This window comes from Xenorhabdus sp. SGI 60 (genome assembly GCF_056632175.1).
In genome coordinates, this window is the sequence record NZ_CP196860.1 from 519,045 (window position 1) to 634,387 (window position 115,343).

A 115,343-nucleotide genomic window follows, 5' to 3' on the forward strand; every position below is an offset into this window, starting at 1 on the left:
GTGACTGCAAAGGATAATCCTGCCGGTCCGGCACCAATAACCGCAATGGTTTTGGGGGCGATGACAGGCGCGGCAATAAATTCGGTTTCATGGCAGGCGCGTGGATTGACCAGACAAGACGTCAGCTTGCCGACAAAAACTCTGTCCAGACAGGCTTGGTTGCAGCCTATGCAGGTATTGATTTCATCAGCACGCTCCTGTTCGGTTTTCAATACAAACTCGGCATCAGCGAGAAACGGGCGTGCCATAGAAACCATATCGGCGCAGCCTTCACTGAGAACTTGTTCGGCAACCTGGGGGTTGTTGATGCGGTTGGTTGTAATCAAAGGGATGCTGACTTTTCCCATCAATTTTTGCGTAACCCAGCTAAATCCGGCTCTGGGCACCATCGTTGCAATCGTTGGGATATTGGTTTCATGCCAGCCGATGCCGGTATTGATAATGGATGCCCCTGCTTTTTCAATCTCCCGTGCCAGTTGTTCGATCTCTTGCCAATTGGAGCCATCTTCCACTAAATCCAGCATAGAAAGGCGGTAGATGATGATAAAATGCTCCCCCGTGATAGCGCGGACCGCTTTGACAATTTCTAGCGCAAAGCGTATGCGGTTTTCGAAAGTTCCACCCCATTTATCCTGTCGATGATTGGTGCGTGTGACCAGAAACTGATTGATGAGATAACCTTCTGAACCCATGATTTCCACGCCATCATAGCCGGCTTGTTGTGACAGTTGGGCGCAGCGGGCAAAATCCTTGATTGTCTGCCGGATGTCATCCTCAGACATTTCTCTCGGCATAAAGGGGTTAATCGGCGCTTGAATGGCTGAAGGCGCAACGGAATTTTTCTGATAGCTGTAGCGTCCGGCATGCAGGATTTGTAAAGCAATCTTTCCCCCAGCCTGATGTACCGCCTCTGTAATAAGCTTGTGGTGGGGCAGGTGAGCTTCACTATTCAGGACGCTTGCGCCTGCCGCAACAACGCCCTGCGGGTTTGGTGCGATACCGCCGGTCACAATCAGTGCGACGCCTCCCGCTGCCCGTTCTGCATAAAATTGGGCCAAACGTTGGACACCGTCGGGATGTTCTTCAAGCCCTGTGTGCATTGAACCCATCAATACACGGTTTTTTAGTGTGGTAAAGCCCAAATCCAGCGGTGCAAGCAGGTGAGGGTAATTGCTCATTGCATTCTCCATCAAATATTTGGTAGCTCAATAAATATTATTGTTTTCCGTATGAAGCTAAAACAGCTAAGTGGTCGGATGAGATGATGATTAAATTTAGACAGTTCCGGCATTATTGGAACTACTTTGTTAATTGATTGTGACAAATATCATGAAATAGAGCTTCAATCGTTCCTTAATGAAAATCTATTGAGGCGAGAAATTTCTCTTATTTATGGTTGTCGCATGTTTTTAACTGTGCATACTGTGAATATATTCTTACGGAATGATGAATAATTAAGCCTTGGTGGAAAATAAGTGTGATAGAAATAAGTGTGGGGGAAGTAACTATGGGAAAAATAACAGATTGGGTTACGTTAACCGGAAAAAGTGTGACTTTAATGCCTTTGTCACATGATAGACATCATGAATTTGTTCGTGCTATTGAGGATGGGCAGTTACATAAGCTGTGGTATGCCAGTGTGCCTGAGCCTGTCAATGTCCAGGTGGAAATTGAACGTCGTTTAACCCTGCATGCCAAGGGCAATATGTTGCCTTTTGCTGTCATCAATAATGCAATGGGGATGGCAGTTGGTATGACAACTTATATGAATATTGATGCGAATATTCCCAGATTGGAAATTGGCTCTACATGGTATGCGCATTCTGTCCAACGCACTGTGATTAATACGGAAGCAAAATTTTTATTGTTACAGTATGCATTTGAGGAACTGGAATGTGTCGCGGTGGAACTTCGTACCCATTTTTTAAATCACCAAAGCCGCAAGGCGATAGAAAGATTGGGGGCAAAGCTGGATGGTATTTTACGCCATCACATGCGGGCCAAAGAGGGTTCGATAAGGGATACTTGTGTTTATAGCATTCTGTTCAATGAATGGCCCGCCATTAAAACGCATCTTACATGGTTAATGACGAAGCCTCGTTGAGTGCCTAATTGGTATTTCTTTCTGACAGGAAGTCAGGCGGCTTTCAGGGATGCCTTGATATCGTTTTCCAGATCATCCAGTAATTGATAACGACGGCGATATTCGGCGCGTTTTTTACTGGGGATTTCATCCAAAGATTTTCTTTCTATGCATGATGGTAAATGGAAATCGTTATTTTCATTTCTGACGCCATTTAGCGATTCCCAGAAAGAATTGTAATCGGCCACCATCTTATTTTTCTTTTTATGCCAATAACGGATGCTACGGTAGATATGAGTCTCGTTACTGGCTGCCAGGATTTGTTCACAATTCATATGATCGGCAAAACGACAAATAGCCTCAATTAACAGGCGCTTGGGGAATAACCCATAACATTCTTTAGTTGCATGGCGGATAATCTCCAGAGAATTATCCCCTTTAGTTGGCCCTTGTAGTGCGCCAATAAATAGTGTCTGTTTGCCATCAATCGTTAATAAAGTGAAAGCACACTTGGCCAGAATGACATTCTCCGCAGTAGTAATATAGAGAGAGAGTTCACCTTCTTTATTCAGGTTGTCCAGTGCGTCAATATATATTAGAAATGTTTCATTTTTACCTTGAATAGTGGCTAACAGGTAAGCATGAATATCAAAAATTCTATTAATAACGGTTGGCTCTAATTGTTTGAATAATAATTGATAATGCTCATTCAGAGCACCAACAATCTGTTTGCGCTTAAAATTAATGCTTAAGTATGGACGATGTAATTTGCAAGGCAAACTGGGTTGTTTTTTCAAAATATCCAGATAATGAGGCGTTTTGGTGATACCATTCAACAGTTTTAATGTTGAAATGGGGGTCAGAAGGCTACGTAGTGCAAATTTAGTACGGGTAGCGGAAGAATACCAGAGTTCCCCTGGGATAATACGTTTTCCGACAAGAGCAGCAAATAGCTTCATTCCTGAAGACGTAGGTTGTTGTAAATAACTCATTAACTCAAACTCAACAAAAGTAAAAAATATTTATACCCACTAGATTTCAAGTTGCAACACAGTGGCAAAAGGGTAAATCCTCAAGAGCAGAGCGAACTCTGTGTTTATAACTATTTATAACTACGTGGCTAAGGGATGTGGACGTAGCCGGCAAAGCTGTAACTTGAAAGGTGATGGGAATAGAGAGATTTCATTATATCATTGATTTATCAAATTCTACTCATATGTTTACAAAACAGGCCCTTACTTTAAATTTATTTATTATAGTAAAGGATATTATTCTATTATCATTTTTAAAAAAATAATACCTATTTTTATTTAACAAATTATTCATTAAATGATATTTATATTATTTATGTGTTATTCATTTTTAACATTCTGACGTTTTTAAGCCAGTTTCATGTGTAATAGAGGAAATGGATTCCCTTGACCATCAAGCTCTGAACGAGAAAATACCTGAAATCCCATATGTTGGTAGAAGCCGACACCGTGTGTATTTTGTTCGTTTACATCCAACTCATTGATCTGTAATTTTTTAATAGCAAATTGCAGTAACGTCTTACCAATCCCTGTTCTCCGTGCTTGTGGCGCAATAAACAACATTTCTACTCGATGTTGATCGGTACTAATAAATCCTACGATATTATCTTGTTCATCTACCGCTTTATAAACAGTGAGATTGGGCAAATAATCGTTAAGGATCTGTGGGCGTAAAACTTCAATCATTGACTTAGGCAAAAAATCATGAGTAGCAAGTACAGAGGCTTCCCAAATCTGAATCAATACTGAAAAATCAGCTTTGCGGGCTTGCTGTATTTGCATTTTATACCCCTAACTTTTTCTGTTGTTTGTGGTTTTAGTCTGAATGTTTTTTAGGCTATCCTAGCTTGCCAGTACACGGTCTTTGCGGTACAAACTCGCCAGCAGCATATAAATCGCGGTAGCCAATAACACGATGAAAAAGAAACTCATCAGCCCATGGTGCTGAACCTTAAAGTCGTGCTGTAGCATAAAATGCCCCGCTGCCAGTGGCCCAACGGCGGAACCAATACTGTAACTTAACAACATGACCTGGCTTGCCACTATAATATAGGACGCATCCAGCTTATCACAGGCAAGAGTGATCGCAATGGGGTACAGCGCAAAAGACGACATTCCCAACAAAGCCAATGACACTATCATGACGATGTAATGTTCAAAGAGATAGATCATTCCTACGGCAAAGACTCCCAATAATGAAACCATTGCCAATAGAAAAGTTTTGCTCATGATGACAGATAGCTTGCTGATAATCGGCTGTATGACCATTCCACCCAGAATAATGGCTGCCATCAATACACCAACTTGCTCGGCACTGAAATGACTTTGACTGAGTGATAAGGGCATCAAACCATAGATAGTGCCCATCACAATACCTGATGTCATGCAGCCAACGATCGCTGGTTTACTGAATTCAGTCATTTTTCTTAGCGACATACTTTGGTGGTGGAGCGCAGGAGGCTGCCCATGACGCACGAATAATGGGGGCAAAATCGCGACAAACAGCAGGGCTGAAATCAATAAAAAGGGGATATCCCCTGGGTACCAATCTGCCCAATCAATAATTGGCCTAACGTTGTCCCGCCGTAAAGGGAAGTCATATAAAAGCTCAGGCGTCTGGCGCGTTCTTTGGCGTTTTCGCCGATCAACAGCCAAGATTCGACCACGACAAAGACACCGGCTACGGCAACTCCGGCAATACACCGTACAAATAACCAAATTTCTTTATTTGGAAAAAAAGGCAATGTAATGACAGTCGCTGACAAAAGCAACAAAAAGATAATAAATGAAAGACGGTGACCTATTCTGGCGATAACAGGCTCAATCATCATTGAACCGATTAATAAACCGACATAATAAGCACTAGCTAACCAACTCGCATAAACCGTATCAATGCTGAAACTTGCCATCGACAGAGGAATTAAGCTCATTAGGTAACCAGAAGCAATGGCAAAAACAGTCAATCCGGCGATAGGTACAAATGCACTGTCATTCTTGCGCAGCAGTTTCACTACTGTCGTCTCCACATAAAAAATCAGCCAGAAATGCGCTGCTTCTCATCAGGTTTTTGCCGAATGGCGGTCACGATATAGGCCAAGGACTGGAATATATCTTGATGATTTAAGCAGTAGGTAAGTCACCCAATAACCTTGAGTGGTGCGGACTATAGACCTTTCTCACAAAGAGATACAACGAGAAAAACTGATACTTATGAATGAAAAGATTTATGGAGAAAATGGTTATGGAAATTCGATGGTAAAATACGCAAGAAGCCAAAATCATCAAAATAAAAATCTCTTTAAAATAAGTAACATGTGAGTATTAAAAATTATTTCCCCTAAATGTGGAGATAAAGCTGTTATTAGCAAAAACAATCGTAAGTACTATAAACTTGCTGATTTTATTGAGATTCTGTTGGATATAAAAATATTTCATCCACTTGCGATTAATGTTTTTGAAGTAGGTTTATTTCACTAAATTAATTTCTTGTTGAAAATATCCAGTTCTGTACTATACTTTTATTATGGAGAAAATATAAATATATTTTTCCTTGAAGGATATTGAGCCTCTATGGGATTGTTGTTTTCTAAAATAAGTCTTAGGCAAAAACAGATTAATAAATCATTCTAATTTTTTAATAAACTGTTATCTTGGAGGGCTATAAAATTTCGTAATGAAAAGAAAGAACAATATTTGTTGCTATATTAAAACTGACTTAATTACTATTCTATTTGACATATAATCAGAAAATAATTTTAAGTTTTCAATTAAACTTTCTCGATTTATAAACCCGGGGGATATTATGAACAAATCAGAATCTTCTTTGTTTGTTGAAAAGGGATTGAAAATTATCGATCTTTGAGTCTTTGTCTGAAGACACAGCAGATATGTTAAAGAGCCAAATGGCAGGTGATTCGATCAGAAAGCCATCGGAACTTAAGACGCATATATATAAGGCTACTTTGTACTTAACTGGTTACTCTGTTTATTATGCATTTACCCTGGAAGTTGATGGGGCGAAAACTTTTCACGGACATGCGGGAGGATTAGGATTTCCAGGAAAAAGCGAATTTTCCGGTGAGTTTTTTTTCGATGTGGATGATATTAATATAATTTATCAGCAAGCAAGAGGCTTTGCCGCACTTATATCACCTGTAACTATTGCCATCGGTTTTTTAAATTCATCTTTAGATAAACTGGCACAGTTTAATGGCACTGGATTAGGAACAATATCTGCCACAATCACAGGTGGTGGTTATTGGGAATAATATACAGGATTTTAAGTGATAATTCTTTATGTTAAATATAAAAAAGGCTTCATTTGTGAATTGATGATTGTTGCCAAAACATAAATCAAAACCACGTCGTAATGAAGCCTATCTTCCTGTCTCGGCCTATTTAAGGCCTCAATAGCGCGATATTTTCTGCCGCGTTTTCTCGGTAAATCTGATAATCATCATTAATTCCAACGACGGATCACAATTGAGGTATTGATTCCACCAAAGGCAAAGTTATTGCTTTGGATAAACTCGGTTTGGATTTTACGCGGTTGATGCATAATGTAATCCAACTCACCACAGGCGGGATCAATCTCATTGAGATTGATTGTTGGGCAAACCAGCCTTCGTTCATCATTTCCAGGCTTAACCATGCTTCAAGGGCACCACAAGCCCCTAACGTATGACCGAAATAACTTTTCAGTGAAGAAATAGGTGTTTGATTGCCAAAAATATGGGTAGTCGCTTGGCTCTCTGCCACATCTCCCCGATCGGTTGCAGTACCATGGGCGCTGATGTAACCGATATCGGCTGGCTGTAATCCCGCTGATTTCAGTGCCATTTCAATGCATATCTGCATGGTTTCGGATTTTGGTTGGGTGATATGAGAAGCATCACAGTTAGTAGCAAATCCGATGATTTCACCGTAAATCTTGGCACCACGTGCTTTGGCGTGCTCCAAGTCTTCAAGGATCAATGTGCCTGCACCTTCACCAATCACCAGTCCATCACGATTAATATCAAAGGGAGAAGGTGTGGTTTTCGGTGCTTCATTTTTCTGGCTGGTGGCGAACAGCGTATCAAATACTGCCGCTTCGGATGGACACAACTCTTCTGCTCCACCTGCGACCATCACGGTTTGATAGCCGTGGCGGATAGCTTCCCACGCGTACCCAATCGCCTGACTGCCAGATGTACAGGCACTTGAGGTTGGGATCACTCTGCCACGTAAGCCAAAGAACAAACCCGTGTTGACGGCTGTCGTATGAGGCATCATTTGCACATAGGTTGTACCTGTGATGTTATTGGTATGCTTTTCAGTCAGCATGGTGGCAAATTCGCTAACGGGTTTGGTACTGCCCGTAGAAGAACCATAGGCAATACCTGTTTCTCCGTGAGTCAGTATTGGATCATTGAGTAAACCTGCCCTCTCTAAAGCCAGTTCTGTGGCGCGCGTTGACATCAGGGAAACACGCCCCATAGAACGAATGCGTTTGCGGGTATAATGTTCGGGTAAAATAAAATCCGTAACCGGCGCCCCAAGATGGGTATTAAGCCCATCATATTCTGCCCACGCTGGCATCTGTTGAACGGCATTAATGCCCGCTTTCAATTCCGCGGAAACAGATTGCCAATTGTGCCCCAATGCGGTAATACCGCCCATTCCCGTAATCACTACCCTGCGGGGCTGGAATATAGCATTGTGGTTCATAGCATCCCTCCGTTGATTGAGATGACTTGACGGGTTACATATCCCGCAATATCAGACATCAAGTAGCTAGCAAGACCAGCCACTTCTTCCACTTGTCCCATGCGTTTCATTGGGATCATATTCATCGCTTCTTTCAAAGCCATTTCTTCCATTTGAATCATGTCTGTCCCAATCAGGCCAGGTGCAATACAGTTCACGGTGATTTTTCTTTTCGCCAATTCGATTGCTAGCGCTTTTGTTGCTCCGATAATCCCGGCTTTAGCTGCGCTGTAATTGACTTGTCCGCGGTTGCCCATCAAACCAGACACCGACGATAAGGTGATGATACGTCCTCCTTGCCGTAAACCGATCATCGGCATGACGCAAGGATGGATAACATTGTAAAAGCCATCTAAATTGGTATGAATAACACTATCCCAGTCATTGCCTTCCAGTGTTGGGAAAGCGCCATCTTTGGCGATCCCTGCATTGCAGATGATGCCATAGTAAGCGCCGTGAGTTTCGATGTCCTTTTCCAGCTTTTCACGGCAGGTCATTCGATCCGAAACATTAAAAGAAAGAATACGGCCACTGCCTCCGTTTGCCTGAATGTGTTCCAGTGTCTCTTCCGCACCTTTAGCATCGCGGTGATAATGTACGATGACAGTAAAACCATCTGCCGCCAGTCGGCAGGCAATTGACCTACCTATCCCTTTGCTGGCACCGGTCACTAAAACTGAACGCATTATGCTACTCCATCCTGTTTATTGATTAGTTGTATGAGTTCTGTTTTGTTAGGTTGATAGGTGTTCAGGCGGCCTGTCACCAGTACGGTGCCATTGCAACTGATTTCACCTTCAAAACTGCCAATTTTTTCATCTTGCAGTAATAAATTCATTTGAATATCCAAAACACTGTTTGGTGTGAAAGCGGGTACTTGGCACCGTACTGCACGTCCGCCCAGTAACATGCCCAGGGCGGAATCTTCCTCTTTTCTTTCCTTGCGATGCCAGCCAGACCAGACCCCGATGGTTTGGGCCATGATTTCAATGGCAAACCAACCCGGCAGGTGGCCTTCTTCATTGAGGAAAGGGGATAAAACACCATCTTGGCTGACTGTGACCTGACAATGGACATAGTTGCTGGATACGTTGAGTACTTTTTCCAGTAACACCATGGGGGATTCATGTGGGAGATAACGATCTACTGGTAAATAATCAGGCATTATGCCACTCCCAAAATCAGGCTGGTATTGTTGCCACCAAAGGCAAAAGAATTTGACATGACAATCGGTTTTTTCAGTGGTTGTGATTGGGTTAGCAAACCACAGGCAGGCAGAGAGGTATCTATGCTTGAGCGTGAAAAATCCTGTGCAGGCAGTGGTAAGTGACGTGTTAGCAGTAACCAGCAAAGACCCGCTTCACAGGCACCTGCGGCGCCAAGAGTATGACCGGTTAAATACTTGGTGGAGCTGCATGGCGTGTTTTCACCAAAAATCTGATTGATGGCAATCGACTCCATCTGATCATTCAATTTTGTGCCTGTTCCGTGCAGGTTAATGTAACCGACTTCGGCTGGAGAGAGTCCGGCATTTCTCAGTGCCATATTGATAGCTTCAATGGCACCTTTCCCTTCAGGATGAGGGGCTGACATATGCCATGCATCACTTGATTCTCCTACGCCGAGTAAGGCTATCGGTTGGGGTTCTCGCGTTAGCAGCAGCAATGCAGAGGCCTCTCCAATAGTAATGCCCCGGCGATCCTCACAAAAGGGGGTACACAAGGTGGGAGAAATGGATTCCAGGCTATTGAAGCCATTGATTGGCATACGGCTCAATGTGTCTGCACCACCAACAATAGCGACATCTGCCAGCCCCATTTCAATCAGGCGTTGACCGCTGATAATCGCTCGTGAACTGGATGAACAGGCTGTGGAGAGGGTAAATGCAGGCCCATCAATGTTCAGGTAGCTGGCAAGAAAGCGGGAAGGATCGCCCAATTCTTGTTGGTAATAATGGTAATGTTCATTGGATTGCTGATGCATTGTGCGACTGACATGCTGATCACCTTCGTCGAGGCCGGATGTGCTGGTTCCCATAATGACAGCGACGCGTTCCCGACCATAGTGAGCGATGGCTTCGTCCACTTGTGGTTTTATTTGCATCAAGGCAGCCAGTAACAAGCGATTATTGCGGCTGTTGTGCCGAAACAGGCTGTCAGGAATGACGGGTAATTCAGCGTCAACACCGCCCAGGCAACAGGTTTTATCGGGTTGTAACCAGCCTGAACGCTCATACATACCCGGCGCTTGATTGAGCACGAGATTCTGTGCAATCTCATCCACATTATTGCCTAATGCATTGAGCATACCCACGGCAGAAATATAAATCATGTCTTACTCTTCTAAATGCTGAATGGCGATGTCATAACCGAAAACGAATTGCTGGACGCGAAATGGGCGTCGTTTGCCATTTTGGGTATCATAATGAATTTCTGTGATTAATTTTTCTTTTTTGTCATAGAGTTGGCGGAGATTATCGCTCTCTTTGAGTCTCCAACCATCAGGCAATCGATTTTGCCAAGCGGAAGCTGACCAGTAACTGAGCATAATATCGGCCAAGACTTGGTTGGCAGGGGGAAGTTCCGGCAAGACAATAGATTGTTCGGTATGAACACCATTTTTGTCGTAATCTAATTTGAATAACCGGATACCTAACGAAGACAGCCCTGCCAGTGACAGGTGTTGCTTATCAGCATTAAGCAGCACAATCAATGATTGTTGTTTGCCTTTTACGGTAGCTGTTAACAATTGCTGTTCATTAATAGCAGGCGTGATGGTTGGCTCCGGCAATAAAACACGGACACCTGGTTTCAGCCATGCACTGGGGGGGCCGTTTTGTGGTGCGTTCGTACAAGCTGCCAACAGGCAGGTCAAAGACAGGATGAGTAACCGTGTCATGATTGCTTTTCCCTTTTTTGGTGTTTCGCTATTGCCAGTGGTGATAGCAGGAAAGCCGTAAAGATCCCACTGCATAACACGATGCCAAAACTACTGATTGCCTGGGTGCTGCTGAACATCAACATGCCCAGTGTGAGCAATGAAGTACACATTGCTACGCTGATCGCTAATAGAGAGGTTAGCGGAGTACCACGAGGATTGCTGAAAAACAGGGTGTAGTTGATGCCAATACCCAGCACCAGAACCAGAGCTAATATTGAAAACAAGTTAAGGCTATGACCACTAAAACCGAGAACCGCCAGCCCACAGCCGAGGGACAGTAGTGATGGTAATATGCTGATGACGCCACGACGCAGGCCAAGCCGTACTATGTAACTGGTAGCGATCAGGATGACTGAACCTGCTAATAACCAGCCAAGTATGGTTCGATAGAATTGAAACATCTCATCGAAAGCCAGCTTGCGATCAACCCAACTGATCCCTTCCTGTTGTTCTGCCAATTGACGCATCAAAACACTGTTTTTAACGCCATTGACCGGGAGCAGAACGCCGCTGTGGCCATTTGGCAGGGTTATCCACATCAATCTCCAACCTTCACTAACTGTACTGTTAAGCCAGTCATTCGGCGTCACCGTCATAGCGTGAGTATCTGGTTGTTTCACTGTTAATCCTGCTTCTGTCAACCGAGCTACGATATTGGGTGTAGCCGCCTTGATCAGCGCAAGATCTTTGTGTTGTTGAGCAAGAGAGGAGAGAGGAAACCGTTGGTATTGGCTGATATTACCTTGCTGTTTTTCTGTATCCAATTTGGGGATAAAGGATTCCAGTCGTTGCAATGTTTGCTCTGCGTTATTGCCATAAATAACGAACCACTTCTGATCACTGCGCTGTCCGGTTAACGCGGAAATGTGTTTTTCTTGTTGATGGATGTCTTGTGGTAGCGCCTGTAATTGGGCAATGTCATCATTGATCTGCAAACGGGAAATTCCCAGTACTGCAAAAATCGCCAACATTATGGGTAATCCCATATAAAACAGCCGATTGCGTCTCCATAACGCCAGCCAGAGCATTAACATGATCATGGCCGGAATGGGGCGCACGGGCAGGTTTTTAGCAAGTCGGGGATACCAACAAATGACGGTTAAACAGGAAGCGGTTAACCCCGCAGCAGCAAACACCGCCAATTGGCGTAGGCCGGGAAAAGGTGCAAACATCATGATTAGATAGGCAATGACAGTGGTTGCCAATGTCATTAATAAGGCAGGCAAGACTTTCCGCATACTTTGCCATGACGTAATTTCCTGACCATGTACCATGCATTCTGTTAGATAGTAAATAGCGTAGTCAGCGGAAATGCCGATAATACTGATGCTCATCACCAACGTCATGAAATGCAGTTCGCCAAAGATCCCTAACGTCACGACAGTGCCTGCCAAAGCACCGATACTGATGGAGAGAGTGCACAGCAAGAAAGGTTTCAGGGAGCGAAAAACAATGTAGATGAGTAGCAATACACCGAGCACTGTGGCGCTGCCCAATGTTGAAATATCATGTTTTGCTTGTTGGATAGCGTAATCGCTGTAAAACAGGGTACCCCGTGAAATCACTTTAGCATCAGGAAATTGAGTTTCCAGTGACTGCTGTAACTGACTCAACTCAGTGACAGCATGATGGCTTTGCTGCATATCAAAGGAAGCGTTTTTTAGCTCTCCATGAAGTAAGTACCAGCTTCTTCCCGAATTATCTTTGGCAACTAACCAGCCACTTTGAAGCCGTAATTGACTGGATGTCTGCTGGAGTGCTAGTTGTGAGCCTCTGACCAGCATGAAGGGATCATTATTGAGTTCTTTTCCACTGACACCAGAAAAGGCGGAATAAATCTGAGATAAGATCCAGTTTGCTTGCTGATTACCATCATTTTTCAGTCTGTCACGGGTAGCAGGATCGAGCATTGCATTACGGTGTTCATAGTAAAAACGTCCCCATGCTTGTTGTTGTTCTGCTGTCATTGGCCCTTTGACATTGGTCAGAAACGGCGTTTTTTGCAAATGTTCCAGCCAGTATTGTGCAGGGGCAATATCCTCGTTTTTTCCCGGACTGACCATCCACACCAATTGGCGATCAAGACGTTGCATGAACTCTTCTTGCAAGGCGGGAGGTATGTTTCCCGCACTTTGGGCCGGCAATAATGCCAATACGCTGGTGGACAGGCGAGATTGAGGTAACAAGACGGCCAGCAATATCAGCAGGATAGTGCATGTTAACAACCAGAGTAGTGCCAGCCGACGCGGCTCAGAATTTGAAGTGTTGCTTTTCTTCATGACTCAGCGTCTCTGGTGTTAATTGGTGTTGGGTAAAAGAGAGTTCTGTGCGATCTCCCTGGCGATCAGTCAGTAAAATAGCATCAAGGTGAGTTTGACCGTTTAGCGTAATCGCCGTGAAAAGTTTATCCAAAGGAGATGTTTTGGGTGTCAGTACCAAGCGCCATTTTTCCTGCCCAAGGTCGTTGAATTCGATTTTGAAATTTTCTTCCAGCACAGCCCGATCGGCCTGAAACAGCGCTCGCATCAGATGGTTGAACTGAAACAGTTGTGGATTAGAATCCGCGGTGACCACTTGGGGAGTTTGCCCTGGCATGGCTTGTACCATATGGTTGTCATCCAGTAACAGTGTCAGTGGAAACGGTTTTTGCTGATGCCACCATAGCCCTTTATGTTGTGAAACCAGCATTTGACCGCTGGAAGACAGGGGTTGAGACATACCTTGAATTTGCCGCACTTGTGTGAAGTGCGCTCGCACAATGGGTTGGTGGGCAAACCGCTGTTGTAATTCCTCAAGGGTGATGGCATATGCCATATTATTGATTGTCATGAAGCTTGCTGTCAGGAACAACAATATCCAGCGCCATTTTTTCACGGCTTGACCCCCATACGTTCGAATAGAATATCTGGGCTGATAAAGCCCATTTCCTGTGTTTCTTTAGAAACGGCAACCTGAATGGTGTAGCCTACAGTTGTTTTTTCGCCGCTTGCTGCATCAAAAACTTGATAAGCAATTTTCAGGCGGTTTTCAAATTCTTCGATGGCAGCTCTGATGCGTATTTTTTGTTCAAAGAGTACGGGGGCGCGATACTTGATTTTGGCGTCAACGACAGGCCAAATGTAGCCGGATTCACGCATTTCTCGATAACCATAATTGAGTTGATTCATCAGGGCTTCACGGGCAATTTCAAAATAGCGAAAGTAATTTCCATGCCAAACAACGCCCATGGGATCAGCATCATGAAATGGCACTGTTAATTCAACCTCGGCAGTAAAACGAGGATCAGTCAGCATTTTTTATTCCTTATTGGTTCGGGCAGACGGCAATTGCCAAAAATCGAAAAAATTAAACCAATCTAGCGGGGATTGCAGGGCATAATGTTCCAGTCGGGAAGCGTAGAGATCCACAGCTTGCTGCAAAGCTTGTTCTCTCTGTTTACGTGGCAATTCAAGGGGATTGGCAAAATGCTCACAATAAATTTTGAATTGGTTATTTTGCCGAAGAGCGAACATCAGCAGCACAGGGCAGTGCAACACGGAAGCGAGGACAAATGGCCCTTGCGGAAAGGGGGCAGAATAGCCAAGGAATTGACTCCATACGATGCGTTGAGTGTTGCCTCTGGAAGGATTAACGGCAATCCGATCACCGACAATGGCTACCCATTCGCCAGCGTCAATTTTTTCTTTCAGCATGATAGCGGTATCAGCCCCTACATCCGTGACTGGCAATAAATTGATCCCCGCTTGAGGTGAAATTTCTTCAATGATCTGTTTGAAACGTTGAGCATGTTCAGTGAAAACCAGTGCATTGATAGTCTGTTTACCCGCTTGTTGTGCCAGTGCCCGGCAGACTTCAATATCTCCCAAATGCGAAACCAACAACAATTTCCCGCCTGAATTGTCATCCAAAAATGTTTGTTCTGCGCCCTCCGCAAATTCAATATCTTTTCCCCATTTCAAGTCACCACGCCAGCTGGCGATTTTATCCAGCATGGCCTGGCCAAAACGCAGGTAATGGCGGTAACTATTAAGGCCTTGTGGAGTAGCGATACCTCTGTGTTGCAAGGTTTGTTTCAGTCTCTCAAGATATTGGCTGGATGCCTGGCGTTGTAGACCGCCAGTTAGCCAGAAATAACCAACAACAGGATAAAGCAACCATTCAAAAGGCTTGCGTCCAAACCATCGGTAAACCGCTAGCATGAACTTCATGCCAAGCAGCCCCTTACGCTCTTGAATATCTGACCAATGGTAGCGCTTACGCCATAAATGGTAGCGCTTACGCCATAATAGTGAAGGAATGCGTGGTAACATGCTGAAAAACAGGCGGGTATGCATCCATGAGATGCTAAGGTTATCCTTCAACGCATCAAAATGGGATAGGCCATTTTCAGGATAAGTGACTTTTGTTGGCACAAATTTACTTTCTGTTCCCTGCCAATAAAGCCGCACCATGATTTCGATATCAAAATCCATGCGATAACCGACATCTTTGTCAGCCAACAGTTGTAGCGTAGGTGCCAGTGGATAGACACGAAAGCCACACATACTGTCTTTAATAGACAAAGAAAGGGTTTCCACCCAAACCCAGACATGGGTGATATAGCGTCCATAAAGGCGGGATTTGGGTACGGAAGCATCATATTGCGGGCTACCGGAAATCAAGTGATCGGGATACTGACGTGCCTTTGCCAAAAACAGGGGAATATCTTCCAGGCAATGTTGACCATCGGCATCAACTTGTAAAACATGGCTGTACCCTGAATCCGCTGCTGCCCGCATTCCTGCCATGACTGCACCACCTTTGCCCTGATTATGTTCAAGGCGGATAAGTGTTACATCAGGAACGGTTTGTGCTAAATCTTCGAGGCGATGTTGAGTCTCAACTTCACTGCCATCATCCACGATAAAACAGTGGAGATGATAAGGGGATAACCTTTCCAATACCGCAGGCATGGTCGCGCCGTGATTATAACAAGGAATAACCACACAAGGCGTAATTGTATTTACGCTCAACGACATAGCTTTATTTTTCCTTGGCTTGCTGTTTGGCCTTCGTTTCCATTCTGGGTTTCTAAGTCATAATGGAAGGCCAGCAAGTGTTTTTTTTCATCCCATTTGATGTTCAATAGCAGTTTGTTGCCTGGTTGCAAAGGACGCTGGAATTTCACCATTTCAATCGAAGAAAAAGACCAGCCTGGTGTCAGCAGGGGTTGGGCATAATGCATGACCCAATCGATTTGCGCCACGCCCGGCAGAAGTGGCTGAATGGGAAAATGTCCTCGGAACCAATCCAAATTGGGATCTAAATACAGTTGTACAATGACCTCATTGGGGGCAGGTTGCTCGCGATGAATTTCAATGGGTTTCATTAAATAGTTCCTGTAATGCAGGCCATGAACGCTTGCTTTGGGCATTTAAGGGAATGGCTTCAACGACTCGCCAATAACGTGGCAATGCGACAGACTCCAGCCAAGGTTTTAACTGATGACGCCAATCTTGTGACAGTTCGTGAATTCCTTGCTGTTGATAACGTTTGCCAGTTTCGTGATCTAACACGACTACCGCACCAATGCTATTGCGTTTACCTCGATTAATCGGCAATACCGCCGCGTCAGCGATCCCTGAAATTTCACACAGACGGCGTTCGATTTCTGACAGGGAAATGCGTTTTTCTTCAATTTTCACCAGCCGATCTCGGCGCCCTAATAGAGCAAAATTACCCTGGCTATCGAAGGCAAACTGATCATCCAGAATCAGACCAAAAGGCTCAGGAAGAAGAGGAGAATAGACACGCACATTCTTTTCTTCATCTTCCTGGAATGACACTTCTTCAAATGTGGTCCAGACTGCATTGTCCGTTTTACGGTTTCGCCAGGCCATTATGCCTGTTTCGGTACATCCATAAATTTCATTAGGAGGCGTGTTGAACCACTGCATTGCTTTTTCCGCATCGGCAAAATGCAAAAGCCCACCCGCAGAAACGACAAACGTGCAATCAGGACCGGGGAGTTTGTCATCAAGCCGTTGTAGGAAGGCTGGACTACTGATCAGTGCACAGCGTGGGCTATTGGTAAGCTGCTCAGGAAATTCTACTATCTTGCGATCAAATGTTAAGCCCAGTGACATGGGTAGCCAGATGCGGAATGTTAAACCATATAAATGCTGATGGCTGACCGAAGCTCTGACAATGCAGGATTGTAGCTTGTCTCCCCACAGAGAAGCCAGCCATTGGGATTCAAGATCCATGACGGCAATAGGCTTGATCACTTGTTGAGGAATGCCTGTCGAACCAGAAGTGAACATCACCAAAGAGGCATCTGGTGAGATGGCTGGTAATGTGATGTTAGGTAAAGTTTTTTCTGTCGTATCCATTTCTGGATTAGACGATGTAATCTGCCAGCAAGGACAAGATAAGCTCAGAGGTAAATCCGTCAATACACCATCAAAAAGAGGTTGCTGCTCCTGTAATTGGGCTTCGCGACAATGACCCGGAATGACAGGAATTTTGCCGGCATGAAGTGTTGCCAGCAAGGCGACACAGAAGTCATAGCTATCTTCAAAACACAAAGCCCAGCGGGAAGCTGCGCGTTTTGGCTCTGTTATGTGCAGGTTTTTCAGGCGTAAATATAATGCGGTGACATCCTGCCGAAGTTTCTTCAGGCTGGCAGGGTGATTGCCCCAACTGACCAGCCGCTGGAGACCATTATCCTCTGATAGCCATTGGGATAGAGGTTGTGCTTTCATCATTTTTTTACCCGTTGGCGTACCAGCCATTCAATGGAAATGAGTAATCCAATTAATAAATAGCTCACCATTCCGTTCCATAATGTCCACAGGGTCATATTGTTATACAGGCAAGTTCCGAGTGACACTGTGCCATTGAATATAAAGAACAAGCACCAGATGTAAGTGACCTTGCGTGTATAGATAATACCCTTTGGGGGTAAATTAGGTTCTTTGATCCGGGCTATCCTTTCAATGATAGGAGGCCCGTAACGTAATGAGCTGCTAAACAGAATCAGTAGAACAGCATTAACAACCACGGGGTAGTACATAAGAAGTTGGTGGTTGCGCAGAAACAGGCTGGCTAAACCCAGGGTTATCCCTGCTATGGATAATACCCAACTGGTTTTCTGCTGACTGTAGGCCTGATGTTTGTTCGACAGTAATCGCAAAATAAAAAATAGAATAATAACAATCAACATGGCATGAAATTGTCCGTAGTTAACCATCGCCCAGACTAAAAAAGGCCAGGCGATTAACATTACGGTATTGGCAATACGGAGCAATAACATCAATGAACTACCCACATGTTTGTCGTTTTTTTCTACTTTTCTGAGGGTTTATTGCTGATTATTGTTCTTGCAACAATTGTTCCACAGCATCCACGACATCCTGCACGGTGCGAACAGACTTGAATGCTTCAGGTTTGATTTTTCGCCCAGTTTTCTTTTGCAAATGTACAACCATATCAACGGCATCAATGCTATCTAACTCCAGATCTTCATAGAGCCGTGATTCAGGCGTAATGTCTTCGGGAGATAGCTCAAACAATTGAACCAGTAGCTGGGAGACTTCCTGAAAAATCGCTTGTTTTTCCATGGTGACACCTGTTCTTATGCTTGTTGTGACTGGATGTAAGACGCCAGCGAGGCGACAGAAGTGAAGTGTTGGCGCATCTCTTCACTTTCAGAAGATAATACGATGCCATAACGATTTTTTACTGCCAGTCCCAGTTCCAAAGCATCGATAGAGTCTAAACCTAAACCGTCGCCAAACAGGGCGGCATCGGTTTCAATATCCGCAGGTGTAATATCTTCCAGATTCAGGACGTCTATAATTAATTGTTTTATTTCAATATGTAACTCTTGCATCATCGTATCCGACATCTATTAATTTGATGGTGTTAGTAATTGAGTAAGTTGACGATTAAGTTGGCGGGCAGCGATGGCATGCCCGTTTTCTGTATCAACCGCGAAATTTTCATTGGTGAGTTGTTCACCAATCGTGATCGTATAAATGGGTTTTTTCGGAGGGATTTGATACCACTTGCTTTTTTTGTCCAGCATTCTTTGGCTGCAAGTGATATGTATGATCCGTAAATCACATTCACATCGCACAGCGATATTTGCAGCCCCACGTTGCAGTGACATTGACTGACCCGGTGTCGTGCGGGTTCCTTCTGGGAAGATCAAGATATTGTGACCAGAAGATAGTCGCTCGCGACAGACAGGAAGCAAAGTTTCTGCATCACTGTTTACCGGGTAACGTGCAGAACGAATTACGCCACTGATAAAAGGATTGCGCAGTAATGCAGATTTTACGATGCAATCTATATCTGATAGTGCCGATGCCAAAATAACGTAATCCAGCAAAGTAGGGTGATTAGCAACAATCAAACAGCCTTTATCCGCACGGATTTTATCCAACCCATTGAAATGATAATCCAGTACCCCTAATTTTTTGGTCAAAAAAAGAAACAGACGAAAACTCAATGAAATGCTGTAGCGTGCAAGATGGCAGCGTTTATCTTCATTGCGTTGGAAAACCAACAACAAATTAAACCAAATAAGAGAGAGGAGTAACCCACCTAGGCCAAATAGGGTAAAACACAACCCGGTCATGAGCAGACGCCAGAGCCAGTTAGTGCGTTCAATGATATTGATTGAAATCCTTTTCATCATCCTATCGGCTCCAACTCCACTGGCAATAATCTCCTGAAACAATGAAATTCTGTTCGCCTCGTAACCAGTTACGAAGAAACTGGAGGCTTTGAGGAAGACTCGGTTCTGTTTCCACTGAAAATTGCTTTGTACAATGCAAGCCAGTACCTTGCTCCAGGAGCAGAGCTACCGCAAAGGGATAGGTTGGGGTCTTGGCATCGATGACATTGTGATAAAAGCAGGGGATCTCTCCCTCAAAATCGACAAGCAGAACTTTACGATGACCCGCATGAAGCAGTGTTAACGCTTCAAATAGTCCTTGCTGGAAACTGTCAATACCTGCCGAAACGGAAGAGGAAACCAGAGGCATCTTAGCGACAATAGTTAAATTACCGACAGAGGAGTTATGAACTGACATGGTAAAATTGGTTGGCGAAACATTCTCTTTGTGCGCCAGATTCTGCAATATCTGGTAATTACGTTCCAACTCGCCATGACGGCTGGTATAGACAATGGCATCGACTTGATTGCGACGTAGGATGCTCAAGCCACAATCCACAGCAAGGCGACTGCCGGAGCTTAAGCGGCGAGCTGTCATCATCGGTAATTGGGTGCATTTCTCTACTGACCGTGATTGATCAATAGTGACTGGTAATGTTGCAGACCATTTCTTCCACTCATCAATATGAGAAAGTCCAGGAGCGATGGCTTGCCAGTCTGTAATATCCAATGTCAATTTCATGAAATACCATCTGTTACTGTTTTTTGCAGATCAGTAATGTGTGGCCCAAACCTAACTGATCTATTTGGTTTTCTATAACCAATCCAGCCTTATTGAGGAATTGGGTAAAATCATTAATGCTGTAAAAACGACTATTACCATTTGCCATACAAGTAAAATAGAGCGAGGTAGCATTAAGACTATAAGCTGCTGCTTCAAAAGGCTGGCAGTCCCAAAACAGCTCCATGATACAAATTCGAGCATCAGGTTTCATCGCTGCGGAGATTTTGCGTAAAATGCCTATAATTTGTGTTTCGGAAAAACAATCAAGGAAGGGGTTCATCCACCAAAGGGGGGGTCTGTGGGTAAATTGTTATCCGATAACATGTCAACAGGATGGCCGAAAATACGATCAGCCATTCCCTGGCTGCGTATATTTTCTTCAGCCAATTTTATTTGCTGGGGTAAATCCAGAATAGTGACACAGACTTTACTGTCATATTGACAACAGCGCAATGCCCATTTTCCTGTATTGCCACCAACATCATAAATCACTTTAGGATCCATGGAGAAAACTGTTTTCAATGCTGCATTAAAGGCGGAATCAGAATAAAAATGGTCAAATGAAAACCAACTTGTTTTCGCAGGTTCGGGTAGTTGGCTTAGGGCAGGGTAAATAGTTGACCATTCACCGAACACTTTTAATCCAGCAGGCTTATTTTAATTTTCACATATATCCAGATATCCAATAGGTCTATAGCCAGAACACAAAAAAGCCTATCTCATCAGGATGCTTTCATTGATTGGGATAGGCTCTAAAGTAAGTGTTTATTTATTAGTCAGCAGGGATAAATTTAACTGAATGTCTCTATCTAGGTTATTGACCCAACGGTTATAGTTGCGGTGAATTTTTCCGTCACCCTCTCTTAGTTTATGGCTCTTGACATAATTGATAGAGTAGTTTTTGGCGGTATAGTTGATGCGTATTTGCACGTCATGCTTACGATTTTTCAGTAAGCCATTAATAACCCCAGGAGAGACTTCAGTCATTATCCACTTGCGGTTCTTACCTGCTTCCAATATTGCTTTTTTTACGGAAGGTAGGGAATTTTGTGTCACGATGGTGGTTTGGGGAGTTAATATCGGTACGTTACGAGCACAGCCTGCAAGAGAGACAATGCAAGCCAGACTGATTAATAGCTTATATGAAGTTTTCATTATTTTTCTCATGGTAAATAAGACAATATAGATTGTGAAATAGTTACGTTGCGCAGAATAGTTTAAATAAATTCCAACAATACTGCTACATCTATCACTTCATTATAGATTTTATTGAGAGTGTTGCTGAGTGATAAAAAGGTTAATAATAATAACTATGGTTATTTATGAAATTAATATTTCAATATGAGTATTGATGTTTTTTGCCATAAATAATCAATGAAACAAATTTATTCATATCATGAAAGAAAATATGTACTCAATAAATTTCAAGTGGCAGTGCCAGATTAATGCCGCTTACCCCAATTATCGGCAAGGATACACTTTGGCGTGGTATAAGGATCTCGGACGCTTCAAAAGCCTGCTAATGTTATTAACATAACAATGAGGTGTAATGATGAAATTGAAACCCACCAAACGCCACTATTCCGCTGAATTTAAGCTGGAAGCGGTTCAACAGGTTGTTCTCCATCAGCAGCGGCTTTGCAAGGTCAACTTGACCAATGAAAACATGGCCATCACGTAGTTGCCCAATGGGAAGTCTGCGGATAAAACCCCCGCCCAGCGTCAGATTGACGCCGCTTACCCGGAATTTCTTGACCACTACAAACAATTTCAGTGATAGAATTAAGGCCATCGGGTTAACCGCCCGGTAGCCTTTAACATTTAGAGGTGAGCAATTTCTTTACTATCTGGAATGAATGAAGAAGATAAAAGAAGAATTCTTTTTCAATTATCAGAACAGGAAAGATTAAAATAGCTACGAGGAATATATGACAATTATTTTTTGTAATACTGGTTGGATGGAACATTATGACGGAATTGATGGCGATTTTCTTCGAGATGGTGGCTCTTATAATGAAGAGAACACAGGCCTTGAGGTCTGTAATTTCACTAATGTGAATGGTTATGTCTATGGATATGTTCAATCACCTGGTAAAATTAATATAGAGAGGCTAGGGGCTGGTAAATTTGATAACAAAATTGATAATATCACAGTTGTTTGGCTCGCTCGCCATGAACGTGGCGGAACGGTTGTTGTTGGTTGGTATAAAAATGCGACTGTATATCGTGAACCACAGAAATTAGACACACCCTCTGAAAAGCAGAAAAGAAACGATATAAATATATATCGTATAAAGGCATTATGGGATGATGCCTTTTTATTACCTGTTGAAAAACGCACTCTACTAATACCTAGAAAAGTAGAAGGAGGAATTGGACAAAGCCTTATTTGGTATGCAGATAAGCCTGAGAGTAAAGAGCATGTTAAAAAAGTTCACGATTTAATTGATGGTCGTGGAACAAATAATAATATTCCAAATATTGATCTGGATTATTTTGGAGTTGAAGGTAATCCACGTTTGCGATTGCATATTATGAGAGAAAGAAACTCCGGCCTTGTTAATAAAAAGAAAGAAAGCGTTTTAGATGAAAAAGGAACTCTAAAATGTGAAGTATGCAATTTTGATTTTCTTGAGTTTTATGGTGATGTTGGTAAAGGTTTTTGTGAAGTTCACCATTTAAACCCATTGCATAAAAGTGATGGTGAAACTAGAACTGAATTATCTGATTTAGCGATAGTTTGTTCTAACTGTCATAGAATGATACATAGAAAAGATCCCATGATTTCAATTAAAGATTTATCCAAAATAATTAACCAAAAAAGATAAATTTTGTATAATTATTACTCTGTGTTTTGATTAGGTAAATGTTAATCAGATTGTTTTAGCTTACATTTACCTATTTTTAGATTAGTAGCAATCAATATACGAGATCGTGAGGATTCCTGTATAAGGTTTTATACAAAATGGGTTATTATTTTTAATAATTAGTTATAAGTAATCTATCACTACTAATAATCAATAATACATAGTGATAAAAATGAAAACACATCCTACCTCAGCTATTTTAGATAAATTTACCAAATAAGCTTTCAAAATAGTAGATCACTTGAAGGGAACTCAGTCCAATTTTTGCGATCTGATTAATCGCCAAATCAAAAAAATCCCAAAATGGACTGAGTGATGCGAATCATAGCACCAATCAGGGCGGGATTCCACTTTGCACTTAATTTAACCAAAGATAAGCTGACTGCGGAATTCCCCTGACCATGTTGCCATTCGGCGCTTAGCTTTTTGACTGTCCTTAATACTGGTATCTTGTTTAATCACATTTAACGCAATTCGGTTAAAAAGCGCCATCTGTGCCGCACCATCGGGATCTTTAAGTGAGATAGCATCTTCCCGGAACGTGACATCCAAAACCCAATGTAGCTCATTTTCCACCGACCAATGTCTTCTGATGGCTCTGGCCGCAGTTTCTGCATCCAGTGGCAACGAACTCACGTACCAGCGAGAATCGCGGTGGCAAGATTTGCCTTTGACTGTTCGTTCGCTCACAACTTCAATCACACTCTTTATTGACGGCCATTGTTGCTGAAGGGGTTCCGGTAATGTCGCGCTGAGCTGCATCACATGGCGCAGTTCTTCCCGGCCATGGCCCCGACTTTTTTCGGTAAATTCAGCCAGTTCATCCTTCTCGTAATTCGAAGAAAAATGAGATTTAACAAATTCATAGAGATTTTTTTGATTGCTTTTCAGACCGACAATAAAATCACCGCTGCGTTGGGTGATTAATGCAAGTGTTTCTTTTTGGCAATGCAGGGCATCCATCGTAATGATAGCGCCATCAAGCGCCAATAATTCAATCAGTTCTCGGGCAACAGGGCCTTCTTTTCCCTTGCTTTCCGCCGCCCGATGATACAGCGCAACACCCGATTCGATATCGTACGCACTCACGATATGTAACGCTTCAAACAGCGTGCCTTTGCAGGTTCCCCGCATCGTTTTTCCATCAATGGCAATAACACTTTTTCCGGCATTAACCCGGCGTTGGTTAATCCAGCTATAAAAGGCTTCGACGAGCACATCTTGATCTATCAGCTTGATAATATTCGCAATACAATGACGGCGAGGAATACCATGGGTAAAATGCGTGTATTTTCTCAGCCATTCGATTTGTAACTCACCAAATTCCTGAATGGCTTTCCAGCCCGACGCACCGCACAATACAGCAGAAAAAGCTAAAAAAATCACCTCGATAAGTTCATGTTTTTTATTAATGTCAGAGCGGTGGTCATCTATCTTGCTGATAAAATTAAAAATACTCATTATTGGGATCGTGATTATTTAGAATGGCAAGATCTTAACGTGTTAATGAGAAAAGTACCTAAAAAAATTAGGGACTGACTTTTATTTAATCTAAATAACCCTATGGAAATTGTGAGATCTAGCCCTGTCGCACCAATACCCCGAAATGAACGACGTCAGATGAAAAAATTTATTCATAAAACCCGGGATAAAGATTATGCCCGCCGACTCATGGCACTCTTGATGTTACATGAAGGTCAGACCGTTTCTCACATTGCCAGAACCCTTCATTGTTCACGTTCTTCCGTCCATCGTTGGATAAATTGGCTAACGTTATATGGGCTGGAAGGATTAAAAAGCTTACCGAGAGGAAGGCCTGCTCGATGGAATTTAGCCTCGATTTTTAGCTTGTTGTCGTTCTTATTATCACACTCCCCGCAGGATTTTGACTGTTTGCGTTCACGCTGGAGTATTGAACTTATCACTCAGATAATCAATGAATTATTAGGGTTATCACTGTCGAAAAGCACGCTTTATCGTGACTTTTGTCAGGTGGGTATTGTCTGGCGAAGAGCGGCACCTACCATCAAAAAGCCTGATCCGGAGTATGACGAAAAAATGGCAAAAATCACCGAAGCCTTAGCCAACGCATCAGAGCAACATCTTGTTTTTTATGAAGACGAAGTCGATATCGATCTGAATCCTAAAATCGGGGCAGACTGGTGTCTAAAAGGACAACAAAAACGCGTGATGACGCCGGGGAAAAACCAAAAGCACTACCTTGCAGGCTGCCTTGATGCCCGAACAGGTCAAGTGACCTATGTCGGTGGTATAAAGAAAAACGCTGATTTATTTATCAACATGTTAGAGAAAATTAATCGTCAGTATCGTCAAGCCAAAAGTATCACGTTGATTTTGGATAATTATGGTATTCACAAAAGCCATAAAGTCAGGGAATGGCTAAAACAAAATCCTCAATTTAACCTGTTATTTTTACCGGTTTATTCACCATGGCTAAATAAGATTGAACGCCTGTGGCAATCCTTGCATGAAACCGTCACCCGAAATCATTGCTGTCAGTATATGTGGCAACTCTTAGCGTGCGTTGAAGAATTTATGATTGCATTTTCATTAGGGCAACAACCGGGAATGAAAAAATAAGTGTATCGTTATTATGAAAGCTTATTTATACAAATGCCGTGAAACATGAAATTAATAAAAAGGTTAGTGGAAATAAATTATCAATTTACCTCTAATAATAGAAAGGTTAATTAATGAGATAAATGAAGGTAATCCTAAAGCTATATCTTAATTTTAATGTGAAATTTAAACTTAGTATTATCGAAATAAAATTTTGCATATATGATGTCTATTAATTTTGTTATCGAGAGTATTTGTTAATACAAGAAAAAACATGCACTCATGCTGAATGGTTAATTTGTGCTATGTTTACATTTTGTTTATTTACCCTGAAATAAAAGAATGTAATATTTATTGCTAATAAGGATCTTCTATACAAAAGTTCAAAACTGTAGAGTACTGCTGAATTAGCATATTAAGTGCAATCGGCGGGATATTAAAAGGAGAGTGAGTCAACGAGAGCGTAAAAAAGTGTGGGGCATGGATTTGGTGAGAGATGAATAAAATAGTTTAATAACTCAGTTTACGGGGAATTGTGGCGATTGGGTGGTTCTCACTGCTATCTGATATAGCATACTTAATTGCTTAATTTATAGTGGCTTAATAAAGTGCCCCACAGATTTTTACGCTCTCTCCGGCTTACAACCCCAACCTACTTTTCCTCTCGCGATTTCTCCATTAATGCGACAGAACCAGCAATTCTCAATGAAAAAATTTCTTTTTCTTTACATGGCATTACGAGTAAAGAATAAAAAAGTTTTCGCGCTATTTGATACCGTTTTAGATAGAGAAAAATGATGTTTTTATTTTAATTTTATATCGTTATAAATTTCAGTTTACGTCTGTTCATTAATAATTGCTGCGACAAAACCTTTTTTATTGCATTTGATTTTTTTTGTTGATAAGTTTTTTGCAATTGGTTAATAAAATGTAAAATATCATTTTTCGGGGTCAAGTTAATGGATAGTAAAAAGGGACTCGTAGTCGTTGTTGGTTCGTCGGGTGATATTGCAAGATCAGTCATAAAAGTTCTTAAAGATAATAATTACATGGTTAAAGCAATGACAAGGACGCCGAGTGAGGATGAGATTCATATAGATGTTACGTCTGATGAGAGTGTCAAGCGGGCCTTTGAGAGTGTATTCAGTTTACATGAAAGGATATATTCCGTTCTCTATTTTCCTGCCATAACTAAAGACAAACTCATTCATAATCAAGGAATTGATGACTGGCAGTCAGTTATAGACGTCAATCTTCTTGGTGCGGTCAGAGTGGTCAAAAATGTATTGCCGCATTTTATAAAAAATAGGGAAGGTATTTTCCAGTTTTTGTCCTCCACTGCGGCTGTCAGAGGCGCAACAGGCGCTGCTGCGTATTCATGCTCTAAAGCTGCGCTCAATATGCTTGCCAAAAATATTGCGAATGATTATGGACGTTTTAATGTACGGGCTTATACGGTTATGCCAGGTTATATCGATGGTGGAATGTTGAAAAATCTGCCGCAGGATAAGCGTGAGGCGGTTAGAAAGAATATTGCATTGCAACGTATGGCGAATGTACAGGAGATAGCTAATTTCTGTGTGGGATTGCTCGCCATTTCTGATTATTTGACGGGTACAACACTCACTCTAGATGGAGGTATGTAATGGAAGTCACTTCGCATGCAACGGATAAATTTGTTGATGCTGCTCGCAATATTAAATCTTTTACCCAGCTTCCTGAATGGATTTATAACCAAAGGATCAGTGCCAGACCCGATCCATCCTCATTACCGTGGTTAAACGATTTATTGAAAGTGAGGATGAAGTCACTCAGTCATATTGATAATCCGATGTATCTCGCGCTACTTGAGAACAAGCTCAGTGCAGAACAGCTCGATCATTTCATGTGTGAGTATTACTGGGGTTCAGGCTATGGTTTCCAGCGTCTCGTTTTGCCTGAGGTTCAGAATAAGAATGGCAATGCAGTATGGAAAGATTATATCAAGGGCATCATTCTTGAGGAAAATACTCCGGAGCCGCATCACGGACTTTTTCGCAATTACATGTTGAAACTTGGCATTGATGCAGGCCAGGGAAAAGCGGCTATTCCTGCTGCGGCGAACGAATTTAATTCCAATATGCTGGCCGGCTATAAAGCCTCTCTTGGCTACGCGATGGGTTATGCGTTGGGGATTGAAACGGAGGCGGACTTCCAGATTTCTTTATTGTATCTGGCATGTCTGAACCGCGATCCTACTGAAACGCTGCATGATCCTTACTTTGATATTCATATGGCTGAGGATGGTGAAGAAGCTCATGCACGCTTCACCTGTGAATGTATTGAAAAAATGCTTGAGGCGGGAGAGATAACTCGTAATGAGATCGAAGAGGGGTTCATACAGGCCATCGTTGATACCCGGGACTATATGCGAACCATTCACGCTAGTCTGCCATGTGCCAGTGACGATCATCGAGATGAGGAAGAGGACAACATGAAAGAAAAAATTTACGCAATTATTGCCACTGTTGCTGAAACCAGTCCCGACAAAGTGCATGGGACTCAGGAACTGAATGCCGACCTGGGTATTGATTCGCTCAAGCTTATTGATCTGGTTTTAGGTGTAGAAAGCGAATTCAGCATTACGTTATCCGAAGATGCTCTTGCTTCAATCACTACTGTCGACGAGCTTGAGGGGCATATTGAGTCTTTGCTTGCAGAACCTCAGCAGTCCTGAATGGTCAGGAAATAAAATATGTTGCGATTCAATATTGCTAAAACGTCGTTGTATCCGTCTGGTGGCGATGAGACCCATACATTTACTCTGCCTGTAGATTTGGCTGAGTTTGCGGGTACTGCTGGTGATCGTTTTCGGGATGATTTTAGCCGGATATGCAGTTATCTGGCAGGAAAAAACATTACACCTCAACCTGATAATGATGACGCAGCCGTATTAGTAGGGACCGAATATGGAAACCTGGCATCTATGTTACGTTTTCAGTTGCAATGCAAAGAGGATGTCAGGAAGGCGTCAGCTCAGCAATTTCCTCATGCTACAACGAGCTCTGCATCAACGTTTGTCAATATCGATCGCGGTATTACCGGGGGGAACTGTACGCTGAATGCGGGAGCAGAAACGATGGTCGTGATGATGTTAAAAGCGCTGACTTTCATCAACACTGACTTTGGGCGTACAGCGCATGTATTTTTGGGAGATATCTACGAGCCTGCAGGGAAGGGAGATGTTGCTCTCCGGCATCCAGGGCATAAGCCCCTTGATTCAGCAGTGGCTTATGCCGGTTTAGTTAAGGGGGCGGATTTCAGCGCTGAATTTCATTTTTATCAGCCAGATGAAACCTTTTCTTATCCGGATAATGAACCTGTATTTGTTTATACCCGTACACGTCAGAGGGGGGCGGTGTTGTCAGAGGGAGCGATGCCTAATGTTCACACCAACACTTCATATAACGCTGCATTTCAGTTTGCACGTTTTCTTGAGGCCCTGACTCTTAACCCTCCCGTTGCACATCTGATATGTATTCAGGATGAGCATGCAGCGCACCTAACCGTCAGGTCTGGCGAAGGGCAGGGATAAGATGGCGAGCTCCATAAATGCAAAGCATTCGGTATTTAAAGCGCATTTTCCAGGGGATCCTGTTGTTCCTGGATTTATGCCGCTTTCTGGTTATCTGGCAAATTTTCCTGCAGGGAATGCTAACCACCTCAGTATTGATTCGCTGATATTTCGCAAGATGATTAAGCCCGATGTGGATTTTATTTTTGAGCGCAATCATTCGGGAAATATCCTTTGCTGTAACAGTGAGAACCTTTTTTTCTCGTTTCGGCTTACCGTTTCGAAAGCAGAACTCGCGGGTCACACAGAGGCCTTTGTTGCAAAAGGGGCAGAACATTCTGTGATACCTCTCAGGCATCCGGATTACTGGTTTCTCCCGGAAAAAATACAAACAGACTCTTCATTTACGTGCGCAAGCTGTGTGATTGACACGAAATTAGCAATCGAGCGATCGCCCTGGATTGAAACCTGTGCTGGCGGGGTATTTTTACTTCTTGTTGAGGCTTTGGGGAATCTTGCTCTCGTAGTGAATGCTTCTGAGTTGGAGAGGTCTGTTGCAGCTGAGTCTCGTTTTGTATTTGTTCGATTTAGCAAAATTCGGGTCAGTACTTCACTTATGTCTGAATTGGATAAATTCATGCTTAGTACACGGGTTACACGCAAAGGAAACCTTCTCACATGGGAAGGAAATGTAATTAACGGTGACGGTACCTTATTACTCGATATTCAGGGTGCTGTGTCGATGAAAACGCATTCGTTGCAGGGGAATGTCCATGCATAAAGTGTACGTGACGGGACTTGGCGCACTGACACCCTTTGGTGAAGGCGTCGAGGTGTTATGGGAAGCGCTGAAGGAAAAGAGAGAATGCTTTACACCGCAGCCTTCTTTCTATCCCACGATGAAAGGACAGTTCCTTGCAGGCAGGATCCCAGCAGAACTAAAGCTCTCGCTACGGTCACGATTTGGTGATTTACCAGATTCGTCACTCTATGCGCTGACTGCTGTGGAGGAAGCTATCACACATGCAGGACTTAGTAAAGGTCATGAACTTTTTCGGCACGCAGCTGTATTTGCCGGAAACAATGAAGCACAGGCAGACATTCTTGATGAGTCTGTTGAAGGGGATGATTCGCGATGGCGTCGTTACGGTTATAGCGGATATAACGTCGCAACAGACATTCGCCAGTTTATTCGTCTATCAGGTCCGGCGATGGTTGTTCACAACACCTGTGCGTCTGCGAATGTCGCATTAGAAACTGCGTTAGATGCGATGCGTACCGGCGTAATCACTACTGCCATCGTTGGCGCAGCTGATGCTTTTTCACTTAAGGTCTGGTCAGGTTTTTACATGTTAAACGCACTGGGTGTGGAGCGTTGCAGACCGTTTTCTTCAAAGCGCCGATTTATCACTATCTCTGAGGGGGCTGCATTTCTGATCCTTCAGCGTGAGGATACGCTTTTACCCGGCCAGAAGCCTTTGGCTGAGCTGGTCGCAGTTGCAAGTAATAATGACGCCCGACATCCGACGAATCCTGACAGAGCGCGCGTTCAGAATTGCCATGAAAAGGTGCTCAAATCTGCGGGACTTCACGCAGAAGATGTGGACGTCATTTATGCACATGGTACAGGTACGAAAGCTAATGATGCCGTTGAGGCAGGAATTTTTTCTGACGTTTATCCCCATGCGCGTATAACTGCCATCAAAGGTACTACCGGGCACATGATGGCAACAGCGGGTGCGACGGGAGCGGTAGCAAGCTGTCTGACTCTTGTAAAGCAGCAAGTTCCGCCTACGAATACCACTGATACAGAATTTGATTTTAACCTCATCACTGACGGTCCTGATAATTCAAGGCCTGTCAGGATTGTTCAAAACAATGCGTTTGGTTTTGGCGGAAATAATGCCATCTCACTTTTCCGGTTGCCCTGAATTGGCACTGACAGACAAGGATAAACAAATGATCGTATTAGGAATTAGTGGCTTGCCAGATGCCCAGAAATGGCTGAAAGAGCATTATGCGAATATTGAGCCCCTTGATGCGAGAATTTGTCAGGGGCTGGACAGTGCTGCCTGTATTATTGTTGACGGTGAGATTATTGCTGCTGCCAGTGAAGAACGATTCAACGGTGTTAAGGGAACGGGAGAGTTTCCTCGTCAGGCAATTGACTATTGTCTTCGTGCGGCAGGAATAGCAGAGGATGAGGTTGATATTATTGCCCACGGTTTTAATTATGATGCCTGCCGGCGGTTTTTTGTTTCAGGGGCTGATAAAGCGAAATTTGATGCTATATACAGCTCTGAGACAGTAATCAGGCATTTTGAGCAAGCGGGGTGGTCGAACGTAAGGGTGCGTTTTCGCGCGACAGATCATCACTACACCCATGCTGTTTCTGCTTTTTTACCATCGGGTTTTGATAGTGCATTATGCATTGTGGCTGATGGTATGGGGGAAACGGAATCTGTCAGTATTTTCAGCTGCCGAAACGGCGAATTTGAACGTCTTGGCACGCAGCCGATTTCTTCCTCACCCGGGATTGCGTACTCCGTTTGTACCCGCTTTCTGGGATTTATGTTCAACAGTGACGAATACAAAGTCATGGGTCTGGCGGCCTACGGGGACAGCCAGAAATACTCTCCATTTTTCGATGATTTCCTGCGCTTCGATGATGAAACAGGTCAGATCCTTGTTTGCTGGCCTCAGGGGGCACTGAACTCTGCTGAAGAGGGATATCCCGGCGCGCTGTCGTGGATCCAGTCATCTACACGTCTGGCGTCGCGTCACGCTGCTGAAGAGGTCACTCAGGATCATGCCGATTTTGCTGCCGCACTGCAAAAGCGTTTTAGTGAAATGTTATGCAATCTGGCACGCTGGTGGCTTCGTCGAAGCGGGCATTCCCGATTATGTCTGGCAGGCGGGGTCTTCCTGAATTGCCGCGCAAACCAACTGATAGCCAGTCTTGAGGAGGTTGAGGATATCTTTATTCAGCCTGCATCCGGTGACGACGGTAGCGCATTAGGCGCAGCCCTTGCTCATGCGCACTCATACCAGACCAAAGCCTCTTTCTTTTCTCCATATCTTGGACCTGAATATACGGATCAGGAGATACAGGCACTCATTGCTGAGCCGCAGTATAAACAACTCAGTTTCACCACTCTGGGATATACCGAGGAATACTTTGCTTCGGCGGCACAGGCTATCAGGGATGATCTCATCATTGCATGGTTCAGTGGGCGTATGGAGTTTGGTCCGCGTGCGCTGGGGAATAGGTCAATTCTAGCGTTGCCTTCAGGAAAGGAAATAAAAGAACGCATTAACAGGACGGTGAAGTTTCGTGAGGGTTTTAGGCCGTTTGCTCCCGCTATTACAGATGAATGCCTAGACACTATTTTTGAGGTCAAACACAAGAATCCTTATCGCTACATGCTGAGTACGGCTACGGTAAAGGCATCGATGGCAAATGTTGTCAGTGGCGTACGACATGCTGACGGAACGGCGCGAACCCAGCTTGTCACTGAGCAATTTAATCCCGTTTTTTACCGTTTACTAAAGTCCGTTAAGCATTCAACGGGTCATGGCTGTGTGGTAAACACGTCATTCAATGTGAAAGGGCAGCCACTTATTATGGATCCGCGAACAGCACTGGATACCTTTATGAATACTTCTCTTGACCGTCTTTATTTACAGGGGGTCATTGTATGCAAACGTTGAAAGAAATCATTACTGAAATACTGGTTGAGATGGCAAATAAAAAAGAGGGCGATGTGGTGATTTCGGTACCGGATATTCTGCATGACTCCTTAAGCTACATGCGTTTCATTGTTACGCTCGAAGAGCATTTAGGGGTTTTTCTTGACGATCTGGATGCGACATTACTGCATGTGGATTCCGTGGATGTTCTCACGGACAGAATACGCGGAATTATTCCGGCACCATTGGAGTCAGATCATGATTAACGAACTGACTGAACGTGGTTTTCTGACCGTTAATGCCTCTAAGGGCAAGATTATTGGTTATCGGTTTCATGGGGAGCTGTACAAGGCTTACCTAGTGCTTGACAGCCTGCTTGTTAAGCTGGCTGAACAGGAAGGACACTTTGCGCCGCACAGTTGTAATACGCTGCTTCCGGCAGAGGTTCTTGAAAAAATCGGGTTCTTTAATAAATTGCCTGCGAATCCTCTCTTTGCGCTGCCACATATTTTGCCTGATGACCAAAGTGTCAAACTCGTGCTAAGCCCGTCTACATGCTATCACACTTTTGCGGCTCTGGAAAACAAAACGCTAAACGGGGATTTGGTGTTTTATACGGCTAAAGGTGAATGCCATCGATATGAGCCTGAACAGGACGCACCGGGTCGTCTGGTTAATTTTACCATGCGGGAATTTATTCTTCTTGGTACGCCGGATGCGGTTATGCAGTCCTGTGACAGGATTTTTGAACGTGTTTTGTCTTTCTTAAATCGTGTGGACAACAGCTTTTATCAGGAGACCGCGAATGATGTGTTTTATGGTGAAAACAGTGTTGTCACTCAAAAGGTTCAACGCGTGCTTGGCGTTAAGAAGGAAATAGTGTCTGGCGGCGAACTGGGCCCTGCGGTGAGTGTGGGGTCAAGAAACTATCATCGTGAATTATTCACAATGAAATTCAATATTCGAGCCGCTCGGCTGAACACTGAGCTCCACTCCAGTTGTGTTGCGTTTGGTATGGAAAGATTACTGCTTACTCTTCTCAGTAAGACGGCTGGAAACGAACCGCATCGTCTTATCACTCAGTTATATCGGGCTATGCCTGATGGTTTGCAGGAGCATTTATGATGGTGCATCAGGAAGATTCGTGGGTCCGCATATCAGCTCAGATCATACGTGTATCTCTTCCCTTAATGGGAAGTATGACGGGAAATCTCCTCATGATGGTTATTGATCGCCTGTGTCTCGCACGGTATTCCGAGTCGACACTTGAAGCATCAGGGCCTGCAATTTTTACTGCAATGACGATTATTGCTTTTTTCAGTTCAACGGTTGCGATTTACCGTTCGTTCGTTGCACAGGCCTGGGGACGTGATGGTGAGGAAGCGGCTATCAAGGAGGGGAGTGCCGGGATGATCACCGGCCTGGTCGCGGGTTTAATTCTGATGCTGTTATCGCCTTTGATAGCGCAGATACCTGAGATGAGTAACCGCAGCGCTGTCAGTATTGCGCTTGAATCTCAGTATCTCTTTATCGCGGCGTACTTTGGCGCGTTTATGGTGTTTAACGTCTCTCTGGCTTCCTGGTTTAATGGTACGGGGCGTACGCGAACGACATTCTTTGTCGGGCTGGTGGGACAGATCTGCGACATTATTTTTACGGTAGGGCTTACCTTCGGTAAGTTTGGTTTGCCGGAAATGGGGATGCGAGGTTCGGCCACGGGTACGCTTATCGCGAGCCTTATTATGTCCTGTCTATACCTTTATCTTCTGCCACGCGAGTTGTATGAGCAACTCGGGAGAATGTTATCGGGGCGGGTAAAGGGGATCCTTTCTATGATGCTTTTCCGTCTACGCCGGGGGTATATTTCCGGGCTGACAAATGGGATTGATGAGCTTGGAAATACCGCATTTGTCTGGATTGCTGGCATTCTGGGATCTGTCGCGCTGGCAGCGAATAATGTGAACCTGACCATCAATTATATGGCCATTATTCCTGTTATTGGGTTGGGTATTGGCTGCAGCATTCTTTGTGGAAATGCTGTAGGTGCGGGTCGCTACCATCACCTCCAGCGTATTTTGCTGGTGACGTTGGTGATTGAATTATGTTACGTGGGTTTAGTGGCCGTGATTCAGGTGGGGTTCCCTGAATTGCTCATGAGCCTTTTCGGTCTATCGCATGACAGCGCGGCAATCTACGCACTGGCTATTGATACTGAAAAAGTGCTCTGGACGTATTCACTTACTTTTGTTTTCTCAATGACTGGGTCGGCGGTGCTCGAGTGTCTCGGAATGACTCGCTTTATGTTTTGGGTCCGTTTTCTCATGATGTGGGGACTGAGCGTGCCGTTAATTTATTACACTGCACGCCACTATGAGGATGCTCCTGAGACGCTGATTACGCTCTGGATCATAGGGTCAGTATTCGAATTGTTCATAGGCGTTGTCTATTTTCTTCGCATTTTCAAGGCGATAAAAAATAAAGAGAATCAGCTGGTACAGCATGGCTTCGAAATGGAGGAGAAGACGCATGTACAAGGTTGAAGTTGATGCCACTCCCTCGATTAATTGCTTTACCGGCAGTCTTGAAAAGCTCTTTGAAATAAAAGGGATAAAGGTAAATGAAAGCGAATTGCTTGCCTGCAGCGGCGGTTTTCTCCTTGAGGCGGGGCTTGATGAATGGCAGATGCCTGAGTTGACCTTTTCAGTTGAAAAAGTGGGGTTAGTGGGGGTCCGCGCCTACGGTGGTGATCCTAAGCGGATCCCCATAGCAGAAAAATGGCGTGAGCAGCTTCGCCAGCTTCTGAAAAAGGAAGGTGGGGTGATCGTCTGGGTTAACTCACGCTGGCTGGATTATGCCGATGTTTACAGTCAGAAGACGGGTTATCTCCACGCCATACTCGTGACAGGTATCAGTGATAACGGCGAATGGGTTCATATTGTAGATTCCCTGATTGTCGACCGAGTTCCCTGGGCATGCAATGCAACGCTTCGTGCTGATGTTTTTGAGAAAGCCTGTACGGAGCGAGTGCGTAGTGAAGCCCATGACCACATGGGATATTACTGGGTTATGCGTATATCGCACAGGCAGACGGGGTTGACCATTCGTGATGCCATCATTGACCAGGCCAATCAGTTTCTCGCGACAGCACGATTTAACGAGGCTGTAAGGGAGTATAAATCTCTAAATCTCGCACTATTGAGGGGAGGAGATGAACAAGCGGTCCGCGCTGCCAGGCGAATATTCGATCACATTGTGGTTCTCTATATTATTCCTGGCTTGCTCTTGCTAGAAGATGCGCTTGTGATGGGGAAATTTAACATTGAGACGATCGAGCAATTACGTTTGCTCAGAAAGGCATGGCATGCGCTCTCTATTATGGCTCTGAAATACGAAGCCACCTTATCGCCAGCTGTTCTGGAGCGCATAGAGCTTCGTTTTGATGATATTCAACAACTGACCTTGGTACTTTGGAAAAATATCTCATCTGATCAGCTTTAAAAAAGGAAGATATGAGAAAAATATTGTATTTAGGGCGGTCGGAGCACGCCCGTCACTATTATTCCTGGGCGCAAGATAATGGATTGCACGTCGATTTTTTCGACTTTCCTTCACTGACTGCTGATAATCATGAGTCCTGGGCGGAGATGATTAATTCAGCGCACGATTTATATCAGTATGATGATATTATTTCTTTTAGTGATGGTTTGCAGGTGAATGTTGATCTTCTGAAGAGAATTGCGGGTAAGCCTCACAGAGACCCGGAAACGATAGCAGATTTCACTGATAAGGTCCGTTTTCGTAAGTCGCTCCCTCGCCTGGACTGTATAGCCCGCTGGTATGAAACCAGTGAACTTCGTGACAGTTTACCTGCCCGGCAATGGGTTGAGTCAACAGTGGGCTATCCTGTTGTCATTAAACCCTCAAATGGTTTTTATAGTACCGGGGTCACGAAGGTCAGTGAATCAGATTTATTTTCAAAGGCCTGGTCTCAGTCACGACGCGCTGGTGAGTATTTTCGCAAATTGCATGGCCATTCATCAATCATTGTTGAAGAGTACATTGATGGGAAGGAGTTTGCGATAGACGGGTTTATTAAGAATAATTGTTTTTACCCGATGCTATTTCACATTAAACGACCGGATCTTACCGGCCCGTATTTTCATGAAACAGCGTATATCACGATGCCCTTTTGTTCACGTAAGGGCGAAGAGTTTATATCTATTATTCGAGATGTTATCACGGCTACCGGATTAAATAATTCACCGTTCCATGCTGAGTTTCGGGTAACAGACTCTGGTCAGATTTATTTACTTGAGATTGGTCCACGATTGTCAGGTGGCGGTGTGACCGGGCAGGTGATGATGGATATTTGCTGCGGGCTTGATGCTTACCACGCACTTCATCATTTACATGATGGTGAACCTCTGAATTACACACATCGTATGGTTGGACTTGAATATGATTTTTGCGCACCGCGTAACGGTGTGCTTTTTGATACAGAGAAAACAGAATCTCTTTGTCATGAGCTTGGTGCCCGTGTCGTTATCAAATATCGGGATGATGGTGACTATGTAATGTGCCCACCACTCAATTCCGAAACCATTATTACTGTTTTTTTTGCGTGCTCAGACAGGGCTGGCGCTGAATCTATTTTTTGTGAGCTGGAAAAACATCAACTGGGAGTGAAGTAAGATGACTGAACAAGCAACTTCGCAAGCTATCCGTAAAGAAATTATCCGCGCTGAAAAAGTTATTCCGGGTGGTGTCAGTTCGCCGCTACGCGCATGCAGAAATGTGAATTCTCAGGCACTGGTGATTGATAAGGCTATTGGTGAGTGCCTGTATGATGTTAACGGCCGTGTTTATCACGATTTTATGTATGGGTTTGGCCCGATGATCCTTGGTCATAACCATCCTGCCATTGTCAACGCCATAACCGAGAGGGTTCAGACAGGTTCACTCTTTGGAACGGTTACGTCTGATGAAACGCAGCTTGCTGAGATGATTACGGGTACGGCAAATTTTCTGGAGCAGATCCGTTTTGTTTGCAGCGGGACCGAAGCGGTCATGTCTGCAATCAGGCTTGCCAGAGCCTACACCGGGAAGACAAAAATCATTCGCTTCCGTGGTGGGTATCACGGGCATTTTGACCTAGTACAGAGCAAATCTGAGAAGGACTATAAATCAGCGGGTCTCGATCCTGATGCCATGAAAGCAAACATTATGGCGGTCTTTAACGATCTGGATTCTGTCAGAAGTGCAGTGGCTGCCTTTGAAGGTGAAATTGCAGCTATCGTCCTCGAGCCATTGCCATGCAATATGTCGCTTGTTGATCCAGCCATTTCATTCCTGAAAGGATTACGAGAGATATGTGACGAAACGGGCATATTGCTGATCTTCGATGAAGTCATTAGCGGGTTCCGTTTGACCTATGGCCCTGTGAGTAATTTGCTGGGCGTTGAGCCCGATCTGGTGACGTTCGGGAAAATTATCGGCGGAGGAACACCAGTTGGTGCATTTGGTGGACGAAAGGACATTATGCATCTGCTGGATAAAGAGCAGATCCTTCAGGGGGGCACTTTTGCTGGCAACCCATTGACCATGCGCGCGGGTATTGCGACGCTCACGGTGCTCAGTGAACCCGGTTTTTATGAAATGCTTGATAAGAAGGGACGCTATCTTGAAAAGCAGATCGCATTGAACCAGAAGAAATTTGGCACTGATTTTATCTTTGCACGTCGAGGCAGTATTTTCGCGTTTATTTTCCATCCGAAGGGGACGCTGATTGCGAACCATGAAGATGTTCACCGCCAGGCCAGGCACATTTTTACCGGATTGTATGTGGACATGCGCAATCAGGGGTATCACCTTTGTCCGGATGTTGAAGAGACAATGTATGTCTCCGCGGCCACACAAGAAACAACGCTTTCGGCGTTTGCTGAGGCTGCCTGCAAGTCAATTGCCCATTGGAGTTGCGTATCATGATGACGGTGGAATTATTGTCTTCAGTGCTGGCGACACTGGATGAAAAAATCCCGACATGCAGCCAACTTGTTTCTGAGGGGGCCTGTAGCTGGGACTGCTGCACATACACCGATTCATACATATTGCTCCTACCCGGCGAAAAGGAAAGTGCTGAAAAAATGGGATTCAGCCTGAGTCATTACAACATTATTGATGACAACTATCACGGTGGTATGAAGATCGTTCCTGCTGATATGGGGTGCTGTGTATCTCCGGGTCAGGGGAGTAATGCGTATAAGCCGGTGGATTGTCGTGTCTTCCCTTTCTGGTTTCAGTTTGCGGGAGACGAGTTGGAAGTTGTGGAAGGCAAATCCTGCCCGGCTATTAGAATGGGTTTATCTCTGGACAAGTACCGTGATCAGGCATTGCGTACAGGCACCCTGTTGGCAAGGGACGGCGATATAGCCGAATTCTTACGTAAGGCAAGAATGGTGAACTATAGCGGAGATGGCAGCGGGATCCCCGTTGTGTCTGTTTGAAGGAAAAGGAAAACATGATGACAAGTGCATTATACCCGCTGTCTGAACTACAGACCGGCTTGTGGTATCAGGATAAATTGTCAGAACGGAACTCATCTCATAATGTGCCGGTACGATTTGATTTCTCGTCCAGCCCGGACATTGAGCGTCTTCAGAGCGTGTGTGACACATTGTTCCGTTCTAATGGCTGCTTTCATTCCCGCATAACTGAAAGAGAAGACGGTGTTCCGTGCCAGTACTGGGTATCGCCTCCGCCGTGCACTATTACCGTCATTCAGGCTGAGGAGGTCAATGGCCCTGCGATTGAGCACCTGTTGAGGGGGGAAATAGCCAGGCCATTTATGCTTAGGGATGATCCCCTTTATCGTTTGACGTTGTTCAGGATGGCTGATGGTAGGGCCACTTTGCTCATTGTCATTCACCACATTATCTTCGACGGGCAGTCAGCGGCCATGTTCACGGCAGATTTTATGCGGTTATGGACGCGACCTGGTGAGTCCCTGTCGATGGTAAGCAGCAGTACTGTTTCGGACTATCAATCAACGCTTTTGTCCTCTTCGGTCACATCACGTGCTCTGGATTACTGGCGAACTCAGCTGGCTGACGCCCCTTCAGAGATAACATTGCCTGCATTACCGACTGCGGGCAACACAACACGTAAAGCAGAGACCCTGTCACATCGTTTTCCTGACGAGTTATATGCACGGGCAGAGGCATATTGCCGTCATCACGCCGTTACGCCATTTATGCTTCATACCCTAGTATGTAGTGTATTGCTGATGCGATATAGCCAGAGCATGGACATCGTGGTGGGGGTACCCGTATCGCTTCGTAAGGACGATGATAAACCGTTCCTGGCGGGCTTGTTTGTTAATGTCCTGCCATTGCGGTTACGTGCAACAACCGAGACCACAGCAGAAGCGTTGCTTCATCAGATAAGAAACCGCCTTATCCGCACCATGATGCACAGCAATGTTTCTTTTCATGAACTGGTGAGAGAACTACGTCCGACGCGTCATGAAACACGCAATCCGTTTTTCCAGATTTGTATAAACCATGCGCGAGTGGGTGAGCAGCTATGTGATACAGGCGTTCGTGCGGTGCCTATGGGTAACGAAGTTGCGGCGTTTGATCTCGATTTTATTCTGGCAGAGCATGACGATAATTTTAATCTCATTACGGAATACAGAGCGTCTCGATTCGAAGCCGAAACGGTGAAGGGGTTCACACGGCACTACTTCCAGCTCCTTGAGGAAATTTTAAGTGAGCCTGTGAAGAGGGTATCGGCTTATGCGATGCTGACGAAGGAAGAGCTTGGTATGATGCTGGAGACCTGGAATACTTCTCCATATCGCTACAGCGACAACCTGACGGTATTAACTCTTTTCGAAGAGCAGGTCCAACGCACACCAGATGGAATAGCACTTCGGTTTTCTGAGGGGGAATTAACCTACGACAGGCTTAATCGCAGGGTCAATCAACTCGCCCATTTTCTAACCAGTAACGGTATCAGAGCGGGACAACGGGTCGCGGTCTGTCTTCCTCGAGGTCCTGAATTCATCGTGACAATCTATGGGATCCTCAAAGCTGGCGCTGCGTATGTTCCTGTTGATCCTGATTATCCTGCTGAACGAAAGCACTATATCTCAGAGGACGCAGGGGCCAGCGCAATGATTGTTCAGGGTGCGTCAGAGAGCTTCAGCACGGTTCCGCTTGTTATCGATCTGGCTTCACCTGAGATCGTTGATAAATTAATAAAACAACCGGTGACCCGTCCTGAAAGCCAGCCCCGGCCTGACGATATTATCTATTGTATTTATACCTCGGGTTCAACTGGGAAGCCCAAGGGGGCGCTTAACACTCATCGTAGTGTCGCTAATCTGGTGATGTGGTACATCAAAGATGCGCTGGAAATGAAACCGGCTGAAAGTGTTATCCTTGCCAGCTCTCTCAGTTTTGATTTGACCCAAAAAAATATTTTTGGGCCATTGGCTTGTGGTGGGATGGTAATCATACCGGACAGTAGTCCCGCAGATGCCATTGGTTTCCTTCGGGCGCTGAGTCATTTCCAGCCTCATTATCTGTGTTGTGCGCCTTCAGCCTATCGGGCTTTTTCTGGCTCTTCACGATGCCGTTCGCTCAAGAAGATCGTCCTTGGCGGTGAAGTCATCGAGCCTGCACTCGCTAACACTATCCTTAGAAGTGGTAAGACGCTCATCAATTCATACGGACCTACTGAATGCGCTGACATTGCCGTCTGGTCAATGTACAGGCCGAGAGAATTCGAGTTTCAGGAGCCTGTGCCACTGGGACGACCGGTGCCTGGATGTCGAATCTATATTCTGGATGATTTTTTTAATCCTGTACCTGTAGGTGTTGATGGAGAGATATTTATCGGGGGAGACGGTGTAGGCCCGGGTTATCTGGAACGCGAGAGTCTGACAAGCGAAAAATTCCTTCCGGATCCGTTTACCCTTAAAGGGACGATGTATCGCACTGGTGACCGGGGGCGGTTCCGTCAGAATGGTGTCATTGAGTTTGCCGGGCGCCGCGACGGTCAAATTAAACTGCGGGGATTTCGCATTGAGCTCGGGGAAGTTGAATCGGCGATACAGTCGACAGGACTGGTTGAACAAGTCTGTGTTCAGGCGCGGTACAATGAAGCGCAAGGACAAAGACTAGTGGCATGGTATGTAGTCCGTGAGGGGCAGACGGTAAATCGTAATGATATTGTCGTCAGACTCAAGGAGATTATTCCGGTACACATGATACCGGATACCTGGATTTGCCTTGACGCGATGCCGCTATCTCCGAACGGAAAAACCGATCGTCTAAAACTGCAGCAGATGGATAGTGTCTCGGCGACGGTGTCTGCCGCGCCCATCGTCGCACCTGTCGGTGAGACTGAACACGCTTTACACCGGATCTGGCAGGAGGTGCTTGGTCTTAGCACATTAGGTGTAGAGGATAATTTCTTCCTGAGTGGAGGGCATTCGCTTCTGGCAATGGTCTGCCTGGCTCGAATTAATCGTGAACTGGATTTACAGCTTCCCGGTACAGCGATAACGCGACACCAGACTATTAGAGAATTGGCGGCATTCATTGCCCATACCCGGAGTGAAATGCCATCCTGTTTTTCAACATGGGCACCCTGTAAAGGTCCTGTTATCTGGTGTTTCCCAGCTGCAGGATTAAGAAGCACGTCATACCGCCAGCTTGCACAGTCACTTGCCCAGAATGCACAACTTAATGTTCTGGATTATCCCGCTCCTACGAGCGAAGAATCGTCCAGCATTGAGGCGCTTGTTGCATTTTTCGTTAATTCGCTAGAACCGCATATTCAGGGTGACTCGCTTGTGCTTGCTGGGCATTCCTTTGGTTCAACTATAGCTCTTGAAGTAGGTCGATGCATGCATCAGCGTGGTATGCGTGTGAAGCTCATTATTATTGAGGGAACCATTATTCCGCCTGAACGGCTATCATTAGACACGTCAAAACAGGAAGATCCATTATCGTTGGTCAGCAGTTTGTTTGATGAGAGTTCGGTCGAAAAGTATGGGGGCGAACTGAAACATCTTGCCAATGAGCATGATGCACTTTACCAGCAACATCTCCGAATATTCCGTAATTATTATTCAAAAGGGGTCTTTGAAGGTGAGTCTCTTGTATTGTCTGGCAGGGATGGGGAGATATACCGTCAATTAGGCGAAAGGCTACAGGCATATTATGCTGCTTTTTGTACCAGATTAACGACGGTTGTGACTTCCGGGGATCATATGAGTCTGATTATGGCTGATCATGCCCCTGAGCTGGCTGTGCACTTACTTGAATTTGTGAAAGTGAAGATACCATAAAAATCTATGGTCACCTATATGGGGTCATGTGGAAGAACCCCTATTAGGGTTATAAGCCACCGGCCATAGCATGGGGCATGTGTTAGCATTTTTAGTGTAATTTCATGATTTCAATCTCTTGCTTACCTAGACAGTGTCGTCATGAGGTAAATTGTGTGATAATATTTCTTCTTCCATCAAAAGAGCTGATTAACCATGAGTATACCTGCACACCGCCGTCACGATATTTCAGATCATATTTGGGCTCTGCTTGAACCTCATCTACCTGGACGTCAGGGCGCTTGGGGACGTGTTGCTGAAGATAATCGCCGTTTTATCAATGGGGTATTTTGGATTTTACGGACAGGAGCTCCCTGGCGTGATTTGCCCCCTGATTATGGTGACTGGAAAAATACCCATCGTCGGTTTTGCCGTTGGAGAGATAAAGGGATATGGGAAAAACTGCTCGAACAGTTAGTGAATGCCCCTGATTTCGAGTGGTTAATGATTGATGCTAGCCATATTAAAGTGCATCCCGATGCCGCGGGAGCAAAAGGCGGTAATCAGGCGATGGGACTCACAAAAGGGGGCTCAATACAAAGATACATTTGGCCGTGGATGCGCATGGTATGCCGGTCAGAGTTGTTATTACAAGCGGTACCACAGCGGATTGTTCACAAGCTGAGGCCTTGATTGACGGATTTGATGCCGAGCACCTTTTGGCAGATAGAGGCTATGATAGCAACGCAATAGTAGAAAAAGCGGCACAACAAGGCATGCAAATTCAGATCCCCAGTCGGAAAAATCGAAAGGTTGCCAGAGAATACGACCGTGAACTCTATCGACTCCGTCATTTAGTTGAAAATGCGTTTCTTCATCTTAAGCGCTGGCGGGGTATCGCGACGCGCTATGCAAAAAATCGCGCATCTTTTCTTGCCGCAGTACAAATTCGTTGTCTTGTTCTTTGGCTGAATGTTTTATGACGACATAACCTAGGGTCTGTTGATGTTTTAAGGTCATAATTCAATCAATCCACATCGGCAACCAGACAATGATAAATGCCAGTGCCACCATGCTGGCATAATGTAAGCGTCCGGTGATCTCACCTTGTTCCTTCCATCCGGCTCCTGCACGCTACGGCTTCTTATCTTTTATTTGGAGAACCACTTCGCTTTCGCTTACAGCTTGGCGACCCCACGTAAAACGGACTACACCGCACCCGCCTGCACGTTTTGGATCAAAAAGTTTTTTCAGTTTTAAAATGCTACAAACGGTATCGCCAGACCACGCCAATACTGGCGGCGTGGGAAAAATTCCGAACTGAAAGGAGTGAAAAGATTTTCAGGAAATTTCAGTTTTTGGATCGCAGTATGGATCGCGAAGAAATATCAACATAATGATATTAAAGGAGATATTCTATTTTACGTGGGATTTTGGATCACAAGGTAAAGCCGCGTTAAATGAAAGAATTCAGGATTGGAGCGGCTTTGTGGGAAGTGGAGAACTGAAATTTATTGCTTCGCTGAATTATCTTCGTCTGCGTGTACAACTCGAATTGCAGAGGCAGATTCAATAATCTGAATTGCTTCTTCTGTTGACAATCCTTTCAAATCGATAAGAGTACTATCTTTCGATACTTCAATTTTTATATTCCGTTCTTTGGAAAACATCTTCATTATCCTTAATAGTTGTGGCGCTATTTTAGTTAAGCCATCGTGAATTATGTATACAGGTTCGATTGAAAGGCATAATGAGGTTAATTTTAGAATCAGCACGAGGTAGGGGGAGAGAAATCTCGTGCGACACTTGCGACACTGTCTCACAGAAACAAAAAGCCACTTGCTTAGAAGTGGCTTAATTTGCTGAAATTACAGCTAAAATTTGGTGGCCCCTGCTGGACTTGAACCAGCGACCAAGCGATTATGAGTCGCCTGCTCTAACCACTGAGCTAAGGGGCCGTCGAACTGGAGGGATTATACGGTACAGTTTGGTGCTAGGTCTAGTCCCCAAAATTCATATGCGCGTTTTATAGACAATAATCAGTATCTTTTAACGTATTTCAGTCTATTGGAAGTAATCTGGAATCTTTTTTTAGTGATGTTGGTTGTTTTTATAATAAATATTTCTGATTATTTGTTGGTCTCTGACCATAATCTGGTCAAGAAATGTTAGTCCAGTTTTGTGTTCTTCATTGATTTTCCACCATTCTTATGTCCTTATTTTTTAAAAATTTTGGGTAAATAAATATGAAAAAGATAATACTATCAGCTGCTATTTGGAGCCATCACCAAATAGAAGATTATTTTTTTTCGTCTATCAGCCAAATGTCCCAGCATATCAGTGAAAGTGTTCGAGCCTATGTGACAGGTGTTGAAACGAATTCATTGAATTTTTTGTTGGTGATCGTTAATGAACAGACTGCTGGAGATTTACAAAGGGGAATTGGGTTACTGGAAGAGAAAACTTATGTTCCTTTTGCAATTGTTGCCGTAGAGTCAAATAATCAAATTTTAGCAGTGATTCAGCAAACTGGATTTGTGTTGGATGCTGATAGCATAACTACAGCTATGCAACTTGATTTGGTGGATTGGCAGATGAACAATGTCTCGGTTATGGAATATGACATTCGGTGTGTTGACCACTGTTTAGATGATTGGGCAATCCCGATAGAAAGTGCATTTGAGACAGATGATGCTATTTCTGGGCAATACCAAAAATGCCATCAGGCGGCTTTGGATGCCGGAAAAAATTTGCAACATTATACCTTGTATATTGATGAGCTGCCGGTCGTTCTTTAACTCTATCGAGATTAAATAATTTTGTCCGTCTTGATGACATTAGTACGGTGGTGGAAAAGCAGAGAAGAGGGTATGCTTTTGCCTTGATCAATCATGTACTGAATAAAGCCAAACAAGATAGTGCAACTGCATGCTATTTGGATGCCTCTCGCTATGGTAATGGATTGTACCGGCGTATTGGTTTTAAGCCGTTGTTTGAATATCAGGGATTTAGCCGAAAATAAATAAAAAAGCGTCTGCCGAAACAGACGCTTTTCAGATTTATCACTAAATCCGTTGATTAGTCATCAAGGAAGCTGCGCAGTACTTCGGAACGGCTCGGATGGCGCAGTTTACGCAGTGCTTTTGCTTCGATCTGACGAATACGTTCGCGGGTTACATCAAATTGTTTACCCACTTCTTCCAAGGTATGGTCAGTGTTCATATCGATACCAAAACGCATACGCAGAACTTTCGCCTCACGTGCAGTCAGACCTGCCAGCACATCGTGAGTTGCCGCGCGCAGGCTTTCTGACGTTGCTGAATCCAGCGGCAGTTCCAGAGTAGTATCCTCGATAAAATCGCCCAGATGTGAATCTTCATCATCACCCACCGGGGTTTCCATAGAGATTGGCTCTTTGGCAATTTTCAGGACCTTGCGGATCTTGTCCTCAGGCATCATCATACGCTCTGCCAGCTCTTCCGGTGAAGGCTCACGACCCATTTCCTGCAACATCTGGCGGGAAATACGATTGAGTTTGTTGATAGTCTCAATCATATGTACTGGGATACGGATGGTACGTGCCTGATCCGCGATAGAACGCGTGATCGCCTGACGGATCCACCATGTCGCGTAAGTTGAGAATTTGTAACCACGACGGTATTCAAATTTATCAACCGCTTTCATCAAACCGATATTACCTTCCTGGATCAAATCGAGGAATTGCAGGCCACGGTTGGTATATTTCTTCGCAATCGAAATAACCAGACGCAGGTTGGCCTCAACCATCTCTTTTTTCGCACGGCGGGCTTTCGCTTCACCGATTGACATGCGACGGTTGATGTCTTTGACCTGTTCAATGGTCAGGCCGGTTTCTTCTTCGATCTGGCGTAACTTTTGCAGGCTACGCATAACTTCTTCTTCAACTTCCAGCAATTTGTCAGACCATGGCTTGTTCATTGCTTTTGCAGCGGTGAACCATGTATCAGTGGTCTCATTGCCAGAGAACAGCGTGATGAAGATTTTCTTCGGCATTTTGCACTGTTCAACACACATCTTCATGATCTGACGCTCTTGAAGACGTACGCGATCCATCATGGAACGCATATTGTTGACCAGATGATCAAACTGCTTTGGTACCAGGCGGAACTGTTTAAATACTTCAGATAAAGTTAATATTTCTGCTGCGGAATTAGGATGACTACGACCGTATGTTTTAATCGCCTGACGAGTCAGTTCATGTTGCTCACGCAGTTCCGAAAATTTCTGGCGAGCGAGTTCTGGATCGATGCTGTTATCCTCTTCGCTGTCAGCATCATCATCACGATCTTCTTCTTCATCATCATCGTCGTCAAGTTCTTCTTGAGGAAGTTCTGAGCCAACGTGAGTGGCGGTTGGGGCAAGATCTTCTTCTGCATTAGGATCAACGAAACCCGTGATCAAATCGGACAGACGACTCTCGCCGGATTCAACACGGTCGTACTGTTCTAACAGGTAAGTAATCGCTTCAGGGTATTCAGCAACGGAGCACTGCACTTGGTTGATGCCATCTTCAATGCGCTTTGCAATGTCAATCTCACCTTCGCGAGTCAAGAGTTCAACCGTACCCATTTCGCGCATGTACATGCGAACCGGATCGGTGGTACGACCGATTTCTGACTCAACACTAGATAGCACTTGCGCAGCCGCTTCCACTGCGTCTTCATCTGTGTCGTTTGTGTTTTCTGCCAACATGAGATCATCGGCATCAGGTGCCTCTTCCATTACCTGGATGCCCATGTCATTGATCATTTGGATGATATCTTCTATCTGATCAGAATCGACGATATCTTCCGGCAGATGGTCATTGACCTCAGCATAGGTCAAATAGCCTTGCTCCTTACCTCGGGTGACAAGTAGCTTTAGCTGTGACTGCGGGTTTTGCTCCATAAGACGGTATCCACACTTCAGAGTATTGGTTGGTGTCGGTCGGCGAAACAAATATGCCAACAATAATATTTAGGGGCGTTTTCATTGCATTGCCGCAGCCCTCAATTGCGGCAATTGTAGGGTGACTTGCCCTACCTAATGCGGCATTTAAGCCGTGAATTCTGTGTCTGTGATTTTAGGTTTTGGTTTAGAACCTGTTTCACCAAGCTATATTTCATTGAGTGATATTTTTATCAAACGATAGTTTCAGCCAACCCTATTAGGGATATAAGCCTATATAAGTAAGCCAAACAGTATAACCTCCAAGTTAATATAATCTTGAAGTCATATAGCCTTGCTGAGACAGATTCTTATTTCCTCGCACCAGATACCGTAATTAACCGGACTTCTTCACGCTCTTCTGGTGTCAGGCCTTCAGTTCTCTCTTTAGCCATTAGAAAATTAAAACGTTCATCAAGTGCTGACGCAAAAAGATGGTTCAGTGCATCGCTGAAAGTCTTTTCAGCAATCTCTTCTATTTGTATATCGTTCCATGCAGCGAGTTTTTCAAGCTGTTTAGCGTACTTATTATCGCGATATTGCTCCAACAGTTGCCCAGTAGTTAAACCTGGTTGCGCAAGGCACGTGTCGACAAGCTCTATGAATAATGGCAGTCCTGCTATCTGAGTAGGAAACATTCCCTGTAATGGGGGAACCAATGTCGCTAAATGCGGATTCTGTACCAGTAATGCGATCAGTATGCGCATTGTTGTTGGTTTCAGTTTTAGCACCTGATAAGTATTGGTATCTTTTTTGACAAGTTTTGCCAGAAAACGTTCCAATTGTGTTGTATCAGGCGTACCTAACAAGTTTCCAAGCTCTTGAAGCAGATAGAGTCGCAGTGTTTCCCCTGGGATTTGACTGAGCAGTGGCATGGCTAGTGAACTGAGCTTAGTCGCTCCTTCTGGGTTACTTAAATCAACCTGCGGCAAGAGTGATTCGAACAAAAATGCAGATAAGGTCAATGCCTTTTCCATTCTTTGCTCGAATGTTTCCCGTCCTTCTTTGCGAATCAATGAATCAGGATCTTCGCCATCAGGCAAGAACATAAAACGTAATTGCCGACCATCATTCAGATAAGGCAGTGCTGTTTCTAATGTACGCCATGCGGCATCACGACCTGCACGGTCACCATCGTAGCAACAGATGACATTATCGGTTGTCCTGAAAAGTAACTGAACGTGTTCGGCTGTCGTGGACGTTCCCAGCGAAGCCACGGCATAGTCGATGCCAAATTGGGCTAGCGCAACAACATCCATATAACCTTCAACCACCAATAACTTTGTCAGGGTATTGTGGCTTTGCTGTGCCTCATAAAGACCATATAACTGGCGGCCTTTATGAAAAATTTCTGTTTCTGGCGAGTTCAGGTACTTGGGAAGCTCATTTCCCAGCACTCGGCCACCAAATGCAATTACGCGACCACGACGATCGCGAATGGGAAACATCACCCGCTCGCGGAAACGATCATAAGTGCGACCATTGTCGTTCGTGACCAGTATTCCTGCATCGTTTAACTGTTTGCGCTCTTCCGCATTATGGGCAAACCGTTTTAAGGCGTTATCCCACCCCGCAGGCGCAAAACCAATGGCGAAACGTTGAATGATCTCTTCACTGAGTCCACGTTGAGCCAGATATTGTCGGGCTGATTGGGCACCGGGAGTATTATGCAGTGAATGCTGATAGAAGCTATTGAGCTTCTCCATCAGTTGGTAAAGATTTTGCCTTTGGTGACGTTCGATTTGACTGATGCCGGAACCTACTTCGTAGGGAACTTCCAGCCCATGCATGGCAGCCAGTTCTTCGATGGATTCGACGAAGTCCAACCTGTCATAATTCATCAAAAAATCAATGGCATTGCCATGTGCCCCGCAACCGAAGCAATGGTAAAACTGCTTATCACCATTAACAGTGAATGAAGGGGTTTTTTCGTTATGAAAAGGACAGCACGCTTGATGGTTTTTACCTTTCTTTTTCAAAGGCACCCTAACATCGATCAAATCAATGATATCGGTTCTTGCTAATAAGTCATTGATAAATGCGCGTGGAATTCGTCCAGCCATAAGCCCTTTTTCGCCTGTTGATGAACGAGAATAAGCCGCGCTTCCTTTGGGAAAGCACGGCCTTTAACTGCAGTAGTTTGTTAATACAATCACTAAGCGGACTGACCGCGAAGATTAGTACAAACGAGTGCGGCGTGCGTTTTCGCGAGCTAGCTTCTTAGCATGACGCTTAACAGCAGAAGCTTTAGCGCGTTTGCGCTCAGTCGTTGGTTTTTCATAGAACTCACGACGACGAACTTCTGCTAATACGCCTGCTTTCTCGCAAGAACGCTTGAAGCGACGCAGTGCTACGTCAAATGGCTCGTTTTCACGTACTTTAATTACTGGCATGTGCCTCTCACCTCAATAGAAATCGGGTTTGTCGCTGGCGTGATAGTGCCAGCCGTCTTTAAAATGGTGCGGAATTTTACTTCAATGAACACGGCCTTGTAAAGTGCCGAGGAAAATTGAAACCGATAACGCCATGGGTTATGGAATGCATTCTTGTATATAAAAAAAGAAAAAAGCAGCCTGATACCGACGTTATTAACATTAACCACACAGGATATTCAAGTAGGGCATTGATTATAGACTAAACAGAAAAAATAGCCAGCATGTAATGGATTCAGTGGCGTGAATGTTGATATGGAAAGCGTGTCGGCAGAGAATTTAACAATAGATGGTGTTACACTGTCGTGCGTTGAAAGGAATGCGAATGTATATGACCAAACAACGAGACACGAGACGAATAGTGCAATGCGAGTTTTAGGTATAGAAACGTCCTGCGATGAAACCGGAATCGCAATTTATGACGACAAAACCGGTCTGCTAGCCAATCAATTATACAGTCAGGTCAAGCTACATGCTGATTATGGTGGTGTTGTGCCTGAACTGGCGTCCCGTGACCACATTCGTAAAACGGTTCCTTTGATTCAGGCAGCTTTGAAGGAAGCGGGTCTGACGAGTAAAGACATCAATGCAGTGGCTTACACTGCCGGGCCGGGATTGGTTGGTGCGTTGCTGGTTGGTGCAACCATTGGACGTTCACTGGCATTTGCATGGGATGTACCGGCTATTCCCGTGCATCATATGGAAGGCCATTTGTTGGCGCCGATGCTGGAAGAAAACAGTCCTGAGTTTCCTTTTGTTGCCTTACTGGTTTCTGGGGGTCATACCCAGCTTATTAGTGTGACGGGTATCGGTGAATATAAACTGTTGGGTGAATCCATTGACGATGCTGCCGGCGAGGCTTTTGATAAGACAGCCAAGCTGCTTGGTTTAGATTACCCCGGCGGGCCAGCGCTTTCCCGTATGGCACAGCAGGGTAAGGCGGGACGTTTTATTTTTCCACGCCCGATGACAGATCGTCCGGGACTGGATTTCAGCTTTTCTGGTCTGAAAACATTCGCCGCTAATACGATCCGCAATAACATTCATGGTCATGATATGGCTGAGGATGAGCAAACTAAGGCGGATATTGCCCGCGCATTTGAAGATGCCGTCGTGGACACACTAGCTATTAAGTGCAAACGAGCGTTGGAACAGACGGGATTTAAACGTCTGGTGATGGCGGGCGGAGTGAGTGCAAACCGAACATTGCGTACCAAAATGCAGGAAGTGATGGAAAAGCTGGGAGGAGAAGTCTTCTATGCCCGACCTGAATTCTGTACTGATAACGGGGCAATGATCGCGCTGGCTGGCATGATCCGTTTGCAAGGAGGGACTGTCGGTGAATTAGGTGTAACGGTGAAAGCCCGTTGGCCGTTGGCAGATCTTCCTGCTTTGCAAAAATAATAATACAAGGCGTTGCCTGATATGGGCTGAGTGCTGTTTGCTACTCAGCCTTTTTTATTGAAATACTGCTCCAAATGCAAGAGCGTTTTTCCTATTGTAGAGGAAAATCCTGACGCGCTACGCTTGTCTTCTCCATATGACCGAGCTAAGTATTAACCCGGTAACCATTCATCACTACAGTATTCGTTCGGCGGCTGCGGCGTCGAGCCAGTCCTTAAATTCTGTCAACAACAGATCATACAGTGCGTCTTCTTTTATAGTTGCAAAATTGTCGATCGCGAAGAAATGGGTATTATCCAGACGGCGATCGGTAAAGTTATCGAGTTTTTCGAGTATTCCGTAATTCGAACCGCCCAAGCCAACAAACTTCCAAAAAATAGGGTAATTTGCTGAACGTCGGATGGCTTCCTTAATTTGACGGGTTTTGCTGATACCGCCGTCTGTAATAAACACGACATAGACAGGTAGGTCACTGTCTTTAAAATAGTCGATAATTTCTTCCATAACTGGCGGCTCATTATTGGTAGCGCCAAGATTAGGGAGGATTTCCCATCTGGAGGATTTTATCGCGGTCTGTATTGTATGGATATAGTCATCAAGGTTATCAAGGGTTACGTCCTGATATTTTCTGTGTCGCTCGGCAAAGCCCCAGACATCCATTGAGCCGTCATCGTCAAATTGCACAGCCAGTACGGCAATACGATCCAAAACCGCCTGAACATTTCCTTTCTTGAATTGACCTTTCATTGATCCTGATGCATCAAGAACAAATGCAACCCGGGCTTTGATTGATTGCAGATTGTGTTTACTCAGACTGACGGTTACATTCTTGGCAAGGTTTACGAGGCGTGGCGCTTTATCCTGTAGTTTTTTCTCGAGGCTGATGGTTGGGCTAGTGGGAGGATTATTTGAAGACGCAGGTTGTTCCACATCGACACCAAAATTCACCGCCAATGGCTCCAGCCCTCCATTGAAACCTTGCCCGAGAGCACGGAGCTTCCAGTTGCCGGAATGTCGGTAAATTTCCGCAATAATCATGGCCTTTTCCGTTCTGCCTGCTGTTGAAACCGAGAAGGTAGCAACATCTTGCGCCTCAAATTTCAATTGTTGAAGACCGTCAACTGAATCCGGGCCGTCTATCACCAGCGCGATAGCAATTTTGTTTACACTGGCAGCTATTTTTGTCAGATCCACAGTGATAATACTGCCTTGGTGAGATGCTTCCAAAACCAGGCTGTTATCTGCGGCTGCGGGATTATTGTAAAAATAGAAGTCACTGTCTCCTCTGACTTTCCCATTGGCATTTAACAAAAAAGCAGAGGCATCCACTTCACTGCGAAAAGAAGGTGTTGCAGGGTAAGAGAGAGTGAGTCGAAGAGAAGTTTTAGCTAAAACGATATTTTGTCCTGCTTGAAGATCCATACATGATGTCCTTTTAAGTACGTAGGGGATATTCCTTTACTATGTTAATCACCATCAGGATATTCAATCCAATACTGGACAGGATTAATAACTTAAATATTCAATATATATTAATAATTTGTGAAGATGGTCACAGGTTAGAACAGAATTTGGTTGTCCGCTATGGCTTCACCCACGTTTCAGGCTTTTACTTGGCGTCTCGCCATAACGGGCTTTATATTCTGCGCTAAAGCGTCCCATATGGGCGAATCCCCAACGTAGGGCGACGCCTGTGACGCTGGTGGCTTCTCCCGCCAATAGTTCTGTGCGTACATGTTCCATACGCAGGTCACGTAAATACTGCATCGGGCTGATATTCAGAAACGCCTTGAAGCCGGAATAGAGGCTGCGCAGGCTGACTCCTGCCACCTGAGCGAGCTGTTCTACGGTTATTGGCTCGTGGGCATGAGCTTGCAAATATTCCTGCACTCGCCGTACATGCCGCGGGCGAATGGAACATCGGCGGTTGGTAGGCGTTTCACTGTAATTATGTTGATGTGTGGATAGCAGGGTAACGGAAATCAATTGCGCTATTTGGTTGGTAATCAGTTTGTGTTGCAAGATATCAGGTAATTGGGTGGCGCATTCCAGAATATAAGGCATCAAACAACGCCAGGCCTGACAGCGTTGCCATTCAAACCCCAATTCAAATACCAGTGGTTGATCCAGTGTGTGCCCTAATTGGCCGACCAGCGTTCTTTCCAGCAAGGTGCGGGAGATCTTGACCATAAACTGGTCATTATCGGCATTCCAGCGCATGGAAGTGTGCTGATTTGGGCTGAGAATGGAAGCCAGATTAGGGGTGGAATCAAGGTACTGGTCACCGCTTTCAATACCCGCACAGCCAGCCAGCGGCATCTGGATGAGAAAGAACGAATCCAATTCTCCTGGGGTGATTTCAACGCAGGCACCGTAACGCAATCGGCTCATGGAAATATCCCCAAGTGGAATATAATGCATTTGGGCGTCCAATTTTTGATGGGCGCCCACTATAGTTAGCTGATGAGGCTGGATGACCCGTCCGACCATAGATTTAACTTCATCAAGATCGTTGGATGAAAAAAGTAAATGCTTTGGGGAATTGAGATGCTCCCCGATTTTTGTCACTGCATATTTAGGATCTGAACAGTTTGAAGCTGAATATCTTGATTCAGCTCTTCGAGGGTCAGTGTGCTTTGGTTCAGTATTTTTAGACCCAAAATAGTTATAAGACCACGAATTGCTCATCATTTCAGATACCTCTAGCCAGTCATATCATTGTTATGATGTATGAGATATTCCGCTAATAACGTGTTTATTCCCTATTTTGATTATTCGGGATATAAAAAAATAACAGTATTAACCTTATTCGATTATCTGATAACAGTATCCACATATTGTTTAAATGAAATATATATGATTATGAATATATTTATGATGGGTACTCTATATCCACCTGCTGCACGCTTTATCCAAACACTGCATAAATCACAATTTCATTATAAATCAATTAGTTAATGTTAACGCATGTCCGCATTACATAAAAGAGAACTAAAAGGCGTAAAGCGGACACGGTCAGGTAAGCATGGCTGAACCATCATGTGTCGAGGAAGTGAAAAAATTACGTCTGGGCCAAGGCGACGTTTTCAGTGGTGAAGGCATACTTGCCGTGACAAAAGCACTGTTGGAATCGGGGGTGGCATATGTGGCCGGCTATCAGGGCGCGCCAATCTCCCATCTGATGGATGTGTTGTTGGATGCACAGGATATTTTATCTGAATATGGCATTCGTTTTGAAAACAGTGCCAGTGAAGCCACCGCTGCTGCGACGCTTGCCGCTTCCGTGAATTATCCACTGCGCGGAGCCATCACGTTTAAATCGACGGCGGGCACGAATGTTGCCTCGGATGCATTGGCAAATCTGGCATCGGGCGGTGTGGTGGGTGGTGCGCTGATTATTGTCGGTGAAGACTATGGTGAAGGTTCTTCCATTATGCAGGAGCGCAGCCATGCTTTCGCGATGAAGTCTCAGATCTGGTTGCTCGATCCTCGCCCCAATCTGCCTTCGATTGTCCAGGCGGTGAAGATGGGGTTTGCGCTATCAGAAGCCAGTCATACCCCCGTGATGTTACAGATGCGCATTCGTGCTTGCCATGTGCATGGTCGGTTTGTCTGTGAGAAAAATCGTTCGTCAACGTTTATGATTCAGGATGCACTGGAAAATCCGACGCGCGATCTTAACCGTATTGTTTTGCCTCCCGCCAGTTTTCTGCATGAGAAAGAGAAAGTGCAAGATCGCTGGCCTGCGGCGGTGCGTTTTATCCAACAGCACGCACTGAATGAGTTTTTCGCTGAACAGGCAGAGGATGTTGGCCTTGCCCTGCAAGGGGGATGCTATAACACCGTGATCCGTGCCCTGAATTTACTTGGGTTGGCAGATGTTTTTGGCAATAGCCAAATCCCGCTGTATGTCATGAATGTCGCTTACCCGTTGATCGATGAAGAGTTTGAACGTTTTTGTCATGGTAAGCGGGCGATTTTAGTGCTGGAAGAAGGCCAGCCCAATTTTGTCGAGCAGAATGTCGCTAATATCTTGCGCCAACGTGAGATAGCGACCCGGTTACATGGCAAGGACTTACTGCCAATGGCGGGGGAATACAACACGGCTACCGTGTTATCAGGACTCCGTGCTTTCCTTGAGCGTTACGGCAAAATTGCAGCGGAAAGTGGGGTGTCTGCTTGCCAGGTACGCATCCCAGCCGTCACTTTACCGACAAAAGATCCACTGAAAGAAGCGGTTCATACCCGTCCACCCGGATTTTGCACCGGTTGCCCAGAGCGCCCAATCTTTACGGCGATGAAATTGCTTGAACGGGAGTTGGGGCAACATCACATCAGTGCTGATATTGGTTGTCATTTGTTTGCCATTTTACCGCCATTTAATTTGGGTAATACCACGATGGGATACGGATTGGGGGCAGCGAGTGCGGCAGCACTGAATACACCGATTACGAATAAGCGGGCAATCTCAGTTATGGGGGATGGTGGATTTTGGCACAACGGATTAACCACTGGTATAGCCAATAGTGTTTTTAACCGTAGCGACAATCTGACCATTATTGTGGACAACAGTTACACCTCCGCGACCGGAGGGCAGGATATTCCCTCTTCAACAGCGTTAAATCCCCATCGCAGTACCGGACATGATATCGAAAAAGCAGTTAAAGGTGTGGGGGTGAAATGGGTACGCACGATCAAACGTACCTACGATCTCAAAGCCATGATGAATACCTTACGCGAGGCGCTGACAACAGGTAAGCATGGGCCAAAAGTATTGGTCGCACAGAGTGAGTGCATGTTGAATAAACAACGGCGCGAGAAGGTAAAAATCAAAGGCGCTATTGCGGCAGGGAAGCGGATCGTCCGCGAACAGTTTGGGGTTGATCCTGATACCTGCACGGGCGATCACTCTTGTATCCGTTTGTCCGGTTGTCCTTCTCTATCGATTAAACCGAATCCTGATCCATTGCGCACCGATCCGGTGACAACAGTATTGAATAGCTGTGTGGGCTGTGGGTTGTGCGGGGAGTTATCTCATGCGGCAGTGTTGTGCCCCTCTTTCTTTAAGGCACGGATCATTAGCAATCCCAAACGTTGGGAGCGGCTGCTCCATCGTATTCGCAAAGGACTCATCGGTTATTTGCAGCGTCGCGATGTTAAACGTCGTAAGCAATATGATTTTTAAGAAGGAGTCATACTTATGCCACCATCCATCCATTCCCCGTTGACGAATTCGCCTAAACAGCCGATTAAGATTGCTATCCTGGCGATGGGAGGTGAAGGCGGCGGTGTACTGGCCGATTGGATCGTAACCCTGGGGGAAGAGCATGGCTATTTCGCCCAAACAACTTCAGTTCCGGGTGTCGCCCAGCGGACTGGGGCAACCATTTATTATGTCGAATTATTTCCTGGTGCTGATGATCCTGAAGTACCGACACCTGTATTGGCATTAATGCCAACTGCCGGTGATGTGGATATTGTGCTGGCTTCGGAATTAATGGAAGCCGGACGCGCTGTCCAACGCGGTTTGGTAACAGCGGATCGCACGACGCTTATCGCATCAAGCCATCGGATATTTTCGATGGAAGAGCGTTCGGCAATGGGCGATGGGCGTGTGGATAGCGAGGTATTGATCCAGCAATCCCGACAAGCTGCTTTGCGTTTTATCCATTTTGATATGGCGAAGATGGCAGAGAAGAGTGGCAGTGTGATCAGTGCAGTCTTGTTTGGTGCACTTTGCGGGACGGAGATCTTGCCGTTTAGTCGTAATCAATTTGAAGCAGCGATCATCAAGAAAAACGTGGGGATAAAACCCAGTTTGCAAGCCTTTAGTTTGGGATTGAGCCGGACACAACTGGAGGCAGAATCAAAAACGGCGCCAGAACCCCATATTCCACAAAAAGCCCTGCGTTCCCATCATCGTTTTTTCCAGAACAAGAAAGTCAATGCCCTGTTGTTACGTATCCGGCAAAAGCTGCCTGCGTGTGTCCATGACATCGCCATTGAAGGTGTCAGGCGCCTGATTGATTATCAAGATCTGGCTTACGCCGGTTTGTACCTTGACCGATTGCAAAATCTGATCGAGCAAGCCGTTAAACCGGATGAGCGATTATTGCACGAGCAATTATTACGTGAAACTGCCCGCCATTTGGCACTGTGGATGGCTTACGAAGACACCATGCGGGTGGCAGATCTCAAAACTCGTGCCAGTCGATTCGAACGTGTCAGGAAAGAAATGAGGGTGAAAGACGGTCAACTATTCGAGATCAATGACTTTCTGCATCCCAGAATGGAAGAAATTTGTGACAGCTTGCCGGCCAATATTGGTCGCTGGTTGTCTTGTCCTCATTTTGTCAATCGCATGTTGGCGAAATTACTCAGCCGTGGGCGAGTGATTACCACCAGTTCCCTTCGGGGATATCTGTTGCTTGGTATGCTGGCAAGTTGGCGTCGAATGCGCCGCTATACGCTGCGTTTTCAACATGAAACGTTACGCATTGAAGAGTGGTTGGGGCGAATTAGCGTAACAGCAAAGCGTGATCCCGCACTGGCTACGGAAATTGCCCAATGTCAGCGCTTAATCAAGGGATATGGTGATACTTACTCTCGTGGATCACGTCATTTTCAAACTCTGATGGAGATTGTTGATCACCATCTGCATGACTTATCTCCTGCCAGCCTGCGGCAACTGCGTGAAGCGGCATTGGCAGATGAGCAGGGTGACCGATTACGCGAGTGCCAGCAGCGTCTCTCTTTATATTAAAGAACTTATCCTAAGGAGCCTGTAATGAGCCTGCTTAGATTTATACAGCCCCATAAGATCCGTTTTTCTGAATGTGATCCGGCGGGGATCGTCTTTTATCCCCAGTATTTTGTGATGTTCAATAACTTGCTGGAAGATTGGTTCGATGAATTAACGCCAATGGGATATGCCAACTACATCGCCAAACACCGTTTTGGGTTGCCGACAGTTCACCTGGAGGCGGAATTTAAGGCCATTAGCAGAATGGGGGATCAGGTTTGGCTGGAATTAAACGTTGAGAAAATTGGCAAGAAATCATTGACGTTGATCCAACGCTGCGTCAGCAAAGAAGGTGAGCTGAGGATGAATGTAACGCAGACTTATGTCACCACTTCACTGGATACCCATCAAGCAATCCCCATACCTGATGAAATTTATTATGCGTTAACTAAACAGATGCCTTAGCAGAACTGGCGCATTACGCATGGGGTAGATATCGTGCGGCAGGAGAAGAAATTATGAATGTAAGAGGTAAGAATGCAGTAGTCAGGCAAAATGCAGTGACCGTAACGGGTAAGAATATCGTATGTATTGGCGGTGGACCGGCGGGATTGTACTTCGGTTTGCTGATGAAGTTGCAAAATCCTGATAATCGTGTCGTGGTCATCGAGCGCAATCGTCCGTATGACACTTTTGGCTGGGGCGTGGTGTTTTCGGATGCAACATTGGAAAACCTGCATCTGGCTGATCCGGTGTCGGCTGAAATTATCAGGGAGGAATTTAGCCGTTGGGATGATATTGATATCCACTTTAAGGGAACAGTAAATCGTAGTGGTGGTCATGGGTTTATTGGCATTGGCCGTAAAAAGTTACTGAATATCCTGCAAGATCGTTGTCACGAAGTCGGGGTTGAGTTGCTGTTTGAAACGCAGGTTGAGGATGAGCAGGAGATTGCCCGCCAATATCATGCTGATTTGCTGATTGCATCTGATGGGATTAATAGCCAGATCCGTACCCGTTATGCTGAATTTTTCCAGCCTGATATTGATCAACGCCATTGCCGTTTTGTCTGGCTGGGGACGCGCAAAATTTTTGATGCGTTTACGTTTCTGTTTGTGGAAACCGAATATGGCTGGTTTCAGGTTCACGCCTACCAATTTCAGGAAGGCTTATCGACTTTTATTGTCGAGACAACGGAAGAAACCTGGCTGGCTGCGGGGATAGACAAAATGTCACAGGAAGAGGGCATTGCGTATTGCGAAAAAATATTCGCACCGTGGCTGGATGGACATCCCTTAATCTCCAATGCTTCCCATTTGCGGGGGGCTGCTATTTGGATACGTTTTCCCCGTGTAATTTGTGCGAACTGGGTGCACTGGATCAAGCCAGAGGAAGATAACGGCAAAAATATCCCGATTGTGTTAATGGGAGATGCTGCCCATACCGCCCATTTTTCCATTGGCTCTGGCACAAAATTGGCATTAGAAGATGCGATTGAACTGGCAAACAGCCTGAAAGCCCATCAGGGGAATTGGCAGGCGGGGTTGTCTGATTACCAACAATCGCGCAGTGTGGAAGTGCTGAAAATTCAGAATGCCGCCCGTAATTCAACGGAGTGGTTCGAGAATGTCGCACGCTATGAACGTTTTTCGCCTGAACAATTCGCTTACTCATTGTTGACACGCTCACAGCGCATTTCCCATGAAAATTTGCGCTTGAGGGATCGGGCATGGTTGGAAAATTACGAAAGCTGGTTTGCCCAAAAGTTTCATCTGTCTTCACCATTAACCCCGCCGTTGCTGACACCTTATCAGGTACGGGGGGTTAACCTGAAAAATCGGGTTGTTGTCTCTCCAACGCTATTGTATAGCGCCGTGGAGGGGGTTCCGGGTTCATTCCATCTGGTTCATCTGGGTAGCAGAGCATTGGGAGGCGCGGGTTTGGTGATTGCTGAAATGACGGCTATTTCTCCGCAAGCACGTGTCACTCCTGCGTGTACGGGATTGTGGAATGATCAGCAGGTACAGGCGTGGAAGACAATCACCGATTTTGTCCATCAGCATTCTGGCTCGCGGATAGGCATTCAACTGGGACATGCGGGAAGACGAGGATCAACCCAATTGGGATGGGAACAGTCTGATCATCCTTTGCCAGAGGGTAATTGGCCTTTGGTTTCGGCATCGGCCTTGCCCTACTTAGCCGGAATTTCACAAGTGCCGGCAGCGCTGACCAAGACACAACTACAAGAAATTACGGAGCAGTTTGTTGCAGCAACCCAGCGTGCCATCAAAGCCGGTTTTGACTGGCTGGAGATCCAGGCCGCTCACGGTTATCTGCTCTCCAGTTTTATCTCCCCGCTGACTAATCAGCGCGATGACGAATATGGTGGTTCGCTGGAAAACCGGCTTCGTTTCCCGTTGGCCGTTTTCAAGGCAGTACGTGAGGTTTGGCCGGTTGATTTGCCGATATCGGTGCGTATTTCTGCCACGGATTGGGTGGAAGGGGGAACGACGATTGATGAAGCCGTAGAGATTGCCCGTCGTTTCCGTGAAGCCGGAGTGGATATGGTGGATTGTTCTACAGGGGAAGTTTCCGCTGGTCAGCGGCCGATTTACGGGCGCATGTACCAGACTCCGATGGCTGATCGCATTCGCAATGAAGGCAATGTGCCGGTGATTGCGGTCGGTGCGATTACAGATGCTGATCAAATCAACGGCATTATCGCGTCTGGGCGCGCTGACCTTTGTGCCTTATCCCGCCCGTTCTTATCTAATGCAGCCTGGCTACTGCATGAATGCGCCAGATATGGCTGGACGGGTATCGATTGGCCGAAACCTTATCTTTACGGCAAAGCCCAACTAATTAAAAAACAACTCTAGGAGATAGTTATGTCTCAACAAGCAAATATCCAAGCTCATGATCAATATAGGGAAGATATTATCGGCCGTGCCAATGTGGCCGATAGCCCTGAACTGCTGGCGTATTACAGGGAGTTGGAAAAATACCGGACAGGGGCACTCTGGACCATCGCCAATAAAATAGAACCCTGGCAACCTAAATCAGCCTCAGTGCCGGTACTTTGGCGTTACCGTGATTTGCGTGAGCACGTTATAAGATCAGCCGATTTGGTGACACCGGAAAAAGCCGGGCGCCGTGTGGTCTACCTGAACAATTCGGGAGATCCGGAAGCCTCCACCGCAGTTGGCTTGCTCTACTCCGGTCTCCAGACAATGCGGCCAGGCGAGGCGGCATCGGCACATGCCCACTCCTCTTCTGCTCTGCGTTTCATCATGGAAGGGCGTGGCGCTTACACGATTGTCGATGGCCAAAAAATGTTGTTAGAAGCGAATGATCTCGTCTTAACCCCGAATGGCACCTGGCATGAACACGGTGTTGAATCTACGGGATCGCAATGTATCTGGCAGGACGGCCTGGATATCCCGCTGATTAACGTATTGGAGGCGAGTTTTTATAAGGTACATCCTGATTTGTCTCAGGTAGTGACTGAACCGGTGAATTCTTCCGTTGCGCGTTGGAGCGCTCCCGCTTTGCGTCCACAAAATGTTGGCTGGGAGAAACCCTATTCCCCGTTGTTCAGATATCAATGGGAACCAACGTATGAAGCCTTACAGCGTTACGCCCGTGTGACAGATGGCTCGCCTTTTGATGACGTTTTGATGCACTACACCAATCCCCTGACAGGGGGGCATATCATGGCAACGCTTAGCGCCAGTATGCAGTTATTGCGCCCTGGTTTTGTGGGTAAGGCACATCGTCATACCGGCAGTTTTATCTATCAAGTGGCGAAAGGAAAAGGTTATTCCGTGATTGATGGTCAACGATTTGACTGGCAGGAGCGGGATATTTTCTGCGTTCCTTCATGGGCATTTCATGAGCATGTGAATGTTTCGCAAACGGATGATGCTTGCCTGTTTTGTTTCAACGACTTGCCCGTTATGCAGGCATTGCAATTGTATTACGAAGAAGCCCTGACCGATAACGATGGGCACCAACGAGTGAGAGGATAAGAGATGCGTTTAATCACTTACCGTTCAGAAGTCACGGCTGCTGCGCGATTAGGCGCCATTGTCAATGAACATGTCATAGACTTGGCAAAGCTGGCTTCCCATACGGGGAATAGATTGCCGGATAATATGCTGGAGTTTATTGATTTGGGACCATTGGCGGTGAATAGCACAACCGCGCTGCTAGATTCATTTAAGGGATTTTGGCCAGTGGGAGTTTCACTGCCATTGCAGAATGTGAAAATTCTTGCTCCTATTCCCCGCCCACGGAAAAACATCTTTGGTATTGGCCTGAACTATGTTGAACATGTGGCTGAATCCAGCCGTGCTTTGGATACGGCAAAAGATCTGCCAAAAGAACCGGTCATTTTCTCTAAGCCGCCAACAACAGTGATTGGCCCTGGTGACGCCATTGAGCATAACAGTGCGATCACAGCGCAATTAGATTGGGAAGTGGAACTGGCGGTGATTATCGGAACCCGCGCTAAAGGTGTATCGGAAGATAAGGCTTTGAAATATGTTTTTGGCTATAGCCTGATGATCGACATGAGCGCCCGTGATTGCCGTCGGGCTGGGCAGTGGATCTACTCTAAGGGACAGGATACCTACGCCCCTTTTGGCCCTTGCATCGTCACGGCTGATGAAATTCCCAATCCACAAGATTTGGCATTGAGCCTAAAAGTCAATGGCGTGACTAAACAGGACTCCAATACGCGCCATATGTTGTTCAAGGTCAATACCTTGATTGCGGATATTAGCAAAGGCATCACGCTGGAACCAGGCGATATCATTGCCACAGGAACACCAGAAGGTGTTGGAGCGGGGCGTGATCCACAAGAATGGCTATGGCCAGGGGATGTGATTGAAGCCTACCTTGAAAAGATTGGTCATTTGCGTCACCCCGTTATTGCGGTGTAAATAAAACAGGAGCCTGATATGCTGAAACTTCCTAAGTTCAAAGCGGCTGCGGTACAGGCTGCTCCTGTCTTTCTGGATACAGAAGCGACGGTTGATCTCGTTTGTCGGCTGATTCAGGAAGCGGCAGACAAGGGGGCCAGTTTGGTGGCTTTTCCTGAAGTGTTTGTTTCTGGTTACCCCTATTGGAATTGGGTGATGAACCCAATACAAGGTAGTCCGTGGTTTGAAAAACTGTGCAAATCGGCTATTGAAGTGCCGGGGCCGGAGATCAACAAAATTGCCCTGGCTGCGGCTCGTCATCACATCAACGTTGTGATTGGGGTTAATGAGCGCAGTCCTGACGGCATAGCAACACTCTATAACACGCTGGTGACTATTTCTGATGAAGGGAACATTTTGGGGCGTCACCGCAAACTGGTGCCGACATGGGCGGAAAAACTGACATGGGCGAATGGTGATGCGGCTTCGTTAAAAGTGCATGATACCCGTATTGGGCCATTGGGCGTGCTGGCTTGTGGCGAAAATACCAATCCGTTAGCGCGTTTTTCCTTATTATCTCAGGGGGAATTGGTCCATGTTGCCAGTTACATTTCCCTGCCGGTTGCACCAGCGGATTATGATATGGCTGAGGCGATCCGTTTGCGGGCGGCAGCCCACTGTTTTGAAGGCAAGGTGTTTACCATTGTCTCCTGCTCCACGATTTCGCCGGAAATTGTCACAGCGATGTCGGCCAGCCATCCTGAAGCCGAAGCGTTGCTGGCACGTTCTAACAGTGCATTCACCGGCATTATTGGACCAGATGGGCGCGTGATAGGTGATCCCCTGATTGATAAGGAAGGGATCGTCTATGCGCATATTGACCTGAACCGCTGTATTCAGCCTCGTCAAATGCACGATATCACGGGGCATTACAACCGATTTGATATCTTCGATCTCAAAGTGAACCGTCAGCCAATGCGTGCGATCCGATTTACTGATCTGCCAGCCGATCAGGAGGATCGCCCATGAATAACACACCGCATTTTCGCGTGGGGCTGATTGTTCCTTCATCGAATACGACAATGGAAACAGAAATTCCCGCTATCCTGCAGGCCCGTGAAGTCGTAAACCCTGAACGTTTTACCTTTCATTCCAGTCGAATGAGAATGAAAACAGTCACAAAAGCGGAACTGGCGGCCATGGATGCAGACAGTGATCGCTGTGCGCTTGAGTTGTCGGATGCCGCGGTTGATGTGCTGGGATATGCCTGTTTAGTGGCGATTATGAGCATGGGACAGGGATATCACCGGATCTCTGAAAAGCGCCTCCATCTACGAACAGCTGAAAATGGACATCCGGCACCTGTTGTTACCAGCGCGGGGGCGTTGGTGGATGGGTTACATGCTTTGGGGGCGAAACGGATTTCTATACTGACGCCCTATATGAAGCCATTGACTCAGTTAGTCATTGATTACATTGAAAATGAAGGAATTGAAGTTATCGACAGCATTTCGCTGGAAATCCCCGATAACCTTGCTGTCGGACGACAAGATCCTCTCGCGCCGGTGGAGATTACCAAACGACTAAACAGCAATGTCGATGTGATAGTGGCTTCCGCCTGTGTACAAATGCCTTCTCTGCCGTCAGTAGCACTGATCGAAGATCGGGTGGGGATACCTGTGATTTCTTCATCTGTGGCAACAACCTACATGATATTGAAACAGCTTGGGCTGAATACATACGTTCCGCGATTTGGCTCACTGTTATCAGGAAAATATTGATCGAGATACAAAAGGTTGTTCAACTTATGCCAGATTCAAAAGTATTTGTTGATAATTACTTGCCTGCCTTGCTTGGGCGGGCATGGATGTTAGTTTCGTCTCAATTTCATGATGTCGTTGAAGCGCGGGGGTTGTCAGTGCTGGAGTGGCGGGTGTTATCAGCGTTGACAGGAAGTGGCTCCATTAGCACTGGCCTCCTGGCACAGAAAACGGTCAGTAAACAACCGACTATTACTCGCGTTTTGCAGCGTTTGGAGCTACAGGGGTATGTAGCGCGTTTTGCCAATGTTGGCCGTGATCGCCGTGTTACCTTGGTATGTTTGACTGAAACTGGGCAAAAAGTGGTAGAAGGATTACTGACTGAAGCTGAATCCCATGAGAAAAGTGTGCTGGAGCCATTGGGGGATGGAAAAAGTCAGCTATTGAAAGCGGTTTTGCAGGAACTGATTAAACGGCATACACCAGGGAGGATTTAGTAAATCATTCGTATGGAACATTGTGAGGAATATACCGGTGAATTAGGTATATTCCTCAGATGGATCTTATTTATTCAGCATAACTGTTTCTCATCTTCCCGTTGGGCATTTTCCGCCAGCATTTTAAAATCTTTCACTGTCCAATATGACTTTGGAACAGGCAGGTTTTTCATTTCATTGGTTGGCCATAGCTGAAATTCAGCCAGTTTATCTAATGAGAAATGCTGATAATGCTCAGGCAGAGACAGACGCAGAGCAAAGTGCTCTTTACCGAAAGGCATTAATGGAACGCGGTTGTCCTGGATATCATAATTCCGGTGCAGTACTAAAAACTTCTCTGGAATGCGTCGATAACTGTTCCACCATAAACCATCTACGCTATCAAATATCTCCTTTGTGCCTGACTTGGAATAATCCCCGAGTTCATGCAAAGCCATCGGTAAGATCTCAGCCATTGAGGTTGAGAACTGTGTCACAGAAGATGCGTGGCCTTCCAGAATCAGTGTTAATGCTAATCTTGCTCCCAACAGGTTTGAATAGAGATCTTCCGGGGAAAAAGCCGAAATGCCCTCTGAAAACCCAGGGACTGATTGATAGCCATACCATTGTGCTATTTCGTGCCAGGCGGCAAGCTGAAAAGCGAGTTTAGCCGCCAAATAAGCACTTAGCGTATAGCGTTCAGCAGACTCTTGCAGTGGCGTAAAAGCAAAAAAGTGAATTTTACGCGCAGCAAGTTCATTGTTTAGGGTTAATTGCCACTCTTGACCAAGATGAGCGTAAATCTGGCTGAACAGATAAAGTGTATAGTCTGCGGTATCCCTGACATGGGAGATATCAATAAACCCTCCTTTATGGGTATAGAGCAGACCAACTTTTTCATTGCTTACCCCCAACAAGGCGGCACTGGCACCGATAACACTGTTATTGTAGTGATGCTCACCTAATTTTTGAGCTTCGACGATATTATCGATGCCATAAAAGGGAATGGGAATATTCCAGAGTTGGGCTTTAAAGTTATAGCCGAAAGCACAGCAAGCCCTTAAACCTTCTGGCGGAGCCATAGGGGGCAATGCATCCCAATCTTGCTGTGATTGTTCATAGGTATCACTGACAAGGACAGGTTCTACCGGATCAACAGATTGGGGTTGGTTTTGGCATGCCAGCAGGAAAAAACAGAGGCAGAGTGTAACGAATAATCTCAAAACGCTTCCCCAACCTGAAAATAGAACCCAGTACTGCCCTTACCGACACCAAAATCTAATCTGACATTCATGCGTGGTTTAAACTCGAAACGATAGCCAACACCAATAGAAGGAAGCCAATGTTTGGTTCCCAACCGTGAAGGGGAATCTCCCAACGTGCCGGTGCCTATCCAACCGACCACACCGTGGCGCCAGTCAAGTTTGTGCCGTAACTCTAACTGTGTTGTGAAGATATTGTTGTCACGATAACGCCCTTCATAATACCCGCGCATCCGCTGGCCGTTACCCAACAGGGATAGCTGGTTCCACGGTACATCACCTGCGCTGAAACGGGCATAGTTATCAAAGGCCAGGACTGTCTTTTCAGATAACGAGTAATAGGTTGAGAACTGAAGCTGTGTAGTATGGAAACGGTGATCACTGCCTAATTCTGGGGAAAAATAGCTATAAATGATCTCAAATGCCTGTCCGTGCCGAGCATTGGGCAAAAAATCCCGCGTATCATAACTGAAATGGGCACTTACACCGGAACTTATCACCGAGCGACCACCGACGGACTGGGCAAAATACTGTTTGGCACCGCTATCTGGATCACTGGCATTGACGGACGAGAAATTCCAGCCTAATCCCAAATAGGTAGCGTCAGTGATGCGATAGAGAAGCCGCGGATGAATCGCAAATTCCTGCGAACGGTACTTCTCTTTGTTGCTGTCATTTTTACCAGCACCATAACCTTTACCCCAATAGTAAGTTGGGGTGTTATTCAGTGTACCGGAAACAAATAACCGCCATTGGTCACTGGCAAGAAAATTGTAATTGGTAAAGTTCAGGCCAAACGCGCCGGTAGATGAACCAAAGCCACTGAGTCCCAATGAAGAAGTCTGGCTGGTGTGGTCTGAATGGTCAGGACGGTACAGACCGACCACAGCCACACCAATCCCGATACCCATTTCAGGTGTGTAGAAAGGACCGGGCAATACGCCCCAGTCAATTTTTTTGCGGTCATCAAAATGGTTGCTGCCGCCTAATTCGTTTAACCAACCATCAATTTTTTGCCGGTTAGGCAGGATATCAGCGTGGGCTGATGAAATGGTAAAGATAAGCAGGCTGGCAATGACCAGCCTTTTGAGTGTTGCAAGGCCAGACATTAAAAACGGAACTCACCGGAGATAAAGAAGCTGTTTCTGTTACCAAAACCGACTTCTGACAGGACATTGAAATTACGGGTGATTTCGAAGCGTGCACCAACGGTATTGTTCCATTTATGGGCCAGGTGTTGTTTGACGTCGAACGACATATCAGGGTCGTCTTCAAGCATGCCTCCAAGCAAATGCCACCTAGTATTCCTGACATATTTATATTAGCTCGATATTGCCCTTAAAGCGTTGGGTGATATCTTGATACATAGCTCCAGTCCAAACTTGAACTTTGGTATTACCTTGTCCTGCAAATAATGGCTGAAATGTAAATTCATAACCAATTCTAGGAGTTATAACAAGAGCTTTAATACCACCGTCTAAAATATCTAAATTGGTTTGCGTATAGTTTGCATCTAATGTTGCAAAAAATTGATTATAACCGCCAGCTAATGTAATACCACCGCCATAGGTTTTGCCTTTAAAATCTAAAGTGAACGGAATATTTTGGAAAAAAGGATTGCCCATAAATATCACGTTTTCAATATTAGTTTCAGATGAACCTTTTGTTTTTCCATATACACCATAAACATTTAAAAATGGCAGAACCCATGTATCTAGCTTAAGCATGTGTGATTCAGTGTGTTCACGAGTCTTTCCGGCTTTGACTGTAGTAGTTTTTTGTGTATCGGGATTTTCAGGCATTATTAAAACCCTGATCCACAACAACATTCTGTCGCAGATTCAGATAACCATAACTAGCACCAAACGGCTCTGGTAGGTCGTAGCCTTTTGCTCGTGCTGCATTGCCCCAAATTGGCAGAATACGAGATTCAGACTTGGTAGTTTGAGATAAGCTACCATCATTATTCATCTGCGAAACGCCAGATTCTGACATGGTTAATGAGAAAAGTGGGCGATCACTATCTGCATAGCACCAGGAGGTCGCCAGGCATAGCGTCGCTGCCAACAACTTGCGAGTGTTAGTTAAGTTCATAAGTAAATTTGCTTCCTATTTTTGATGTTTTTATGTGTATAAAATGAACAGCTTAAGACGGAAAGGCGCGTAGATTATCATAGGTTTTTTTGACAATCATCAACCAATTATGCTTGCAGGTGGAATGTTGCGCGCTTTGGGATATTTACTTTCCTTATCGAAAATAAAAAGATTTTTATCTTGAATTAATTGGTAAATATAATTAATGTTGTAATTATTTACTATGTCTGTTTTGACTTGGTTATTTGAAATAAAAGAGAGATAGCCGGAAATTTCTTATTCCTATTAGTTATTTGTATATAACTAAACCGCAATCAGTCACCATTAAGTCATGATTGATGACCTTTCTTTAGTTTATTATCGTCTTATTTAACCTTTAGTTATATTTGTGTTTTTTATACGCAGCATATTAGTTATCCATTGAGCTGATGGAGAAACCGCCTTTATAACTTCTCCAAATTAATCCTCAGCAAGTGGTTTAAATTTCACTAAACGCAGGCCATCAAAATCTATCGGTTCTCTTCGGTTTTCACCAAGAGTTTGAAAATCAAAGCCGGATTCAGTGTTAGTCTGCCATGCCATAACTGCATTTCCCTCTTCGGTCAGTTCTGTGATTTGTTGCCAAATCATCTCCCTGATTTTATGAGAGATATTACCCACATAAACCCCTGCCCGTATCTCCAGTAACCAAATCGCCAGACGTCCCCGTAGCCGAGGGGGAACAGCTTCTGTTACGACAACCGTCATACTCATCTTTACTGGCTCCTGTGCCCAATGTCACCGATAGAGACCGGTTCGGGAATAGCGGGAGGTTGTGCATCAGCGGGAGGGGATGGCGGGGAAATTTCGCCCGCCGCAAGGACTTCTTCAATTAAGGGAATAAGGCGTTTCAGGATTTTGTCTGTCCTGAATTTTTCGCGACAAGCAATTCTGACTTGCCTGTCAGGAGCAATGCTATTGGTGGCAGCAACTTTAAACGCAATAGGCACGACGGTATCAAACTTTAAGATATCCGCAATATCATAAACAAATGACAAGGGCTTGCCGGTATGTAGAAAACCAATGGCGGGCGCATAGCCCGCCGCCAGAATGGCTGCCTCGGTCACTCCATATAGGCAAGAGGTTGCTGCGCTAATGCAGCGGTTGATGAGATCGCCTTTATCCCAATCCGTATGATCGTAATTGCGTCCATGCCATTTTACCCCATATTGTTTTGCCAATATTTGGTAGGTCTTCCTGACGCGAGCGCCCTCAATCCCCCGAAGCTGTTCGACATTACGTTTTTGGGGAGCCGGCTCCCCAAAGCGCAATTCAAACATTTTGCGGACAACTTTGAGCCTTAAATCCTCATCCAGTGCCAGCTTGGCCTGATAAAGCAGCCGGTCTGAACGCGCACCTCCCGGCTGCCCCACGGAATAGAGTCTGACCCCCGCTTCTCCCACCCAAATAAGCAATGTTCCGGTAGTCGAAGCCAGTTTTACCGCAGCATGGCTAATGCGGGTACCCGGCTCCAGCATAATGCAAGCAAGGGAGCCGACGGGAATATGCATACGTTCACCGTTGACTTCATCAATCACAACAAATGCATTATCTTTGACATCAATACGTCCCATGCCGATGAAGATCATCGAATTCCTGTCCTTGATGGGAATGGGTTTTAATGGAATGAATGCCATTAAAGTGCCCTTATCAGCATTAGCCCACAACCAAAGGATTTTGCCCTGCCAAACCCTTTCTGGTATTGCTCAAGGAAAAGTTCGCTATCTGACAAAGTGAGTACGCCCTGAAAATCCACGCTGGAAAATGCTACTTTCTGACCAGAGGCTTTAACGCTGCGATGTTGGGTATAGCGTTCAATATCTGGGGTGAAATCAAAGCGAATCCCCCAATGAGCTAGCCGTTTTTCATCCTGTATCCAGGTTTGGGCAGCTTGCGTCATTAATGATTCAATGTCATCAACGTTGATATCAGAATGTCTTGCCTGACGTTTGGCATGCATCAATACGTCATGACGAAGCTGTTTGCCTGAATTTTTATCTGTGATGCAGACCGTGGGGTTCGCGCGGAGTTTGAACGCCAGTTTTTGTCCGTTATGTAATTGAGGGGCAAAAGGCCTGGTCTGAATCTGGAACCGCGGGGAATTGGCTACCGGTATCGTCGTGGACAAGACAAAAAATTCTGGTCGACCCCTTAAGCTCATCTCTTGCCTAAAAAGGAAATTGCGCTCTTCCTGCTCCGTAAATAATTGCCACAAGAGTTGGTGGGAAGTATAGACATCATTTTTCGTCTGTTTTTGAGACGGTGCCTGTATGTGGTAAACAGAAGGGCGCAAGGTGACTTTAGACAGATACATGTGTTCCCTCCATTACTGATAACTGGAACGATAACTGGTGCATCGTGCGTTGCGTAAACTGCCAGCGGCTGCGTGATAGCGGCTCATCCCAAAGTTGATGAGTCAGTATTGTCGTATCAGGGAGCGTGATCTCGTCTTTATCTCCTTCCCAGAAATAACTCACGACATCATGATTACGCTGCCAATAATAGTGATTCTTTTCTGATTGATGAGGTAAGAGAGGAAAAGGTGTATCAAGGGCTGCTTTTAATGACGGATATTCTGCCAGTTGCGGCATCATCGGTAGTGCAAGAGGGCAGGATTTTCGCCCAAGACTCAGCGTAAAGACCGGTTTTAGCAGCGCATCCCGCAAGGCAGAAAGTGTGAAACTGGCCTGTTCGGTCAATGAAATCGCGATAACCCATACACCATCAGCGAGATAATCGCGTGAAGACAGTATCGTGTTTAATTTGGATTTATCACGCAACTCACTTTTACGGGTTAGGTGTGCCTGTTTTTTCTCTTGCGAAGGCGCTTGGGCAGTATGGTAATCCCGCATCAATAAACCGGAAACGATCTGTTTGATGGCAATTTTGACACTCTGCTGCAATGCCATAAGTTGTGTTTCATCATCGCGCCGGATGCCCAATGCCGCACCTAATAACCCCAAAATAGCCGAACGGGTTGGATAAGTGCCGGTTGGCCGGTCTTTACCGACCGCTTCCACACCCCAACTGGCGAGTGCTCCATATAAGCGAAAGACCAAGTAAGTCTGCATATTGGCCTCTTTTATTCAGTAACGAATTGAACCAGCTCAGTAAAACGACCTTCACCCGTGATGGCATTGATGCTATAACGCGTGTCAGCGCAAGTGCCATAAACGTTATCGAAGTTTTCCCTCTGATTTTCTAACACGGTGATGGCGTCGGTTGCCTGATCTTCACTATCAACGGGTTTTAAGAACGCGACAGACAGGGAACGAGGCTGATATTCTCCTTTTTCTGCCAATACATAGCTGGCATAGGCGCGGGAGCCGAAACTGTTTTGTTTGCCGGACGGGGCGATTTTAATCGCGGCTTCTGTCAGGGCGGCGATGGCTTGGTTCGCCAATGCTTCATTGCCGGACAGATTTTCGATTAACAAAGATTTATTAATGCAGATATAGCTGTAGAACAGCGCGGCGGCAAAGCCGGTTTCGCCAATATGAGCCGAACCAGAATCACTTTTGCCCGCATTGAGATCGTCTACAGCGGTAAAATAGTCATCTTCTACGGTAACACTGTGAACGCTGATCGCATGGGCAACCTGACAGGCTGCTTCCACATTATAGACAGGGCTGGATGCCAGCATACGGCCAAACAGGGCAATATCTACGGCTGTTTTTTCTCCGCTCAGTAGATTCAGCTCTTCTTTGGTAGGTGCGCGATTTTCGGCGATGAGTTTATCGGCCAAGGCAAAGGTAGCCTCTTTTTCTGCCGGGCTGATATGAGCCAGTTGTTCAATTTCCAGAGGATCATCTTTTTTCTTTTTACCAAATACTTCCGCGATGGCAGAAGCCCATTCAGTGGCTTGCTTTTCTTTAACTCCCTCATTAAGCAAACGTTGATAAACCTGGAAACCAAAGCGTTTAGTACGAAAACCAAGGTGCTCGGCGAGAGTATCCTGAAACAGATCAGAGATGCGCCAGTGGCGTTTCAAACTTTGAGAGCTAATTCTTAATCTCTCAACACCGCCCATTTTGGCGGTTTTAGGACGTCCGAGATCGTCGCGGTTCAGGTTGGCAGGAGGGTAAGAAGTTAACAGATGTAGCTGAATAAATTGGCTCATTTAAAATTCCTTATTAGATTAAAAGTGGTTAACTATTGGCGTTATTTAGCGGCCTTGTAGTAATCCATCGCCCATTGCACACAAAGACGTTTATTGGCTCGATGCGGTTTTGACTGGTGGTACTCTCTCATCCATTGTTCAATATCTTTGGCGAGTGATAACACGGAAACCTGGCCTTTCAGTTGTTGCAGGATGCGCCGCAACCGCATAATAAATTCATCAGGAGTTTTGGCTGCCTGCAATTGGGCAAAGCGATGTAGGCTGACAATCGGCTTGTCATTTTCGGTTTTAGTGCCTGCGGCGGTTGCCAGATTGGTAGTCGTGTTGGTTTTGACATAGACCAGCGTGACGGCAATCATTGCCCATAGCGTAACGGTCTTTTGCTGAACTTCTTCAGTGATATCTTCAGGCAAACTGAACCATAATGCGCGAAAACCTTCGGTTAACGTTGCTGCCTCAATATCCTGGCAACGCTTTAATTCAGCTTTATAGAGTGTGGGGGCAGGAGAAATTTTTTTCTCTTTCAATTCATCAGGGGATAAGAATATGCTTTCCCACCAGCGCAGTAAACGACCTTCGCTTAGGTTAGTCATTGATAACCTTCTCCTTCTTTTTGGTCTTGGATGATTTAGTTTCTATATTGTGCTCTGCCATAAATGACTTGATATCTTTAGAACCCATTAACCACTTGGTAAGAATTTGCCGTGCCTCGATTTTTTCTATGAGTTTTTTGGGATCGGTATCTTCTGACAACACGAACTCATCAAAGAGATCAAAGCAGGTATTTCTGAGTGGGTAGAGCCAGGTTTTAGCGTCTTCGGTGGAGAGGGAAGAGGCTTTATGCTGGCTGCTGACAATCTGTTGTACAGCCTTAAAAAAGGCGGCATGGGTGCGTTGGTAGAAGGTCACATCAATAAATGACATATCGCCTTTTATCTCATTCGGGCGACGGAACCACGCGCTTTTGATCTGGGTGCGGCACTGGATCAACGCATTGGCAGCGAGGTTTTGTAGTGTTTTGACGCGCCGGAAAACGGCATCTTTCTTTTCAATCGGCATGGAAAACAGAGGCAGGGTGGTGGAGTACCAACCGCGGGCTTTCATGTTGTCCATATCATAGCCAAAAACCCATAACCGTGGGGTGGAACTCTGTTCATCGGCAAAATAATCATTGAGTTGGTTAAAATGGTCTACGACCTGTGCGGCGTGTTGACCCTGTTTATCATCGGAAAAAGTCAGGCTATCCCAGATCTTATAGGTAATACCACCGGGCTGCCCTTTGACGGAAAGATGCTCTTCATCCGGTTTTTTCGGATTCCATTGGTAGGGCGTTAGAGGGTGTTGCCAGGTACCAAAATAGTTGTTGCCATAGTTTTGGGTACGATAACCAGAAACAGATTGGTGAGTTGCTTGCCCCGTTAATTGGCAGATGGCTGGCTTATCCTCTATCTCCAGACGGATTCGCCGTGGCATGGCCCAATACATATGTAGTTCATGGACATTATGTGCGTAAATTTCTGTCCCTGCTTTTTGGCTGATATGCGTTTTACCCAGCCACGGAAAAACGTCTGGACTATTGAGATCAGGATCAGGGTAAGACCAATGTTCCCGATTAATGACATTAAGCCAAAGTTTTTGCCATAGCGAAGCATCCAGTTCTTGTGGCTGAATCAAGGTTGTTAGTGGACCGCCTCCCCGTAACCCGACGCGATGTCCAACACCGCCGGCAGGAGCATTAATCTGTAGAGTGAATAGGGCAATGGCGGCCATTTCGGGGGAAATGACTTCACATTGGCTGCGTTTAATAAAGTGATCAGTATTATCCTTCAATGTTTTTTCACCAGGTGATTCAATCAACAATCCTGAAATGCTGGTGGGTTTTCTTTCAGCTAACGAATCAAAATCCTGCATAAACAGAGGGCCAGCCCCTGTCAGGTTAAAAGCATGTTCTACCCGATTAAATGCAGTCTGTAAGTCAGTTTGTGTAGGGGCTTGTTGATAAAATTCATACCATTCGTCTTCATCTTCAGGAGCAAAAACCGTTTGCAGCAAACCAATGGCCAACTGGTAAGCCGCTCCCTGAAAATCAGCCCGTGGCAGGGAAATATCGACAACGGCAGGATCGCCGATTGCCGTCAGCGGTAACTTTTTCTCACTACCATTTCTCATTCTAAAAGTCAGCCATGCGTCTTTAACGAGGTTCATTACGCCTCCTGCTTAGGATAAAAACCGATGTTGGGATCATAAGTAAACTGAGGGTCACTCTCTGGCAGCCAGATTTGCAGGTATTTGACGGACTTGAATTTATCCTGTAGCCGCTCCACGGCTTGAGAAAGGGACTCTGGTATGGGGTACAGCTTATCGGCAAATTTGTTTTTTGAAATTTTGACGATACTTAATTGGACAGAGAATTTTTCATCCTCTACCCACGGTATTAATTCCTCGCTTTCGGTCAGTTTGACGAGCAGCACACTCACCGTTTCGATATCGCTAAATCGGGTGCTGATATTGCAGTCATCGTCATACCAGCCGTGGGCACTGCGTTTGCTATATTCATAGCGTTGCCATTGCAGGACTTGTGAACGTGCTGCGGCGTCTTTGCTCCGCCCTTCTCCTATCTCTTCATTATCCTTGTGTTTGAGTGCTTCAGGGATGTGTTCATCGGCATCTTCACCATAAACCGCTTCGATTAAGGTTCGCGCCTCAGCAGGCATACGAATGGCACCTAAGCGCAGTAATTCGCGTAAGCCAAGCCATAAACGTCCGGCTGAACGATAAACATATTGGGTATTACGAAAATCTTTGCTCAACCAATCAGTTTTGGGTTGATCATCCCATTCTGGTGCGTGGAGATATAATTCAGGTGCAGATCGGCTATCGGTAATGCCTTGCTTGTATTCACCATTTGCATTGCGGGTATGGCGATGCAGGCGTCCAACCCGCTGAATCAAATCATCGATTGGGCAAATATCGGAAATCATCACATCCGTATCTGCATCAAGGCTTTCCTGAAAGACTTGCGTTGTAATCAGGATCTTGCCTTGCCGATCCTTTTGCGTACTTTCTTTACCAAATATGGCCAGCACACGATTTTCGATCGCTTTTCGGTCATGTAAAATAAAGCTGCTGTGGAATAGCAGGCAATTTTCCGGCTGATCCATTTGCGATTGAATAAGTCGGAAAGCATGGAGTACATCATCCACTGAGTTGCGAACCCAAACCACGCATTGTCTATTCTGAGCGGCGTTTAGGGCGATTTTTACGCATTCATCCAGATGATTCACGGTTTTTACCGTGACGGTACGGCTGACATCTGGGCGACTGTGCAGAGGAGTTTCAATCAGGGGGTTTTTGGGGTTTAACGTGACATGAGTAGCCAGCGGAAAGGCGTTTTTTTGCAATTTCTGTGGCGGTATGCAGCCGGCAGGTAACCAGATATCCACCAGCCGTTGGCGCTGTTTCAAGGAGAGTGTGGCAGTCAGCAAAACCACGGAACCACCCTGGTGCAGGTGCAGGCTTAATACGCTTTTCAGCAATGCAAACATGTATTCATCGGCGGCGTGTACTTCATCAAAGATCAATACCTTGCGATTGAGTCCAATCAACCGCAGTGACTGGTATTTTCTGGGTAAAACGGCAAGCAATGCCTGATCGATAGTACCTACGCCCACCGAGGCCAATAGGGCTTTTTTATTAGAATCAGCCAACCATCGGTGGCACTGTGCTGTCGCGGTGCTATCGTCTCTGGTGTAGTCACTGTCGTTGTGTTGAGACGTCAGGATGATGTCACGGAAATTATCATTCATCTCACGTGCACCGTGCGCGAGAACGATACTGGGCAGTTTGCCGTTTTTGGTATCGAACATATGATGATAATGCTTGGCGATTCGGCCAAACATGGCGTTGGAGGTTGCCATTGTTGGCAGGCCAAAATAGAAACCGTCCGCAGCACCGGTTTGCATTAAGCGATGCGTCAGGGCAAGGGCGGCTTCTGTTTTGCCTGCGCCCGTAACATCTTCCAGAATAAAAAGCTGTGGGGAATCGTCAATCGAGACTTCTTCCGCCCATTTTTGTAATGGAGTTGGTGAAAATTGGTAGTACTCCTGGATAGAAGTATAAGGAGATATCACGGGAGTGTTATGGATATCAATACCATCTAAGGCAACTTGGGCTTGTTTTTGGGTAATCAGCCAATATTTTGCCAGCGGGAGGGCTTTAGTCTGATAACGAAAATGATAACAGTCAGAGCCTATCCAATCAGCTAATACGACAATACCGGCAAGTTGCCAACTCACCTGTTTCAGGTTTTGCCGCCATTCTTTTGAAAGGAGTTTTTCCAGTGGCAGACGAGGTTGAAAAAGCGTGAGCAGATCATGGGTAAATGCTGTTGCATCGACAATATTTTGGGGATCGGTAAAATCGATAATTGCGTCACAACGACCATCATCAATGGGTTTACCATGATGACCGAGCATACACTGCATCAAAACCATTAACGTTTTCAGGGCTTGTTTCTTTTGTTTATCTTCACTAAATTGCCGGCCATCATCTCCCACTAAAGCAAACAGTACGTCGTCCCGAATTTTTTTCCAGAAAAATAGCCCTAATCGATCGTGTTTGAACTCTTTGGAATTATAGGGCAAGCGCTGTTCGGGCTTAATCAGATCAGTATTTTCTTGGGAATATAATTGCTGAAATGCAGAGGCAAATTTGCCGATATCATGTAGTACCAGAAAAAATGCAAATAGGTTTTGTAATGATTCGGGGGATAACCCCAAAAAGTTTGCGAGATCCCGCGTTAATTTTTTATGTGGTGCCAATAATAATTGGCCTACTGCGGCGACATCCAGACAGTGGTAAGCCAGAAGATGGTAATTTTCGTCAGAATAGGGATTTTTTTTAGCTTTGCCCCAATATCGTATGAGATAACTAAAATTGTTTATTAATTTAGTCATGTTTTTCACGGTTAGATAAAATTATAAATCGAATGCCATTAATGAGTTGTCATTAGTCTTCTTTGTGCTCTATATATTGGCTAAACCTAAGTAAATAACCATCTGGATCTTGAACGAGGAATTCTCTCTGACAGGATTTGGTATCACCTATGCAATAATAATTGTCTTTCAGTGGGCAATAAAGTTCGATTTTGTTAATTGCAAGATTTGCCAGAATTGGCCTAATATCATCAACTTCAATTTGCAAATTAATACCGCGTCCTAATGGTTTATTGAATTCTCCGGTATTCCAACCATTGTCATGAAATGCTTCCAGCATTAATTGTGCTTCACCTAATCCTAAATAAACAAAATCTGGATTTTCTCGTCGAATTAATATTTCGAAACCCAATATTTTTTGATAGAAATCAAGTGAAGCAGAAAAATCAGTCACAGTAAGTTCTGGCACCATGCGATTCCAGTAAGTTATTTTTGTTACATTGTTAGCATTCAAAATATTTTCCTGGGTGATTATATTATTTTAAAATAACTAATTACTTTTAAAATTAGTTAAATCCACTCCGTTAACAACGGATTTGGAGAATTTACCCTATTTTATATTATGGTATCACTAACATTGTATCTTATATGGAATATTGATCACATTTAAAATTACATGAGAAGGTAATGGTCAAAATTTCATCTCATCTCACTATGAATTAGATTTTGATGATAGTTTTTATGGTGAATTGTAATGCTTTGTGAATATTTTTTTCTGATGGTATTTTATCTCTATAGTGTTTTGCTTTTTTTATCAGTGTTTCTGCATTTTTATTTGAGGTTGTGCAGAGTTTTTTTGCGATTTGATCCAGTAGTGCTTTTAGTGACTTTTTGCGCCAATTATATATTCATGTCTGTAGGGGGCATCATTTTTTTTTGCATGTAAGTGTTTATTCCCGTATTCATGGTGAATATTCTAATGGTTTATCTCTCATGAGTACAGGCATTTTTTCTGTTTTTACATGGAACATGTTTTATATATCATAGTTAATATGTTTGCAAATGCCCAGTTTTTTCAATTTCTAACAAATAGACAAAATTATGGTCAAAAACTTCTAAAAATAGGCTGTATTGGATTATCATTTGTATCACTGTAACGCTGTTAGTGTATAGATTAGATATCAGATAGATATTTATCCCCGTACTACGGGGAACACTGGAATTGTTTAAACAAAGTGAAAATAAAAACGGTTTATCCCCGTACTCACGGGGAACACTAGCTAATATCACTGAGTATTCAAGCACTTTCGGTTTATCCCCGTACTCACGGGGAACACTGTTTTTAATCACTTAAGCTTTACACAGATTATCGGTTTATCCCCGTACTCACGGGGAACACTACCTCAACGAATTCAGCTGCAATTTGTATGCGGTTTATCCCCGTACTCACGGGGAACACCAATGTTTTACCATCAAACGCATATAGTTGCCGGTTTATCCCCGTACTCACGGGGAACACCCATGTTTTTTCATCAAATTGAATGCATTTGCCGGTTTATCCCCGTACTCACGGGGAACACGTTTTTATCCCACCGGTATCTGACTATCTGTCGGTTTATCCCCGTACTCACGGGGAACACATCATATCGATATGTAATTGCCGTTTGTACGCGGTTTATCCCCGTACTCACGGGGAACACCGGTCGACCTGAGTATAGGAAAATGTAACACCCGGTTTATCCCCGTACTCACGGGGAACACCGTCCTGTTTAATAACCTTCCGGATATAATTTCCGGTTTATCCCCGTACTCACGGGGAACACTGTTCTTGTATCAGATCTAATGCGGCATATCGGTTTATCCCCGTACTCACGGGGAACACAAATGGACTTTGAATAAGTTTAGTCTGATTGGCGGTTTATCCCCGTACTCACGGGGAACACCGTTTTTTAATTATAGATCCATATTTTAACGCCGGTTTATCCCCGTACTCACGGGGAACACCTTAAAATTCCTAAGGGCGTGCTGCATAACCCGGTTTATCCCCGTACTCACGGGGAACACACTTATGTTTTAGTATTCAAAGCGGATTAGCCGGTTTATCCCCGTACTCACGGGGAACACTTAATCTTTAGTTTAAATCCGATTACTATAACGGTTTATCCCCGTACTCACGGGGAACACCAGCGGATTTCTGCTGACATGAATTTACTAAAGGTTTATCCCCGTACTCACGGGGAACACTTCTATCAATCTATCATCTATTACTTTTAACGGTTTATCCCCGTACTCACGGGGAACACCACTCCACACGCAGTGAGGGCGGGCTTGTCGGTTTATCCCCGTACTCACGGGGAACACTCGCCACTAATTACGCCGCCCTGTACGGTTATCCCCGTACTCACGGGGAACACAATATTTTCTCAGTTCCATTCCGACTGTACACGGTTTATCCCCGTACTCACGGGGAACACCGCCAAGATAATCATTCAAAAAACGTATCCGGTTTATCCCCGTACTCACGGGGAACACAATAAGGATAAGCATCGTGAGTACAGCATTAACGGTTTATCCCCGTACTCACGGGGAACACCCGCGAACAGTTCGGCAGCCGCGTTACCTTCCTGGTTTATCCCCGTACTCACGGGGAACACTCTAATTTTATCCACCTGTTTTATAACATCTTTTTAGAGCGGAAAAATTCTACCATTTTTTTAGTCTATAAAGTCAGTCAAATTTTCTCTTTCATTCTTCTATTTTACTATCTGTAATTCAGATCACATTTCATCCATATTTTTAACTCTTACTTATCAATTTATGAGATTTCTATCGCAGAAATCGCAAAAGAACCTGTTGGCCTTAACTCAACAACAAAGAGAGTAAGGGTTATGAAAACTATTGTGTTGTGCGGTGGGGATGTTACCAGCATGTTGGGATATTCATTCAAGCGCGTGTAATCCATCACAATTTCAGCAATTACTGATAAACAAGATGCGAGTAGATTGGCATTTTTCACTAGAAGGCGTGTTGTAATGCTGTATAAATATGTTAAAACCGCGAGTTATTCCTCTGTACCTATTAATAACTGATTGCATTACATTGAAAATGAAGAAAAAACGCCCAGCTTTACAAGATGTTGCTGACCTCGTTGGGGTCACAAAAATGACGGTCAGCCGTTTTTTACGCAATCCCGATCAGGTTTCTGAAGCGTTGGGAAAACGAATCGCGGAAGCTGTGGAGCAACTGGGTTATATTCCCAACCGTGTACCCGATATTCTTTCCAATTCGACCAGTCGTGCAATAGGTGTTTTGCTTCCTTCATTGACCAATCAGGTCTTCGCCGAAGTAATTCGCGGTATTGAGCATGTGACTGATCGCAACGGATATCAGACCATGCTCGCCCACTATGGTTATTCTGCCCAGAAAGAAGAAGAACGTTTACTCTCCCTGCTTGCCTATAATATTGATGGCCTGATTCTGGCGGAACGTACACATACATCCAAAACGTTAAAGGTGTTGCAAACAGTAGGAATACCCGTAGTTGAATTGATGGACAGTGTATCGCCTTGCCTTGATATTGCAGTAGGGATCGATAATTTTGCAGCGGCTCGTCAGATGACGATGGCGATGATCGAACGCGGCTGCAAAAACATTATTTATCTCGGTGCTCGGCAGGATGAACGAACGCTGATCCGTTTGCAAGGGTTTGAAATGGCGATGTTTAGCGCCGGGCTTCAACCAAGAAAAATGATGACACCAGTCAGCTCTTCCTATTCATTAGGCGCGCAGCTTTTACAGGAATCCTGCCAGAAATATCCCGAAATTGATGGCCTGTTTTGTACGAATGATGATATCGCCATCGGGGCGATTTTTGAGTGCCAACGACAGGGGATCAAAATACCGGAAGAAATTGCGATAGCTGGCTTTCATGGTCATGATGTCGGCCAGGTAATGACTCCCAAGCTTGCCAGCGTGCTGACTCCTCGTGACTTAATGGGACGCAAGGCAGCAGAATCCTTGCTTGCTCGTCTGAGTGGGGAAAAGCTGGAACAAACTCTGATCGATGTTGGGTTTACCCTTTCATTGGGTGAAAGTGTTTAATTTTTGTAGCTCAAAATGATGCTTTCCCATTTTCAATTGCGATAAGCCTCACATTTTCCTTTTTTGATGGTCCTGATTGATTGCCCACCATCCAACTCCACTGCTAATGTTACCGGCAATAAGTTACCGGTAACATTTGGTGGTTAATATTCCACTGCTAACTTTTTATTATAAATCAAATGGATATCTAAGCAGTAAGATCTGTGTAAAGGAGTTTGATATGAGTGATACCCAACAGCCAAACCACGTTTTTGTATTGATGGGGGTATCCGGCAGCGGTAAATCCGCGGTTGCCAGTGGTGTTGCCCGTGAACTAGGAGCTGCGTTTCTGGATGGGGACTTTCTTCATCCCCGTGCCAATATTACAAAAATGGCACAGGGCCATGCCTTGAATGATGATGATCGGCGGCCGTGGTTGATGGCACTCAATGATGCCATTTTTGCCATGCAGCGCACCAACCCTATCTCCCTGCTCGTGTGTTCTGCCTTGAAAAAAAACTATCGGGATATGTTACGTGATGGCAACAAAAACCTGTCATTTCTCTATATGAAAGGGGATCCTGACTTAATCGAAAGCCGCCTGAAAGCACGCAAGGGGCATTTCTTCAAACCGCAAATGCTCATTTCGCAATTTGAGACACTGGAAGAACCGACCAGTGATGAAAAGGATATCCATCACATTGATATCAAACTTGATCTTGATGAAGTCATCAAAAATGTGATTAAAACCATTGACCATATCCACTCCATTAACCGTATTAGTGAGGGATGTTCATGAGTACTGTAACTCTGGTTCTGACAGCCGTCGGCTCTGTTCTCCTATTATTGTTTTTGGTGATGAAAGCCAGGTTACATGCTTTTATTGCCTTGATGCTGGTTTCTGTGGGGGCAGGGATTTTTTCTGGTATGCCATTGGAGCAAATCACCCAGACAATGCAAGACGGTATGGCAGGCACTTTGGGCTTTCTTGCCATTGTTGTCGCCCTTGGCGCAATGTTCGGCAAGATCTTGCATGAAACGGGTGCCCTTGACCAGATTTCCGTGAAATTGCTGGGGAGTTTTGGTGAAAAGCGGGCTAACTATGCATTGGGTGTGGCTGGGCTTATCTGTGCGTTGCCACTGTTTTTCGATGTGGCCGTTGTGTTGTTGATTGGTGTGGTATTCGCCGTTGCGCGTCGCACCAATGGTAATGTTGTGAAACTGGCGCTTCCATTGTTTGCAGGTGTTGCGGCGGCGGCGGCGTTTTTGGTCCCGGGGCCAACGCCGATGATGCTGGCTTCCCAGATGGGAGCAGATTTTGGTTGGATGATCCTGATTGGCCTGAGTGCCGCCGTTCCTGGCATGTTATTGGCTGGCCCGATATACGGTAACTTTATCAGTAAATATGTGACACTGGATTTACCCAAAGATCTGGGCACACCAAGCATTGGTAAAAGCCAGATGCCTTCCTTCGCTTTCAGTCTGGCATTGATATTGTTCCCATTGATATTAGTGGGCTTGAAAACTATTGGTGCACGTTTTGTTGATCAGCAATCAGCGCTATATCATTGGCTGGAATTTCTTGGTCATCCTTTCATTGCAATTTTGCTTGCTTGTCTGGTGGCGATTTACGGGTTGGCGATCCGTCGTGGTATGAGCAAAGAGAAAGTCATGGAAGTCTGCTCTGCGGCGATCCAACCTGCGGGAATTATTTTGCTGGTGACAGGTGCAGGGGGGGTATTCAAACAAGTGCTGGTGGATTCAGGTGTTGGGTCTGCATTGGGCAATGCGTTGGTCGGTGCTGGCCTGCCAATCGCGCTGGCGTGTTTTATTTTGTCGGGGGCGGTGCGTGTGATTCAGGGTTCGGCAACTGTCGCGTGTTTGACCACGGTAGGGTTGGTTCTGCCCGTGATTGGCGAACTGGGCTATTCCGGTGCGCAAATGGCAGCGTTGTCAGTATGTATCGCTGGTGGCTCTTTGGTTCTTAGCCATGTGAACGATTCTGGTTTCTGGCTGTACGGTAAATTTACTGGTGCGACCGAAGAACAAACCCTGAAAACCTGGACGATAATGGAAACTATTCTTGGCACCATCGGCGCGATGGTTGGTATGATCTATTTCGCTATGTTGTGATGAAGCCTTTTTAAGCGATTCTTAATGGCATCTTATGATATGAATTAAGGTGCTTTTCTATTATTAACAGATGGTGAATATCGCAACTTTCAGACATTTTTGGCTATTCAGCCTGAATTTGGTCAAGTTATTCCTAATATTGGTGGACTTCGAAAAATTCGATGGAGTTCCTATGGAAAAGGGATTAAAGATAATCTAACAGAACAAGAGAAAAAGATATTACGCGATCTCAATGGGAGGTGGTAAATGGATGCAAAATTGATTTCAGTGAATGTTGATACATTGAGAAATTGGGAACAAGGACGCCGTCAGCCTACAGGCCCTACAAAAGCACTTTTGCGTGCTATTGAACGTGACCCTGAGTATGTATTGCCAGCACTTTTCGGTATGAAATAAGCAGTTTTATCTTCTTAATTTTCCATAAATAAGGTACAAGACGCATGTAGAAAACGCCTAATATGCGTCTCGTATCTCTTGTACTTTTGATTTATTGTTCAACCAACCCCATAAACTGCTTATAAAGCGCTTCGGCACTGCGTTCATAACCGGCTGCGGAGAGGTGAATGTAATCAGGACGAGCAAGGTTTTGCTGTTCCCATCCTCTGATAGAACATGATCCACCCATATATTCCCGCCAATCCCAAAACAGGGTGTGCTGTTGTTTGGCAACGGTTTGTTGAATCTGAATCACATTATCAAGTAAGGCTGGTTGCTGTTCTTCACAGCTGGCCGCGGTTTTGTTTTTCAGCGAATCATTCGGCCCAATCAGCAGGATAACGGCTTGCGGTATGGTTGTGCGGATTTCTTGGATTTTAGCGGTCAAATCTTGCTGATAAGCAACCAAATCCAGTGAATCATTAAAGGCTTCATTGGTGCCATAGGCGAGAATAACCATATCCGGGTTTATCTGCACCAACGTATCAATCCATTGCGGTTGCCATTTATCCAGTATATTAATGGTAGCGCCGTTAATCCCCAATGCAGATAATATAACGCCAGTATTTTGACGTTTTATCAGCCAGCCGCCAATTTTCAATTGTGTATCCTGTGGATAGAGATTGATGGGGAAACTAATGCTCTGTTCTGGCGAGAAATGCCATTCACTTTGTGTTGCGGGTAAATCTATGGTGGTAAATGGCGTTCTGATTTGAGTCGCTGTATGGGATTGATAGAGTGCACTCAGCCAGTACTTGCCACGAGCAGAGGAAGATTTGAGTTGTATCGTACTACTGGCACTCTCGGGAATAGCGATAAATCCACCCAGTGGATAATCCGCCCGATTTACCTTGCGGCTGCTTGAAAGCCACCAACCGGTTTTATCCTCAGAAAATTGTATTAAGGTGTTACGCTGGCCGGGAATGCTCATTGGGGGGATAAAACCCGGCCCTGCGTCGCCATAACGATTCTGTAACAAACTGCGCAACTTACCGGTAAAGAAATCGGCTGCCGTGTGTGAATCACCTAATTGTACAAAATGGAGTTGGCGAGTATCGCTGTGGCGTAATTTATCTGTTAATAGCGCGAAATTGGGATCATCAAAATTCGTCAATTGTTGTTGACGGTGTATGTGTGTTGTTTGGAGTCCCGATGTTGTCGGCTTAGATTTTTCCCTTTGGCACGATAATAGGCTGATTGAAAGCGCGATAGCCAGACCGGCGCCCACTATCCGATAACATCCACGGAACATGTTAAATGGTTGCATTTTCTTTAACTGGCTCCTGAATAAATGTGATCAATGAAAATAGATAATCCGCAATGGTTTGTTGTCCTTTTAAACTGAAATGAATACCGTCTCCGGTTCGGAGTTTGATGGTGCTGCTGCCATCGCCAATATAGTCTGAATAATTATCTGACTGATATTTGAACATATCATTAACAGCAACATAGATCTCGCCCTTTTTTTCTACCTCAGTTTGATACAATTTATTGAGGTAAGACATACCGCTGGAAAGTTTTTTCTGGCGCATATTCGGTGGTCCAACCCAAATAACATTAGCTTGATGTTGGCGCGCATCATTTAAGATAGTTTCAATTCTTTGGCGATAAAGGTCTTCCCAGTTTTCACTGGCGAATTTCAAATAAGGCCCTCCGTGTCTTGAAGGCATATTCCACGGATCATTTGGGCCTAAAAATATCACTACCAACTTAATATCAGGGTGGGTTCTCAACGCATCGCTAATGGTTTTTGGCCAATCAAAGAAACCTGGATAAGACAATCCTGTACTTTGTTTACTTAAGTTAATGCTGGAAATGCCATATTGCTGAAACAACCGACGTTTTAAATGTGGGGCCACGCCCTGCATCATTGAATCACCGGCAAATAACACCTTATCTTTTATGCCTAGATTAACATGGGTTTTCTGGGCAATTTCAACAACCGGATTTTCTGCTGAACTATTTGGCGGTAAAGAAGACTGAACGAGTTTAATGTTTTTGTTCAGTAGCTCAGGAAAGGTAAAAGAGAGATTTTCGATAGGATAGACGTAACCTCCCAGAAAGCGCAAGCCAACCTGAAAATCAGGGGGAAATACTGTCTGCCTGTTATCAATATTCATGGCTGATGACGGGTTATCCTGATATTTTCCCTGCGCATATGCCATAAAAGTTTTACTGGCAGCAATGGCTCCTTGCTGCACATTATTCCCCAAATCCCACCACGGTTCCCCCTTGAGAAATGTCCAAGGACTATTACGGTGATATTTCTGTTGCCAGAAATTATCTAATGAACCTTGATTGAGCCAAATTAACATTAAGCTGGTCAATACCACGGTACAAATTGCTTGTCCGACTTTTTTCAGATTAGATGTAAATTCAGAAGTTAGCATAGATAAATCCTGGCATTCCTGAAGGTGACAAAATAAATACTAAAGTAAGGATCAGGGCTAAGGGAATTGGGTAATAAACCCAGGAAATCAGGCCATGGTTTCTTTCAATTTTGTTTCTGAAATTCACCAACCAAGGATAGATAATAAAAAATCCCCAGAAAACCATTAATAGAGAACTGCTGGATAACAGAGATGTAAATATTTCGCCAGAGAACAGTTGATTTAATACCGTCAGCGCATCATTAAATGTCGGGCTACGGAAAAAGATCCAGGCAAAGCAGACAAAATGGAATGTCACCACACGGGATAAAAATAATGTAATAGGGTTTCTGGCTTGTGGCTCCCTCTGTTTCTTGGAAACAGAGAGCAGGGCATTTTTAATATTTTGCAGAATTAATCCTAATCCATGAATAGCCCCCCAGATAATAAAACTAAGACCAGCACCGTGCCATAGGCCAGAAATCACCATAGCGGTGAACATATTCAGGTTCTTGCGGAACACGCCTTTTTTGTTACCACCTAATGGAATGTAGACATAATCACGGATGAATGTTGACAGGCTGATATGCCAGCGTCGCCAAAATACCTGTAAGTTTTCAGCCAGATAAGGGGCATCAAAATTGCGTGGCACTTTGTAGCCTAATAGCAGGGCGATACCTGTGACAAGGTCGGTATAGCCGGAAAAGTTAAAGTAGATATTCCAGGCATAAGCATAAATTGCCACGAGGACTTGCCCTGCATGATGGCTAATCGGATCTTCAAAAACGGGATTCACAAGATACTCAGAGAGCGTAGAACTGAGCAAAAAGAGTTTTACGATAGCGAGAGCAATCAATAATAGCGCCTTCAATGGTTCCAGTATAATTCTGGATGCGACCTGAATCTGAGGCAAAAAATCTTTGGCTCGATTAATCGGTCCGGCGACAATGCTGGGAAAAAAGCAAAGATACAAAATGACATCAGGCAATGGAGCGGCAGGCAGCTCTTTCTTGCATACCGATACAACATAGCTGACCGAATGGAACGCATAAAATGACAGACCTAGCGGCATCAGCCATTCAAGAACAGGGAGTTCCACGTTGATCCCGACATTAGACAATGTTTGTTGAATCGACTCTTGAAAGAAAGAGTAATATTTGAAAACAGTGAAACAGCCGAGAAGCCCGAATGTCAGTAGTGTAAATATGGCCTTATTGGATAAATAACGACTAAGAATATTCGCCAAAAAGTAAATAAATAGGGTATAGGCGAATAAAATATAGGCGAACTTTGCTGCAAAAGAGAATACAAATAAATAACTCGCTAAAATTAACACGCCATTCTGTAGCCTGGGCGATTTTTGTAAAAGCCAATAGACAACCAGCAGAATAACAAACGATCCAAGGAACTCAAAAGAGAAAAAATTCATATTAGGCTCTGGTTAACCATTTATCATTGGGAGAAAGAATGTAATTCTGAAATGCATTATAGTATGGAACTTGTCGATGTTTACAGTAGATCATACAGCGACAGATTATAAAAAAAGAATCCACTTTGTAATTAATACAATGTGGATTGTTGGGAGAGTGTTATTGGATAGACAATTCTTGCGCTTGTGAAATCAGTTCCTTGTTGCCATTAAATACCCGATGTAAATAGCGATTATAGTCAGATCCCAGTTCAGAATAACCATTGAGATTATCAATCAGCTTACTGATATTCAACGGCTCCTGTGTTGTTCTCTGCTTTGCACGAGAAGAGCGCAGTGACTCATAAGCACGGTGCGTATTCAGGTTTTTCATATAGGCAACGACGGATGCATTGATAGTAGGGTAAACTGAATAACCTTTGACTTTTCCTTTCGTTTTGCTGCAAGAGCTGCAACGCATTCCAAACAGATTATTATTTTTTTTGGCAAGTTCTGACGTTCCCCAACCCGATTCAGCCGCTGCTTGAGTGGCAACAAAATGGGTGGGAATAATATCAACCCGACTTAATAACTTATTCCAATTAAGCTGCTTTGGCGAATTGCAGGTCATTTTGTAATCCATGCAGATCTTTTTCAATCGGTGACTATCCTGTACAGACCAATGATGATTCTTTTGGTGTGACAGGAGCCATTTGCGGTCTTGCATAATCTTTTGATTATGTTGATCAATTACAGGGACAATAATATTTAAAAACGCTTTCTTCCGAGGTGTACCTGAAGGGTATTGTCGCAAATCAGGCAAACTTACCTGCATGCCATTGTGAGAATACTCTTGCACTTTTGAGGTACTGGTCGAGGCATGGCTCAGACCGGTAAAGATTAATGAGATAAAGAAAGCGAAGACCGCACTTGTCCTCATCATTAGAGAGGGCATTTGCTTCTCCTCTTTTTATTACTCTGGATAAAAATCAGACGAATATTAGCAGAGCAAACAATATATGGCTACTGTTACTCGTCATTCATAAGTTTCGTTTCTGTAACGAATATTAGCACCCTACTGACAAATATCTATATTTTTTACTTTTTATAGTAAATTAATGTAATAAATAGTATGATTTTATCTGGTTAATTTAACAATAAAAATTAATCTTCAATGAATAACTAACATTGTTTTTAAATTAAGTTTAATCTTATTTTGTATTTTTCAGTTAACGCTGATTTTATAGTTGTAATGTTACGGTTTTTACCGAATCAATAAATTCATAGTCTATTCCTTTTAATCAGTTGGTAAAATTATCCCTGGTTTCATTTTTAACTAATGCAAAGCTTTTGAGTATGATGAGTTGCTCGGTATAGGTAAATAACCTAATTATCGATTTTCTTATTTTTTTGTCGTCAGTACAGCCGCATTATTATTCTATTTTTTCTCGTTGGGTAGTAAGTTATCCTTTATTTTTCGTATGATAACTGGATGGTTTAATGAAACAGATTCAAAAAAAGAATTAGGGAGCTGAAGCTCCCTAATTGTGCATGATGAAAAATCAACGAAATTTTACAGCCATTTAGCAACACCACCGTGGCGAGAGCAGGCTCCTTTACGGGATTTACTCTTGCTATAGCTACCATCTTTACAAAGAGCCGTATTAGCGCCTTTTTTGACTGAGCTATTTCTATTTTTCTTCTTTGATACTTTTGGGCTTTTTACTTTTTTGGTAACTTTTTTCTCTAATGAATTAGCTTTGTTTTTTGCTGACTTAACATTTTGTTCTGCTGCCGTTGCTGTTTTTGCGGCGGCTTCGGCGGCGGTTGATACTGCTGGCGCTGCAAGTGTTGCACTTGAAAACAACACCAGTAATGCTGCAACTGATAACTTCAAGCTTTTCATCATATAGTTCCTCTGATTAGAGTACTGAAACTCGAAATCTACTCTTGCAGTTTGGAGTATAGTTTTGAATGTTATGATTGCAAATTTAACATAGTGAATAAAAAAATAACGCAAATATGAGGTGTCATTGTGAAAAAAGTAACGATCATTACTGGTGGTTCCCGAGGTATCGGTAAGGCCACAGCGATTTGTTTGGCAAAACAGGGGCACCATATCTGTATTGGCTATCGTAACCGTGAAGACAGCGCTAATGAAGTGGTGGATATGATCCGTACCCTTGGGCTGTCAGCAATTGCGATTCAGGTGGATATCGCGGATGAAAAGCAAGTGATGGCATTGTTCCAGAGGGCGGAAAAAGAGTTGGGATATATCTCTGGGTTAGTGAACAATGCCGGGATCTTAAAGCCTCAGGCTACCATTGAACAGTTGACAGCAGAGCGGCTAAATGAAATTTTTGCCACTAATATTACTGGCGCCTTTCTCTGTGCACGTGAAGCGGTTAAGAGAATGGCTTTGCGTCACGGTGGGCAAGGTGGAGTCATCGTCAATGTTTCATCCGCTGCCGCTCGACTGGGTTCTCCCCATGAATACGTTGATTATGCGGCATCGAAAGGGGCCATTGATACGCTGACAATTGGGTTGGCGCAAGAGGTGGCTGCACAGGGAATCAGGGTAAATGCTGTGCGTCCTGGATTCATCTATACCGAAATGCATACCGATGGTGGAGAGCCTGAACGAGTTGAAAGAATCAAAGATTTCTTGCCTATGAAACGGGGTGGAAAACCGGAAGAAGTTGCTCAGGCCATTGCATGGCTGCTATCTGATGAATCGTCGTATGTTACAGGCAATTTCATTGACTTGGCTGGTGGTAAATAGCCCATAGAGTTCGAAATGCCGTTTAAATAAGGCGGCATTTAATATCAGATAATAGAAAAGCCGGAATGCTTCTTAATATTTCTTTCCGGCTAATCAATGGAAGACTATTTTTGTAGTGACCATTGATTTTAAGCCAATATTTCCACCAATTTAGGTTTTAGAATAATTTTGTCAGGTTGTATTTCAATGTTAATAGGTTGTTCCACTAAATTGCTGATCGTTAGCCAGTCCCCAGCAATATAAAGTTCACCATTTTCACGAATATTGTCGATTCCTTGGTATGGGTTATTTTCCATTTCGTTGATTAAACAGGCTAAATCTGCGTTAGGATCAATAAGAGAAATAATAACGCCATTGGAAAACTGTGAGATATGAAATAATTCATTTGCGGTAAATCCAGCATCGCTGAGTGCACTGCCGTTCAGTATTAATTCTGGGGTATCAATGTCAGAATAGCGAAATGAAACATGAAGGTTCATTTGTACGCTCCTTGTGTTATGGATATACTGCGATACTCTATCAGCGCTTCGCCCGCACTGCACCGCGAATTCATACGTGTTTTTCATCTAAATGGTATTCATTGTGAATGATCGATATCTACCCTAGCGGTTAGTTGGCTAATATGCCATCGGTAATGTTGCTCTTTGCGAAGCAACTCGCAAAAAATGACTGGATATTTATCCATTTTGAAATGCATCTCTAAAGTTAGAACAAAAAATAACTCTGTAAATAATTATGTGATTTTCTGTGTTATCAAAAGGGATGAAAAATTTAAAATGGGATCTTTTAGTCTGTGGCTTCTTTTGACAGGTTATATTTTTTTATCCTGTACCTATTATAAATATTGACATGTTATATGTCGTGAAAAAATACTAAAGAGTTTTAGATAGGAATATTATAAAAAAGGTAAAATGAAACGCACTCCAACATCTTTTCGAATTAAAGTGGCAGAAATATCCGTATGATAACCTCAGTTTCCAGTGATCAATTTCTGGCTCTGGGTAATGAATTATAAACAAATAGGTAAAGCAACAAAAAGCCCTACCGATATTATCAAGCAGGGCTTTTAATTTCAGTGCACTGAACTCAAGCTAATAACACCCAAATTAAGCAGCGTTAATACCATACTGGGCACAAACAGAAGCCAAACCACCAGCATAGCCTTGGCCTACTGCGCGGAATTTCCATTCTGTATTGTGGCGATACAGTTCACCGAACAGCATAGCGGTTTCGGTAGACGCATCTTCAGTCAGGTCATAGCGCGCCACTTCAACTTGTGTGTCATCGTTAACCAGACGGATGAAGGCACCGGAAACTTGACCGAAGCTCTGGCGACGAGCTTGTGCTTCATGGATAGTGACTACAAACACCACTTTTTCTACGTCAGCAGGAACTTGATCCAGTTTGATTTTCAGTGATTCGTCATCGCCATCCCCTTCACCGGTACGGTTGTCGCCAGTGTGCATGATGGAGCCGTCAGACGATTTCAGGTTGTTGTAGAAAATGAAATCTGCATCACCACGTACTTTGCCGTTTGCTGTCAGCAGGAAAGCTGAGGCATCAAGGTCAAAGTCTTGTCCGTCAGTAGAACGAGCATCCCAGCCGAGACCGATCAGAACGTTTTTCATGCTTGGCGCTTCTTTGCTTAGAGAAACGTTACCGCCTTTAGAAAGAGATACACCCATTGTTATTTCCTCACTTATTACGTCGTATTAGTTATCTGGATTTTACGGATTTAGCTTGCATTTTCTTTTTGCGGGAACAGCAGGCTGGCAAGAATACCGGCTGCCAGTACGCCAATTACCACAAATAAGCTACTTGTTGCTGAAATTGAATAGCCGTGGTGGAATATATGCTCAGAAGCATTTAGACCCAGTTTTATGGCAATAAAAAACAGTAAAACGATCACTGCCTTTTCCAAATGCACCAGATACTTTTTCAATGCTTCAAGCACAAAGTAGAGCGTGCGCAGACCCAAGATAGCAAACATCATGGCGCTGTACACAATTAATGGTTCCCGGCTGACTGCAATCACCGCAGGTACAGAGTCAAAGGCAAACATCACGTCAGACAGTTCAACCACTGCCAGACATAGCATCAGTGGCGTAGCATAAAGTGCGGCTTTGCTCGCCCGACCCACTTTCACATCGGCGTTTTCTGGTTTAGCCAATTCCTGATCCACTTCTTTTTGGTTCAGTACAAAAGCATGGCCGCGCAGTTTCGGCCAGATTGGGAAGAAACGCTTCACCAGACGGTAGGCAAGGTGCTGTGAATAGTCTTCGATTTCATCGTCATCACCACCACTTTTCAGCATCATAACCGCTGTCCAGCCAACGATAACTGCAAATATGATTTCAACCCACGGCCCAAGAGCCAGCAGACTTGTCCCAATGGCAACGAAAATACCACGGAAGACAATCGCGCCGATAATTCCCCAATACAGGACCCGATGGCGATAGCGGTCTGGGACAGCGAACCAGGAGAAAATTGCCATGATGACAAACAGGTTATCGACGGAAAGGACTTTTTCCAGTGCATAGCCCGTGACAAACAGACTCGCGGCTTCCGCACCGTGATGGACATACAGGAAGCCCGCGAAAACAAAGGCAATTGCGATCCAGAAAATAGACCAAAGGGCGGCACTACGCAGCGAAACCGGCTTATCATGACGATGCATAAAGAGGTCGATAAAGAGCGCACCAACCGACAGAATAATAAATACAGCAACGGTTTCCATCGGAAAACCAATGTGCGTGGATACCATGAAGTAAGCCTCTTAAATTATCTGCGATTACAGTTCGAAATCAGCCGGTGTAAAGCCAAGGGCTAAACAAATTTCACGGGCAGCCTGTTTTTCGTCGTTATCAAAGTCACCATCACTCTTGGCGACTGCAATTCCGACGCGCAAAGCAAGCTGTGCCGCTTCCGGCTGCTGTTTCAGAGCCATAATGAATTTCATGGCTTCACCTTTACCAATGTCAGCATCAAACTCATAGCTGCTGACCAGTTTGTTAAAGAATTCGATAATCTCAGAAGTATCGAACACTTTCAGTTCAGGGGAATTTTTGATGAAGCTGATCATTTTCTGCTTTTCTTCTGAACTGACGCCGTTACTCGCCATGGCAACGTGTGCACATACGGCTACCGTACCTTCCATGAATTTTCTGTTCTTGAAGCGACTCACTTGAGTGGTGAGTTCTTCGCGGCCTGCGTTGAACGCTGATTTGATTTTGTTTAAAAAGGACATCAGTCCCTCCGCTTATTGGTAAAATAGAGAGTTATTTCTTGCCGGATGTCCAGCTAAAGCCCCAGCTAAACGCCCTGTCCATCTCTTTATGACCGCTGAAGTATTGATTGATGCGTTCTACTTTGATGGCGCCGTTTTCATTGACAAGGCGGGCAATAGCACACATGCCTTTGTGGTTGTTGCCTTCTGTCATCCGCGTTTCAATCGGGGGCTGGTCAGGGACATAAATTGTGACTATACCATCGGTCTTATCCCAGCTGGGCACGCCCTCATAGATAAAGGCGTAGATCAAAACTTCACGGATGTTTTTCCATTCAAACCCATTGACGTGGAGCCATTCACCGTCACGCACTTGACCGGTGCGATCATCACCCTGTAATTCTACATAGGGTTCATAACGGTAATCGCCAAAGCGATTCCCCAGTGCCTGTACAACGTCTTTCTCTCCATCTTGCAGTCGGACGAAAGCGCCGAGATCTAAATCCACGTTTTTATTTGCACCGAACATGCCTTGCAATAGGCCTTTTGAGGAGGAGGAGGCATTTTGACTCCAGTTCAGATTGATGCGAATTTCACCGTAGCTGTCGCGTTTGCTAAGGCTGATAGTCGGTTTTTCTTTGGTCAAAGAAACCTTACTCAAATTGACGGTATTTGGTGCTGGCTCATCATCAATAATATCTACGCCAAAATGTTCAGCCAGTGGTTTGAGACCGCCATTAAAGCCTTGGGCAATAAAACGGAATTTCCATTCACCGTTCCGGCGATACAGTTCGCCGAGGATTAAGGCAGCCTCTGGACGGCCCTGTACTTCAACATTTCCCTGCAAAATCACGCTGCTGTTCAATTCAACCTGAATGGAAAGATTACGCAGATTGGAAATCGTTTGGTTACCGTCGCAAGTCGCGGTGAACGCGACTTTCTGGACATCCTGGCTCAATGCAGGCAAGTTGACACTGCATGAGGTATTGAGATTACCGCCAGTCAGGCGGATGGTGTTGTCACCATTGACCGGCTGACCGTAGAACACCATATCTGGATCACCCTTCACTTTGCCATCTGCATACAGACGGAAAGCAGAAACATCAACGGCTGAACCCGATAGAACCCGCACAGTGAGCGTTTGATTAGGAACGGGAGCGTTGCCCCCTGGTGTCAGATTCATTAGCGCACCACCGTCTCAACGATCTGCGGAAACATTGCGTCAATAGTACGTCCAAGACAAGGGACGCCGTGTGCTGTGAAATCCCACTGACCACCGTTGCGGCGCAAGGAAGAGATGATAATGCCAGTGTGAGCGCCTTGCTCATTCAATTGATAGCGAGCCAGCTCTTTGCCGTTTTGGTCAACGACGCGGCAGAAGGCATTTTCAACGTCATTGAAGGTTTGACCACGGAAACTGTTAACGGTAAATGCAAGGTATTCGACATTGGTGGGAAGTTTGATGAGATTGACGCGGATAACTTCATCATCCCCATCACCTTCACCCGTCAGGTTATCGCCAGTGTGTTGTATAGAACCACATTTTGATTTCAGTTGACCGAACCACACGGTATCGATGGCATTACCAGATTTATCAAGCAGAATGCAGCTCGCATCCAGATCAATTTCATCACTGCCACCGCTGAATAAACTCGCCAGAAAGCCCTTTTTCTTGGTCACAGGATCCCATCCCAAACCAAAATCCATTGTAGCCAGTGATGCGCTCTGTTTGGCGAGCGAAACTGACTGATTTTTGCTTAACGAAACCATTAATGACACCTCTATTCTGTTCGTCGGTGAATCACGGGAATTTCACGTATTAAAAAATCATAATATGACAAATAGATAACTAAATCTGTCATATTATGACTCCCGTAAACAGGTGTATCTGGCTGTTAACTGTATGATAGAAAACAGTCTGGTTTCGTTTGGTATGATTTCTTTTCCATGCAGAAAAGTCAAACAAATTTTGGTGTAAAGAATCATAATATGATTGACATTTGTTAGTTTGAAATTCTAGACTGCGATGTATATTTCCCCGAATTAAGAACAAATGCTGAAAGTTACCCTATTGGTTCAGGCCGAGATTTTTTTGAAAAGGCATCTCCATGACAGTGTTGAGTGACACCGATGTTTATAAAAAACTCGCTGATGAAAAACAAATTTTCCAAGAGCAGGTTTACCAAAGAAAGTTAAACAGCGGGACATTGACGGTGACGGCATCGCGTAGCACAGCATGTCTGGAAACCCTGTTTGATATCGCTGAACGCCGTAATCCCAAAAGAGCATTCCTGTTTGTCAGTAAAGTCTTGGGGCGACATATTCCGGTCAAGCCATCGATTATGCGTTCGGTTTATCAGCAATTATCTGCACGGTTCCCTGCTAATCTTCCCGGCCCGGTTCTATATATTGGCATGGCAGAAACGGCAGTCGGGCTAGCGGCAGGGGTATTTCAGGAAACGAAACACAAAGCCGATAAGCCTGTATTTCTGACTTCGACACGTCATCCGGTTGATGGCGATTTATTGTGTGAGTTTAAGGAAAATCACAGTCATGCTACGGATCATTTGATTTATTGGCCAACAGAAAGCCGCTTGCGCCAACAGGTGAGTCATGCCCGAACTCTGGTTCTGATTGATGATGAAGCAACCACGGGCAATACGTTCCTTAATTTGCTGGATGCACTGCGTCATGCAGGGCTGGAGCATATTGAACATATTGTCACCGTGACATTGACGGATTGGAGTGGTAAATCGGTTGTGAAACGCAGCCCATTACCGGTCTCTGAGGTTTCCCTGATCGAGGGGAATTGGCAGTGGGAAGCGGATATCTCTGCTCCAGTGCCGGTAATGCCTCAAGTCAATGTTACGGCCAAGGGAGAAATCAACATCATAGGCCAACAGAGCTGGGGACGTTTGGGGTTGGATGAGATCCAATGTGACATTGGTGCTGCCATCAATGCTAAAGCAGGCGAAAATGTGCTGGTATTGGGTTCCAGTGAATTTGTCTGGCAGCCGTTTCTGCTTGCTGAACGGCTTGAGCAGGAAGGGGCATCAGTGGTATTTGGTTCGACAACTCGCTCTCCCATTTCTTGCGGTCATGCCATCCAATCTGTCATGGCTTTTACGGATAATTACGGGCTGGGCATCCCGAATTTTCTCTATAATGTTGCGCATCAGCAATTTGATCGGGTGTTACTCTGTCTTGAAACGCCCCAAATGTCCGTTGACCCTGCGTTAATGGCACAGCTTGCCCGTGTTTCTCCGGTTGTCGAGATCGTGGGATATGATTAAGCCTGTATTTTTAACTGATCTTGATGACACGCTATTTCAATCTCGACGCAAGCTGAAAGAAATATCTTTTCGCGTGGGCGCCTTGGATCGAAAATGTTTTCCCCACAGCTATATGACTGAAAAACAATCCATGCTGGTTGATTGGTTGTTGGCTCATGCAGAGGTTATTCCAGTCACAGCCAGAAATACAGAACAACTAAGCCGCGTGCAGATCCCTTTCAGTTCCTGGCGTATTGTTTCGCACGGTGCGGTGATCCTCACACCAGAAGGTGCTGTTGATGAGCTTTGGCAATCGAGCATGCTGTCAGAATTGTTGTCATATCGGGATAAATTGTGTGAGTTGGAACGTTTGAGCCAGCGTTTGATGGCATCTTATGGTATCGATACCTGGGTACGGATTGACTATGAGTACGGTGATGTACCTGTTTTCCTGATCATCAAGCACCGCAACCACGATAGATTGAATGAGCTTAATATACTGGCTGACGCTTTAGCCCAAGAAAGTCATTTCCAGCAAAACTTTTATTTCCATCAAAACAATAACAACCTTACTGTGTTGCCAAAGTGTGTTGACAAGGGACTGGCGACTCATCATCTTTTGCAAAGGCTTCGTGCTGAGAGAGGCGTTTTCCCGGTTATCGGCCTGGGAGACAGTCTGAGCGATCACCGTTTTATGCAACTGTGCGATTGGTTTAGTATGCCTCAGCAAAGCCAGTTTGCTGACACATTAATGACAGCCTTATTTGGAACTGTAAATAATGAATAGCTTTTCCCCTTTCTCTGGGAGTTATGCTTCTGATGATGTTCAATTCCTGCTAAAGCCCGTTCAAATTGAGATGACGCCTGTGGATATTAAGGAACAGTTGATCCAATCTGGTGCTTGCCATTATTCAGATATGTTAAGTCAGGAGCCAGAACCTACGTCTTATCACCTTGAACTGTTTGATAAAGCGCTTGGGCAAGGGGCTGTTCGGTTGGCGACGGAAGTTGTGATGCTCGCCAACGCTCTGGTATCCCGCTTTGGTGATACGCCGATTGTTTTGGTCAGCTTGGTCAGGGCTGGCGTTCCTTTGGGGGTGATGTTGCATCAAACGCTCAGGGAAATGGGCAAATGCTCTTATCATTATGGCATCAGCATTATTCGGGATCGTGGTATTGATAATACAGCGCTATCGTATATTGAGCAGAAACACGGAACGGATGGCGTGGTATTTGTTGATGGCTGGACAGGAAAAGGCGCGATTATGACAGAACTGTCGCGATCTTTGGCGGGACGGGATGGTTATTCAGGTATCCCACGTCTGGTGGTATTAGCTGATCCTTGTGGTTGTTCGTGGCTGGCAGCCAGCGATGATGATTGGTTGATTCCTTTCGGTATTATGGGAGCGCCGGTATCGGGATTGATATCACGTTCGATCTGGCATGAAGAAGGATTGCACGGTTGCGTGCAGTGTGATCACCTGCTCAAGTTTGAGTGCAGCCGCTTATTGGTGGATACTGTTGCTGATTGTCGTAATCGATTGGATTGGGCTGCGATACCAGAAGCGGTTTGGTTGCCGCAGGAAAAAACCGCTTTGCAGCAATTAAGCAAAACGGTGATTTCCAGTCTTGCTGAAAAATACCAGATTGACAGTATTAACCGTATTAAACCTGGTATTGCAGAAGCAACCCGTGCAGTATTACGACGTGTGCCAGAACATGTACTCGTGCGTTCCCAGGATGATCCTGATGTTGGCCTGTTGGTTCATTTGGCACGTCAGAAAAATGTTGTTATTACGGAAGTCGGTGATCTAATCGGTCAATATCGTGCCGTAACTATGATTAAGAAGGTCGCGTGATGAAACCAATCCCTTCTCCACATCGACTCGGCGCCACTCTGTATATGCCAGCCACCCGCCAGGACATTGCAGAAATTGTGTTACAGAATAAGATCCCTGATCTGCGCTCGCTGGTTATTTGTCTGGAAGATGCCGTTAGTGAGCAGGATATTCCCCTTGCCCTCGAAAATCTCCGGGAAGTTATGCAAACATTGGCCGAAGAACGCCGTTTTTCTTCCAATACCGATTGCCATCGTCCCCTGATTTTTATCCGTCCGCGTGATGAAAGAATGGCAAACTATCTGGTTGCCAATGTCAATCTGAGTGCCATTGATGGACTGGTTTTGCCCAAATTTACCCATGCTTCGTTGTCCGGCTGGTGGGATGTTATTGGCTCAACCCATCTGTGCATTATGCCGACACTGGAGAGTGAAGAGGTGTTTGACGTTCGGAAAATGAACCAGCTTGCGGACATTCTCAAACAACACCCTTGCAAGGATCGCATTATTGCCTTGCGTATTGGCGGTAATGATCTGATGAATGTCATGTCCCTGCGGCGCTCCCGTAATTTTACCCTGTATGATGGGCCGATGGGCTATGTCATTAAAATGTTGGTTGCTGTTTTTGTTGCGCGGGGATTTGCCCTGACTGCGCCGGTTTGTGAGCATATTGATGATTTGAGATTACTGGAAAAAGAGCTGGAATTGGATGTTGCCCACGGTCTGGTGGGAAAAACGGCCATCCACCCAAGGCAGATTAAATGCATCCAACGAGCGCTAATGGTTAATGCTCATGATCATGCTGAAGCGCTGACTATTCTGAATGCCAGTAAAGCCGTTTTCAAATCGCAGGGAATGATGTGTGAACCTGCTACCCATCAACGCTGGGCCGTAAATATTCTCGAGCGGGCAGCGCATTATGGTATAGAACCAGAGGCAATAGGATCTTAAACGGTCGAAAATATTGCGGACGCTTTTCATTCGTTTTGATATTGATTTGCCTGTGATAGTAGCTATGCTGAAAGTTATTTTGTAGTTAACGGTAGATAGCTTGGGGTTTGTTATCCCTGACTTGGTAATAAAAAATGCTGCTTAGTCCCAAACAATTTAGAAATTTTAAATTAACTTTATTACTTTCACAGGGGAAACCGGTTAGTAAGGTTAGGATCATCAGGGAACTGAATTGTTCGGAGCCAACGTTAACACGGGCATTGCGGGAATTGAGAGATCTTTACTGTGCGGATATCCGGTTTAGCAAAATGGGCAATACTTATCAGTTAGTTGATAAAGGGATCCTGACCAGGAAAGATGTGAGAAGGATTGAAGAACTCCTTGTTCAGCATCTCAGTTGCAAATCTGAAGAAGCCACCAGCCATGTCTTTCTTGATAAAGAGAAAAAAAAGCCGGTTTCCCTTTCTCTAAGAATGTCTGTCATCAGAAAAATTGATAGTTTGGCTAATCGTCTGGAGACAACCAGAAGTGATGTCGTTGAAATGGTCGTAGATAGGTTTATTGAAAAATTGCTCAAAGAGTCCGTGAAAGGAAGTTCATCGAAGAGGCGAATTCCGTAATGCCAGCCGGTTGGATTCAACTGGCATCAGGGCGATGATTGCTGGTTTGCTTGTTCGCTTACTGTTTGATCGCTTAATGATTGTGGCGCGTTAGTTTATCCAGATATCCCATCACAAATGCGGACAAAACAAAGGTGAGGTGAATAATGACATACCACATAAGTTTATTGTCCGGCACATTTTTGGCATCCATAAAGACGCGCAGCAAATGAATGGAGGAAATGGCGACAATTGAGGCTGCAACTTTATTTTTAAGTGAGGTCGCATCCATTTTCCCCAACCAGCTTAATTTCTCTTTGCTTTCGTGAATATCCAGGCTTGAAACAAAGTTTTCATAGCCAGAAAACATCACCATTACCAGCAACCCGCCAACCAGAGCCATATCAACCAGGGAAAGCAACGTCAGGATGAGGTCGGATTCTGTAATGTAAAGAAGATTCGGCAGGATATGCATGATTTCCAGAAAGAACTTAACCGCAAGGGCAAATAATGCCAATGATAAACCGAAATAAACCGGTGCAAGTAGCCAGCGGGAGGCATACATTGTGTTTTCGAGAAAGCGTTCCATTGTGTTTTTTATGTATTACAAAAGGGGCGATAGTATAGATCAAGAGTGTGAAAGCTATGAAATACATATCGCAGCCAATCGTTCATATACACAGATATACGCATTAAACTTCAAGCTGCAATTTACAACACGATATGAAACCTGACTTCTCCCCGCTTCGCGGGGAGAAGTCACATGCATCTTGAAGTTAGATTGGTATAGATATTATTTATGATGCAGGCTTGTTATAAATAGAAAGCCTGCACTGTTCCGTTACTTAGGGTTTTGTTAATCAGGGAACAACCTATCCAATAATGGTGATCTAAATACGTGATGTGGATCGTACTTCTGTAATGCTGAAACCGTTGAAGTCCAGTTGTTATCAGCAGGCAAACCATCAGTAAATGACGCGGGGATTGTTTTGGTTAATACTTCTTTATTCTCCCATGCAGTGTGAGAGCCATAAGCCCAACCTTTACTCCATTCAACACGAGCAGAGGCATAAGAACCATCAAATTCGTTGAATAGCCATTGTTCAAATTGGTGGCAAAATTCAATGGCATAGGGGGTTTCTGGAAAGGTTAAAACATCAAGCCAAACGGCCACATCCCATTCTGGATGATCCAAACGGGGACGAATAGCGGATAAGCTGGGAACCGTTGCTCCTGTATGCATCACTTCAGCAGGATCGTCTAATCCAGTGACTCTAACTTCAAGCGGGCCATTGATGGGATATTTCCCTTGGTTTGCATAGTGCTGTATTAATCCCTGCCATTGAGCATAAAACTTATTCAGCACAAGCTGGATATTTGTACGTTGTGTTAATACCGCATAACCATTTGCGGTGACACGCAATGTAGTTGGTTTGACATATAACAACAGGTTCTTGCTCCAACCCCAGATATCTTTTCCATAGTTTTGCAAGGCTGCATGTGTCAGTTGATATTGCATTTCACCAACAAGCGGCGTAATCAGCGGGAAGTTAGCCAGAATATTATCCGCAATATCCGATAAGGTTGATGAAATATTATCGGAAAATGGATAGTTATAGGGCGCATTAACTTCAACACTGGAAGCGGGTTTGGTTGGTGCCACACTCCAGACTTTTAGCCACGGTGCCTTGGTAAAGGGAAATAAAATGATTTCAGCACGACCACTTTTATCCAGAAAATAACTCAAGGTCCGTTTTTCTTTTGCGTTTTCTGGCAGGGAAAATAATTCATCCGCTGGAATATCGGTGAAACTTTGGCAGCGAAGGCGTTGATTTTGACCTGCCTGAAATTGCACTTCTAAAATCAGAGCGCATCCGACATGCGTTAATAGCGGTGCACAATCAGGTTCATTTCGCTCAAAACGTTTAATGGTATATTGCTGGTTTTCTTTATCCCATACAACAGCAGACAGGGATAATATCGTATTACTGAGGGAACCAAATGTGTGTCCAGGAAGTGGAGTTTCGTCAACGGCTTTAATGGCAGTTCCATGCCCGTCTATTGCAAGAACAGCACCGAGTGTTAAATCACCGGGAGCAGGTGTGGCAGTAAAACCCAAGCCTTGTTCTTCCATTTGGGTCATTAATGTTTCCATCAATACGCCAGGTTGTGCAGTCACTATAGAAAACTGAGCACGATGCTCGATATTAACATGGGTGAAATGCGAGGAAAGATCCATCAACATAATGTGATTTTTGAAATTTTGACCTGATTCCAATATGAGTGGTGACCAATTATGTGATTGTCCGATAGGTCTTAATTTATAATTCTCTTTCCATGCCCAATTGACAACGGAAATCACCTCTTCAATCGTCTTCGGTATGCAGAACGGTATATTATTGGCACAAATTTCTCCTGACCAATTTTTAAAGTTGATCATTTTCCAGGTTACTTCTTGTGGGAAATTAGGTAAGTTATATTCTATTTCGTTAATTGTTTCTTTTTGTAAAGAAATATTTTCTTGTTTCAGTAAATCGGGTGATGGCATGTTTTATTTCCTTTGTTTTTAATTTGTAGGGGGTGAATTTTTTAATATAAGTTCAACAATATATCTATTTGTTAAAAGCTATTTTATGGAAATGAAATATAGATCATCATTTGAGTGGGCGGTTAATACTATAAATTGATAAGCAGTAGATGTGAAAATATATCTACTGTTTATTTGATAATGTTATAACCTGTATTTTTAATTTGAAATCTATAGGGTATAAAATAGAAAGCCATGATAAATTTTATAATTTATTGAAATAGATGGTAACATCACCCTTATAAGCCTGAAAATGTGGATGATATAATAATATGATCTTTAATGTGACAGAGGCACTCTCTGACTTTACTCGACGTTATGTTGAATTGTGGCAAGAGAAAACGAGGTTTCCGCCAGCCAGCAGTGAGTTGTATGGCATACCTTCCCCCTGTATTGAGCGCACGGGAGATGGTGTGGTGCATTGGCTTCCACGGTCGTTTTCTGCCCAAGAAAAGCTCAGCAAGGTAGAAAATGCACTGGAGATACGTTTGCTGGACTCCATCCATGATTATTATGTGATGCAGTTTGCGGGTGATATGACTGCCAGTTTTGCCGGACAAAATTTCAGCTTGATTCAGGTATGGAGTGAAGATGATTTTATTCGCTTGCAGGAAAACCTGATTGGTCATCTTGTTACACAGAAGCGGTTAAAGCTCTCGCCTACTGTCTTTATTGGGACGACCGATTCCGATATGGGCTTGATCTCTGTGTGTAATTTGACAGGGCAAGTGATTCTTGAACAGTTTGGTAGCCATGAGCGGAAAATTTTATCCGCAGATTTGGCAAGTTTCCTTTCGGTTATCAATCCTGTTATGTGCAGTTAATTGCAGATATTGGTTGGCTTTTTTGTAAGAGATATCTCACATTTCACGTGAGATATCTCTTTTAATCATAGTGTTAATATTATTTAGTGAAATTATTTTTATTCTATATCAATAATATGCGTAATATTACCTCAATGTGAATTTTTCATATCTCTTACGATGCTGATTCAGTTGCTTGTTTCAAGAAGCTGGATCGTAGATCCTTTCACTGTTCCGCAAGGAACCACTACAAAACAATAACCAGGGAATAAATCCATCGGGAAGATGGTACAAGGATGATTAGGTATAGGCAGGAATGCTAAAAACTATCAGTATAATGATTGCATAAAGGATAGCTGACAGGGACGTATTTTGTCAGGGAAATCAGCAGGAAGCCCCCCATGTAGCAGGATTGCTATGACAGCCACTCAAGAGGAGAGAGAAATCTCTCCTCTTACTCACTTGTATTGCCATAACTGTTTGCTTTAACTATCGCCACTTTTTTCCTATCGTATCTTTTCCGCCGAAATCGTATCAATGGTACTCTAGCCGTCCCAATGACACGGTGGCAGTTTCTGTCATCTGAACAATCGACAAGCATCAGACGAAACATCATGAGTATCGAGAAACAAATTCTACATAAATTACAGCTCATTGAAGCGGCCATGAAAACGGTAGGTGTATGGCAAAATTATCCCCCTAAACCAGAATCCTTTGAAAGCACCGAACCTTTTTCCATTGATACCATGTCAGCAGAAGAGTGGCTTCAGTGGGTATTAATCCCAAGAATGCGCGCCCTGATAGAGCAGGATGCCAGCCTGCCGACGGCATTTTCCATCGCCCCGTATTTTGAAGAGGCTTTTAAAGAAGACGTGGCGCGTTTTTTACCTTTGCTTGAACATTTACGGGCATTGGATAACCTGTTTACGCAGGATGTCTAATATGCTGGAGATCATTTATCAGGATAAGCATATTGTTGCGGTCAATAAACCGGCCGGATGGTTGGTTCACCGTAGTTGGCTGGCACGCCATGAAACGGTTTTTGTGATGCAGACATTGCGTGATCAAATTGGGCAGCATGTTTTTCCTGTCCATCGTCTGGACAGGCCAACATCGGGCGTTTTGCTGATGGCGCTTTCCAGTGACGTCGCCAGGGCACTTTCGCAACAATTTGAATTCCACGATATACAAAAAACGTATCACGCAGTTGTACGGGGTTATGTTGAAGGTGATGATATTATCGACTATGCCCTAATGGAACAGTTGGATAAAATTGCGGATAAATTTGCTGATACAGATAGAGCAGCGCAACCCGCTGTGACTTCTTACCGTTCATTGGCAAAAGCAGAGTGTCCGGTTGAGATAGGGCGTTATCCAACATCTCGTTTCAGCCTGTTGGAGCTGATGCCAAAGACCGGTCGTAAGCATCAATTGCGGCGGCATATGGCACATATTCGACATCCGATCATTGGGGATACCACGCACGGCGATTTGCGACAAAATCGAGGCGTTGCTAAATATTATCAGACTGGCAGGTTAATGTTGCATGCCAGCCATCTTCAACTCAAGCATCCCGTGACAGGAGAAAACCTTCTTCTGACTGCACGCTGGGATCAATCATGGCAGCATTTGCTTGAGCAATTTGGCTGGCAGGGTATTGTGCCTGATCTGGAATGTCTTCCTATTCATGAATGAACGCAGTATCAAACCGATTAAAGAGATCAATATCTATGGCAAAGATTGGTGTTTTCGTTGGTACAGTTTATGGCAATGCATTAGCGGTTGCGGAAGAAGCGCAGCAGATACTTGAGCAGCAGGGGCATGAGGCTGCGGTTTTTGAAGATGCAACCTTAGAACAATGGCAAGAGTATGTGCAGGACGTTGTTTTAGTGGTCACTTCGACAACCGGACAAGGCGATCTGCCTGACAATATCCAGCCGCTCTATACAGAATTAAATGATAAGTTGGGCTATCAGCCCGATCTGAGCTATGGCGTGATTGCGTTAGGTGACAGCAGTTACGATACGTTCTGTGGTGGTGGCCGTACTTTTGATGAACTGTTACAGGAACAGGGAGCCAAACGAATCGGCGAGGTACTGTTGATTGATGCCATTGAGGTTGTTGAACCTGAAGTCTTTGCTCAAAACTGGATTGAAGAATGGGGGGCTTTGTTGTAAGAAAGTGATCGATTACACCGCTTATGCCTTTATTGGGTTTGAGCATTGGGAAGGATAAGCGGTGTATAACAAACGGACATAGTTTACTTACGAGCCAATTTTTCCAAATCGGCTTCAATTTCTGCAATCTTGTTGGCAACGACGTGTTCTAGATGGCGTAAGTCGTCGAGAATTTTGCGTTGTAAATCCACTTCGATCTGATCACGTTTACAAATCTGATCTAATTCTTCAATGACATAGCGTAGGTTGGTGTTGATCTCTTTGACTTCTTTGTAACCTTGGCTTGAGTGTTCGTCAGGGATGGTCTTTAACTGGCGTGGATACTTAAATTTAACGCTTTTGGCAAAGAATTCGCCCTTATCCTTACGGAAATAAATCTTCAGTGTGTCGTTATTCGCTTCCTGACGGAGGCTATAGCGATCAATATCTTCAGGATGTGTGATCCCCAAACTTTTCAAGTTATCGTACATAGCGTGTCACCTAGTTATTAATATTAACAGCCACCCCAATGGGTGGCGCGGTTATTTTTTATTTAATCAATATTTCTCAGGAGTTCATTAATACCCACTTTGCCACGGGTCTTGGCATCCACTTTTTTCACGATAACAGCACAATATAGGCTGTAGCTGCCATCTTTTGACGGAAGATTACCGGAGACGACGACAGAACCCGCTGGTACGCGGCCATAATGGATTTCGCCGGTTTCGCGATCGTAGATTTTGGTACTTTGGCCGATGTAAACTCCCATTGAGATCACGGAGCCTTCTTCTACGATAACGCCTTCGACAATCTCAGAGCGTGCGCCGATAAAGCAGTTGTCTTCAATAATGGTTGGGTTGGCCTGCAATGGCTCCAGAACCCCACCAATACCAACACCACCGGATAAGTGAACATTTTTACCGATTTGTGCGCAGGAACCGACGGTGGCCCAAGTGTCTACCATTGAGCCTTCATCCACGTAAGCCCCAAGGTTGACGTAAGATGGCATCAATACGGTATTGCGGGCGATATAAGCCCCTTGGCGGACAGCCGCAGGAGGCACGACACGGAATCCTTCTTTTTCGAAACGCGCTTGATCATAGTCAGCAAATTTCATCGGCACTTTGTCGAAATAGCGGCTTTCTGCCCCTTCCATCACCTGGTTGTCATTAATGCGGAAGGAAAGCAATACCGCTTTTTTCAGCCATTGATGAGTGACCCACTCTCCGTCGATTTTTTCGGCAACGCGCAGTTTACCGCTGTCCAGCATTTGAATAACCTGATTAATGGCATCACGGGTTGCGCTATCAACAGTAGTTGGAGTGATGTTAACGCGGTCTTCAAATGCATTTTCGATAGTCGTTTGTAATTGCTGCATAAGTATGCGGTTCCTCATTTCTGTCTATTTCTGTCTGTTAAGAGAATCTTGCTATAGTTTATCTCGTGTGTTGAGAGCCTCTGTCAACCTTTCTGAGAGTTCATCCCTTATTTTTTTATGTAATGCGTTTTGATCTTTATCCGCTAATACAAAAAAGTCTTCCACACGTTCGCCAATAGTCGTAATGCGTGCTCCATGTAAGAAAACCCCCAATTCAGCGAAAATATTGCCTACCCGTGCCAATAATCCAGGCTGATCCAATGCGATCAATTCCATGTAAGTACGGCGAGCATTTTTTGTCGGTAAGAAGTTGACTTTGGTTGGGACATTAAAATGGCGCAACTTGGCAGGCAGATTGCGGGCTTTTGGTACGTTAGGATGCGGATCATTCACGACTTTCAATAAGGCACGACGGATAGGTTCGTGACGATCAAACGCCAGTGGATGACCGTTAGGGTCCAAAACAACAAATGTATCCATCGCCATTTCATCACGATTAGTGAAGATTTGAGCATCATGGACACTTAAATTACGTTTGTCCAATTCCCCAACAACGGCCGCAAAAAGAGAAGGCCGGTCCTGGCACCAAATGAAAATTTCTGTGCCACCGTGAGAAAATGCGGTGCTGATCAAAACCATGGGTTCCGGGGGGGATGATGGATTAAATGGCTAGCGTGCCACGCTAATTGGTCGGGGGTATGGCGCAGGAAATAATCTGCATGGCAACCGCTCCAGATGTTGTGCAAACGCTGTTCGTTAATCTCTTCCTGGCGCAGAAGAGCCAATGCTTGCAAGCGATTGTTACGGATGCGTTCCCGTAAATCAGGAGTGTTTTGGATACCTTGGTGTAATTGGGCTTTAGTGGCGAAATAGAGTTCACGTATCAGGCTCTGTTTCCAGCTATTCCACAGTTTAGCGTTGGTGGCACAAATATCTGCAACAGTCAGGCAGGCTAAGTAATTAAGGCGATTTTGGTTTTTAACCTGACTGGCAAATTGTTGGATAATTTCAGGATCTTGAATATCCCGACGTTGTGCAGTCACTGACATCAGCAGATGGTCGCAAACCAGCCATTCCACCAATTCAGCTTCGTGGTTGGTCAGGCCATGCTGTAGTGCGAATGCGAAGGCATCTTTGGCACCGAGTTCAGAATGATCACCGTTGCGTCCTTTGGCAATATCATGAAAAAACGCCGCCAATCGCAGTAGCTCTGGTTGAGGCAGGTGCGGATAAAGTTCAACACACAGCGGATGGATCACGCGGTTGTTTTCATCAGCAAAACTTTCCAGTTTTTGCAGTACGCGGATGGTGTGTTCATCAACGGTATAAGCATGAAAAAGGTCAAATTGCATCTGGCCGACAATATGACTCCAAAATGGCATGTAAGCCCCTAGGACGCTATGCAGGTGCATCGGGAGTAATGCCCCTGTAACGGCATGGGGGTGGCGCAGAATATCCATGAAAATTTTTCGTGCTTCGGGGAATTCGCATAACGGCGTAGTCAGGTTTCTGCGGGCATAGCGAAGTTGGCGTAATGTCGTGGAATAGATCCCTTCAATTTCATGATGTTCAGCCATGTGATAGAACATTCTCAATATTGAAGTGGGATCGCGGCTAAACAGGGTTTCATCAATGAGATCGATAAGGTTTCCCCGCAATTGAAACTCGGTGTTCAGGAAGCGTGGTTTTTCATTAGGTTGCAGTGCCAAAATGGCTTCATTAAACAGTTGCAGCAGCATGTTATTTAGCTCACTGACACGGCGGGTCATGCGATAGAAATCTTTCATCATTCGCTCGACCGGCTGATTTCTTTCCCCTTCATAGCCGAGTAGTCTGGCGACACTAAACTGACTTTCGAACAGCAACCGGTTATCGTAACGGGTAACCACCAAATGAAGCGCAAAACGGATACGCCAGAGAAAATTCTGACATTCGTTCAATTCATTGCGTTCTTCTTGGGTCAGGAAACCAAAATTGACCATTTCATCTAAGGAGGTAGCACCAAAATGGCGATGAGCGACCCAAAGTAATGTATGGATATCGCGTAGACCACCAGGGCTGCTTTTGATATCTGGCTCTAGATTGTAACTGGTGCTGTGATAGCGTTGATGGCGTTCTTGTTGTTCAGTAATTTTGGCTGCGAAAAATTGAGCGGATGGCCAGAAATCATCACTGAAAATATATTTCTGTAATCGTAGAAATAGCGGCAAATTTCCACAAATTAGGCGAGATTCAATGAGATTAGTCGCGATAGTGGGGTCGGAAAGCCCTTTTTGCTGACATTCTTCGAATGTCCTGACACTATGACCGACTTCAAGCCGGATATCCCAAAGTAGGGCAATAAACTGTCCAAGACGGGTTGATTGTTCTTCAGTTAATGGCGATTGGCTCAGAATCAATAGGTCAATGTCAGAGAGAGGATGTAATTCGCGGCGACCATAGCCACCTACCGCAATCAGGGAAAAGGAATCGATCTGATCAAATCCCTGTTCCTGCCATAATCGTTTTAAAAGTTGATCAATATAGTCACTGCGGGTGTAAATCAGTGCATCCGGTGAGATCCCTGCCCTGAATGCGTGTTCAAGCCAGAGCTGGAATTCATCAATATGCTGTTTAAGGGCGGGGAATTGCAGATCATCGTGGGAAAACTCCACAGGAGAAAGGGGGGAACGGGAGCTTGCGCTAAGGAGATATCAACCGGCATGTGCAGAGACCTATCGTGAGAAAACCCATGATGACCAGATTACTGAGAAAATGATAGGATGAACAGGGATTATTGACAGAGATAAAAGCTCCCGGTGGGTTGAAGATAGCAGGGAGCTTGTTGATTAAATTTAATAAATTGTGTTAGCTGGCAATTATGCGTTTTCTAATACTGCTGAGATATGCGCTTCTTCTTCTTGGCGCCATGTCATGATTTCACAACCATTATCGGTAACGACAATAGTGTGCTCATACTGAGCAGACCAACCGCGATCTTTGGTTTTAACTGTCCAGCCATCTTTCATGGAACGGATACGAAAATCACCCGCGTTGACCATCGGCTCAATGGTGAATGCCATCCCTTTTTGCAATATCACGCCGCCATCATCCGCATCATAATGCAGAACATGAGGTTCTTCGTGGAAGCCTTTGCCGATACCGTGACCGCAGTATTCGCGGACAACAGAATAATCGTGATTTTCGACAAATTGCTGAATTGCCTTGCCGATGGTACGCAGACGGATGCCGGGTTTAACCATTTTCAGGGCAAGGTACAAGCTTTCCTGCGTTACGCGACACAGGCGCTCACCTTGAATGGTTGGTTTGCCGACAATGAACATTTTAGAAGTATCACCGTGGAACTCATCTTTGATGACTGTCACGTCAATATTGACGATATCACCTTCTTTCAGAGCCTTATCATCGCTTGGAATGCCGTGGCAAACCACGTCATTGACGGAGATGCACACAGATTTAGGGAAGCCGTGATAGCCCAGACAAGCCGAGATGGCTTGTTGTTTGTCGGTAATGTGCTTGTGGCAGATACGATCAAGTTCACCCGTAGTGACGCCTGCCTTAACGTAAGGTTCAATCATTTCCAGAACTTCGGCGGCCAGACGTCCGGCAACCCGCATTTTCTGAATGTCTTCTTCTGTTTTGATAGAAATAGCCATGAATTGGGTCCATTTAAGTCGGAAAATTACCGACTACTTGATATTAATTAAGGAAAGTATTGTCGGTAATGGTATCAGCCCACCGAATGGATGCCAATATAACCCGCATCAGTCGCCGTAATAAACATAGCTGTAACAAATGTTGGAGTCTGGAGGTGGTTTATGGTATAAAGCGCGCCGGTATTCTGTGTAATTGTTTCTGATGTGATGCAATGAACGAGGGATACTAAATAAACTCATTATGTGTAAATAACACACACGGATCGGCACATACACCGGGGTGCTCTTATGCGGTTAGCTCATTTTTACAAATAGCCCGCAGCTAATGAGTCGGTGTCATGGGATCTGTGGAGGCATAACCCCAATTAACTTTATAGAGGTCTAAAATGGCAACTGTTTCCATGCGCGATATGCTGCAAGCGGGCGTTCACTTCGGTCACCAGACTCGTTACTGGAACCCAAAAATGAAACCTTTCATCTTTGGTGCTCGTAACAAAGTTCATATCATCAACCTGGAAAAAACTGTTCCAATGTTCAACGATGCTCTGGCAGAGCTGAACAAAATCGCTTCCCGTAAAGGTAAGATTCTGTTTGTTGGTACCAAGCGTGCTGCTAGCGAAGCCGTAAAAGAAGCCGCACTGAGCTGTGACCAATACTTCGTTAACCACCGTTGGTTGGGTGGTATGCTGACTAACTGGAAAACTGTTCGTCAGTCAATCAAGCGTTTGAAAGATCTGGAAGTTCAGTCTCAGGACGGTACTTTTGACAAGCTGACTAAAAAAGAAGCGCTGATGCGTTCTCGTGAGCTTGGCAAACTGGAAAACAGCCTGGGCGGTATCAAAGACATGGGCGGCCTGCCTGATGCGCTGTTTGTTATCGATGCTGAACACGAACACATTGCTATCAAAGAAGCAAACAACCTGGGTATCCCTGTATTCGCTATCGTTGATACCAACTCTGATCCAGACGGCGTTAACTTCATCATCCCAGGTAACGACGACGCAATCCGTGCAGTTAAACTGTACCTGACTGCGGCAGCTACCGCTGTTCGTGAAGGTCGTTCTCAGGATCAGGCTGTTCAGGTTGAAGAAGGTCTTGTAGACGCTGAATAATAAGGCCTGCTCATTTTGTTTGAGCCCTTATTGACCAGGTATTGAAATATATTGGTTAGGGGGCCTATCAAGGCCCCTTTTACCTATCTGATATAGAACTATTATCTGATATAGAACTTTCCACGCGGAGTATTATCTTCCCGCGAGACACATCGAGGAATAAAACAAATGGCTGACATTACCGCTGCTCTGGTAAAAGAACTGCGTGAGCGTACTGGCGCAGGCATGATGGAATGTAAAAAAGCACTGGTTGAAGCAAATGGTGATATCGAACTGGCTATCGATAACATGCGTAAATCAGGTCAGGCAAAAGCGGCTAAGAAAGCAGGCCGTGTTGCTGCTGAAGGTGTTATTCTGGTTGAAGTTGCGGCTGATGCTAAATTCGCAGCAATCGTTGAACTGAACTGTGAAACTGACTTTGTTGCTAAAGATGCTGGCTTCCTGGCGTTCGGTAAAGAAGTTATTGCTTCTGTTATGGCAGACAAAAACGCTGACATCGACGCACTGAAAGCGAAGTTCGAAGAACAGCGTACTGGCCTGGTCGCGAAAATTGGTGAAAACATCAACATTCGTCGCGTTGCTATTCTGGAAGGTGAAGCTGTGGGTTCTTACCTGCACGGCGCTCGTATCGGTGTTCTGGTTGCGGCTGAAGGTGCCAATGAAGAACTGATCAAACACATCGCAATGCACGTTGCGGCAAGCAAGCCAGAATACGTGAACCCAACTGACGTTCCTGCTGACGTTGTTGAGCGTGAGCACCAGATCCAACTGGATATCGCTATGCAGTCTGGTAAGCCTCGCGAAATCGCAGAGAAAATGGTTTCTGGCCGTATGAACAAATTTACCGGCGAAATCTCTCTGACTGGCCAAAACTTCGTGATGGACCCAAGCAAATCTGTTGGCGATCTGCTGAAAGAAAACAATGCTAAGGTTATCAACTTCATCCGCTTCGAAGTTGGTGAAGGTATTGAGAAAGTTGAAGCTGATTTCGCAGCAGAAGTTGCTGCAATGAGCAAACAGTCTTAATTTTCTTGAACGGAGCCGCCGATTGGCGGTTCTGTTTTATCTCATGATGAATTTTTACATCTGGGCTTTATCGCGTGGGTGTGTAGTAGTTGAGTAAATCTTAATAAATCCCCAATATCCTTATCTGCTTAGGACTGAACACCATGGCAACCAATGCAAAACCCGTATATCAGAAAATCCTGCTTAAGCTCAGTGGAGAAGCCCTGCAAGGCACAGAAGGTTTTGGTATCGACGCCAGTGTCTTAGACCGCATGGCTCAGGAAATCAAAGAACTGGTTGAGCTGGGTATTCAGGTCGGTGTCGTTATTGGAGGCGGTAACCTGTTTCGTGGTGCCGGTTTGGCAGAGGCAGGAATGAACCGTGTAGTAGGCGACCACATGGGCATGTTGGCGACTGTGATGAATGGTCTGGCAATGCGTGATGCTTTGCACCGCGCCTATGTGAACGCTCGTCTGATGTCTGCCATCCCATTGAATGGCGTGTGTGACAATTATAGCTGGGCTGAGGCGATAAGCTTATTGCGCCACGGTCGTGTTGTTATTTTCTCTGCGGGTACTGGCAACCCGTTCTTTACAACAGATTCCGCTGCCTGTCTGCGTGGCATTGAAATTGAAGCGGATGTTGTGTTAAAAGCTACCAAAGTTGATGGCGTTTATTCTGCTGATCCTGCAAAAGATCCTGAAGCCGTTCTCTACAATAAGCTCACTTATCAGGAAGTATTGGAGCGTGAATTGAAAGTGATGGATCTGGCGGCCTTTACGCTGGCTCGTGACCATAATCTGCCAATTCGTGTCTTTAATATGAACAAACCAGGCGCACTTCGTCGTGTTGTGATGGGAGAAAGTGAAGGTACGTTGATTTCTCACGGCTGATTTTTCACAGTTCGTGCTCAGAGACATTGGTGAAATTTGACGGTATGATCAGCGTCCTGATGCGCCAAATTTAATGACACAGGGTCACATATGTCGTAGCGTATTCGGTTCATTTATCTATGACTTACGCAGTGTGGCCTAAAAAATAACCATCTCCCAAGGGTTTGTAACGTGATTAATGAAATCAAGAAAGACGCACAAGACCGCATGGAAAAAAGCGTCGAAGCACTGAAAAA

Annotated in this window: 102 protein-coding genes, 1 tRNA gene, 6 pseudogenes and 1 CRISPR repeat array (2 of these 110 cut by a window edge); of the genes and pseudogenes, 49 read left to right on the forward strand and 60 right to left on the reverse strand. The window is 44.8% G+C overall.

The features are described 5' to 3' along the window. A protein-coding gene (locus ACSJJG_RS02380) for an oxidoreductase (protein ID WP_481088341.1) crosses the window boundary here: on the reverse strand, positions 1-1,178 show its 5' portion. It extends 844 nt beyond the left edge of the window; only the first 1,178 of its 2,022 coding nucleotides appear in the window; it begins with the start codon at positions 1,176-1,178; the stop codon falls past the left edge of the window. A 329-nt stretch (positions 1,179-1,507) separates the two neighbouring features. Here ACSJJG_RS02380 and ACSJJG_RS02385 point away from each other — a divergent pair, with 329 nt between their 5' ends. Further along, positions 1,508-2,104: a GNAT family N-acetyltransferase gene (locus ACSJJG_RS02385; protein WP_481088342.1), complete on the forward strand. Its 597-nt coding sequence runs from the start codon at positions 1,508-1,510 to the stop codon at positions 2,102-2,104. Positions 2,105-2,136: 32 nt separating this feature from the next. Here the strand turns inward: ACSJJG_RS02385 and ACSJJG_RS02390 are convergent, their stop codons facing one another. From ACSJJG_RS02390 to ACSJJG_RS02400, 3 genes and pseudogenes are all read right to left on the reverse strand, one after another. After that, a complete protein-coding gene (locus ACSJJG_RS02390; protein ID WP_481088343.1) occupies positions 2,137-3,075 on the reverse strand; it encodes a VirK/YbjX family protein in 939 nt (312 codons plus the stop codon). Between the two features lie 387 nt (positions 3,076-3,462). Next, positions 3,463-3,897 (reverse strand): acetyltransferase, encoded by a 435-nt coding sequence (locus ACSJJG_RS02395; RefSeq protein ID WP_481088344.1) that lies wholly within the window; start codon positions 3,895-3,897, stop codon positions 3,463-3,465. A 60-nt stretch (positions 3,898-3,957) separates the two neighbouring features. Beyond that, a pseudogene (locus ACSJJG_RS02400) lies at positions 3,958-5,126 on the reverse strand (MFS transporter). Between the two features lie 855 nt (positions 5,127-5,981). Between ACSJJG_RS02400 and ACSJJG_RS02405 the strand changes: the two are divergent. Further along, a complete protein-coding gene (locus tag ACSJJG_RS02405) occupies positions 5,982-6,383 on the forward strand; it encodes a VapA/VapB family virulence-associated protein (RefSeq protein WP_481088345.1) in 402 nt (133 codons plus the stop codon). A 191-nt stretch (positions 6,384-6,574) separates the two neighbouring features. Here the strand turns inward: ACSJJG_RS02405 and ACSJJG_RS02410 are convergent. The 19 genes and pseudogenes from ACSJJG_RS02410 to ACSJJG_RS02500 form a co-directional block, all read right to left on the reverse strand. Next, a pseudogene (locus ACSJJG_RS02410) lies at positions 6,575-7,824 on the reverse strand (beta-ketoacyl-ACP synthase). Then, the gene (locus tag ACSJJG_RS02415) at positions 7,821-8,552 is read right to left on the reverse strand and encodes a 3-ketoacyl-ACP reductase FabG2 (protein ID WP_481090353.1); all 732 of its coding nucleotides are present in this window, start codon (positions 8,550-8,552) and stop codon (positions 7,821-7,823) included. Before ACSJJG_RS02415 ends, ACSJJG_RS02410 begins: the two are co-directional and overlap by 4 nt. Further along, positions 8,549-9,028, reverse strand: a complete 480-nt coding sequence (locus ACSJJG_RS02420; protein WP_481088346.1) for a hotdog family protein — start codon at positions 9,026-9,028, stop codon at positions 8,549-8,551. Before ACSJJG_RS02420 ends, ACSJJG_RS02415 begins: the two co-directional genes overlap by 4 nt. Then, positions 9,028-10,194 carry a beta-ketoacyl-[acyl-carrier-protein] synthase family protein gene (locus ACSJJG_RS02425; protein WP_481088347.1) on the reverse strand — a complete coding sequence of 389 codons (1,167 nt, stop codon included), beginning with the start codon at positions 10,192-10,194 and terminating at the stop codon, positions 9,028-9,030. The genes ACSJJG_RS02420 and ACSJJG_RS02425 overlap by 1 nt, the downstream gene beginning before the upstream one ends. 3 nt (positions 10,195-10,197) lie before the next feature. Continuing rightward, positions 10,198-10,761 carry a DUF3261 domain-containing protein gene (locus ACSJJG_RS02430; protein WP_481088348.1) on the reverse strand — a complete coding sequence of 188 codons (564 nt, stop codon included), beginning with the start codon at positions 10,759-10,761 and terminating at the stop codon, positions 10,198-10,200. Continuing rightward, positions 10,758-13,082 (reverse strand): MMPL family transporter, encoded by a 2,325-nt coding sequence (locus ACSJJG_RS02435; protein ID WP_481088349.1) that lies wholly within the window; start codon positions 13,080-13,082, stop codon positions 10,758-10,760. The genes ACSJJG_RS02430 and ACSJJG_RS02435 overlap by 4 nt, the downstream gene beginning before the upstream one ends. Beyond that, positions 13,054-13,632, reverse strand: a complete 579-nt coding sequence (locus ACSJJG_RS02440; RefSeq protein WP_481090354.1) for a LolA family protein — start codon at positions 13,630-13,632, stop codon at positions 13,054-13,056. Before ACSJJG_RS02440 ends, ACSJJG_RS02435 begins: the two co-directional genes overlap by 29 nt. Positions 13,633-13,673: 41 nt before the next feature. Then, complete coding sequence (locus ACSJJG_RS02445) at positions 13,674-14,096, reverse strand: acyl-CoA thioesterase (RefSeq protein WP_481088350.1); 423 nt, start codon at positions 14,094-14,096, stop codon at positions 13,674-13,676. Between the two features lie 3 nt (positions 14,097-14,099). Continuing rightward, complete coding sequence (locus ACSJJG_RS02450) at positions 14,100-15,821, reverse strand: glycosyltransferase family 2 protein (RefSeq protein ID WP_481088351.1); 1,722 nt, start codon at positions 15,819-15,821, stop codon at positions 14,100-14,102. After that, the gene (locus ACSJJG_RS02455; protein WP_481088352.1) at positions 15,812-16,171 is read right to left on the reverse strand and encodes an ApeI family dehydratase; all 360 of its coding nucleotides are present in this window, start codon (positions 16,169-16,171) and stop codon (positions 15,812-15,814) included. Before ACSJJG_RS02455 ends, ACSJJG_RS02450 begins: the two co-directional genes overlap by 10 nt. Further along, positions 16,158-17,549: an acyl-CoA synthetase family protein gene (locus ACSJJG_RS02460; protein WP_481088353.1), complete on the reverse strand. Its 1,392-nt coding sequence runs from the start codon at positions 17,547-17,549 to the stop codon at positions 16,158-16,160. Before ACSJJG_RS02460 ends, ACSJJG_RS02455 begins: the two co-directional genes overlap by 14 nt. Continuing rightward, positions 17,546-18,097 (reverse strand): COG4648 family protein, encoded by a 552-nt coding sequence (locus ACSJJG_RS02465; RefSeq protein WP_481090355.1) that lies wholly within the window; start codon positions 18,095-18,097, stop codon positions 17,546-17,548. The genes ACSJJG_RS02460 and ACSJJG_RS02465 overlap by 4 nt, the downstream gene beginning before the upstream one ends. Positions 18,098-18,155: 58 nt before the next feature. Then, positions 18,156-18,404: an acyl carrier protein gene (locus ACSJJG_RS02470; RefSeq protein ID WP_374052459.1), complete on the reverse strand. Its 249-nt coding sequence runs from the start codon at positions 18,402-18,404 to the stop codon at positions 18,156-18,158. A 14-nt stretch (positions 18,405-18,418) separates the two neighbouring features. Next, positions 18,419-18,676: a phosphopantetheine-binding protein gene (locus tag ACSJJG_RS02475; RefSeq protein ID WP_285808665.1), complete on the reverse strand. Its 258-nt coding sequence runs from the start codon at positions 18,674-18,676 to the stop codon at positions 18,419-18,421. A gap of 18 nt (positions 18,677-18,694) precedes the next feature. Beyond that, the gene (locus tag ACSJJG_RS02480; RefSeq protein WP_481088354.1) at positions 18,695-19,486 is read right to left on the reverse strand and encodes a lysophospholipid acyltransferase family protein; all 792 of its coding nucleotides are present in this window, start codon (positions 19,484-19,486) and stop codon (positions 18,695-18,697) included. Position 19,487: 1 nt separating this feature from the next. After that, positions 19,488-20,207, reverse strand: a complete 720-nt coding sequence (locus tag ACSJJG_RS02485; RefSeq protein ID WP_481088355.1) for a beta-ketoacyl synthase chain length factor — start codon at positions 20,205-20,207, stop codon at positions 19,488-19,490. 13 nt (positions 20,208-20,220) lie between these two features. Further along, positions 20,221-20,903 (reverse strand): annotated as a pseudogene (locus tag ACSJJG_RS02490) (methyltransferase); the annotation flags it as partial. A gap of 111 nt (positions 20,904-21,014) precedes the next feature. After that, positions 21,015-21,404 carry a hypothetical protein gene (locus ACSJJG_RS02495; RefSeq protein ID WP_481088356.1) on the reverse strand — a complete coding sequence of 130 codons (390 nt, stop codon included), beginning with the start codon at positions 21,402-21,404 and terminating at the stop codon, positions 21,015-21,017. A gap of 373 nt (positions 21,405-21,777) precedes the next feature. Then, entirely contained in the window at positions 21,778-22,041 is a 264-nt protein-coding gene (locus ACSJJG_RS02500; RefSeq protein ID WP_189758694.1) for a hypothetical protein, read from the reverse strand. 136 nt (positions 22,042-22,177) lie between these two features. Between ACSJJG_RS02500 and ACSJJG_RS02505 the strand changes: the two genes are divergently transcribed. Next, positions 22,178-23,077 (forward strand): HNH endonuclease, encoded by a 900-nt coding sequence (locus ACSJJG_RS02505; RefSeq protein ID WP_189758693.1) that lies wholly within the window; start codon positions 22,178-22,180, stop codon positions 23,075-23,077. Positions 23,078-23,479: 402 nt separating this feature from the next. Here ACSJJG_RS02505 and ACSJJG_RS02510 read toward each other — a convergent pair whose 3' ends face one another. After that, positions 23,480-24,577, reverse strand: a complete 1,098-nt coding sequence (locus tag ACSJJG_RS02510) for an ISAs1 family transposase (RefSeq protein ID WP_282885530.1) — start codon at positions 24,575-24,577, stop codon at positions 23,480-23,482. A 102-nt stretch (positions 24,578-24,679) separates the two neighbouring features. Here ACSJJG_RS02510 and ACSJJG_RS02515 point away from each other — a divergent pair, with 102 nt between their 5' ends. The 16 genes from ACSJJG_RS02515 (at position 24,680) to ACSJJG_RS02590 (ending at position 44,258) form a co-directional block, all read left to right on the forward strand. Further along, a complete protein-coding gene (locus ACSJJG_RS02515) occupies positions 24,680-25,717 on the forward strand; it encodes an IS630 family transposase (RefSeq protein WP_282885529.1) in 1,038 nt (345 codons plus the stop codon). Positions 25,718-26,655: 938 nt separating this feature from the next. Then, a complete protein-coding gene (locus ACSJJG_RS02520; protein ID WP_481088357.1) occupies positions 26,656-27,342 on the forward strand; it encodes an SDR family NAD(P)-dependent oxidoreductase in 687 nt (228 codons plus the stop codon). Continuing rightward, positions 27,342-28,412, forward strand: coding sequence for a phosphopantetheine-binding protein (locus ACSJJG_RS02525; protein ID WP_481088358.1), 1,071 nt, complete (start codon positions 27,342-27,344; stop codon positions 28,410-28,412). The genes ACSJJG_RS02520 and ACSJJG_RS02525 overlap by 1 nt, the downstream gene beginning before the upstream one ends. 18 nt (positions 28,413-28,430) lie before the next feature. After that, positions 28,431-29,270 (forward strand): hypothetical protein, encoded by an 840-nt coding sequence (locus tag ACSJJG_RS02530; protein WP_481088359.1) that lies wholly within the window; start codon positions 28,431-28,433, stop codon positions 29,268-29,270. A 1-nt stretch (position 29,271) separates the two neighbouring features. Beyond that, a complete protein-coding gene (locus ACSJJG_RS02535) occupies positions 29,272-30,030 on the forward strand; it encodes a hotdog family protein (RefSeq protein WP_481088360.1) in 759 nt (252 codons plus the stop codon). Then, positions 30,023-31,180 carry a beta-ketoacyl synthase N-terminal-like domain-containing protein gene (locus ACSJJG_RS02540; protein ID WP_481088361.1) on the forward strand — a complete coding sequence of 386 codons (1,158 nt, stop codon included), beginning with the start codon at positions 30,023-30,025 and terminating at the stop codon, positions 31,178-31,180. The genes ACSJJG_RS02535 and ACSJJG_RS02540 overlap by 8 nt, the downstream gene beginning before the upstream one ends. Continuing rightward, on the forward strand, positions 31,152-32,960 hold the full coding sequence (locus ACSJJG_RS02545; protein WP_481088362.1) for a carbamoyltransferase family protein: 1,809 nt from the start codon (positions 31,152-31,154) through the stop codon (positions 32,958-32,960). Before ACSJJG_RS02540 ends, ACSJJG_RS02545 begins: the two co-directional genes overlap by 29 nt. After that, positions 32,948-33,205, forward strand: coding sequence for a hypothetical protein (locus tag ACSJJG_RS02550; protein WP_481088363.1), 258 nt, complete (start codon positions 32,948-32,950; stop codon positions 33,203-33,205). Before ACSJJG_RS02545 ends, ACSJJG_RS02550 begins: the two co-directional genes overlap by 13 nt. Next, the gene (locus ACSJJG_RS02555; protein ID WP_481088364.1) at positions 33,198-34,064 is read left to right on the forward strand and encodes a class-II aminoacyl-tRNA synthetase family protein; all 867 of its coding nucleotides are present in this window, start codon (positions 33,198-33,200) and stop codon (positions 34,062-34,064) included. The genes ACSJJG_RS02550 and ACSJJG_RS02555 overlap by 8 nt, the downstream gene beginning before the upstream one ends. Then, entirely contained in the window at positions 34,061-35,479 is a 1,419-nt protein-coding gene (locus ACSJJG_RS02560; protein ID WP_481088365.1) for an MATE family efflux transporter, read from the forward strand. The genes ACSJJG_RS02555 and ACSJJG_RS02560 overlap by 4 nt, the downstream gene beginning before the upstream one ends. Next, a complete protein-coding gene (locus tag ACSJJG_RS02565; RefSeq protein WP_481088366.1) occupies positions 35,466-36,437 on the forward strand; it encodes a cysteine peptidase family C39 domain-containing protein in 972 nt (323 codons plus the stop codon). Before ACSJJG_RS02560 ends, ACSJJG_RS02565 begins: the two co-directional genes overlap by 14 nt. A gap of 11 nt (positions 36,438-36,448) precedes the next feature. Further along, a complete protein-coding gene (locus ACSJJG_RS02570) occupies positions 36,449-37,630 on the forward strand; it encodes an ATP-grasp domain-containing protein (protein WP_481088367.1) in 1,182 nt (393 codons plus the stop codon). Between the two features lies 1 nt (position 37,631). Next, positions 37,632-38,924 (forward strand): aspartate aminotransferase family protein, encoded by a 1,293-nt coding sequence (locus ACSJJG_RS02575; RefSeq protein WP_481088368.1) that lies wholly within the window; start codon positions 37,632-37,634, stop codon positions 38,922-38,924. Then, on the forward strand, positions 38,921-39,442 hold the full coding sequence (locus ACSJJG_RS02580; RefSeq protein WP_481088369.1) for a YkgJ family cysteine cluster protein: 522 nt from the start codon (positions 38,921-38,923) through the stop codon (positions 39,440-39,442). The genes ACSJJG_RS02575 and ACSJJG_RS02580 overlap by 4 nt, the downstream gene beginning before the upstream one ends. A gap of 14 nt (positions 39,443-39,456) precedes the next feature. Further along, on the forward strand, positions 39,457-43,296 hold the full coding sequence (locus tag ACSJJG_RS02585; RefSeq protein WP_481088370.1) for a non-ribosomal peptide synthetase: 3,840 nt from the start codon (positions 39,457-39,459) through the stop codon (positions 43,294-43,296). A gap of 195 nt (positions 43,297-43,491) precedes the next feature. Next, a protein-coding gene (locus ACSJJG_RS02590) for an IS5 family transposase (protein ID WP_282885528.1) occupies positions 43,492-44,258 on the forward strand; the annotation gives its coding sequence in 2 pieces (ribosomal slippage) (positions 43,492-43,867 and positions 43,867-44,258; 768 coding nt in all). Positions 44,259-44,786: 528 nt separating this feature from the next. Here ACSJJG_RS02590 and ACSJJG_RS02595 read toward each other — a convergent pair. Both ACSJJG_RS02595 and ACSJJG_RS02600 read right to left on the reverse strand, forming a co-directional pair. Further along, positions 44,787-44,945 carry a hypothetical protein gene (locus ACSJJG_RS02595; protein WP_481088371.1) on the reverse strand — a complete coding sequence of 53 codons (159 nt, stop codon included), beginning with the start codon at positions 44,943-44,945 and terminating at the stop codon, positions 44,787-44,789. A 212-nt stretch (positions 44,946-45,157) separates the two neighbouring features. Further along, positions 45,158-45,233, reverse strand: a tRNA-Ile gene (locus tag ACSJJG_RS02600). Between the two features lie 288 nt (positions 45,234-45,521). On the opposite strand from ACSJJG_RS02600, the gene ACSJJG_RS02605 reads away from it, so the two are divergent. Together ACSJJG_RS02605 and ACSJJG_RS02610 are read left to right on the forward strand one after the other, a co-directional pair. After that, positions 45,522-46,073 carry a hypothetical protein gene (locus ACSJJG_RS02605; protein WP_481088372.1) on the forward strand — a complete coding sequence of 184 codons (552 nt, stop codon included), beginning with the start codon at positions 45,522-45,524 and terminating at the stop codon, positions 46,071-46,073. A gap of 47 nt (positions 46,074-46,120) precedes the next feature. After that, positions 46,121-46,297 carry a GNAT family N-acetyltransferase gene (locus ACSJJG_RS02610; protein WP_481088373.1) on the forward strand — a complete coding sequence of 59 codons (177 nt, stop codon included), beginning with the start codon at positions 46,121-46,123 and terminating at the stop codon, positions 46,295-46,297. A 56-nt stretch (positions 46,298-46,353) separates the two neighbouring features. On the opposite strand, the gene rpoD is transcribed toward ACSJJG_RS02610, so the two are convergent. From rpoD to rpsU, 3 genes are all read right to left on the reverse strand, one after another. Then, positions 46,354-48,201 (reverse strand): RNA polymerase sigma factor RpoD, encoded by a 1,848-nt coding sequence (gene rpoD, locus ACSJJG_RS02615; protein WP_481088374.1) that lies wholly within the window; start codon positions 48,199-48,201, stop codon positions 46,354-46,356. Positions 48,202-48,551: 350 nt separating this feature from the next. Continuing rightward, positions 48,552-50,303: a DNA primase gene (dnaG, locus tag ACSJJG_RS02620; protein WP_481088375.1), complete on the reverse strand. Its 1,752-nt coding sequence runs from the start codon at positions 50,301-50,303 to the stop codon at positions 48,552-48,554. A gap of 114 nt (positions 50,304-50,417) precedes the next feature. Beyond that, the gene (gene rpsU, locus ACSJJG_RS02625; protein WP_001144069.1) at positions 50,418-50,633 is read right to left on the reverse strand and encodes a 30S ribosomal protein S21; all 216 of its coding nucleotides are present in this window, start codon (positions 50,631-50,633) and stop codon (positions 50,418-50,420) included. A gap of 405 nt (positions 50,634-51,038) precedes the next feature. Here rpsU and tsaD point away from each other — a divergent pair, with 405 nt between their 5' ends. Then, on the forward strand, positions 51,039-52,076 hold the full coding sequence (gene tsaD / locus ACSJJG_RS02630; RefSeq protein WP_481088376.1) for a tRNA (adenosine(37)-N6)-threonylcarbamoyltransferase complex transferase subunit TsaD: 1,038 nt from the start codon (positions 51,039-51,041) through the stop codon (positions 52,074-52,076). A gap of 174 nt (positions 52,077-52,250) precedes the next feature. Here tsaD and ACSJJG_RS02635 read toward each other — a convergent pair whose 3' ends face one another. Together ACSJJG_RS02635 and ACSJJG_RS02640 are read right to left on the reverse strand one after the other, a co-directional pair. Next, complete coding sequence (locus ACSJJG_RS02635) at positions 52,251-53,498, reverse strand: vWA domain-containing protein (RefSeq protein ID WP_481088377.1); 1,248 nt, start codon at positions 53,496-53,498, stop codon at positions 52,251-52,253. A gap of 168 nt (positions 53,499-53,666) precedes the next feature. After that, positions 53,667-54,644: an AraC family transcriptional regulator gene (locus ACSJJG_RS02640; protein ID WP_481088378.1), complete on the reverse strand. Its 978-nt coding sequence runs from the start codon at positions 54,642-54,644 to the stop codon at positions 53,667-53,669. A 457-nt stretch (positions 54,645-55,101) separates the two neighbouring features. Here ACSJJG_RS02640 and ACSJJG_RS02645 point away from each other — a divergent pair, with 457 nt between their 5' ends. Genes ACSJJG_RS02645 through ACSJJG_RS02685 form a run of 9 tightly spaced genes read left to right on the forward strand, consistent with a single transcriptional unit; the run spans position 55,102 to position 65,997 of the window. Further along, positions 55,102-57,261 (forward strand): thiamine pyrophosphate-dependent enzyme, encoded by a 2,160-nt coding sequence (locus tag ACSJJG_RS02645; protein WP_481088379.1) that lies wholly within the window; start codon positions 55,102-55,104, stop codon positions 57,259-57,261. A gap of 15 nt (positions 57,262-57,276) precedes the next feature. Beyond that, positions 57,277-58,839 carry an indolepyruvate oxidoreductase subunit beta family protein gene (locus ACSJJG_RS02650; protein ID WP_189758804.1) on the forward strand — a complete coding sequence of 521 codons (1,563 nt, stop codon included), beginning with the start codon at positions 57,277-57,279 and terminating at the stop codon, positions 58,837-58,839. 24 nt (positions 58,840-58,863) lie between these two features. Further along, positions 58,864-59,283 carry an acyl-CoA thioesterase gene (locus tag ACSJJG_RS02655; RefSeq protein WP_189758803.1) on the forward strand — a complete coding sequence of 140 codons (420 nt, stop codon included), beginning with the start codon at positions 58,864-58,866 and terminating at the stop codon, positions 59,281-59,283. 53 nt (positions 59,284-59,336) lie between these two features. Continuing rightward, positions 59,337-61,697, forward strand: a complete 2,361-nt coding sequence (locus ACSJJG_RS02660) for a bifunctional salicylyl-CoA 5-hydroxylase/oxidoreductase (protein ID WP_189758802.1) — start codon at positions 59,337-59,339, stop codon at positions 61,695-61,697. A gap of 9 nt (positions 61,698-61,706) precedes the next feature. Next, on the forward strand, positions 61,707-62,846 hold the full coding sequence (locus ACSJJG_RS02665; RefSeq protein ID WP_189758801.1) for a cupin domain-containing protein: 1,140 nt from the start codon (positions 61,707-61,709) through the stop codon (positions 62,844-62,846). Positions 62,847-62,849: 3 nt separating this feature from the next. Continuing rightward, positions 62,850-63,761: a fumarylacetoacetate hydrolase family protein gene (locus ACSJJG_RS02670; protein ID WP_189758800.1), complete on the forward strand. Its 912-nt coding sequence runs from the start codon at positions 62,850-62,852 to the stop codon at positions 63,759-63,761. Between the two features lie 18 nt (positions 63,762-63,779). Further along, positions 63,780-64,769, forward strand: coding sequence for a carbon-nitrogen hydrolase family protein (locus tag ACSJJG_RS02675; protein ID WP_189758799.1), 990 nt, complete (start codon positions 63,780-63,782; stop codon positions 64,767-64,769). Beyond that, the gene (locus tag ACSJJG_RS02680; RefSeq protein WP_276529765.1) at positions 64,766-65,521 is read left to right on the forward strand and encodes a maleate cis-trans isomerase family protein; all 756 of its coding nucleotides are present in this window, start codon (positions 64,766-64,768) and stop codon (positions 65,519-65,521) included. Before ACSJJG_RS02675 ends, ACSJJG_RS02680 begins: the two co-directional genes overlap by 4 nt. 26 nt (positions 65,522-65,547) lie before the next feature. After that, a complete protein-coding gene (locus ACSJJG_RS02685) occupies positions 65,548-65,997 on the forward strand; it encodes a MarR family winged helix-turn-helix transcriptional regulator (protein ID WP_189758798.1) in 450 nt (149 codons plus the stop codon). A gap of 74 nt (positions 65,998-66,071) precedes the next feature. Here ACSJJG_RS02685 and ACSJJG_RS02690 read toward each other — a convergent pair whose 3' ends face one another. From ACSJJG_RS02690 to ACSJJG_RS02745, 12 genes and pseudogenes are all read right to left on the reverse strand, one after another. Continuing rightward, positions 66,072-67,199, reverse strand: a complete 1,128-nt coding sequence (locus ACSJJG_RS02690; RefSeq protein ID WP_481088380.1) for a DUF4056 domain-containing protein — start codon at positions 67,197-67,199, stop codon at positions 66,072-66,074. Beyond that, positions 67,196-68,347 (reverse strand): BamA/TamA family outer membrane protein, encoded by a 1,152-nt coding sequence (locus ACSJJG_RS02695; RefSeq protein ID WP_481088381.1) that lies wholly within the window; start codon positions 68,345-68,347, stop codon positions 67,196-67,198. Before ACSJJG_RS02695 ends, ACSJJG_RS02690 begins: the two co-directional genes overlap by 4 nt. After that, positions 68,347-69,332, reverse strand: a pseudogene (locus ACSJJG_RS02700) (hypothetical protein). The gene ACSJJG_RS02695 and the pseudogene ACSJJG_RS02700 overlap by 1 nt, the downstream one beginning before the upstream one ends. A gap of 459 nt (positions 69,333-69,791) precedes the next feature. Beyond that, on the reverse strand, positions 69,792-70,085 hold the full coding sequence (gene cas2e / locus ACSJJG_RS02705; protein WP_481088382.1) for a type I-E CRISPR-associated endoribonuclease Cas2e: 294 nt from the start codon (positions 70,083-70,085) through the stop codon (positions 69,792-69,794). Between the two features lie 2 nt (positions 70,086-70,087). Further along, on the reverse strand, positions 70,088-71,008 hold the full coding sequence (gene cas1e, locus ACSJJG_RS02710) for a type I-E CRISPR-associated endonuclease Cas1e (RefSeq protein ID WP_481088383.1): 921 nt from the start codon (positions 71,006-71,008) through the stop codon (positions 70,088-70,090). Beyond that, entirely contained in the window at positions 71,008-71,685 is a 678-nt protein-coding gene (cas6e, locus tag ACSJJG_RS02715) for a type I-E CRISPR-associated protein Cas6/Cse3/CasE (RefSeq protein WP_481088384.1), read from the reverse strand. Before cas6e ends, cas1e begins: the two co-directional genes overlap by 1 nt. Further along, a complete protein-coding gene (gene cas5e / locus ACSJJG_RS02720) occupies positions 71,672-72,442 on the reverse strand; it encodes a type I-E CRISPR-associated protein Cas5/CasD (RefSeq protein ID WP_481088385.1) in 771 nt (256 codons plus the stop codon). Before cas5e ends, cas6e begins: the two co-directional genes overlap by 14 nt. An 11-nt stretch (positions 72,443-72,453) precedes the next feature. Next, entirely contained in the window at positions 72,454-73,491 is a 1,038-nt protein-coding gene (cas7e, locus tag ACSJJG_RS02725) for a type I-E CRISPR-associated protein Cas7/Cse4/CasC (RefSeq protein WP_481088386.1), read from the reverse strand. 41 nt (positions 73,492-73,532) lie between these two features. Then, on the reverse strand, positions 73,533-74,084 hold the full coding sequence (casB, locus tag ACSJJG_RS02730; protein WP_481088387.1) for a type I-E CRISPR-associated protein Cse2/CasB: 552 nt from the start codon (positions 74,082-74,084) through the stop codon (positions 73,533-73,535). Continuing rightward, positions 74,077-75,696 carry a type I-E CRISPR-associated protein Cse1/CasA gene (gene casA, locus ACSJJG_RS02735; RefSeq protein ID WP_481088388.1) on the reverse strand — a complete coding sequence of 540 codons (1,620 nt, stop codon included), beginning with the start codon at positions 75,694-75,696 and terminating at the stop codon, positions 74,077-74,079. Before casA ends, casB begins: the two co-directional genes overlap by 8 nt. Continuing rightward, positions 75,696-78,446: a CRISPR-associated helicase Cas3' gene (gene cas3, locus ACSJJG_RS02740; protein WP_481088389.1), complete on the reverse strand. Its 2,751-nt coding sequence runs from the start codon at positions 78,444-78,446 to the stop codon at positions 75,696-75,698. Before cas3 ends, casA begins: the two co-directional genes overlap by 1 nt. Before the next feature lie 52 nt (positions 78,447-78,498). Continuing rightward, a complete protein-coding gene (locus ACSJJG_RS02745) occupies positions 78,499-78,897 on the reverse strand; it encodes a bleomycin resistance protein (RefSeq protein WP_481090356.1) in 399 nt (132 codons plus the stop codon). 776 nt (positions 78,898-79,673) lie between these two features. Beyond that, positions 79,674-81,079: a CRISPR direct-repeat array (repeat unit 29 nt; unit sequence CGGTTTATCCCCGTACTCACGGGGAACAC). Positions 81,080-81,530: 451 nt separating this feature from the next. Here ACSJJG_RS02745 and gntR point away from each other — a divergent pair. From gntR to ACSJJG_RS02765, 4 genes and pseudogenes are all read left to right on the forward strand, one after another. After that, entirely contained in the window at positions 81,531-82,526 is a 996-nt protein-coding gene (gene gntR, locus ACSJJG_RS02750) for a gluconate operon transcriptional repressor GntR (protein ID WP_481090357.1), read from the forward strand. Positions 82,527-82,746: 220 nt separating this feature from the next. Further along, positions 82,747-83,304 carry a gluconokinase gene (gene gntK / locus ACSJJG_RS02755; protein WP_481088390.1) on the forward strand — a complete coding sequence of 186 codons (558 nt, stop codon included), beginning with the start codon at positions 82,747-82,749 and terminating at the stop codon, positions 83,302-83,304. Next, entirely contained in the window at positions 83,301-84,638 is a 1,338-nt protein-coding gene (gntU, locus tag ACSJJG_RS02760) for a gluconate transporter (protein WP_481088391.1), read from the forward strand. The genes gntK and gntU overlap by 4 nt, the downstream gene beginning before the upstream one ends. A 252-nt stretch (positions 84,639-84,890) precedes the next feature. Then, positions 84,891-85,034: pseudogene (locus ACSJJG_RS02765) on the forward strand (helix-turn-helix domain-containing protein); the annotation flags it as partial. A 91-nt stretch (positions 85,035-85,125) separates the two neighbouring features. Here ACSJJG_RS02765 and ACSJJG_RS02770 read toward each other — a convergent pair. From ACSJJG_RS02770 to ACSJJG_RS02790, 5 genes are all read right to left on the reverse strand, one after another. After that, the gene (locus ACSJJG_RS02770) at positions 85,126-86,340 is read right to left on the reverse strand and encodes an SGNH/GDSL hydrolase family protein (protein ID WP_481088392.1); all 1,215 of its coding nucleotides are present in this window, start codon (positions 86,338-86,340) and stop codon (positions 85,126-85,128) included. Next, positions 86,327-87,463, reverse strand: coding sequence for an SGNH/GDSL hydrolase family protein (locus ACSJJG_RS02775; RefSeq protein ID WP_481088393.1), 1,137 nt, complete (start codon positions 87,461-87,463; stop codon positions 86,327-86,329). Before ACSJJG_RS02775 ends, ACSJJG_RS02770 begins: the two co-directional genes overlap by 14 nt. Continuing rightward, a complete protein-coding gene (locus ACSJJG_RS02780; protein ID WP_481088394.1) occupies positions 87,450-88,871 on the reverse strand; it encodes an MBOAT family O-acyltransferase in 1,422 nt (473 codons plus the stop codon). The genes ACSJJG_RS02775 and ACSJJG_RS02780 overlap by 14 nt, the downstream gene beginning before the upstream one ends. 160 nt (positions 88,872-89,031) lie before the next feature. Further along, positions 89,032-89,805, reverse strand: coding sequence for a protein bax (locus tag ACSJJG_RS02785; RefSeq protein ID WP_481088395.1), 774 nt, complete (start codon positions 89,803-89,805; stop codon positions 89,032-89,034). Positions 89,806-90,423: 618 nt separating this feature from the next. Further along, positions 90,424-90,759 carry a DUF3761 domain-containing protein gene (locus ACSJJG_RS02790; protein WP_481088396.1) on the reverse strand — a complete coding sequence of 112 codons (336 nt, stop codon included), beginning with the start codon at positions 90,757-90,759 and terminating at the stop codon, positions 90,424-90,426. 126 nt (positions 90,760-90,885) lie between these two features. Between ACSJJG_RS02790 and ACSJJG_RS02795 the strand changes: the two genes are divergently transcribed. After that, the gene (locus ACSJJG_RS02795) at positions 90,886-91,632 is read left to right on the forward strand and encodes an SDR family oxidoreductase (protein ID WP_481088397.1); all 747 of its coding nucleotides are present in this window, start codon (positions 90,886-90,888) and stop codon (positions 91,630-91,632) included. Positions 91,633-91,760: 128 nt separating this feature from the next. Here the strand turns inward: ACSJJG_RS02795 and ACSJJG_RS02800 are convergent, their stop codons facing one another. From ACSJJG_RS02800 to ACSJJG_RS02825, 6 genes are all read right to left on the reverse strand, one after another. Beyond that, positions 91,761-92,111 carry a SymE family type I addiction module toxin gene (locus ACSJJG_RS02800; RefSeq protein WP_481088398.1) on the reverse strand — a complete coding sequence of 117 codons (351 nt, stop codon included), beginning with the start codon at positions 92,109-92,111 and terminating at the stop codon, positions 91,761-91,763. A 627-nt stretch (positions 92,112-92,738) separates the two neighbouring features. Further along, positions 92,739-93,317, reverse strand: coding sequence for a TerD family protein (locus ACSJJG_RS02805; protein WP_481088399.1), 579 nt, complete (start codon positions 93,315-93,317; stop codon positions 92,739-92,741). A gap of 50 nt (positions 93,318-93,367) precedes the next feature. Beyond that, complete coding sequence (locus tag ACSJJG_RS02810) at positions 93,368-94,396, reverse strand: TerC/Alx family metal homeostasis membrane protein (protein ID WP_481088400.1); 1,029 nt, start codon at positions 94,394-94,396, stop codon at positions 93,368-93,370. Between the two features lie 27 nt (positions 94,397-94,423). After that, positions 94,424-94,879 carry a tellurite resistance TerB family protein gene (locus ACSJJG_RS02815; RefSeq protein WP_481088401.1) on the reverse strand — a complete coding sequence of 152 codons (456 nt, stop codon included), beginning with the start codon at positions 94,877-94,879 and terminating at the stop codon, positions 94,424-94,426. A gap of 31 nt (positions 94,880-94,910) precedes the next feature. After that, the gene (locus ACSJJG_RS02820) at positions 94,911-96,041 is read right to left on the reverse strand and encodes a TerD family protein (protein WP_481088402.1); all 1,131 of its coding nucleotides are present in this window, start codon (positions 96,039-96,041) and stop codon (positions 94,911-94,913) included. Further along, entirely contained in the window at positions 96,041-96,628 is a 588-nt protein-coding gene (locus ACSJJG_RS02825) for a TerD family protein (RefSeq protein WP_481088403.1), read from the reverse strand. Before ACSJJG_RS02825 ends, ACSJJG_RS02820 begins: the two co-directional genes overlap by 1 nt. A 338-nt stretch (positions 96,629-96,966) precedes the next feature. Between ACSJJG_RS02825 and ACSJJG_RS02830 the strand changes: the two genes are divergently transcribed. The 5 genes from ACSJJG_RS02830 (at position 96,967) to ACSJJG_RS02850 (ending at position 101,538) form a co-directional block, all read left to right on the forward strand. Further along, positions 96,967-98,151 carry a phosphoribosyltransferase domain-containing protein gene (locus ACSJJG_RS02830; protein ID WP_481088404.1) on the forward strand — a complete coding sequence of 395 codons (1,185 nt, stop codon included), beginning with the start codon at positions 96,967-96,969 and terminating at the stop codon, positions 98,149-98,151. Then, positions 98,144-98,917: a hypothetical protein gene (locus tag ACSJJG_RS02835; protein WP_481088405.1), complete on the forward strand. Its 774-nt coding sequence runs from the start codon at positions 98,144-98,146 to the stop codon at positions 98,915-98,917. Before ACSJJG_RS02830 ends, ACSJJG_RS02835 begins: the two co-directional genes overlap by 8 nt. After that, positions 98,910-99,989 carry a cysteine protease StiP family protein gene (locus tag ACSJJG_RS02840; RefSeq protein WP_481088406.1) on the forward strand — a complete coding sequence of 360 codons (1,080 nt, stop codon included), beginning with the start codon at positions 98,910-98,912 and terminating at the stop codon, positions 99,987-99,989. The genes ACSJJG_RS02835 and ACSJJG_RS02840 overlap by 8 nt, the downstream gene beginning before the upstream one ends. Further along, a complete protein-coding gene (locus ACSJJG_RS02845; protein ID WP_481090358.1) occupies positions 99,989-100,918 on the forward strand; it encodes an HpcH/HpaI aldolase/citrate lyase family protein in 930 nt (309 codons plus the stop codon). Before ACSJJG_RS02840 ends, ACSJJG_RS02845 begins: the two co-directional genes overlap by 1 nt. Before the next feature lie 134 nt (positions 100,919-101,052). Then, positions 101,053-101,538, forward strand: coding sequence for a tellurium resistance protein TerW (locus tag ACSJJG_RS02850; protein ID WP_481088407.1), 486 nt, complete (start codon positions 101,053-101,055; stop codon positions 101,536-101,538). Positions 101,539-101,611: 73 nt separating this feature from the next. Here ACSJJG_RS02850 and ACSJJG_RS02855 read toward each other — a convergent pair whose 3' ends face one another. Both ACSJJG_RS02855 and ACSJJG_RS02860 read right to left on the reverse strand, forming a co-directional pair. Beyond that, positions 101,612-102,106, reverse strand: coding sequence for a TIGR00645 family protein (locus ACSJJG_RS02855; RefSeq protein WP_481088408.1), 495 nt, complete (start codon positions 102,104-102,106; stop codon positions 101,612-101,614). A 267-nt stretch (positions 102,107-102,373) separates the two neighbouring features. Further along, a complete protein-coding gene (locus ACSJJG_RS02860) occupies positions 102,374-104,065 on the reverse strand; it encodes a cholesterol oxidase substrate-binding domain-containing protein (protein WP_481088409.1) in 1,692 nt (563 codons plus the stop codon). A gap of 311 nt (positions 104,066-104,376) precedes the next feature. Here ACSJJG_RS02860 and syd point away from each other — a divergent pair, with 311 nt between their 5' ends. The 4 genes from syd to ACSJJG_RS02880 all read left to right on the forward strand — a co-directional run bounded on the left by syd (position 104,377) and on the right by ACSJJG_RS02880 (position 107,084). Further along, positions 104,377-104,928, forward strand: a complete 552-nt coding sequence (gene syd / locus ACSJJG_RS02865; RefSeq protein WP_481088410.1) for a SecY-interacting protein — start codon at positions 104,377-104,379, stop codon at positions 104,926-104,928. 593 nt (positions 104,929-105,521) lie between these two features. Continuing rightward, on the forward strand, positions 105,522-105,848 hold the full coding sequence (locus ACSJJG_RS02870; RefSeq protein ID WP_481088411.1) for a YqcC family protein: 327 nt from the start codon (positions 105,522-105,524) through the stop codon (positions 105,846-105,848). Between the two features lies 1 nt (position 105,849). Then, the gene (truC, locus tag ACSJJG_RS02875) at positions 105,850-106,602 is read left to right on the forward strand and encodes a tRNA pseudouridine(65) synthase TruC (protein ID WP_481088412.1); all 753 of its coding nucleotides are present in this window, start codon (positions 105,850-105,852) and stop codon (positions 106,600-106,602) included. 35 nt (positions 106,603-106,637) lie between these two features. Next, complete coding sequence (locus tag ACSJJG_RS02880) at positions 106,638-107,084, forward strand: flavodoxin (protein WP_481088413.1); 447 nt, start codon at positions 106,638-106,640, stop codon at positions 107,082-107,084. A gap of 83 nt (positions 107,085-107,167) precedes the next feature. Here the strand turns inward: ACSJJG_RS02880 and ACSJJG_RS02885 are convergent, their stop codons facing one another. The 4 genes and pseudogenes from ACSJJG_RS02885 to map form a co-directional block, all read right to left on the reverse strand. Next, the gene (locus tag ACSJJG_RS02885) at positions 107,168-107,554 is read right to left on the reverse strand and encodes a DUF3461 family protein (RefSeq protein ID WP_481088414.1); all 387 of its coding nucleotides are present in this window, start codon (positions 107,552-107,554) and stop codon (positions 107,168-107,170) included. A gap of 62 nt (positions 107,555-107,616) precedes the next feature. Beyond that, positions 107,617-108,441 (reverse strand): 2,3,4,5-tetrahydropyridine-2,6-dicarboxylate N-succinyltransferase, encoded by an 825-nt coding sequence (gene dapD / locus ACSJJG_RS02890; protein WP_285808481.1) that lies wholly within the window; start codon positions 108,439-108,441, stop codon positions 107,617-107,619. A 51-nt stretch (positions 108,442-108,492) separates the two neighbouring features. Beyond that, positions 108,493-111,095, reverse strand: a pseudogene (glnD, locus tag ACSJJG_RS02895) (bifunctional uridylyltransferase/uridylyl-removing protein GlnD). A 204-nt stretch (positions 111,096-111,299) separates the two neighbouring features. After that, positions 111,300-112,097 (reverse strand): type I methionyl aminopeptidase, encoded by a 798-nt coding sequence (gene map / locus ACSJJG_RS02900; protein WP_481088415.1) that lies wholly within the window; start codon positions 112,095-112,097, stop codon positions 111,300-111,302. Between the two features lie 386 nt (positions 112,098-112,483). Between map and rpsB the strand changes: the two genes are divergently transcribed. The 4 genes from rpsB to frr all read left to right on the forward strand — a co-directional run. After that, entirely contained in the window at positions 112,484-113,209 is a 726-nt protein-coding gene (gene rpsB, locus ACSJJG_RS02905; RefSeq protein ID WP_481088416.1) for a 30S ribosomal protein S2, read from the forward strand. A gap of 168 nt (positions 113,210-113,377) precedes the next feature. After that, the gene (gene tsf, locus ACSJJG_RS02910) at positions 113,378-114,235 is read left to right on the forward strand and encodes a translation elongation factor Ts (RefSeq protein WP_481088417.1); all 858 of its coding nucleotides are present in this window, start codon (positions 113,378-113,380) and stop codon (positions 114,233-114,235) included. 143 nt (positions 114,236-114,378) lie between these two features. Further along, the gene (pyrH, locus tag ACSJJG_RS02915) at positions 114,379-115,107 is read left to right on the forward strand and encodes a UMP kinase (protein WP_481088418.1); all 729 of its coding nucleotides are present in this window, start codon (positions 114,379-114,381) and stop codon (positions 115,105-115,107) included. Between the two features lie 171 nt (positions 115,108-115,278). Next, positions 115,279-115,343 carry the 5' end (the start) of a ribosome recycling factor gene (gene frr / locus ACSJJG_RS02920; RefSeq protein ID WP_481088419.1) on the forward strand. The gene runs 493 nt beyond the window's last position, so only the first 65 of its 558 coding nucleotides appear in the window; its start codon is at positions 115,279-115,281; its stop codon lies off the right edge, out of view.

Excerpts from the sequence above, each read along its gene's own strand:
- ACSJJG_RS02385 (WP_481088342.1), top strand. The coding sequence starts at position 1,508 with ATGGGAAAAATAACAGATTGGGTTACGTTAACCGGAAAAAGTGTGACT.
- ACSJJG_RS02390 (WP_481088343.1), bottom strand. The coding sequence starts at position 3,075 with ATGAGTTATTTACAACAACCTACGTCTTCAGGAATGAAGCTATTTGCT.
- ACSJJG_RS02395 (WP_481088344.1), bottom strand. The coding sequence starts at position 3,897 with ATGCAAATACAGCAAGCCCGCAAAGCTGATTTTTCAGTATTGATTCAG.
- ACSJJG_RS02420 (WP_481088346.1), bottom strand. The coding sequence starts at position 9,028 with ATGCCTGATTATTTACCAGTAGATCGTTATCTCCCACATGAATCCCCC.
- ACSJJG_RS02425 (WP_481088347.1), bottom strand. The coding sequence starts at position 10,194 with ATGATTTATATTTCTGCCGTGGGTATGCTCAATGCATTAGGCAATAAT.
- ACSJJG_RS02430 (WP_481088348.1), bottom strand. The coding sequence starts at position 10,761 with ATGACACGGTTACTCATCCTGTCTTTGACCTGCCTGTTGGCAGCTTGT.
- ACSJJG_RS02435 (WP_481088349.1), bottom strand. The coding sequence starts at position 13,082 with ATGAAGAAAAGCAACACTTCAAATTCTGAGCCGCGTCGGCTGGCACTA.
- ACSJJG_RS02440 (WP_481090354.1), bottom strand. The coding sequence starts at position 13,632 with ATGACAATCAATAATATGGCATATGCCATCACCCTTGAGGAATTACAA.
- ACSJJG_RS02445 (WP_481088350.1), bottom strand. The coding sequence starts at position 14,096 with ATGCTGACTGATCCTCGTTTTACTGCCGAGGTTGAATTAACAGTGCCA.
- ACSJJG_RS02450 (WP_481088351.1), bottom strand. The coding sequence starts at position 15,821 with ATGTCGTTGAGCGTAAATACAATTACGCCTTGTGTGGTTATTCCTTGT.
- ACSJJG_RS02455 (WP_481088352.1), bottom strand. The coding sequence starts at position 16,171 with ATGAAACCCATTGAAATTCATCGCGAGCAACCTGCCCCCAATGAGGTC.
- ACSJJG_RS02460 (WP_481088353.1), bottom strand. The coding sequence starts at position 17,549 with ATGATGAAAGCACAACCTCTATCCCAATGGCTATCAGAGGATAATGGT.
- ACSJJG_RS02465 (WP_481090355.1), bottom strand. The coding sequence starts at position 18,097 with ATGTTATTGCTCCGTATTGCCAATACCGTAATGTTAATCGCCTGGCCT.
- ACSJJG_RS02470 (WP_374052459.1), bottom strand. The coding sequence starts at position 18,404 with ATGGAAAAACAAGCGATTTTTCAGGAAGTCTCCCAGCTACTGGTTCAA.
- ACSJJG_RS02475 (WP_285808665.1), bottom strand. The coding sequence starts at position 18,676 with ATGCAAGAGTTACATATTGAAATAAAACAATTAATTATAGACGTCCTG.
- ACSJJG_RS02480 (WP_481088354.1), bottom strand. The coding sequence starts at position 19,486 with ATGATGAAAAGGATTTCAATCAATATCATTGAACGCACTAACTGGCTC.
- ACSJJG_RS02485 (WP_481088355.1), bottom strand. The coding sequence starts at position 20,207 with ATGAAATTGACATTGGATATTACAGACTGGCAAGCCATCGCTCCTGGA.
- ACSJJG_RS02495 (WP_481088356.1), bottom strand. The coding sequence starts at position 21,404 with ATGAAAACTTCATATAAGCTATTAATCAGTCTGGCTTGCATTGTCTCT.
- ACSJJG_RS02500 (WP_189758694.1), bottom strand. The coding sequence starts at position 22,041 with ATGGCCTTAATTCTATCACTGAAATTGTTTGTAGTGGTCAAGAAATTC.
- ACSJJG_RS02505 (WP_189758693.1), top strand. The coding sequence starts at position 22,178 with ATGACAATTATTTTTTGTAATACTGGTTGGATGGAACATTATGACGGA.
- ACSJJG_RS02510 (WP_282885530.1), bottom strand. The coding sequence starts at position 24,577 with ATGAGTATTTTTAATTTTATCAGCAAGATAGATGACCACCGCTCTGAC.
- ACSJJG_RS02515 (WP_282885529.1), top strand. The coding sequence starts at position 24,680 with ATGGAAATTGTGAGATCTAGCCCTGTCGCACCAATACCCCGAAATGAA.
- ACSJJG_RS02520 (WP_481088357.1), top strand. The coding sequence starts at position 26,656 with ATGGATAGTAAAAAGGGACTCGTAGTCGTTGTTGGTTCGTCGGGTGAT.
- ACSJJG_RS02525 (WP_481088358.1), top strand. The coding sequence starts at position 27,342 with ATGGAAGTCACTTCGCATGCAACGGATAAATTTGTTGATGCTGCTCGC.
- ACSJJG_RS02530 (WP_481088359.1), top strand. The coding sequence starts at position 28,431 with ATGTTGCGATTCAATATTGCTAAAACGTCGTTGTATCCGTCTGGTGGC.
- ACSJJG_RS02535 (WP_481088360.1), top strand. The coding sequence starts at position 29,272 with ATGGCGAGCTCCATAAATGCAAAGCATTCGGTATTTAAAGCGCATTTT.
- ACSJJG_RS02540 (WP_481088361.1), top strand. The coding sequence starts at position 30,023 with ATGCATAAAGTGTACGTGACGGGACTTGGCGCACTGACACCCTTTGGT.
- ACSJJG_RS02545 (WP_481088362.1), top strand. The coding sequence starts at position 31,152 with ATGCCATCTCACTTTTCCGGTTGCCCTGAATTGGCACTGACAGACAAG.
- ACSJJG_RS02550 (WP_481088363.1), top strand. The coding sequence starts at position 32,948 with ATGCAAACGTTGAAAGAAATCATTACTGAAATACTGGTTGAGATGGCA.
- ACSJJG_RS02555 (WP_481088364.1), top strand. The coding sequence starts at position 33,198 with ATGATTAACGAACTGACTGAACGTGGTTTTCTGACCGTTAATGCCTCT.
- ACSJJG_RS02560 (WP_481088365.1), top strand. The coding sequence starts at position 34,061 with ATGATGGTGCATCAGGAAGATTCGTGGGTCCGCATATCAGCTCAGATC.
- ACSJJG_RS02565 (WP_481088366.1), top strand. The coding sequence starts at position 35,466 with ATGTACAAGGTTGAAGTTGATGCCACTCCCTCGATTAATTGCTTTACC.
- ACSJJG_RS02570 (WP_481088367.1), top strand. The coding sequence starts at position 36,449 with ATGAGAAAAATATTGTATTTAGGGCGGTCGGAGCACGCCCGTCACTAT.
- ACSJJG_RS02575 (WP_481088368.1), top strand. The coding sequence starts at position 37,632 with ATGACTGAACAAGCAACTTCGCAAGCTATCCGTAAAGAAATTATCCGC.
- ACSJJG_RS02580 (WP_481088369.1), top strand. The coding sequence starts at position 38,921 with ATGATGACGGTGGAATTATTGTCTTCAGTGCTGGCGACACTGGATGAA.
- ACSJJG_RS02585 (WP_481088370.1), top strand. The coding sequence starts at position 39,457 with ATGATGACAAGTGCATTATACCCGCTGTCTGAACTACAGACCGGCTTG.
- ACSJJG_RS02595 (WP_481088371.1), bottom strand. The coding sequence starts at position 44,945 with ATGTTTTCCAAAGAACGGAATATAAAAATTGAAGTATCGAAAGATAGT.
- ACSJJG_RS02605 (WP_481088372.1), top strand. The coding sequence starts at position 45,522 with ATGAAAAAGATAATACTATCAGCTGCTATTTGGAGCCATCACCAAATA.
- rpoD (WP_481088374.1), bottom strand. The coding sequence starts at position 48,201 with ATGGAGCAAAACCCGCAGTCACAGCTAAAGCTACTTGTCACCCGAGGT.
- dnaG (WP_481088375.1), bottom strand. The coding sequence starts at position 50,303 with ATGGCTGGACGAATTCCACGCGCATTTATCAATGACTTATTAGCAAGA.
- rpsU (WP_001144069.1), bottom strand. The coding sequence starts at position 50,633 with ATGCCAGTAATTAAAGTACGTGAAAACGAGCCATTTGACGTAGCACTG.
- tsaD (WP_481088376.1), top strand. The coding sequence starts at position 51,039 with ATGCGAGTTTTAGGTATAGAAACGTCCTGCGATGAAACCGGAATCGCA.
- ACSJJG_RS02635 (WP_481088377.1), bottom strand. The coding sequence starts at position 53,498 with ATGGATCTTCAAGCAGGACAAAATATCGTTTTAGCTAAAACTTCTCTT.
- ACSJJG_RS02645 (WP_481088379.1), top strand. The coding sequence starts at position 55,102 with ATGGCTGAACCATCATGTGTCGAGGAAGTGAAAAAATTACGTCTGGGC.
- ACSJJG_RS02650 (WP_189758804.1), top strand. The coding sequence starts at position 57,277 with ATGCCACCATCCATCCATTCCCCGTTGACGAATTCGCCTAAACAGCCG.
- ACSJJG_RS02655 (WP_189758803.1), top strand. The coding sequence starts at position 58,864 with ATGAGCCTGCTTAGATTTATACAGCCCCATAAGATCCGTTTTTCTGAA.
- ACSJJG_RS02660 (WP_189758802.1), top strand. The coding sequence starts at position 59,337 with ATGAATGTAAGAGGTAAGAATGCAGTAGTCAGGCAAAATGCAGTGACC.
- ACSJJG_RS02665 (WP_189758801.1), top strand. The coding sequence starts at position 61,707 with ATGTCTCAACAAGCAAATATCCAAGCTCATGATCAATATAGGGAAGAT.
- ACSJJG_RS02670 (WP_189758800.1), top strand. The coding sequence starts at position 62,850 with ATGCGTTTAATCACTTACCGTTCAGAAGTCACGGCTGCTGCGCGATTA.
- ACSJJG_RS02675 (WP_189758799.1), top strand. The coding sequence starts at position 63,780 with ATGCTGAAACTTCCTAAGTTCAAAGCGGCTGCGGTACAGGCTGCTCCT.
- ACSJJG_RS02680 (WP_276529765.1), top strand. The coding sequence starts at position 64,766 with ATGAATAACACACCGCATTTTCGCGTGGGGCTGATTGTTCCTTCATCG.
- ACSJJG_RS02685 (WP_189758798.1), top strand. The coding sequence starts at position 65,548 with ATGCCAGATTCAAAAGTATTTGTTGATAATTACTTGCCTGCCTTGCTT.
- ACSJJG_RS02695 (WP_481088381.1), bottom strand. The coding sequence starts at position 68,347 with ATGTCTGGCCTTGCAACACTCAAAAGGCTGGTCATTGCCAGCCTGCTT.
- cas2e (WP_481088382.1), bottom strand. The coding sequence starts at position 70,085 with ATGAGTATGACGGTTGTCGTAACAGAAGCTGTTCCCCCTCGGCTACGG.
- cas1e (WP_481088383.1), bottom strand. The coding sequence starts at position 71,008 with ATGGCATTCATTCCATTAAAACCCATTCCCATCAAGGACAGGAATTCG.
- cas6e (WP_481088384.1), bottom strand. The coding sequence starts at position 71,685 with ATGTATCTGTCTAAAGTCACCTTGCGCCCTTCTGTTTACCACATACAG.
- cas5e (WP_481088385.1), bottom strand. The coding sequence starts at position 72,442 with ATGCAGACTTACTTGGTCTTTCGCTTATATGGAGCACTCGCCAGTTGG.
- cas7e (WP_481088386.1), bottom strand. The coding sequence starts at position 73,491 with ATGAGCCAATTTATTCAGCTACATCTGTTAACTTCTTACCCTCCTGCC.
- casB (WP_481088387.1), bottom strand. The coding sequence starts at position 74,084 with ATGACTAACCTAAGCGAAGGTCGTTTACTGCGCTGGTGGGAAAGCATA.
- casA (WP_481088388.1), bottom strand. The coding sequence starts at position 75,696 with ATGAACCTCGTTAAAGACGCATGGCTGACTTTTAGAATGAGAAATGGT.
- cas3 (WP_481088389.1), bottom strand. The coding sequence starts at position 78,446 with ATGACTAAATTAATAAACAATTTTAGTTATCTCATACGATATTGGGGC.
- ACSJJG_RS02745 (WP_481090356.1), bottom strand. The coding sequence starts at position 78,897 with ATGGTGCCAGAACTTACTGTGACTGATTTTTCTGCTTCACTTGATTTC.
- gntR (WP_481090357.1), top strand. The coding sequence starts at position 81,531 with ATGAAGAAAAAACGCCCAGCTTTACAAGATGTTGCTGACCTCGTTGGG.
- gntK (WP_481088390.1), top strand. The coding sequence starts at position 82,747 with ATGAGTGATACCCAACAGCCAAACCACGTTTTTGTATTGATGGGGGTA.
- gntU (WP_481088391.1), top strand. The coding sequence starts at position 83,301 with ATGAGTACTGTAACTCTGGTTCTGACAGCCGTCGGCTCTGTTCTCCTA.
- ACSJJG_RS02770 (WP_481088392.1), bottom strand. The coding sequence starts at position 86,340 with ATGCAACCATTTAACATGTTCCGTGGATGTTATCGGATAGTGGGCGCC.
- ACSJJG_RS02775 (WP_481088393.1), bottom strand. The coding sequence starts at position 87,463 with ATGCTAACTTCTGAATTTACATCTAATCTGAAAAAAGTCGGACAAGCA.
- ACSJJG_RS02780 (WP_481088394.1), bottom strand. The coding sequence starts at position 88,871 with ATGAATTTTTTCTCTTTTGAGTTCCTTGGATCGTTTGTTATTCTGCTG.
- ACSJJG_RS02785 (WP_481088395.1), bottom strand. The coding sequence starts at position 89,805 with ATGCCCTCTCTAATGATGAGGACAAGTGCGGTCTTCGCTTTCTTTATC.
- ACSJJG_RS02790 (WP_481088396.1), bottom strand. The coding sequence starts at position 90,759 with ATGATGAAAAGCTTGAAGTTATCAGTTGCAGCATTACTGGTGTTGTTT.
- ACSJJG_RS02800 (WP_481088398.1), bottom strand. The coding sequence starts at position 92,111 with ATGAACCTTCATGTTTCATTTCGCTATTCTGACATTGATACCCCAGAA.
- ACSJJG_RS02805 (WP_481088399.1), bottom strand. The coding sequence starts at position 93,317 with ATGGGTGTATCTCTTTCTAAAGGCGGTAACGTTTCTCTAAGCAAAGAA.
- ACSJJG_RS02810 (WP_481088400.1), bottom strand. The coding sequence starts at position 94,396 with ATGGTATCCACGCACATTGGTTTTCCGATGGAAACCGTTGCTGTATTT.
- ACSJJG_RS02815 (WP_481088401.1), bottom strand. The coding sequence starts at position 94,879 with ATGTCCTTTTTAAACAAAATCAAATCAGCGTTCAACGCAGGCCGCGAA.
- ACSJJG_RS02820 (WP_481088402.1), bottom strand. The coding sequence starts at position 96,041 with ATGAATCTGACACCAGGGGGCAACGCTCCCGTTCCTAATCAAACGCTC.
- ACSJJG_RS02825 (WP_481088403.1), bottom strand. The coding sequence starts at position 96,628 with ATGGTTTCGTTAAGCAAAAATCAGTCAGTTTCGCTCGCCAAACAGAGC.
- ACSJJG_RS02830 (WP_481088404.1), top strand. The coding sequence starts at position 96,967 with ATGACAGTGTTGAGTGACACCGATGTTTATAAAAAACTCGCTGATGAA.
- ACSJJG_RS02835 (WP_481088405.1), top strand. The coding sequence starts at position 98,144 with ATGATTAAGCCTGTATTTTTAACTGATCTTGATGACACGCTATTTCAA.
- ACSJJG_RS02840 (WP_481088406.1), top strand. The coding sequence starts at position 98,910 with ATGAATAGCTTTTCCCCTTTCTCTGGGAGTTATGCTTCTGATGATGTT.
- ACSJJG_RS02845 (WP_481090358.1), top strand. The coding sequence starts at position 99,989 with ATGAAACCAATCCCTTCTCCACATCGACTCGGCGCCACTCTGTATATG.
- ACSJJG_RS02850 (WP_481088407.1), top strand. The coding sequence starts at position 101,053 with ATGCTGCTTAGTCCCAAACAATTTAGAAATTTTAAATTAACTTTATTA.
- ACSJJG_RS02855 (WP_481088408.1), bottom strand. The coding sequence starts at position 102,106 with ATGGAACGCTTTCTCGAAAACACAATGTATGCCTCCCGCTGGCTACTT.
- ACSJJG_RS02860 (WP_481088409.1), bottom strand. The coding sequence starts at position 104,065 with ATGCCATCACCCGATTTACTGAAACAAGAAAATATTTCTTTACAAAAA.
- syd (WP_481088410.1), top strand. The coding sequence starts at position 104,377 with ATGATCTTTAATGTGACAGAGGCACTCTCTGACTTTACTCGACGTTAT.
- ACSJJG_RS02870 (WP_481088411.1), top strand. The coding sequence starts at position 105,522 with ATGAGTATCGAGAAACAAATTCTACATAAATTACAGCTCATTGAAGCG.
- truC (WP_481088412.1), top strand. The coding sequence starts at position 105,850 with ATGCTGGAGATCATTTATCAGGATAAGCATATTGTTGCGGTCAATAAA.
- ACSJJG_RS02880 (WP_481088413.1), top strand. The coding sequence starts at position 106,638 with ATGGCAAAGATTGGTGTTTTCGTTGGTACAGTTTATGGCAATGCATTA.
- ACSJJG_RS02885 (WP_481088414.1), bottom strand. The coding sequence starts at position 107,554 with ATGTACGATAACTTGAAAAGTTTGGGGATCACACATCCTGAAGATATT.
- dapD (WP_285808481.1), bottom strand. The coding sequence starts at position 108,441 with ATGCAGCAATTACAAACGACTATCGAAAATGCATTTGAAGACCGCGTT.
- map (WP_481088415.1), bottom strand. The coding sequence starts at position 112,097 with ATGGCTATTTCTATCAAAACAGAAGAAGACATTCAGAAAATGCGGGTT.
- rpsB (WP_481088416.1), top strand. The coding sequence starts at position 112,484 with ATGGCAACTGTTTCCATGCGCGATATGCTGCAAGCGGGCGTTCACTTC.
- tsf (WP_481088417.1), top strand. The coding sequence starts at position 113,378 with ATGGCTGACATTACCGCTGCTCTGGTAAAAGAACTGCGTGAGCGTACT.
- pyrH (WP_481088418.1), top strand. The coding sequence starts at position 114,379 with ATGGCAACCAATGCAAAACCCGTATATCAGAAAATCCTGCTTAAGCTC.